Here is a 106,997-nt window from a genome sequence, read left to right as displayed (position 1 = left end):
CCACCGCGCTCCGCTTCTACCTGATGTTGTCAAGGAGTCCGGGAGCCCTCGCGAGGAGGGCGCCCGGAAGCGGGGTCAGTTCCAGGAGAGGACCACATCGTCGGCCTTGACGAACATGATCCGGTGGCCGAACTGGATCTGGTAGTACTTCGTCTTGCCCCGGACCACCTTGTGGGAGGCGGGGTCGATGGTCACCGCCCGGTAGTACTCACCGAGCTGGACGCCGGCGAAGGTGTACTTCTCCCCGGCGGAGAACTTGTACTGCAGGGGCGTGATCGGCTGGTAGGGGATGCTCCCGTCGGCCGGGTAGGCCTCCTGCTCGGGGTAGGCCCTGCCGTACACGGGGACGGTGGCCAGGCCCGGCTTGGGCGTGACGACCAGGCCCATGGACGGGACCGCCGAGGAGGCCTCGAACCAGCCCTTCTGCCCGAGGTACCAGATCGCGACCCAGCCGTCACGGCGCTCGGCGACCGCGTAGCGCTGGCCGGTGGTGGCGCGGGCGCTGTGGTCGTAGACGCTGTAGGTGCCCGGGTTCTTCTTGCCGATGTCCCCGATGAGCGGGGCGTCGGCGCGCGGCTCGGTGCGCAGCCAGACCGTGGAGGCGCTGGTGGGCGGGCAGTCGAGCGCGGGCTGCTTACGGTCGCAGCCGAAGAAGTAGGGCTTGTTGGTGGCGAAGTCCGGCTTGATCATGACCGAGCCGGAGTTGGGGCCGCCGAAGGGGTGCAGGGGCTTGCCGAGGAGCTGGAAGTAGCGGTCCCAGTCCCAGAAGGGCCCGGGGTCCTCGTGCATGCCGCGCACGGTGGTCGGCAGCGTGCCGGGCACGTTGTCGTGGCCGATGATGTGCGCGCGGTCCAGCGGGACCAGGTGCTTCATCGCCAGGTAGCGCACCAGCTTGGCGGAGGTGCGGTACATCGCCTCGGTGTACCAGGAGCCCCGCTCGGCGAGGAAGCCCTCGTGCTCCAGGCCGATGGACTTGGCGTTGATGTACCAGTTGCCGGCCTGCCAGCCGACGTCCTTCGTCTTGATGTGCTGGGCGATGTGGCCGTCGGAGGAACGCAGCGAGTAGTGCCAGCTCGCCGCGCGGGCCGGGTTGAGCAGCAGGTCGATGGACGGGCGCCAGTAGCCCTCCATGTCGTGGATGACGATGTAGTCGACCTTCTGGTTCCACGGCCGGTCGGAGGTGTCGAAGTTGCCGTAGTTGCCGTTGGGCAGTTGCGCCTGCTTGGCCGGGATCCACTCGCAGGAGATCGTCGGCGGGCACTCCACGCCGTCGCGCTGCGGCGGCTTGAGCCCCAGCTTCTCCAGCCACTGCTTGACCGCCTCCAGGGACGGCGCCGGCGGCAGCACGACCCGGTGGCCGTCGTCGGTGGTGCGCTGGACGCCCTGCTTGATGGTGGCGAAGACCTCGTCGGCGAAGAAGCCGGCGGCCTGCTGCTCGGTGGCGCCGGAGTAGCGGGCGACCGCGCCGTACCACTGCGCCGGGTCGTCGCTGAGCGGGGCGCCGAGCGCCTTCTGGTAGGCGGCCAGCAGGGCGGCGCCGCCGCGGATGTTGGCCGCGGGGTCGGTGCGCAGCTTCTCGTGGCTCTCGCCGGTCAGCTCGGCGGCCTTCTCCATGGTGCGCAGCGACTCGGGGATCTCGGTCGCCGGTGGCGCGTCCTGGGCGGGTACGGCGGGGCGGCTCTCGTCGCCTCGCGGGTCCTCGCGCTCGCCTTCCGAGCCGGGTTCCTCGTGGTGGTTGGAGCCGCTGTAGGCGGCGGCGTCGGTGAGGTGCATCGGGCCGAAGCCCGCGTCGGTGCTGGGCCGTCCGGCGTTGGCGTCCCACCGCGACTCCAGGTAGGAGACGCCGAGCAGCACGCTCTCCGGCACCTTGAACTCGGCGGACGCGGCGGCGAAGGCCTGCTGGCGGTCGTCGGGCTCGGCGGCGGAGGCCTGCACGGGCTGGAGGGACAGTAGCGCTAAGGGGAGCACAGCGATCAAGGCTCTGCGCATGAACGCTCCTTGGCTGGGGGTTGGTCGACTCACAGTCTGACCATGCTTTCCTTCATTCGTCGAGTACATTGCGAAGGAATTTTTCAGCCTTTAACGGGTGCGGTCCCCGGTATGCGGCCGGTCATCCCCGGGGCAGGACCGTCCGGCTCCGGCCTCCGCCGGCCGGGTGGTGCTGTTCTACGCTGGGGCGCATGGGTGAGTTCGTACGTGTCGAAGTGGCTGACCGGATCGCGACCATCAGGCTGGACCGGCCGAAGATGAACGCCCTCAACGGGCAGGTCCAGCGGGAGATCGGGGAGAGCGCCCGAGCGGTGTCGGAGGACCCGGCGGTCGCCGCCGTGGTGATCTACGGCGGCGAGCGCGTCTTCGCCGCCGGGGCGGACATCAAGGAGATGGCCGACATGTCCTACGCGGAGATGGCCGCCCACTCCGCGACCCTTCAGGACTGCTTCACCGCCGTGGCGCGCATCGGCAAGCCGGTCATCGCCGCGATCACCGGCTACGCCCTGGGCGGCGGGTGCGAGCTGGCGCTCTGCGCGGACTTCCGGGTGGCGGGGGAGGGCGCCAAGCTCGGCCAGCCGGAGATCCAGCTCGGCATCATCCCCGGCGCGGGCGGCACCCAGCGGCTGCCGCGCCTGGTCGGGCCGGCGAAGGCCAAGGACCTCATCTTCAGCGGGCGGCACGTGAGCGCCGCCGAGGCCCTGGCCATCGGCCTGGTCGACCGGGTGGTGCCGGACGCCGAGGTGTACCAGGCGGCGCTGGAATGGGCCGGCACCTTCGCCGGCGGGCCCGCGGTGGCGCTGCGCGCGGCCAAGCAGGCGATCGACCACGGGCTGGAGGTCGACCTGGACACCGGGCTGGAGATCGAGCGGCTGCAGTTCTCCGGGCTGTTCGCCACGGACGACGCCAAGATCGGCATGCGGGCTTTCGCGGAGAAGACGAAGGCCAAGTTCACCGGCCGCTGAGCATCACCGGCTGCTTGGTTCTCCGGATCATTCCGGTCGTTGAGGGAAAGGGGAGGGCCCGCCGTTGCCGCGGCGGGCCCCGCTGCCGTTGACCTGCCTGCGCGAGCGGCGCCAAGGGCGTCCCCATTCTCCAGGACCGCGCCTCACCCGCCCCAGCGGCCCCGGACATCTGTGAACGCCACCGAACACCGCTGAACAGCACCGAGCGCCGCCGAACCCCAGCAAACGCCACCGAATGGCGATACAGCCTGAATTTGGAAAATCAGCGTCATATGTCGAATTTCGTCCGGTTTTCCGAAGGCCGCGTCCCGGCTGCGGTTTGAGCCATTATGGTGCTCCCGCTCGGCCGAGACAGGGTTGCCGCCCCCGGCCGGCGGATTCGACAAACTCCTGCCTGCGCAAGGCGATATCCGAAAGCGGTGCTGTATGAGCACACAGCTTGCCCCCGTCCCGCCCCGTCGCGGGACCTCCCCGGTCTACCGGCTGATCCTCATCGTCATCCTCCTGGCCTTCGCGCTCGCCGCCCAGGCCGCCGGGATGGCCACCGAGGTGGCGGTCCTGCTGATCAGCACGGCCGGGACCACCGCGCTCCACGTCCTCGGCCGCCCGCTCCCGCGATGAGCTCGGTCAATCCGCGGCTCGTCCTCCGCATCGAGCTGCAGCGGCTGCTGACCCTCCGGGGCCTGTACACCAGCGAGGACGTGGTCCGGGTCACCGGGATGGCGCGGGCCCAGGTCGAACGGGTCCTGAACGGCAACGGGCGGGTGCCGCGCCACCTGCTGGACGAGATCCTCCAGCGGATCGACGCCGTCCAGCCCGAACGCCGTCCCGTCGTGGACGCCTGGCGCCGGCTCGAAGCCGCCCGGGCCGAGACGGAGGCCGCCGCGCCGGAGCCGCCGGAGGCCGCCGACCCGGCGGGGCTGCACCGGCTGCGCGAGGACGCCGCCGGGTACACCCTCAAGCCCAGCCCGCTGACCGCCACGTCGAAGGAGGAGTTTCTGGCGGTGATGCGGGAGTTCCACATCTGGGCGGGGGAGCCGTCCTATCGGGAGATCGCGCTCAAGGCCCGGAAGAGCGTGGGGGCCAGCACGTTGTGCGAGGCGCTCGACCCCAAGCGGCCGCCCCGGCTGCCGACGTTGAAGGTCGTGACCGCGTTCGTCTACGGGTGTGGTGGGGGTGAGGAGGACCTCACCACCTGGACCACCGCCTGGCGTCAGGTCCGCCTGGCCCGCACCGCCGACCCCGCCACCACCGCCCGGCCCCGCTACATCTGACCGGTTTCCCCTTCCCCCTGGCTCGGGAGCTCGCCCGGTTCTCGGGCCGGGGTGGACAGGGGAGAGGGAGGGACCCAGCGGCCACCCAGCGGAGAGGCGGCCACCCGCCGGAGCGGTGGCCGCCCGTGAACCCGGGCCGCCTGGGAACCCGGGCCGCCCGGGGACCGCGGGGCCGCCCCGCTAACTCGGGCCACCCGCCAACCTCGGCCACCCCTGAACCCCCGGCCACGCCCGCCCGGAACCTCTCCTCTGAGGCCGGTTTCTGGGCGGGGGGTACGGGGGTGTGGGGGCCCTTGTAGGGTGACTTGTCATGATGGGCCGCCTTACTCCCTCCCGGGTCCGATCGTGGCTGGACGCCCGGTACGCGGCGAGGATCGAGCTCGCCGAGGCCCGCAAGGAGATCGACGAGCTCCGCGCGAGCGTCGCCGAGCTCCAACGGCAGGTCCAAGCCCTGAGCACGGCCAAGCCGGTGGACCAGGAGGCGAGGCGGCTGGCGACCGAGACCGCCGAGGCGCTCGACGCGCTCCTGCAGAACGAGGTGCTCCTCTGGCAGGCGGTGGAGCGGGCATGAGGGTGTCCTGGCAGTCCGGCACCCTGACCTTCCGCCTGGACGCCGAAGACGAGATCACCGGCGAGGCCGCCGACGGCTACCCGGTCAAGCTGCGCACCAACTCCTGCACGCTCAGGGGCGTCCCGGACGACGCCCACCCCGACCTGTTCGCCGTCGCCGCCTGGACGATCGTGGCCCCCTGGACCCGCAGGCGGATCGTGTTCGACCGGGCGATCTCCGCCGGGCTGGCCGAGGCGCTGCACGCCGGGTGGGGGATCGAGGCCGGGCCGGTGGGTGCGGAGACCCGCCCGGCGGGCCGGACGCTGGCCGTCTCCTACAGCGGCGGGGCCGACTCCGTGGCCGCCGCCGCCATGCTGCCGGACGCGCCGTTCGTGCACTTCCAGCGGGTCTCGCACCCCCGCGTGCCGAACCGCTGGACGCACTACCGCGCCGATGTGCTGGCCAAGCTGGCCCGCGAGACCGGCCGGCCGCTGAGCACGGTCCAGTCCGACCTGGAGTTCACCCTGGCCGAGCCGCGCCCCGGCTACCCCGAGCACCACGCGGTGGCCGCCGGCGCGTTGCTGCTGGCCGACCGGATGGACCTGGGCGGCCTGGCGTTCGGCTACGAGCTGGGCTCGCGCTGGCTCGGCGGCGACCGCTACCTGCTGCGGTACACGCCCGACAACCCGATGTGGGCGCCGCACGGCGCGTGGGGCCGGCTGTTCGCCGCCGCCGGGGTGCACATCGTGCTGCCGGTGGGCGGGGTGAGCGAGGCGGTCACCATGCGCCTGGCACTGGAGTCGCCGCTCAAGGCCCAGGTCCGGTGGTGCCTGCGCGGGTCCGGCGGGCCCTGCCGTACCTGCGGGAAGTGCCTGTACAAGGAGCTCATCCAGGCCGCGGTGGAGCGCCGCCCGCTGGACACCCCGATCACCCCCGAACGCCCCGTGGCGCGCAAGTGGCAGGACCCGCCCCCGTACGGCGGGCAGGAGATGATCGAGTACGGCTGCGCCCGCGTCCCCGGCATCGAGCAGGGCGTCTTCGCTCGCGCGGCGGCGCACCTGGGGGCCACCGAGGAGTCCACGGAGTGGCTGGAGCGCTGCTACCCGCCGGCGATCGAGGAGATCCCCGAGCCGTGGCGCGAGCAGGTGCGCGAGTTCGTGGTGGCGAATGTCGGACTGATGACCCCGGAGCAGGCGCGCCGGGTGGAGGAGTGGGGCGTGTGAGGGTCTACCTGTCGGTCGACATGGAGGGCGTGACCGGGTTGACCGACCCGGAGGAGATGCACGCCGGCAAGCGCGGCTACGAGCGCGGGTGCGAGCTGATGACCGCCGACGCCAACGCCTGCGTCGAGGGCGCGTTCCTGGGTGGGGCGGCCGGCGTGCTGGTCAACGACGCGCACGGCTCGACCAAGAACCTGCGCATCGACCTGCTCGACCCGCGCGCGACGCTGATCCGCGGGCCGGGCAAGGCCCAGCGCATGGCCCACGGGCTCGACTCCTCCTTCGCCGCCGCCTGCTTCGTGGGCTATCACGCCAGGGCCGGGGTGCCGCACGGCGTCCTCAACCACACGTGGATGGGCAAGGAGATCCAGAACGTCTACCTGAACGGGGAGCTCTGCGGCGAGACCCGGCTGGTGGCCGCGTGCGCGGGCTTCCACGGCGTGCCCGTGGTGCTGGTGACCGGGGACGAGGCGGTCGGCGAGGAGGCGCGCGAGCTGCTCGGCGACGTGGAGACGGTGGCGGTCAAGAAGGGTATCGACAAGTTCTCCGCCGAGCTGCTGCCGCCTTCGGTGGCGCAGGCGGCGATCCGGGAGGCGACCGCGCGGGCGCTGGGCCGGTTGAGCGACTTCACGCCCTACACGGTGGCTCCGCCGTACACGCTGGGGGTGGAGTGGAACTCGACGGCGATCGCGGCGGCGGTGTCGCTGGTGCCGGGCGTGAAGGCGGTCGGGGCGCGGGAGACCGAGTTCACCACGGACGACTTCGGCCAGATCATGGCGCTGTTCGGGATCTTCGCCACGATCGGCGGGCAGATCTCGTGCGGCAGCGGTCCCTATGGGTGAGCTGACCCGGCGGGGCCTGCTGGTCGGGATCGGCGCGGCGGGCGGGGCCGGGGCGATGTACGCGGCGATGGGGGCGCTCGGGCTGGCCCCCGCCGAGCAGGAGCGGAGCTTCACCCCGCCGCAGGCGGGCGATTTCACGCTGCGCGGGCGCTCCAGCGCGAGCGTGGTGATCCTGGGCGCGGGCGTGGCCGGGCTGACCGCCGCCTACGAGCTGGGCAAAGCGGGCTACGACTGCACGATCCTGGAGGCGCGGCCCAAGGCGGGCGGGCGCAGCCTCACGCTGCGCGGCGGCGACCGGCTGACCGAGGCCGGCGGGCAGGCGCAGGACGTGCGCTTCGGCGAGGGCGCCTACTTCAACGCCGGGCCGGGGCGGATCGCGCCCTGGATGGTCACCATGGACTACTGCCGCGAGCTGGGCGTGCCCATCGAGACCTTCGTCAACAACAACGCGGCCGCCTACGTGCACACCAACGGGGTGACCGTGCGGGCGCGGACCGCCCGCGCCGACCTGTACGGCTACATCTCCGAGCTGCTGGCCAAGGCGACCGACGCCGGGCGGCTCGACCGCAGGCTGACGGCGGAGGACCGCGAGCGGCTGCTGGAGTTCCTGCGCCGCTTCGGCGACCTCGGGCCCAAGCTCGACTACGAGGGCTCGCCGCGCCGCGGCTTCCTGGAGTCGCCCGACATCGACGGCGGCGTCCCGATCGAGGGGCCCGGCTCACTGCGCCAGGTGCTGGCCGCCGGGACCGGCCGGGCGATCACGAACGACTTCGGCTACGACCAGGCGACCCCGATGTTCCAGCCGGTCGGCGGCATGGACGCCATCGTCACCGCGCTGCTCGACCGGGTCGGCGCCGGCCGCGTCCGGACCGGGATCAAGGTCACCAAGATCACCAGCCTGGCGGACGGCGTCGAGGTCGAGTGGGCCGGCGGCCGGCTGAAGGCCGACTACTGCGTCGCCGCGCTGCCGCCGCACATCCTGGCCAAGATCCCGCACAACCTCGGCGCCCAGGTCGGCGCCGCGCTGGCCACGCCGGTGCCGGTGGCCGCGGGCAAGATCGGGCTGGAGTACGGCAGGCGCTGGTGGGAGCTGGAGGACCGGATCTACGGCGGGGTGACCGAGACCGATCTCGACATCACCCACATCTGGTACCCCTCGCACGGCTACCACGGCAAGACCGGCATCGTGGTCGGCTACTACGCCACCGAGGAGCACGCCGAGCTGTACGGCGCGCTCACCCCCGAGGACCGCAGGCGCCGCGCGCTCACCCAGGGCAAGAAGATCCACGGCGACAAGTACCGGAACGACCTGCTGTCCAGCGTCTCGATCGCCTGGGAGCGCCAGGAGCACATCATGGGCGGCTGGGTGCGCTGGCCCAGCATTGATTCGTCCTTCACTCTTCTGCAACGCCCCGCCGGAAGGGTGTACTTCGCCGGTGACTGGCTGACCCATCTGATCGCCTGGCAGGCCGGTGCGATGGAGTCGGCCAGGAGCGCGGTGACCCAGTTGCACCAGCGCGCGCTGCAGTCCCCCTGATCGCGCGCACGCGTCCCTGGGTACGGCGTAGGGTCCCAAGCGGGAGCGGCAACTCTCCCAACCGACGGGAAAGGGGACACGATGTCGCTGGTGTGGACGCCGGCCGCGGACCGGCTCGACCTGCTCGCCGAGCCGGTGGCCAAGGCGGTGCTGGATCTCGACGGCGTCCGGGTGGCGGAGATCGACCCGGGGCTCGCCGACACCGCCGCCTTCTGCGAGCACTACGGGGTGCGGATGGAGGACGGCGCCAACTGCGTGGTGGTGGCCGCCAAGCGGGGTGGCCAGACGATGTACGCGGCCTGCATGGTGCTCGGCTCGATGCGCATCGACGTCAACGGCGTGGTCCGCAAGCGGCTGGACGCGCGTAAGGCCAGCTTCGCCCCGATGAGCGAGGCGGTCGAGCTGACCGGCATGGAGTACGGCGGGATCACCCCGCTGGGACTGCCCGAGGGCTGGCCGATCCTGGTGGACTCGGCGGTGGCGGCCCATCCCGGCCTGGTGATCGGCAGCGGCGTGCGCCACTCGAAACTGTCGGTGCCGGGCGCGACACTGGCGGGGCTGCCGGGAGCAGAGGTCTTGACCTTGGCGAGCTGACCGTGACCAATGTGAGACCGTCGATTGGGAAACCGACGGTGCCGACCCGAACGTTAAGCAAGTGGGAATGTGACCTCATGGTTCATCTCTGGGTGAGGTTTAAGCCGGTATGGTGCTTCATGCCATGAATCAGGACGACCGACTAGGCCCGTACCGCCTGCTCAGGCGGCTCGGCGAAGGCGGCATGGGTGTGGTCCACCTCGCCGTCGACTCGCAGGGCCGGCAGGTGGCCGTCAAGGTCCTGCGCTCGGAGGTGGCCGGCGACGACGTCGCGCGGCGGCGTCTGTCGCGTGAGGTCGAGACGATGCGGCGCGCGCGCAGCAAGTTCATCGCCGAGGTGCTCGACGCCGACGTGACCGGGCACCGCCCGTACATCGTGACCCGCTACGTCCCCGGCCGCCCGCTCGACGAGATCGTCAAGGAGGACGGCCCCCTCGACCTGCCCGCGCTCATCCGCCTGGCGCACGGCGTGGCCTCGGCGCTCTCCTCCGTGCACGCCGTCGGCGTCATCCACCGTGACCTCAAGCCCGGCAACGTGCTGCTGCTCGACGGGCAGCCGGTGCTCATCGACTTCGGCATCGCCCAGGCGGTCGACGCCACCCGGCTCACCCAGACCGGCATGTTCATCGGCACCCCCCAGTACCTCGCGCCCGAGATCATCGAGGGACACGAGGCGGGTCCCGAGGTGGACGTGCACGCCTGGGCCGGCACGCTGCTGTTCGCGGCCACCGGCCAGCCGCCCTTCGGCAAGGGCACGCTGGAGATGATCTTCTACAACATCACCGCCGGCAAGGCCGATGTGAGTGCCGCGCCGTCCCAGCTCCAGCCGCTGCTCAAGGCGGCTTTCCAGCGCAACCCGGCCAAGCGGCCCAAGGCCGCCGAGCTGGCCGAGCAGACCGCGTTGCTGATGCCGCGCCAGCCCGGCGTGCCGGACGAGGTGTCGACTGTGCCGCGGGCCGACCGCCGGATCACCGAGGCGCCGCCGATGCCGCCCGCGCCGTCGGGCGGGCCGTACGTCTCGCTGCTGCCCGGGCAGGGCCAGCCGCACGCCGGCCAGCCCGCGCCGCACCCGTCCGGCCCGCACCAGCCGCTCCAGCATCCGGGCGGCCCCCACCAGCCCGTCCAGCAGTCCTCCGGCCCCTACCCGCCCGTCCAGCACCCCGGCGGCCCGCTCCCCGGCAGCCACCAGGGGACAGGCCCGGGCGGCCACCAGCCCACCGGCCCCGGAGGTCACCAGCCCACCGGGCCGGGTGGTCACCAGCCCACGGGTCCGGGAGGTCACCAGCCGACCGGTCCGAGCGGTCACCAGGCGACCGGTCCGGGTGGTCAGCACGCCACGGGGCCGGGTGGTCAGCACCCGTCCGGGCTGCAGCAGGCTCCCGGGCAGGCCCAGCCCTACCCGCCGCAGGCGCCGCACCAGCCGGGCCGCCAGCAGACCGGGCCGGGCGCCGGCGACCCCTTCCCCACCCGCAGGGTCAGCCCCGAGGAGATGCGCCAGGTCCGCGAGGAGCACCAGCAGGGCTGGCCGCAGCAGGCCGCGCCCATGCCCGGCTACGACGTCCCCACCCGGCGCGTCCGCACCGACCTGCCCGAGTACGGCAGGCCGCCCTCGCCCTACGCGGCCCAGCCCCAGACCCCCTATCCGCCGGAACCCCCCACCAAGCGCGAGCCGTACATCCCGTCGGTCCGCCCGGGCAACGCGCTGCAGTACTCCCGTGCCTACGCGGTGACCGGCGCGATGATGCTGATCATCATGATCGTGCTCGCCGCGCTCGCCCCGGTGATCGTGGCGGCCGTGGCCATCCCGGTCGCGGTGCTGCTGCGCGCGGCCGACCTGGCCCAGGCCCAGCTCGCCGGCCGGCGCGGCGGCGGCAGCGCGGCGCTCGACGTGCTGCGCGTGTTCGCCCACCCCCAGGCGCTGCTCAAGTCGCTGGGCGTCACCCTGGCGCTCACCCTCTACGCGGCCATCCTCGGGCTCCCGGTCACCCTCCTGCTCACCGTGGTGCTCAAGATGGACTCGGCGAACGCCCTGGCCTGGGGCGTCGCGGTGGCGCTCTGGACCGTCTGCGCCGGACCCGGCGTCGAGGGCCCGAGCCGCCAGATGCGCAGAACGCTCGCCTCCCTCGTACCCTCGAGGCAGGTGGCCATGGTGCTCGCGGGCGTCCTGGCCGCCGTCGCGGCCGGCTCGTTGTGGCTGGCGTACGGCACGGCGGATAAAAATTCCGGTCGAGAGGCGAACTGGAACCCGGTCAACGTGGATCTCATCACTGGGAAGCTCGATGGGCTCAGAGGGGGAGATGACGGCTAGATGAGCACAGGCAACACCCAAGCACCCGAACGGCTAGGTCCGTACCGTCTGGTCAGGAAGATCGGCGAAGGTGGCATGGGCGTTGTCCACCTCGGTCTCGACGAGGCCGGCAGGGAAGTCGCCATCAAGGTGCTGCATCCGCACGTGGCCGCCGACCTGAAGGCCAGGGACCGGTTGATCCGCGAGGTCGAGACGATGCGCCGCGTGCGCAGCCCGTTCGTGGCCTCCGTGCTCGACGCCGAGCTGGTGGGCGGCCAGCCGTACGTGGTGACCAGATTCGCCCCCGGGCGCACGCTGGAGGACACCGTCCTGGCCGACGGGCCGCTGGAGGCCCGCGAGCTGATCCGCCTGGCGCAGGGGCTGTGCCAGGCGCTCGTGGCGATCCACGCGGCCGACGTCATCCACCGCGACTTCAAGCCGTCCAACGTCATGCTGGTCAACGGCGAGCCGCTGGTCATCGACTTCGGCATCGCGCACCTGGTCAACGCCACCAGGCTCACCCAGACCGGGATGTTCGTCGGGACGCCGGGCTACCTGGCCCCGGAGATCATCCGGGATGCCGAGATCACCCAGAAGGCCGACGTGCACGCGCTGGCCTCCACCGTCTTCTTCGCCGCCACGGGGGTGCCGCCGTTCGGCACGGGCGCCTTCGAGGTGGTCTGTTACAACATCATGGAAGGGCGCCCGCAGATCGACAAGGCGCCGGTGTGGCTGCGCGGCTGGCTCAGCCGGGCGCTGGCGGTCGACGTCGACGACCGGCCGGGCGCGCAGGAGCTGCTGCGCATGGCGCGGGCGCTCGACCCGCGGGTCACCACCTTCAACGAGGCGCCGCCGCCGCGGTCGGGCACCAAGGTGCTGCCCAGTGCGCCGGCCGAGCCCGGCAGGGGCGCCAAGTCCGGCAAGCCGGTCAAGCCGACCTACTCCGACGTGTTGCCGCCGGTCGAGTACGGCCGCGCGCCCGCCCAGCCGCGCCCGCAGAAGCCGGTCAAGCAGTCGCGGCAGGACAAGGCGGCCCGGCAGGACAAACCGCCGCCCTACGTGCCCGCCCCGGCGGTGGCGAGGTCGGCCCCGCCGCCCTATGCCGACCAGCGGGTGGCCGGGTATCCGGCGCCGCAGGCCGCGCCGCGGCCCTACACGCCGCCGGCCTACACCCCGCCGCGCGAGCGCAAGAAGTACCTCGTCGGCAGCCAGCTCGTCGGCGGGCTGCTGCTGGCCGTGCTGATCGGGCTGACCGTCATGATGCCGGTGACCTTCGGCGTCACCGCGCTGGCGCTCGCGCTGGTGCTGCGGATGGGCGAGTACCTCTTCGGCGACCTGGTCCAGCGCCGCCAGCTCCGTGGCGGCGGCAGCGCGGCCGACCCGCTGCTCGTCATCGTCGGCACCCCGTGGGCGCTGGTCAAGGCGGTGGGCGTGACCGTGGCGCACTCGCTGCTCGCGGTGCTCGGCGGCTTCTGCGTCTACGGCATCGCCAAATGGGGCGGCGGCTTCGACGTGAACCAGTCGGTGGCCTACGCCGCCGGGGCGTTCACCGCCGGGTTGTTCGTGCTGCCCGGCTCAGGGGCGCCGCGCAAGGCGGTGACCCGCTCGCTCACCTCGGTGCTGCGCAGCCCGGGCGCGGCGCTCGTCGCGGCGGTGCTGGCCGGCACGGCGGCGGTGATGGTGGTGATGTTCGCGATGGGCCAGGAGCCGTCCTGGGAGCCGTGGCGGGCACCTGAGACGGTCATCCGCGAGCTGACCCGCAGCGCGCGGGAGAGCACGATGGGCCTGATCACGGGCCTGCTCGACGATCTGCTGCGAAATCTAGGCCTCGGGTTCCTTTCACCCTGGTCCTGACGGGGCAGGAGGAGGGGTATGCGGGAGACCTTGGGCCCCTACCGGCTGCTGTCCGAGCTGGGGGCCGGCGGCTTCGGACAGGTGCATCTGGCGCTCGACCCCGAGGGCCGGACCGTGGCGATCAAACTGCTGCATCCGCAGGTCGCCGGCGACCCCTCGGCGCTGGCCAGGCTCGCCCGCGAGGTCGAGACGATGCGGCTGGTGCGGGGGCCGCACGTGGCGGAGGTGCTGGACGCCTCGCTCGACTCCGCCGAGCCGTACCTGGTGACCAGGTACGTGCAGGGCCGCCCGCTGTCGGCGGTCACGCTCCCGATGCCCGACCTGCCGCGGCTGGCCAAGGGGCTGGCCGAGGCGTTGCTGGCGATGCACGAGGCGGGGGTCGTGCACCGCGACCTCAAGCCGGCCAACGTGGTGATCTCCGAGGGCGATCCGGTGGTGATCGACTTCGGCATCGCCCGGGCCTTCGACTCCCTGGCCGCGACCGCGCCCGGCGCGGTGATCGGCACCCCCGGCTACCTGGCCCCCGAGGTGATCGAGGGCCGGCCCGCCGGTCCGGCCGCCGACGTCTTCTCCTTCGGGGCGACGCTCGCCTACGCCGCCACCGGCCGCCACCCGTACGGCGACGGCCCGCTGTCGGCCGTGGCCTACCGCGTGGTGCACCACGAGCCCGACCTGGAGGGCACGCCCGAGTGGCTGGAGCCCCTGCTCCTGGAGTGCCTGCGCCGCGACCCGGCGGCCCGGCCGACCGCGGCGCAGATCTGCGCCCGGCTCGGTGCCGACGCCCCCGTCCTGGTCGGTACGGCGGAGCCGCCCGTGGCCGTGCACCGCGAGCTCGACGAGCTGGCGACCACCGAGTGGCGGCCGGAGAAGAAGGCCCGGCCCCGCTCCATCGAGGAGACCCGCGAGCGGCACCGCGAGAAGGTGCGCCGGCGCTGGGTGATCGGCTCGGGCCTGTTCGTCTCGCTGCTGGCCGCGGCGGCCCGTGCGCCGCTTCCGGAGGCCTCGCTCTTCCTGATCTCGGCCTACTCGCTGGTCGTGCTGGTCGACGCCGGGGTGGCGCTGGCCTCGCGCAGCGCGCTGAAGCGGGGCAGGATCGTGGTGGACCTGGCCGGGATCTTCGGGACCGGGGCGTTGTGGCTGGTGATGAGCAGCGTGTTCAGCCCGCTCACGCTGGGGCTGTTCGCGATCACCGCGCTGGTCGTGGCGGTCGTCTTCCTGCTGAGCGCGTGAGGGTGGTGGCGGGTGTTTCGCCACCGAGCGCGTAGAATATTGTTCTAGCGGGCTGCCTGCCGTACGACCTGCCGGTTTGCGGTGAAGCTACCCATGGGTAACATAACGGGCGTGGCCTCCGGGCCACCCCCTGTCACGGGCCCCCGGGGAGACCTGGCAGTCTGTGGTGCAGCACTAGGGCACATTCCGAGCATGCGATAACGGGAGGTCGGCTACCGGCCATGAACATCGTCGTCTGCGTGAAGCAGGTCCCCGACACGGCGACCGAGCGCAAGCTCCGGTCGGATGACAAGACGCTCGACCGCGACGCCGCCGACGGCGTGGTGAACGAGCTTGACGAGTACGCGGTCGAAGAGGCCCTCAAGCTCAAGGAAGCCCATGGCGGTGAGGTCACCGTCCTCACCATGGGCCCCGGCAAGGCCACCGAGACCATCCGCAAGGCCCTGGCCATGGGCGCCGACAAGGCCGTGCACCTCAGCGACGACGCGCTGCACGGCTCCGACGCGGTGGGCACCTCCTACGCCATGGCGCAGGCGCTCGGCCGGATCGGTTTCGACCTGGTGATCCTCGGCTCCGAGTCCACCGACGCGCGCACCGGCATGCTGGCCGCGATGCTCGCCGAGCGCCTCGGCGTGCCCCAGCTCACGCTGGCCAACAAGGTCGAGATCGGCAAGGGCGGCATCGCCATCCAGCGCCTCACCGACTACGGCTACGACAAGGTCGAGGCCACGCTGCCCGCCGTCGTCTCCGTGGTCGAGAAGATCAACGAGCCGCGCTACCCGTCCTTCAAGGGCATCATGGCGGCCAAGAAGAAGCCGGTCGAGACCCTCTCGGTCGCCGACGCCGGCATCGACGCCTCGCAGGTCGGCCTGTCCGCGGCCTGGTCCGAGGTCGTCGACTTCGCCGCCGCCCCGCCGCGGGCCGCGGGCACGATCGTCAAGGACGAGGGCGACGGCGGCGCCAAGCTGGCCGACTTCCTCGCGTCGAAGAAGTTCATCTGAGAACGGGGGTTTGCTGTCAATGTCGGAAATTCTCGTACTCGTTGAGCACGTCGACGGCGAGGTCAAGAAGGTCACCCTCGAGCTGCTGACCCTGGCCCGCTCGCTCGGCACGCCCGCCGCCGTCTGGGCCGGTCCCGGCTTCTCCGCCACCGCCTCCGCGCGGCTGAAGGAGTACGGCGCGGACAAGATCTACGTCGCCGACTCCGCCGAGATCGTCGACTTCGTCGTCGCGCCGAAGGCCGAGCTGCTGGCTCAGCTCGTCGGCTCCGCCGCCCCGGCCGCCGTGCTGGTCGCGGCCACGGCCGAGGGCAAGGAGATCGCCGGTCGCCTGGCGGTCAAGACCGAGTCCGGCGTCATCACCGACGCCGTCGGCCTCGGCGAGGGCTTCGTCGCCGACCAGTCGATCTTCGGTGGCGGCGTCAACGTGCACTCGCGCGTGACCAAGGGCACCCCGATCGTCGCGGTCCGCCCCAACTCCACCCAGCCCGTCGCCGCCGCAGGCGCCGGTGCGGAGGAACAGGTCACCGTCGCGCTGTCGGACGGCGCCCGCGCCGCCCGCATCGTCGACCGGGTCAAGCAGGAGAAGGGCGCCCGCCCCGAGCTCACCGAGGCGGCCATCGTCGTCTCCGGCGGGCGCGGTGTCGGCTCGGCCGAGAACTTCTCGGTCATCGAGGGCCTGGCCGACGCGCTCGGCGCGGCCGTCGGCGCCTCCCGCGCGGCCACCGACGCCGGCTGGTACCCGCACCAGTTCCAGGTCGGCCAGACCGGCAAGACCGTCTCGCCGCAGCTCTACATCGCGGCCGGCATCTCCGGCGCCATCCAGCACCGGGCCGGCATGCAGACCGCCAAGACCATCGTGGCGATCAACAAGGACCCCGAGGCTCCGATCTTCGAGCTGGCCGACTACGGCGTGGTGGGCGACCTCCACCAGATCGTGCCGCAGCTCACCGACGAGGTCGGCAAGCGCAAGTAGCACGACGCCCGCGAGGCCCGGAGGCACGCCGCCTCCGGGCCTCGCGGCGTCGTCAGCCCTTCGGGCAGAAGACCTCGACCGCCAGCCCCATGACCTCGGCGGTCGAGGGGTTGCGCGTCGACGGGTTGATCGACAGGGTCAGCGACCGGCCCGAGTCGGCGCGGAAGGCGAAGGTCAGGTAGCCGATCAGCTCGCCGCTGTGCCCCCAGACCGTCCCGCAGGGCAGGGCGTAGGCCTGCAGGCCGAGCCCGTAGCCGAAGCCCGCGCCGGTCTCGACGGTCGTCCGCATCGCCCGCAGCGACTCCGCGCTGATCAGCTTGCCGCCCAGCAACGCGCCCATGAACCGGTCGAGGTCGGCCGTGGTCGAGATCATCTCGCCGGCCGCCCAGTCGAGGGAGGGGTTCATCCGCGTGGCGTCCACCAGGTCGGGCAGCGGCTCGTACCCCTTGGCATGTGGCGCGGGCAGGCCCGGCCGGTCGCCCGGCACCAGCGTGTGGCGCAGCCCCAGCGGCCGCAGGATCCGCCGCGAGACCTCCTCCCCGTACGGCCGGCCGGTCAGCTTCTCGATCAGCAGTCCGAGCACGACGTAGTTGGTGTTGGAGTAGTGCCACTTGCCGTCGTCGGGCAGCTTCTTGGCGAAGGCCACCTTGAGCAGCTCCCGAGGCTGGTAGGAGCGGAAGCGCTCGGCCCCACGCCAGCGGTTGGTCGAGTACCCCGGCTCGCTCATGTAGTCGTACAGCCGGCTGGTGTGGTTGAGCAGCTCGCGCACGCTGATCTCCGCGCCACCGGGCACCAGGCCGGGCAGGTGGCGCTCGATCGGGTCGTCGAGGCCGACCTCGCCCTCGTCCACGAGCTGGAGCAGCACGGTCGCGACGAAGGTCTTGGTGACGCTGCCGATGCGGAAGTGCCCGTTCGGGGCCGGGCGCCCGCCCCGGTCGAGATCGCGCACCCCGGCCGTGCCGGTCCACGTCCGCCCGCCGTCCGAGACCCGGGCCAGGGCGGCGGTGGCGCCCTTGGCGTCCACGATCCGCTGGAGGTCGGCGCTGAGGCCGCCGCCCGGCCCGGTCATCGCCACAGCCGCCGCCACCAGGGCGTTCATCAGGGTGTTCATCATGGGGACCACGCTAGGGAGCGGCGGTTCGCGGCAGAATGCGGTGCGCCGCCCACTCCTGCTGGGGAAAACCACAGGGTGAGCGATGAGTTTCCGCCCGGGCCCGGGTCTTCCCCTGCGACGGCAACGAACTGGAGGGCCTCGAATGAGCACGCCACTGGACAAGGACTTCACCGCACCCCTGCTCAAGAGCGAGGCGAAGGGCGGCTGGACCTACGTGAAGATGCCGGGGTCGGCCGAGTTCTTCGGCACCAGGGGACTGGTCAAGATCCGGGGGACCATCGACGGGGAGCCGTTCGAGAGCTCCTTCATGGCCCTCGGGGACGGCACGCACAAGCTTCCGGTCAAGGCGGACCTGCGCCGGCGGATCGGCAAGGAGGAGGGCGACACCGTCACGGTGCACCTGTCCGAGCGCCTCGCCTAGGCGGGGTCGTCGAGGCCGCGCGCGGTGAGGGCCTCGCCGAGCAGGTCGGCGTACCGCAGCACGCCGACGACCAGGGGCACCGCGAAGGCCCGCACGTCCCAGCGCACCCCACGGGCCCGCTGCGCCTCGCGGACCCGGGCGGCCAGGTCGGCGATGATCGGCACGCTCCGCAGCGTCAGGGACAGCACCAGGGAGAGCCGGAAGGGGTCCACCCCCAGCCGGCGCAGCGGCCCGAACAGCCGCTCCAGCCCGGCCAGCAGCGCCGAGGTGCTGGTGGTCAGCGTGACCAGCCCGGCCAGCAGGACGGCCAGCACGATCCGCGAGACCGAGGTGAGCGCGGTGGGCAGGTCGGCGATCAGGACCTGCGTGCCGAACAGCACCAGCGCGAACCAGCGCAGCGGACGCACCTGCGCCCACGCCGCCCGCGGCCCCTGCCGGGCCAGGGCGTAGCAGGCCACGACCACGGCCAAGCCCGCGAGCGGGTGCACGAGGATGACCGCGCAGCCGACGGTCAGGCCGAGCAGCTTGGCCCAGACCGGCAGCCGGTGCACCACGGTGCCGGTGGAGCCGGCGGCGGCAACGGCGGTCATGTCATCAGCTCGCGGTAGCGCTTCAGGGCGGTGCGCGGCTCGTCGTCGGCGACGATCCGGCCGTCGTCGAGCACCAGCACCCGGTCGAAGTCCTCCAGCAGCGGCAGGTCGTGGCTGACCACGAGGAGCTGCTGCGGCAACTCCCGCAACACCTGGGCGATCCTGCGCGAGTGCCGCAGGTCGAGCAGGGTGGTCGGCTCGTCCATGACCAGGATGTCCGGTTCGAGGACCAGCACCGAGCACAGCGCGAGGAGCTGCTTCTGGCCGCCGGAGAGGTGGTGCGCGGGATGCTCGGCGTGACCGGCCAGCCCGTACTCCGCCAGCACCGCCCGCACCCGGCGGTCGAGCTCGGCGGCGGGCAGCTTGGCGCGGCGCAGGGAGAAGGCGACGTCCTCGGCGACGGTGGGCATGACGATCTGCGCGTCCGGATCGGCGAAGACGAAACCGACGCGGCGCCGGATCTTGGCGGCGGCCTTGGCGGTGTCCTCGCCCAGGACGGTGACCCGGCCCGAGGTGGGCAGGGCCAGGCCGTTGACCAGCCGGGCGAGGGTGCTCTTGCCGGAGCCGTTCGCGCCGACGACGCCGATGCGGCGCTCGGTGAGCGTGGCGGTGACTCCCTTGAGCACCTCGCGCTCGCCGAGCCGTACCCGGACCTCGCTCAGCTCGATCACTCACACCACCTCGAACAGCGCGGCGATCCCCATGCCGCCGCCCACCGCAGCCGTGGCCAGGCCCAGCGTGCCCGGCGCAGCCCCCGAGCGTACAAGGCGGCTGAACAACCTGGTGACGGCGACCGCGCCGCTGGCTCCCCACGGGTGGCCCAGCGCCAGGGCGCCGCCGCCGGTGCAGACCCGGCCGGGGTCGAGCTCCAGGGCGTCGGTCACGGCCAGCACCTGGGCGGCGAAGGCCTCCACGATCTCGACCGCGGCGAGGTCGGCGACGCCGAGGCCGGTCCGGTCCAGCAGCCGCCGTACGGCAGGCACCGGGCCCCAGCCGGGCAGCGCCGGGTCGCAGCCGACCACGGCCCCCGCGAGCAGCGCCAGCCCGGGCCGCCCGGCGCGCGCCGTCTCGGGGACCATGGCCACGGCCGCGGCTCCGTCGCTGATCGGCGAGGAGTTGCCGGCCGTCACCGTCCCGCCGGGCACGAACGCCCCCGGCAACCTGGCCAGCGACGCGGCACGCAGCACGCGCGGCCGCTGGTCGCGACTCAGCAGCGGCTCGCCGTTCCCGCGCGGATGCGGGTGGAGCGGGACGAGCTCGGCGGTGAAGTCGGTGGCCAGCGCGCGCTCGTGACTGTGGCGGGCGTAGTCGTCCTGGCGCTCGCGGCTGATCCCGCGTGCCTGGGCGAGTGCCTCGGCGGCCGGGCCCATGTCCGGGTCGGGGAAGCCCTCCGGCGCGAACGGGGCCCGTGGGTAGGGCGTGTCCGAGCCGCGGCGGAACCGGGCGGGGGCTGTGGAGGCGCTCTCCACCCCGCCGGCCAGCACCAGCCCGGCCTCACCGGCCCGGATCGCCTGCCCGGCCTGGAGGATCGCGGCCAGGCCGCTGCCGCACTGCCGGTCGACCGTGGCCCCCGGCACCTCCTCGCCGAGGCCGGCGGCCAGGGCGGAGACGCGGGCGAGGTTTCCGCCCGGGCCCATGCAGTTGCCCAGGATCACGTCGTCCACCGGCAGGCCGTAGGGCGCGCACTCCTCGGCGAGCACGCGCAGCACGGGGGCGGCCAGGTGGTGGGCGTCGAGGTCGCGGTAGGCGTGCCCGGCGGTCCCGATGGGCGTGCGCCGGGCCGCCAGGACGACGGGCCGGGTCATGCCAGCTTCCGCAACGCCGGGTCGCCGGTGGCGGCCAGCGCGCTCACCTGGCCCCGGGCCGGCTTGCCCGCCGGGGTGCGGGGGAGGGCGGGCATGGCGTACCAGAGGCGGGGCCGCTGGGCCGGGTCGAGCCCGGCGCGGGCGACGGCCTCCAGCTCGTCCCGTGCGGGCCGGCCTTCGACCACGGCGGTGACCACGGAGCCCAGCACCGGGTGCGGCGAGCCGACCACGACCACGTCGCGCACGCCGGGCGCCTCGCGCAGGACCGCCTCGACGTCCTCGGGCACCACGGTCGCGCCGCCGGTCTGGATCGCGCCGTCCCCCCGCCCCCGCACCCGCAACACCCCGCCGCCCGCCCGGCCGTCCGCGCGGCCGCCCGCCCCGCTCTCCGCTCCGTCGTCCGCGCGGTCGCCCGCCCCGCTGTCCGCCCGGCTGTCCGCCGGCCCGTCGTCCGGCCCGTCGTACGGCTCGGCGACGTCGCCGACGGACATCCAGCCGCGCTCGTCCACCCGCAGCGGCCCCGCCCCGTCGGCCAGGTAACCCTCCGACAACCACGGCGAACGCGCCCACACCTCGCCCAGCGGTCGCCCCCGCACCTCGATGTCCACCTCGGGAAAGGCCCGCAGCCCGGTCCCGTCGACGTCGACCGCGACGAAGGACAGCTCGGTGGCCCCGTAGTAGGCGAGCACCCGCAGCCCGGCGCGTTCGGCGGCGGCCCGGCTGCCGGCCGGCAGGGAGGCCCCGCCGACCAGCACGGTACGGAGCGGGCCGCCCGGCATGGCCTCCAGGAGCGCGGGCAGCGCGTGCGGGACGAGGTGCGCCACGGTGGCCTCACGCAGGTGCCCGGCGAGCGCGGCGGGCTGCCAGCGGCCGGGTACCAGGGCGGCCGCCCCGGCGGCGAGGGCGTGCACGGCGGCGAAGCCGAACAGGCTGGAGACCAGGGGCCCGGGGACCAGGACGGTGTCGGCGGAGGTCACCCCGGCCAGGCGGTCCACGTGCGGGAAGGACCCGGCCCACGAGGCCCGCGTGCGGACGACGGCACGGGGGCGGCCGGTGCTGCCCGAGCTGAAGCAGGCCCAGACCCGGTCGTCCGGGGCCGGGCGGGGGACGATCGGCGCGCCGGGGGTCTCGGCGAGCGGGGCGTCGAGCCGGCCGTCCACCGGGACGGCCTCCAGGATCCGCTCCCGCCGCGCGGCGTCCCACGACGGGTCGCACAGCAGCGGGGTCACCCCGGCCAGGTCCGCGGCCAGCGCCGCCACCAGCACCTCGACCGGGTCGGCCAGCGTCACCGCCAGCACCTTCGACCCGCCCAGGGAGCCGCGCCGGTCCCGCGTCGCCAGCAGCGTGCGGGCGGCGCCCTGGACCCGCGCCGCCAGCTCGCCGTAGCTGAGCGACCCCGACGGCCCGCGCAGGGCGAGCGCGTGGGGCCGGGCCGCGGCGTGCCGGAGGACCTGCGGGGCGACGGGCATCAGCGGTCCCTGCCCGGCGCCGCCGCCGGGTATGCGCGCCGTACGCCGTGGGCCACGAAGGCGGCGACCACGGCCTTGAGCAGGTCGCCGGGCAGGAAGGCGGAGCTGAGCAGCGCGGCCTTGCCCAGCGGCAGCCCGGCGACGAGCGCCTGGGCCGGGACGCCGAACAGGTAGACGACCCCGATCCCGCCCGCGGCACAGGCCAGGATCAACCGCGCGATCCCGGGCGCCTTCCCGCCGCGTTCGACGATCCAGCCGGTGACGAAGGCGCCGGGGATCCAGCCGAGCAGGAAGCCCACGGAGGGCCCGGCGAAGACGCCGAGCCCGCCCCGCCCGCCGGCCAGCAACGGCAGGCCGGCCGCGACCAGCAGGACCAGGACCAGAACGGCCAGCGCGCCCCGGCGGCTGCCGAGGATCGCGCCGGCCAGCATGACGCCGAGCGTCTGGAAGGTGAGGGGCACGGCGTTGCCGAAGAGGTTCAGCGAGCCGGGCAACCCGAGGGCGGCGATGAGCGCGGCGAAAGCGGCGACCCTGGCCAGGGTCGCCGCTCCGAGGGTGTTCTGCTTCTCAGTCACGGATCCGATTGCACCCTAGGCGAGGCCGGAAGGTGGTGGAGGTATCCGACAAACTTGCTCACGCCGCTCTGGCCAGTTCCTCTTGCTCGCGGGGCCGGGTCGGCCGGGCGAGCAGCCGCGGGCGCGGCAGGAACCGGGCCAGCACGGCGATCGCGAGGCCGAGCACGACGGCCAGGCCGAGCGCGGTGTGCAGCGAGGTGGCGTCGGACAGGAAGCCGATGACGACCGGGCCGAGCAGCAGCCCGGAGTAGCCCATGGCGCCCGCCTGGGCGATGGCCGGGCCGGGGTTGTCGGTGGCGTTGCCGGCCAGGGACAACGTCATCGGGGCGATGGTCGCCACGCCCATGCCGACGAAGAACATCGCCGAGACCGCGACGAGCGGGGTGCCCGCGGTGAGCACCAGGGTGAAGAACGCCGCCGTGGCCAGGCCGGACACGGTCATCAGGCCCTTGACGCCGAAGCGGGTGCGCAGCCGGTCGCCGGTGACCCGGGCCAGCAGCATGCCGGCCTCGAAGACCGGATAGCCCAGCGCGGCGACGGCCTCGGGGGCGCCGAGGGTGTCGCGCATGAACAGGCCGTTCCAGTCGGCGACGGTGCCCTCGACCATGAAGGCGAAGAACATGATCACGCCGAGCAGGTAGACGACCGGCGGCATGCGGCGCCGGGCGGCCCGCTCGCCCGCCTCGGCGGCGGTGGGCTTGCCGGGCAGGTAGGTGCGGCCGATCAGCACGATGAGCGGGAGCGAGACCAGCGCGACGATCGCCAGGTTGGCGGTCATCGACAGGCCGAGGGCGATGGAGAGCGAGCCGATCAGGCCGGCCGCCATCGCGCCGACGCACCAGCCGGCGTGCATGCCGTTCATCAGCGGCCTGCCGTACGCCTGCTCGACCGTGGAGCCCTGCGCGTTCATGGCCACGTCGACGATGCCGAAGGCCATGCCGAAGACGGCCGCGGCGGCGATCAGGATCGGCAGGTTGGGGGCGAAGGCGAGGCCGAGCATGGCCAGCGCGGTCAGCGGACCGCCGACGCGCAGGACCGCCTTGCTCCCGGCGCGGGCCATGATCCCGCGCATGGACTGCATGGTGATCAGCGCGCCCAGGCCCCAGGCGAGCAGGATCCCGCCCACCGCCGAGTCCGACAGGCCGAGCTTGTCGGTCATCGCGGGGATGCGCACGGTCATCGTGCCCACCATCAAGCCGGCCAGGACAAAGGTGAGGATCGCCCCATAGCGGGCGGTCCTCAGGGCGCGCGTCATCACGAACTCCTAGAGGTGTCTTGCGAAAGGAAGGTTTTTACGAAGCGAGCAGGCCGAGCAGGCGCTGCTCCAGCGCCACGAGCTCGGGCTCCGGATACATCGCCGGGTCGTGCGAGGCGACGTCCCAGAGCCCCTCGCAGGCCAGCCGGACCACCTGCGCGGTGATCGGGTCGGGCTCGGACTCCAGGCCCTCGCAGTGCCAGCGGGCCATGGCCTCGCGCAGCGGCGCGAGCAGGTAGAGGTTGCCCGAGGCGCCGGTGACCACGGCCCAGCGTCGCAGCCGGCCGGTGCGGATCGCGGCCATGGTGGCGGCCAGGTAGCGCTGGGTGTAGGTGTCACCGGGCTGCGCCGCCATGAGCTGGTCGAAATCGTCGATCAGCCGCTCGGCCATCGCCTTGATCAGGGCTTCTTTGGTTTTGAAGTGGTAGAGCAGGCCGCCCTTGCTCACGCCGGCGCGGTCGGCGACGGCGGCCAGGGTCAGCGCGTCCGAGCCCTGGTCGCAGAGGAGGGCCTCCGCGGCATCCAGCAACTCGTCTCTACGCATATCTCTACTGTACCGTCCGGACGGTACAGTAGCAAACGAGATACGCTGATCCGGTGACCGCATACCTTGATCACGCGGCGACCACGCCGATGTTGCCCGAGGCGATCGAGGCGATGACCGAGCAGCTCGGCCAGGTCGGCAACGCCTCCTCCCTGCACGCGGCCGGCCGGCATGCCCGCCGCGTGGTCGAGGAGTCGCGCGAGAGCATCGCCGAGGCGCTGGGCGCCCGGCCGAGCGAGGTCGTCTTCACCGGCGGCGGCACCGAGGCCGACAATCTGGCCGTGAAGGGCCTGTTCTGGGCACGAGCCCCGCGCCGGCGCGTCCTCATCAGCTCGGTCGAGCACCACGCCGTCCTCGACCCGGCCCGCTGGCTGGCCGACCACCAGGGCGCCGACCTGGAACTGCTCGACGTCGACGAGCAGGGCCGGGTGCATCCCGACACGCTGCGCGCCGCCATCGAACGCGACCCCGGCAGCGTGGCGATGGTCAGCGTCATGTGGGCCAACAACGAGGTCGGCACGATCCAGCCGGTCCACGTGCTGGGCGCCATCGCCCACGATCACGGCATCCCGTTCCACACCGACGCCGTCCAGGCGCTCGGCCAGCTCCCGGTCGACTTCGCCCGCTCCGGCGCCGACGCGCTCACCCTCACCGGCCACAAGATCGGCGGGCCGCTCGGCGTCGGCGCGTTGCTGCTGTCGCGCAAGCTCACCCCGCTGCCGGTCATCCACGGCGGCGGCCAGGAGCGCGACGTGCGCTCGGGCACCCTCGACACCCCGGCCATCGCCGGGCTCGCCGCCGCCGTCCGGGTGGCCGTGCGCACTCAGGAGGAGCAGTTCGCCCAGCTCACCGCGCTGCGCGACGACCTGATCACCCGCGTACGGCAGGCCGTCCCCGGCGTCGTCCTGAACGGCGACCCCGACAACCGGCTGCCCGGCAACGCGCACTTCTCCTTCCCCGGCTGCGAGGGGGACGCGCTGCTGATGCTGCTCGACGCCAAGGGCGTGGAGTGCTCGACCGGCTCGGCCTGCTCGGCGGGGGTGGCGCAGCCGTCGCACGTGCTGCTCGCGATGGGGGCGGACTCGTTGCGGGCCCGGGGATCGTTGCGCTTCAGCCTGGGCCACACCTCGACGCAGGCGGACGTGGACCGGCTGATCGAGGTGCTGCCCGCGGTCGTCGAACGTGCCCGCCGCGCGGGCATCAGCTAGCCGCCGTCCCGCGGGTTCAGTTCGGAAGCGGCGGGTTCAGCTCAGGAACGGGGAGACCGCGATCCAGCCCGGGTCGTGGTCGACCTCCACCTTGGCGCCGCCTTCCTTCCACCGCCCCGCCAGCTCCCGCGCCAGCTCGGCCGCACCCCCGGCGGGGTCGGCGTACAGGTGCGCCACCCGCAGCCCGTCCGCGCTCACGTGCGCGGCCAGCACGGCGTCGCCGCCCTTGGCGAGCTGCTTGGCGAGCTTGTCGTCGAACTCGCGCAGCGCCCGCTCGGAGGCCCCGGCCGGCAGCCCCTTCTCGTCGCGGTGCGTGTACGGCAGGGTGATCTCGATGTGCTGGTCGAAGAGCGGGTGGTCGACCGGCCGCAGCGGATAGCGGGCGGTGGCGACCAGCGCCGCCCCGCCGGCGGCCTGCCCCTCCAACATCACCCACTGCTCCTCGGCCCACTCGCCGGCCACGTCCGCCACCACCGCGGGCAGGTGCACCGCGGCGACGGCGTCGATCGGCTGGAAGGTGGCCGGGGTGATCTCGCCCACCCACCGGGCCACCTCGTCCTCGCCGAGCAGCCAGTCGAGGGCCAGCAGGGTGGCCTCCATCCGGGCGTCGGCGTCGAGGTCGGCGAAGAGCGGGTGGTAGGCCGAGATGTCCACCCGCGGCGTGCCGTGCGGCACCCGCAGCCCGAACATGAGCTGGTCGAAGGCGAAGTCGGCGCCGCCCACCTCGACGGTGAGTTCCATCACCCGCGGGTTGGCCTGCCGCGAGGGGAAGAACTCCCACATGAAGTCGCCCTGCGGCGCGGAGGCGGCCCAGCGGTGCGCCAGCGAGCGCAGCTCCGGATCGCCCGCGGCGGTGATCACCAGGGACTGCACCGCGTTGCGTCCCGGCCCGATCTCGGCTACCAGCCCCGGGTCGAGCGCCGCCACGGCGGGCGCCAGCAGCTCGGTGGCCCCCTGGGTGTCGCCCGCGGCGAGCAGGGTGTCGAGCTGGGGCCTGAGCTGGTCCCAGGTCACCCAGAACTCCGCGATGCGCTCACCGGACAGGCCCTCGGGCTCCTGCCCCTCATCGTCCTTGCGCCCGAACAGTCGCATACCGAAGTAGCCTAGTGGGGTTATGAGGCTTCGCGTGCTTGCCGCCATGTCGGGCGGCGTCGACTCCGCCGTGGCCGCCGCCAGGATCGCCGAGGCGGGCCACGACGTCACCGGTGTGCATCTGGCGTTGTCGGCCAATCCGCAATCACACCGCACCGGCGCCCGGGGCTGTTGCACGATCGAGGACTCGCGCGACGCCCGCCGGGCCGCCGACGTCATCGGCATCCCGTTCTACATCTGGGACATGGCCGAGCGCTTCCAGCGCGACGTGATCGAGGACTTCGTCGCCGAGTACGCCGCGGGCCGCACGCCCAACCCGTGCCTGCGCTGCAACGAGAAGATCAAGTTCGAGGCCGTGCTCGACCGGGCGCTGGCCCTGGGCTTCGACGCGGTCGCCACCGGCCATCACGCCAGGCTGGCCGACGGCGTGCTCAGCCGGAGCCCCGACCAGGCCAAGGACCAGTCCTACGTGCTCGGCGTGCTCACCCGCGAGCAACTGGCCCACGCCATCTTCCCGCTCGGCGACTCCACCAAGGCCGAGGTGCGCGAGGAGGCCGCCCGGCGCGGCCTGACCGTGGCCGACAAGCCGGACAGCCACGACATCTGCTTCATCGCCGACGGCGACACCCGCGGCTTCCTGGCCGAGCGGCTCGGCAGCGCCGAGGGCGCAATCGTCGACGAGGACGGCACCGTCCTCGGCAAGCACGAGGGCGCCTACGCCTACACCGTCGGCCAGCGCAAGGGTCTCCACCTCAACCGGCCCGCCGCCGACGGCCGTCCCCGCTACGTGCTGTCCATCGAGCCGGTCTCCAACACCGTGACCGTGGGGCCGCGCTCGTCGCTGGAGGTCACCACCATCACCGCGACCCGCCCGATCTGGAACGGCCCGGAGATCCGCGAGGGGCTCAGCGTGCAGTTGCGGGCCCACGGCGAGGTGTACGGCTGCCGCGTCGTCGACGGCGGCGACGAACTGGTCATCGAGCTCGACTCGCCGGCCAGGGGAGTGGCCGCCGGGCAGGCGGCCGTCCTCTACAGCGGCGACGTGGTGGTCGGCTCGGCCACCATCGCTAGCTCAGCGTGACCGACTCGCCGGTGGCCAGGCGGCGGATGTCGGTGCCCTGCCGCTCGGCCTCCATCCTCAGCCAGTTGTCCACCAGCCCGAGACCCGTGTCGTTGTAGAGCGCGTCGTGGGTGGAGTAGGCCCGGGCCGGCTTCACCTCACGCAGGTAGCCGATGGTCTCGGCCAGCCGCAGCCAGGGCGCTCCGGTCGGCGCCAGCAGCGTGCCGACGCTCGCCTCGGGCACGGTGAAGGCGTCGCCGGGGTAGAAGACCTCCTCCTCCACCAGGAAGCCGACGTTGTCCACGGCCGGCACGTCGGGGTGGTTGGCGGCGTGCCACTCGCCGAACACCCGTACGCCGAAGCCCGCGGCGTCGAAGGCGTCGCCGTGCCGTACGGTGTGGACGCGGGCGGCCAGGTCGGCGGCGGCCTCGGCCGCCACTCCCGCGCAGGTGTAGACCTCGGCGGTGGCCGGAAGGGTGAGCAGCTTCTCCCGGTCTGCGTGGTCGAAGTGACTGTGGGTGATCAGGACTACGTCGGCGCCGTCGAGCGCGGCGGCCTCGCTGAGCGTGCCCGGGTCGATGACCAGGACCTTGCCGTCCTTCTCGAGGCGGACGCAGGCGTGGCTGAACTTGGTGAGCTTCACCTTCCCGAGGATAATCCCGCCACATATGGAGAAGTTAGCGAGGCTTGTCGCGTTCGCTGTGCTCAGCGTGGTGATCGCCGCGGTCTACTTCGGGCTCGGCGCGCTCTCGGTGGACGGCCTGCTCGCCGCGCTGGTCGCCGGGGCGATCTTCCACCCGCTCCGGCTGCGGCTGCAGGACCTCGCCGACCGCCTCCTGCGGGTCGAACGCGACCCCTACCGGCTCGTCGACCGGCTGGCCCAGGGCGTGCAGCGGGCCGGCGACCCCGGCGAGGCCCTGGCCACCGGCGCCTCCACCGTACGGCAGGCGCTCCGGGCCGGCGGCGTGGCCGTGGAGGTCGCCGGGACGACCACGCTCACCGACGGCGAACTCGGCGCCGAGCGCTTCGAGACGGCCCTGGTCTGGCATGGCCGCCCGGTCGGCCGGCTGGTGGTCTCCGCCGAGTCGCCCGACCCGGCGCTGATGGAGATGCTCGCCCGCCACCTCGCCGAGGTGGCGCATGCCGTACAGCTCACCGGGGACCTGCGGCAGGCCCGCGAACGGCTCCTGGCCACCCGCGAGGAGGAACGCGCCCGGCTGATGAGCGTGCTGCGCGACGGCCTGGGCGCGACCCTCGTCTCGCTGCGCGAGCAGCTCAGGAACACGCCGGGGGCCGACGGCCTGGCCCGGGCGCGCGAGCGGCTCGCCGAGGCCGTCGCCGAGGTGCGCGACCTGGTCTACGGGCTGCACGCGAGCACCCCTGGGCTGGAGGACGAGCGCCGGCCCGCGCACCGGGTCGACCCCGAGCCCTGGCGGCCGGTGTCGCCGCGCCGCCGGCTGGTGGTGACGCTCGCCTGGGCCGGCGGGGTGCTGTCGCCGGCGGCCGTGCTGGCGTCGGTCTGGCTGGCGGCGGACAGCGACTACTCCGGCTGGCTGCAGCCGATCGACCCGATCGGGATGCTCTACCCGCTGGCCGGCGCCTTCCTGATCCACTACCGGCCGCGGCTGCTGGTGCCCTGGCTGCTCTGGGGCACCGGCGTGTCCTGGGCGCTGTACGAGTACTGCCACCTGCTGGCGCACTGGCTCTACAAGGTCGACCCGGGCAACCCGCTCTTCGTCCCGGCCGCCTGGGTGTCGATCTGGCTGTGGATGGTGCCGCTCAGCATCATGTCCGGCTATCTCCCGCTGTTCTTCCCCGACGCCCGGCTGCCCAGCCGCCGGTGGCGGCCGCTGGTGGTGGCGGTGACCGTGCTGTTCGTCGGGCACTCCACGCTGATGGCGGTGATGCCCGATCCGGAGCCGGAGATCGGGCTCCCGCTGGACAACCCGCTCGGCATCGAGGCGCTCGGCGAGCTGCCGTGGCTGGTCGAGACGTACATCGGCTGGGTCATGGTCCCGGTCTTCACGCTCTCCGTCGTCTCCCTGATCTTCCGCTACCGCTCCGCCGGCACCCGGGTGCAGCGGCAGATCGCCTGGTACATCGGCTCGATGGCGGTGTACATGGCCTGGTGGATCCTGCGCCTGCCGCTCGGCGAGGACATGGACCACCCGGCCGTGGTCGCCGTCCAGATGACGCTCAGCGGCGGCATCCCGCTGGCGATCGTCGCCGCCGTCCTCCGGCGCGGGTTCTACGGGATCCGCATCGTGGTCAACCGGACCCTCGTCTACGTCACGCTGGCCGCGCTGCTCGGATTCGGCTACCTGGTGCTCATCTGGGCCGGCAACCAGCTCGCCGAGGGCTTCGGGCCGCTGGCCGGGCTGGTCGCGGCGATGGCGGTGGCCGTGCTCTTCCACCCGGTACGGCTCCGCCTGCAAGGGTCGGTGGACCGCCTCATGGACGTCGAGCGCGACCCCTACCGGGCCGTGGACCGGCTCAGCCGTACCGTCCAGGAGGCGGGCGACCCCGCCGAGGCACTGGCCAGCGCGACCGCGGTGCTGCGCTGGGCGCTCGGCGCGCGCGGCGCGGGCGTCGAGGTGGACGGCGAGCTGTTCGTCGACGGCGCGCTGGGCGACCGGCCGCGCACGGTCGAGCTGTCCTGGCACGGCGAGCCGGTCGGCCGCCTGCTGCTGTCCGGACCCCGGCAGTACGGCCAGCAGCTCCAGGTGCTGGCCAGGCACCTGGCCGAGCTGGCCCACGCGGTACGGCTGGCCGAGGACCTCCGGCGCTCGCGCGAGCGCATCCGGGCCACCCGCGAGCAGGAACGCCGCCGGCTGGCCCGCGAGCTGCACGACGGGCTCGGGCCGGTGCTGACCGGCGTCATCCTCACCCTCGACGCGGCGCGCCGCGACCCGGACCAGGCGGCCGGCCTGCTCGCCCGGGTGGACGCCGACCTGGGCACGACCGTCGTGTCGGTGCGCGAGCTGGTCGCCGGGCTGCGGCCGGCCGTCCTGGACGACCTCGGGCTGGCCGGGGCGCTGCGGGAGGCGGCCTCGTTGCCCGGGGTCCGGGTGGAGCTGGAGGTGGAGCCGGGGGCGATCCCGCCGCCGGTGGAGCTGGCGGCCTACCGGATCGTGCTGGAGGCGCTGACCAACGTGCGGCGGCACGCCCGGGCCGGGTGGGCCTGCGCGCGGGTGCTGCGGGAGGGGGCGGCGTTGCGGGTGGAGGTGCTCGACGACGGGATCGGGCTGGCGGAGGGCGTGACGGCCGGGGTGGGGCTCACCTCGATGCACGAGCGGGCGGCCGAGGTGGGCGGGACCTGCCACGTCGCCGCCCGGCCCGGCGGCGGCACGTCGGTAGCGGCTTTCCTCCCCCTCCAGGCGGAGTCCGGCGCGGAGGCCGGCGCGGAGGCCGGCGCGGAGTCCGGCGCGGAGGCCGGCGTGGAGGCCGGCTCGGCGGGTGGGCCGGGGTCCGGGGCGTTGCAGGCGGAGGCGGGTTCCGCGGCGGGGCCGCTCTAGGCTGGGGGCATGTTCTCTTCCACCGGCGTGGGCTCGCATCCCGGCACCGACCACCTGGAGGCGGCCCGGGTCGTCTTCGGCGAGGCGCCCGGCCTGCCGTACCTGCCCGAACTGCCCGCCCGCGGCGTCGGCGCGGACCTGATCGGCCGCACCGCCGCCCTGCTGGTGGACCTGCCGGCGGAAGTGCAGCCGTCCGGCTGGCGGCTGACCGGCCGCCCCGGACGCGACCACCGGCGGGCCGCCGACCACCTCGCCCGCGACCTCGACGGGCTGGAGGAGGTCGGCCACGCCTACGAGGGGCCGCTGAAACTCCAGGTCGCCGGCCCCTGGACGCTGGCCGCCGCGATCGAGCTGCCGCACGGCGACAAGATCCTCGCCGACGCGGGAGCCGTACGCGACCTGGTGGCCTCCCTGGCCCAGGGCGTGAGCGAGCACGTCGCCACGGTCCGGCGGCGGCTGCCCGGGGTGACCGAGATCGTGCTCCAGCTCGACGAGCCCTCGCTGCCCGGCGTGCTGGCCGGCACCGTGCCCACCGCCTCCGGTTTCGGACGGCTGGCCGCGGTCGAGCCGTGGGCGGCCACCCAGGCGCTGCAGTCCTTCGACGCGCCGCTCGTGCACTGCTGCGCGCCCGAGGTCCCGGTCGATCTGCTGCGTACGGCAGGCGCGCGCGGCATCTCCCTGGACCTGACGCTCCTGCGGCGGCGCGACGAGGAGGCGCTCGGCGAGGCGGTCGAGGCCGGTCTGACGCTCTTCCTCGGCGTGGTGCCCGGCACCGACACCCGGCTCCCCGGCCCCGCGGCCATCGCCCGGCCGGCGCTGGAGCTGTGGCGGCGGCTCGGCTTCGATCCCGCGCAGGTGGCCTCCCAGGTCGTCCTCACCCCGTCCTGCGGGCTGGCCGGAGCCTCCCCGGCGTACGCGCGCAAGGCCCTGGAGGCCGTCCGGGCGGCGGCCAAGGTGCTGGTGGACGACCCGGCCGCCGAGCTCAGCGGGCAGCACGGAGGTTAAAGCCGTGGTCGTGGCCGGGGGATTGGGCGGTGAACCCGGCGGGGCTCGGAGATAGTTTTCTCCTATGAGTAGCGAGGTCTCCGGCGTCCCGGTCGACGCGATGAAGCGCCATGCCGAGCTCAGCGAGCAGGTGGAGGACGCGCGCTGGCGGTACTACGTGCTCGACCAGCCGACGGTGAGCGACGCGCAGTTCGACGCGTGGTTCAACGAGCTGCTGGCCCTGGAGCGGGCCCATCCGTCGCTGGCCACCCCCGACTCGCCCACCCAGAAGGTGGGCGCGCCGGTCTCGGGCGACTTCGCCAAGGTCGAGCACCTGGCCCGGATGGAGTCGCTGGACAACGCCTTCGACGCCGAGGGCATGGCCGCCTGGATCGGGCGCGCCGAGCGGCTGGCCGAGGGGGATGCCGGGCCGTACCTGTGCGAGCTCAAGATCGACGGGCTGGCCGTGGCGCTGGTCTACCGCGACGGCCGGCTCGAACGCGGCGCCACGCGCGGCGACGGGGTCACCGGTGACGACGTCACGCCGAACGTCCGCACCATCCACGGCATCCCGCACCGCCTCACCGGCGACGACGTGCCCAGCCTGGTCGAGATCCGCGGCGAGGTCTACATCCCGGTCGAGAGCTTCAAGCAGCTCAACGAGCAGCTCGTCGGCGAGGGCAAGCCGCCCTTCGCCAACCCGCGCAACGCCGCCGCCGGCACCCTGCGGCAGAAGGACCCGCGGATCACCGCCCAGCGTCCGCTGCGCATGCTGGTCCACGGCATCGGCGTCTGGCAGGGCTCCGCCGCGCCGCCGCAGCGCCAGTCGGAGGTCTACGACCTGCTGCGCTCCTGGGGGCTGCCGGTCAGCGACCTCTACCAGGTGGTGCCCGGCCTCGACGAGATCAACTCCTACATCAGGCACTACGAGGAGCACCGGCACGACCCGGCCTACGAGATCGACGGCGTCGTCGTCAAGGTCGACCGCTTCCAGGTGCAGCGCGAGCTCGGCTCCACCTCGCGGGCTCCACGCTGGGCCATCGCGTTCAAGTACCCGCCCGAGGAGGTCAACACCAAGCTCCTCGACATCCAGGTCGGCGTCGGCCGCACCGGGCGGGTCACTCCCTTCGCCGTCATGGAGCCCGTCGTCGTCGCCGGCTCCACCGTCGAGCGCGCCACCCTCCACAACGCCGCCATCGTGGTCAAGAAGGGCGTGCTCATTGGGGACACGGTCGTCCTGCGCAAGGCCGGCGACGTCATCCCCGAGATCGTCGGCCCGGTCGCCGCGTTGCGCGACGGCAGCGAGCGCGAGTTCGTCATGCCCACCCACTGCCCCGAGTGCGGCACCGAGCTGGCCTACGAGAAGGAGGGCGACGCCGACCTGCGCTGCCCCAACGCCCGCGCGTGCCCGGCCCAGATCCGTGAGCGCCTCTACTTCGCCTCCGGCCGCTACGCCCTCGACATCGACGGCCTCGGGTACGTCGCCGCCACCGCGCTGACCCAGCCCGTCCCGCCGCAGGAACCCGCCGTCCGCACCGAGGCCGACCTGTTCGACCTCACCCTCGACAAGATCACACCCATCCGCTCGGTCGTCCGGGACCAGGAGAGCGGGCTGCCCAAGCCCGACCCCAAGACCGGCGAGCCCAAGGTCGTCTCCCTCTTCGCCAACCTCGGCGGCGGGCCCTCGCAGCTCGCGCTCAAGCTCATGGACGAGCTGGAGCGGGCCAAGCAGGTCGACCTCTGGCGGGTCCTCGTCGCCCTCTCCATCCGGCACATCGGCCCGCCCACCGCCCGGGCCCTGGCCAACGCCATGCGCGACATCGACACGATCATGAACGCCTCCGAGGCCGAACTCGCCGCCGTCGAAGGCATCGGCCCCCGCGTCGCGGCCACCATCCGCGAGTGGTTCGAGGTCGACTGGCACCGGGAGATCATCACCCGCTGGAAGGCCGCCGGCGTCCGCATGGCCGACGCCCCCGCGCCCGAGAAGGGTCCCCAGACCTTGGAGGGGCTCACCTTCGTCGTCACCGGCTCCCTGACCGACTTCACCCGCGACTCCGCCGCCGAAGCCCTCACCAGCCGTGGCGGCAAGGTCTCCTCTTCGGTGTCCAAGAAGACGTCCTTCCTGGTGATGGGGGAGAACGCCGGCTCCAAGTACGACAAGGCCGTCTCCCTCGGCGTGCCCATCCTCGACGAGGCGGGCTTCCACATCCTCCTCACCCAGGGCCCCGACGCCGCCACCCAAGCCGCCGTCACCGACCAACCCTGACGTGGTTCCACCCATCGCCTTTTGACGGCTCCCCGTCGCCCTGGGGCCCGCCCTCCTTCGGGCCCCGAGGTGGCTGCCTGGATCAGGCGTCGCCGAGCACCTCGTCCAGCTCGGTGGCCGTCGCGGCCCGGGTCAGCCAGACCTTGAGCTGATCGACCTCCTTGCAGGCCATCACGGTGGCGCACTGCTCCTCACTGAGGACAAACCCGCGCACCTCCAGCAGGGTGAGCACCGACTCCGCGAGACCCTCGGCCTTGCCTTCCTCCTTTCCTTCGGCCCTGCCCTCAGCCTTGCCCTTGGCGCGGCCTTGGGCTTCCCAGCGGCGGGTGAACTCGTTGTCGATGAGCTCGAACGTCACTGCCATCTGCTTCTCCAGTTCCTCTCGGATGGGCCCCGGCAGGCAGGCTGCCAGGTATGAGTAGTACAGCGGCCCCCTCTCATCACTCATGGTGACAAGAGTTCGCGCCACCGCGAGGGAGTCCTCGAGATTCGGCCGGGCGACGGCGGCGAGGGTGGCCATTTCGGGGGAGGCGAGCACGTCCTCGGCCTCCACCATGTGCAGCAGCCGCTCCGGCCCGACGACCACGGGGCGGAGGATCAGGCAGGAGTGGTCGGGCTGGAAAGCCTGGTCGTAACCTGCGGCGACGGCGGGTTCCGGGCAGATGACGACGAGGATGACCGGCTGCTCCCGCCGCCCCATGAGGGTGCCGACGTAGGAGCACCACCGCCACCACTTGGCCGCGTCGTACTTGAGCTGCACCTCGACGATCACATACAGCCGGCGGCCGTCGCCCTGGGGGATCGAGACCGAGGTGACCGAGTCGGCGGCCCGTTCGGTGGGCTGGATCGAGTTGAGCTCGATCGTCTCGACCCGGACGTCGCCGTACTCCGAGGTGTCCACCCCGAGCGCGACGGCGAGCAGTTCGAGGACGAAAGCCGGCCGCCGATGGATCATGTCGAGGGGGATCTCGTGCCGGACACCTGGCGACATGGCACACCTCCTTCCTTTCTGTGGTGGATCATTTACTGACGGTGGCCAAATTTAGCCGATCGCGAGTTCGATTACCGAGCGTTCGCTCGAAAGGAAAAACGCATACGAAATCCGCAGTTGCGCACACTGTTCCGTGTGCGTACAGTGTGCGCAAGACGAGCACGACGTTCACGACTTCCCGAAAGGTCCCCCATGAACCCCCGCGATCCCCGCCGCTGGCTGATCCTGATCGTGTTGTGCCTGAGCACCCTGGTCCTGGTGATCGACAACATGGTGCTGACGGTCGCCATCCCGCCCCTGGCCGCCGATCTCGGGGCGGACGCGCAGGACGTCCAATGGATCATCGACTCCTACATCCTGGTCTTCGCCGGCCTCCTGCTGACCGCGGGCAGCCTCTCCGACCGGTACGGCAGGCGAAAGGTGATGGTGATCGGCCTGGTGCTGTTCGGCCTGTCCTCCCTGGCCGCCACCTACGCCGCCTCCCCGGAGATGCTGATCGCCGCCAGAGCGGTGATGGGCATCGGCGGCGCGTTGATCATGCCGAGCACGCTCTCGATCCTGATCACCGTCTTCGACGAGCAGGAGCGCCGGAAGGCGATGGGCGCCTGGAGTGCGGTGGCGACGGTGGGCTTCGTCGGCGGCCCGGTGCTGGGCGGCGCGCTGATCGGGTGGTTCTGGTGGGGCGCGGTGTTCCTGATCAACGTCCCGGTCACCGTCCTGGCCGTGATCGCCGCGCTGGTGCTGATGCCGGAGTCCAAGGGCCCGCAGGTCAAGGCCGACCCGCTGGGCGCGGTGCTGTCGGCGGTGGGCATGACCGCGCTGGTCTGGACGATCATCGAGCTGCCGCACGGCCTGTCGGTGCCCGCGCTCGCCCTGGCCGTGGCCGCGCTGGCCGGGTTCGTGGTGTGGGAGCTGCGCACGCCGTACCCGATGGTGCCCCTGCGCCTGTTCCGCGACCGCACCTTCAGCGGCGCGAGCTTCTCCCTGACGCTGGTGCAGATCGGCAACGGCGGGCTGCTGCTGGTGCTGACCCAGTTCCTGCAGTACGTGCTCGGCTACAGCGCCACCCAGGCCGGCCTGGCGTTCATCCCGATGGCGGTGGCCTCGCTGCTGTTCAACGGGCTCGGCGCGACGCTGGGCGCGCGGGTCGGCAACCGGGCGATGATCGCCACCGGTCTGGTCGTGTCCGCCGTGGGATTCGGGCTGATGGCCTCGCTCTCGGCCGACGCCGGGTTCGTGCTGCCGGCCATCGCGCTGTTCGTGCTGGGCGCGGGCGGCGGCCTGGCGATGCCGTCGGCGATCGCCGCGCTGATGGGCACCGTCCCGCAAGAGCACGCCGGGGTCGGCTCGGCGCTCAACGACACCATCCAGCAGGCCGGCGCGGCCCTGGGCGTCGCGGTGCTGGGCAGCCTGCTGGCGAGCAACTACGCCGCCGCGCTCCCGGCTGAGGCTCCCGAGCAGGCCAGGCGCTCGATCGGCGACGCGATCGCCCTGGGCGACCCCGGCCTCGCGCAGGCCGCCCGGGAGGCCTTCACCTCCGGGATGTCCGGCGCGTTCGTGATCAGCGCGGTCGCCGTGCTGGCCGCGGCGGTCCTGGCCGTCGTGGTCATCCGCGACCGCAGGCCCGCCCCGGCTGACCAGCCGGAAAACCGGTTGGCGGCGCACGAGACGGCCTGAATAATGCCCGGGTGTTCACTGATGACGACGCGGCCGAGCTCTACGACCGGCTGAACCCCTGGGACCCCGCCGCCTGGCCGAGCGACGCCTTCTACGACGCCCTGGTGGCCGCCGCCGACTCCGTTCTGGACGTCGGCTGCGGCACCGGGGCGATGTTGCGTCTGGCCCGGGCCGGCGGGCACACCGGCCGCCTGGTGGGGATCGACCCGGACGCCTCGGCCCTGGCCCGGGCGCGGAGCCGTACGGACATCGAATGGGTGCACGGGGTGGCCGCGGACGTGCGGTGGGACGCGGAGTTCGCCCTGGCCACCATGGTCAGCCACGCCTTCCAGTGCCTGGTGACCGACGCGGAGGTGCGCGCCTCGCTCGCCGCCGTGCGGCGGGCGTTGCGGCCCGGCGGCGTGTTCGCCTTCGAGACCCGCCACCCGCAGGCCCGGGCCTGGGAGTCCTGGAACCCGGAGAACGGCTCGGAGGTGGTCGACGGCCGGGGCCGCAAGCTCTGGGTCGAGCACCGGGTGGAGCAGGTGGACGGCGACGTGGTGACCTTCACCGAGACGACCAGCGTGGAGGGCGAGGTGGCCCGGGTCGACCGCACCAGCCTGCGCTTCATGGACGTGGCCACGCTCAACGGCTTCCTGGCCGAGGCCGGGTTCGAGGTCGAGGCGCAGTACGGCGACTGGCGGCGCGGCCCGATCACCGAGGAGAGCCGCGAGATCGTCACGCTGGCCAGGCGGCCCTGACGAACCCCGCAAACCCTGCCTCATCCGCCCCACCACTCCCAATCCTTCGTAGAAAGTGACGGAACGTACGCGACTGGTTTCGCGAAGTGGAGCAAAGGCCGTACCCTCCCATAGTGACCGCTTGGGGGTTCTGCTTCCGATGACCGACCCGAACGACACCCGCGACACCGGACCGCGCGTGGGCTCGCCGCTGTGGGCCTACCTTGTCGCGGTCTCCGTGATCGGCCTGACGGCCCTGGTCGTGGCGCAGCTCCGGCTGGGCCCGCAGGAGCTGGCGCTGGTGAGCGGGCTGCCCCTGTTCTGGGTGCTGGGCGTGCTGGTGCTGCTCGGCGAGTTGCGCCCGGTGATGCTCTCCTCGCAGGCGCCGGTCGGCGGCACGTATCCCTCGACGATGTTCACCTTCGCGGCGCTGCTGCACTTCGGCCTGCCCGTGGCGGTGCTCATGCAGGCCGTGGGGGTGGTGGTCAACGGGATCGCGGTCCGTAAGGCGTGGCATCGGGTGATCTTCAACATCGCGCAGGCGACGCTGGCGCTGACCGCGGCCGCGGTGGTGCTGGGGGTGTTCGGGATCGTGCCGACGCCGGTGGCCACCTGGGCGCCGACCGGCGCGGACCTGCCGGCGATAGCGCTGGCGGGCGTGGCCTACTTCGTGGTCCGTGCGCTGCTGGTCTCGGGCGCGGTGGCGCTGCACGAGCGGCGCTCGATCACCCGCGTGCTCAAGGCCACGATGGGCCCGCAGGCGCTGGTGTACGCCGGGCTGCTCGGCCTCGCGCCGCTCGTGGTGATCGTGATGGAGGACTCGCCCGGCCTGGTGCCGCTCTTCGTGGCGCCCCTGGTCGCGGTCTACTTCACCGCCACGCTCTCGATGCGCCGCGACCACCAGGCCATGCACGACGAGCTCACCGGCCTGCCCAACCGCAAGCTGCTCAGCGTCGCCACCGAGGAGGCGCTGGCCGAGGCGCGGGTGGGGGAGAAGGTCGGCTTCTTCCTGATGGACCTGCACGGGCTCAAGCAGGTCAACGACACCCTGGGCCACCCGGTGGGCGACCGGCTGCTGCAGCTCATGGCCCACCGGCTCACCCACACCGTACGGCCGGGCGACGTCGTCGCGCGGCTCGGCGGCGACGAGTTCGCGGTGCTGCTGCCGAAGGTGCGTGACGTGCAGGCCGCCCGCGAGGTCGCCGCGCGGCTGCGGGTGGCGCTGACCGAGTCGGTGCGCTTGGAGGGCATGTCGTTCGACCTCGACGGCTCGGTGGGCATCGCGCTCTACCCCGACCACGCGCCCGACTTCGAGCTGCTGCTGCAGCGCGCCGACGTGGCCATGTACCAGGCCAAGGAGGCCCGCACCGGGGTCGAGCTCTACCAGGCCGACAAGGACCGCAACTCTCCGGAACGGCTCGGCCTCTTCGGCGACCTGCGCCGCGCCCTCGACAACCGGCAGCTCCGCCTGCACTACCAGCCCAAGATCGGGCTGGAGGACGGCTCGGTCGTCGGCATGGAGGCGTTGCTGCGCTGGCGGCACCCGACCCGCGGCTCGATCCCGCCCTCGGAGTTCGTGCCGCTGGCCGAGCAGTCCTATCTGATGCGGCAGCTCACCGAGTACGTGATCGAGGGCGCGCTGGAGCAGGCCGCCCGCTGGTGGCACACCGGCCTGCGGGTGCAGGTCGCGGTCAACGTCTCGGCCCGCGACCTGCTCGACTCGGCGCTGCCCGAGCAACTGGAGCTGGGCCTGGCGCGCTACCGGCTCCCGCCGGAGGCGATCCAGCTCGAGGTCACCGAGCGGGTGCTGACCGGGGAGCAGGCGCACGACACCATCAAGGCGCTGGCCACGCTGGGCGTCCCGCTCTCGCTCGACGACTTCGGCACCGGCTACTCCTCGCTCATCCGGCTGCAGCGCCTGGCGGTGTCCGAGGTCAAGATCGACGCCTCGTTCGTCAGCCGGATCGTCGACTCCCAGGACGACGAGCGCATCGTGCGCTCCATCGTCGACCTCGTCCGCTCGCTCGGGCTGCGCTCGGTGGCCGAGGGCGTGGAGAGCGAGGCGGTGGCCGAGCGGCTGGTCGAGATGGGCTGCGACATGGGCCAGGGCTGGCTGTTCAGCCAGCCGATGCCGGCCGCGGCGGCCACGGTGTGGTTGCGCGAGCATGCCATCGCCCGCGCCGGCGTGGAGACCCCGGTCTGAAGGGTCACTCCTCCAGGAAGGCCGCCGGGTAGACCGCGGGGCCGGCGAGGTCGGTGTACGTGATCGCCTGGAAGGCCTCGGCCGGCCAGCCGTACGCCTGGGTGATCCGGTGGTCGGCGGTGAAGCCGAAACGGCCGTAGTAGCCAGGGTCGCCGAGGACCACGACGCCGGGCACGCCGAGTGCCTCGGCGCGGGCGAGCCCCGCCCTGACCAGCGCGCCGCCGACGCCCCTGCCCTGCACCCCGGGCTGTACGGCGAGCGGCGCGAGCGCGAGCGCCCGCCGGTCGCCGACCGGCAGCCAGGTGAACAGGACATGCCCCACGATGCGCCCGTCCAGCTCGGCCACGAGCGAGAAGGCGGTGTCGTCCGCCAGGCGGCCCACCAGGTCGGCCTCCGCGGTGCGGCCGAAGGCGTCGGCCTCGACCTGCCACACCGCCGCCCGGTCCTCGGGCCGCTCGTCCCTGATGTCCGGCTGGTAAACGGTTCGGTCGCTCTCCGTCATGCCCCCTAGGATGACAGGTGACCGTGTGACCGAGCTTGCCGAGGTCACGACAAATCGCTGCCCAACCACGAAACGGGTTCACCGACTCATGTCCGCCATAACCCGCGACGAGGTCGCCCACCTGGCCAAACTGTCCAGATTGGCGCTCACGGACGACGAACTCGACCACTACGCCACCCAGCTCGATGTGATCATCGGGTCGGTCGCGAAGGTGGCCGAGGTCGCCGCCGAGGACGTGCCTCCGTCGTCGCACGCGCTCCCGCTGACCAACGTCTTCCGTGCCGACGAGGTGCGACAGTCCCTGACGCCTCAGCAGGCCCTGGCCAACGCGCCGGCCGTAGAGGACGACAGGTTCAAGGTGCCGCGGATCCTCGGGGAGGAGGAATGAGCTTGATCCACAAGACCGCAGCCGAGCTCGGCGCCCTGGTCGCCGCGGGCGAGGTCTCCGCCGAGGAGATCGCCGCCGCGCACCTCGACCGCATCGAGGCGACCGAGCCGAAGGTCAACGCGTTCCTGCACGTCGACCGCGAGGTCACCCTGGAGCAGGCCCGCCAGGTCGACGCCCGCATCCGCGCCGGCGAGAAGCTCGGCCCGCTGGCCGGGGTGCCGATCGCGCACAAGGACATCTTCGCCACGCGCGACATGCCCACCACCGCCGCCTCCAAGATCCTCGAAGGGTGGCGCCCGCCGTACGACGCGACCGTGACGGCGCGGCTGCGCGCGGCGGGGCTCGTCATCCTGGGCAAGACCAACCTCGACGAGTTCGCCATGGGCTCCTCGACGGAGAACTCCGCCTACGGCGTCACCCGCAACCCGTGGGACCTGTCGCGCATCCCGGGCGGCTCCTCCGGCGGCTCCAGCGCGGCCGTGGCGGCCTACCAGGCGCCGCTGTCCACCGGCACCGACACCGGCGGCTCGATCCGGCAGCCCGCCGCGGTCACCGGCATCGTGGGCATGAAGCCGACCTACGGCGGTTCGTCCCGCTACGGCCTGATCGCCTTCGCCTCCTCGCTGGACACGCCCGGCCCGTTCGCGCGCAACGTCCACGACGCGGCGCTGCTGCACGAGGCCTTCTCCGGCTACGACCCGATGGACTCCACCTCGATCGACGCCCCGGTGCCGTCGGTGGTGGCCGCCACCCAGCAGGCCGACGTCTCCGGCATGCGGATCGGCGTGGTCAAGGAGTTCGGCGGCGAGGGCTACCAGCCGGGCGTGCTGGCCCGCTTCAACGAGGCGGTCAAGCTCCTGGAGTCGCTCGGCGCCGAGATCGTCGAGGTCTCCTGCCCGACCTTCGGCACCGCGCTGCCGGCCTACTACCTGATCGCGCCCTCCGAGTGCTCCTCGAACCTCGCCCGGTTCGACGCCATGCGGTACGGCCTGCGCGTCGGGGACGACGGCACGCGCAGCGCCGAGGAGGTCATGGCGCTCACCCGCGCGGCCGGGTTCGGCCCCGAGGTCAAGCGCCGGATCATGCTCGGCACCTACGCGCTGTCGAGCGGCTACTACGACGCCTACTACGGCCAGGCGCAGAAGGTCCGCACGCTCATCGCGCGCGACTTCGAGAACGCCTACCAGCGGGTGGACGTGCTCATCTCGCCGACCACGCCGACCACGGCGTTCGCGATCGGCGAGCGGGCCGACGACCCGATGGCGATGTACCTCGCCGACCTGTGCACCATCCCGTCCAACCTGGCGGGCAACGCGGCCATCTCCGTGCCGTGCGGCCTGGCCGACGAGGACAACCTGCCGGTCGGCCTGCAGATCATGGCCCCGGTGCTGGGCGACGACCGCTGCTACCGCGTCGGCGCGGCCCTGGAGAAGGCTTTCGAGGCCCGCTGGGGCGGTCCGCTGCTGAAGGAGGCTCCCGCACTGTGAGCGTGATGGCTTTCGACAAGGCTCTGCAGAGCTTCGAGCCCGTGCTGGGCCTGGAGACGCACGTCGAGCTGGGCACCGAGTCCAAGATGTTCTGCGGCTGCGCCACCGGTTTCGGCGAGCCGCCCAACACCCAGGTCTGCCCGACCTGCCTGGCCTTCCCCGGCGCGCTGCCGGTGGCCAACGAGGCGGCGATCGAGGCGACCATCCGCATCGGCCTGGCGCTGAACTGCTCCATCGCCGAGTGGTGCCGCTTCGCCCGGAAGAACTACTTCTATCCGGACATGCCGAAGAACTACCAGATCTCGCAGTACGACGAGCCGCTGTGCTCCGACGGCTACCTCGACGTCGAGGTCGGCGGGCGGACCTTCCGCGTCGAGATCGAGCGCGTGCACCTGGAGGAGGACACCGGCAAGTCCACCCACGTGGGTGGCGCGACCGGCCGCATCCACGGCGCCGACTACTCGATCGTCGACTACAACCGCGCCGGCATCCCGCTGGTCGAGATCGTCACCAAGCCGATCACCGGCACCGGCGAGCTCGCCCCCGAGGTCGCCAAGGCCTACGGCATCGAACTGCGCGAGATCATGCGCTCGCTGGGCGTCTCCGACGTCCGCATGGACCAGGGCTCGATGCGCTTCGACGTCAACGTCTCGCTGAACAAGCCGGGCGAGCCGTGGGGCACCCGCACCGAGACCAAGAACGTCAACTCCTTCCGCTCGGTCGAGCGGTCGGTGCGCGGCGAGATCGAGCGCCAGGCCTACCTCCTGAGCGAGGGCGGCAAGATCACCCAGGAGACCCGCCACTTCCACGAGGACACCGGCACCACCACGCCCGGCCGTTCCAAGGAGGAGGCCCAGGACTACCGCTACTTCCCCGACCCCGACCTGGTGCCGATCGCGCCCGACGTGGCCTGGGTGGAGTCGCTGCGCGCCTCGCTGCCGGAGCTGCCGCGCGTCAAGCGCCTGCGGCTGCGGGAGGAGTGGGGCGTCTCCGAGCACGACATGGAGTCGATGACCAACGCCGGCGCGGTCGACCTCGTCGAGGCGACCATCGCCGCGGGCGCCCCGGCGGCCGACGCGCGCAAGTGGTGGATGGGCGAGCTGGCCCGGCGGGCCAACGAGTCCGGTACGGCTCTCGCCGACCTGGCCATCACGCCGGCCGACGTCGCCCGCGTCACCGAGCTGGTGGCCTCCGGCGCGCTCAACGACAAGCTGGCGCGGGCGGCCCTGGAGGGCATCCTCGCGGGCGAGGGCACTGCTGACGAGGTCGTGGCCAAGCGCGGGCTCCAGATCGCGGACGAGGGCGAGCTGGCGGGGATCATCGAGCAGGTGCTGGCGGACAACGCCGACGCGGCCGAGAAGGTCCGGTCGGGCAAGGTTGCTGCGGTGGGGGCTTTGGTGGGTGCCGTCATGAAGCTCAGCCGGGGTAAGGCGGATGCTGGGCGGGCACGGGAGCTCATCCTGGAGAAGCTCGGCGTCTCCTGAGCTAACTGCTCGGCCCTTCGCCGGGGTGCTCGCGCTCGCACCCCGGCTTCGGTCTGTGTCCATCGGGGGTGAGCCTGTCGGCCCACCCCCAAACCCCCGGGCGGGTGGCCTTGGCGGCCACCCGTGCTCCTCAGGGGTTGCCCTCCCGCACGCTTCTGACGGCGGAAGGCAGGTTTCTCACGCGCAGGCTCCCGGCGGCGGGTTGCTGCGCGCCGCGCTCCTGCGGCGAGTCTCGGTGTGCGGGTTTTCCTGCGGCGGGCCTTCTCCGGGTGGCGCGGCCGCTGGTCCGGCGTCGGCGGTGCCGTGGTGTGCGCACGGGTTCCGTGGTGTGGTGCGGGCCCGCCGCCGTGGAAACCTCCGGGTTGGCCGACCGTTCCCGACGGCGAGGCGGAGGCGCTCGCGATCGGCCGAGGTAGGTGTTCCAGGTGGCCGGGGTCGGCGGGGCGGCGTGCGGTGGCGTCCCGACGATCCCGGCCACCCGGGGGAAGCACGGCTGCTGAGCAATCCCAGCCGCGAGGGATCCCGGGCTCTGGCGGAGGCCGGGATCCCTGGGGGAGGGGTCAGCCGGCGGGGAGGGCGATGGCGCGGTCGAGGGCGGGCGGGGTGAGGGTGCCGGCCTTGCGCAGGTAGGTGCGGAATGCCTCGTAGTCACGCTCGCCACGGATGGCGTCCGTGTATCCCGCGAAGGCCGTGTAGCCGTCGGCGCCGAGGAGGGTGTAGGCCAGGGCGGCCAGGCGGTAGGTCTTGGCGGGGTCGAGCGGCTGCCCGTTGATCAGCACGTTCTGCGGCAGCACCCGGTCACCCACGGCCTTGGACAGGTCGTAGGAGAAGCGCACGTTGCCCGAGACGGCCAGGGGAGCGAAACGGACGGTGCCGTTGGCCTGGGTCTGCCACTGCTGCTCCAGGGCCTGCTCGATCTGGGCGCCGGTCACCGAGACGGTGAGGACGGGGTTGGCGTACCCCCAGGCGGCCCAGGCCTCGCCGAACAACACGGTCCCGTCGCTGTCGGCCGGGTTGGCGCCCTTGGCGTACAGCAGGTCTCCGCGCAGCGAGTTGGAGCCCTTGACCGGGGCGACCGCGACCATGGCGAGGTCGGCGCCGCCGCCGGTGGTCTGGCCGTCGGCGTAGGCGGCGTCGGCGACGGTGTTGCCGAGGGTGCTCTCGCCGTCGGCGTCGCGGACACGGGTCAGGTCACCGGTGATCTTGGCGACCGGCCGGGCGTAGGTCTCCTTGGCCTTGGCGTTCCAGTAGTCGACCATGGTGACCATCTCGGGGTCAGGGGTCACGTCGCGGGTCACGGCGTGGTTGACCGAGACGATCGAGTCGCGGATGACGTCCTTCGTGCGGACGTCGATCTTGAGGTTCATCTCGTTGAGAAGCCGCCCGTGGTTGGAGGCCTCGACGACCGGGCGGGGGTTGCCCGCGGGGTCCGGGATGGAGCAGTTGAAGGCGGCGTGCCAGTGCCCGGTGATGATCGCGTCGATCTCGGGTGAGGCGTTCTTGGCGAAGTCGGCGACCGGGCCGGTGAGCGCGCTGTTGCAGCCGTTGAAGTCGGTGCCGGCGGCGCCGCCCTCGTGCAGGTTGACCACGATCGCCTTGACGCCGCGCCGGCTCAGCTCGGCGGCGTACTTGTTGGCCGTCTCGACCAGCGGCAGCTCGCCCAGCGAGGGCTGGTAGGAGGTGGAGCCGGTCACGGTGGTGGGCGTGGTCAGGTTGATGAAGCCCACCTTGACGTTGCCGAACCGCTTGATCAGGTAGGGCGCGAAGATCGGCTCGGTGGAGCCCTTCATGGTGATGTTGGCGGAGGAGGTGGTGAACTTCGCGCCGCCGAACATCTGCCCGTCGGAGTCGAGGAAGCAGCTGTCCTCGCCCACGACGCCGAAGCACTCGCCCTTGCCGATGTGGTCGCGCAGGAACTCCAGCGAGCGGTCCAGCTCGTGGTTGCCGACGGCGTTGAAGCTCGTGCCGATCTTGTTCATGAACTCGATCGTGGGCTCGTCGGCGTGCTGGGAGACCTCGACCGGCCAGCCGCTGAAGGCGTCGCCGGTGGAGAAGGTGATCGTGTTCCGCTTGCCCTCCCGCAGCCGCTTCAGGTGGGTGGCGATGTACGGCGCGCCGCCCACGATCAGGGTGTTGCCCTGGGCGTCCTTGATGGTGCCGTCGTTCACGTTGTTCATCGGGGTGATGTAGCCGTGGAAGTCGGTGTACGACAGCAGTTGCACGTCCACGGGCCGGGGCTTGGCGGCCGCCGGGGCGCCTCCGGCGGCGAGCGTCGCGAGGGCGACGCCCGCGGCCAGGGCATAGCGAAGCAGGGGGGAGCGCATGCAAAAACTCCTCAGAGGGGGTGATTGGGGGATAAATGAGGAGAAAAGACTGGCGGGCTAACCCTTCGATCCGGTGAACGCGATACCGGCGATCAACTGCCGTTGCATGACCACGAAGAGAACGATCACCGGCAGCGAGGCCACGATCGACCCGGCGAAGAGGATGGGGAAGTTGGTCAGGTACTGCCCGCGCAGCGAGGCCAGCCCGGCCGAGAGCGTCATCATCTCCGGGTCGGTGTTGACCACCAGCGGCCAGAGCAGGCTGCTCCACGACCACATGACGGTCAGCAGCCCGAGCGCCAGCAGACCCGGCTTGACCAGCGGGAGCATGATGTACCAGTAGATCTGGATCGGATTGGCCCCGTCCAGCCGGGCCGCCTCGTCCAGCTCCTTGGGCAGGGAGAGGAAGAACTGCCGCAGCAGGAAGACGCCGAAGGCCCCGAAGATGCCGGGCGCGGCCAGCGCCTGGAGCGTGTTGAGCCAGCCGAGTCCCTGCATGATCTCGTACCGCGGCAGCAGGAACAGCTCGCCGGGCACCATCAGCACGGTCAGGAAGAGCGTGAAGATCAGGCCCCGCCCGGGGAACTCCAGCCGCGCGAAGGCGAAGGCCGCCAGCGAGCAGAGCAGGAGCTGCCCGGCGGTCACCGCGATGGTGACCACCACGGTGTTGAGGAACTGCCGGCCCAGCGGCACCGTCTGGAAGATGTCCACGAAGTTGTGCCACTGCCACGACGGCCAGAACTGCGGCGGCGTGCGCATCGACTCGGTCACCGTCTGCAGGGAGACGACGATCTGCCAGACGAACGGCGTGATCATGATGATCCCGCCGAACAGCAGGGCGAGGTGGACCGTCCACCGCCTACTCATAGTGGACCCACTTCTTCTGCAGCCGGAACTGGATGGCCGTCAGGACGAGGATGATCGCCAGCAGGACGACCGCGATGGCCGCCGCGTAGCCGCGGCTGTGCTCGACGAAGCCCTTCTGGTAGAAGAGGTAGACGATCGAGCGGGCGCCGGGCATGCCGGTTCCGCTGTCGTCGATCATGAGGAAGATCAGGTCGAACACCTGGAACGCGTTGATCATCGTGATCACCACGACGAAGAAGGTGGTCGGCGTGAGCAGCGGCAGCGTGATGCGGAAGAACTGCCGCATCCGGCTCGCCCCGTCGATCTCGGCGGCCTCGTAGTAGTGCTTGGGGATGCCCTGCAACCCGGCCAGGAACAGCACGGCGTTGTAGCCGACCGAGCACCAGATGCCGACCACGCCGATCGCGAAGATGACGACGTCGGGATCGGAGACCCAGTAAGGCCCCTCGATCCCGACCAGCGACAACGCGTAGTTGATCGGCCCGAAGTCGCCGTTGTACAGGTAGCGCCAGGTCAGGCCGATGGCCGCCGGCATGGTGACGACCGGCAGGAAGTAGAGCGTGCGGTAGAAGCCGAGCCCGCGCAGCTTCGGCACGTTGAGCAGCGCGGCGATCACGATGGACAGCGGCACGCCGGCCAGCACGATCAACGCGTAGACCAGGCTGTTGCGCAGCGCGCCGTGCATGTCCTCGTCGGCGAGCAGGTCGGCGAAGTTCGCCAGGCCCACCCACGTCTCGCCGCCGAACGGGCCGGTCTCGTTCAGGCTCAGGTAGAAGGTCTGGACGATCGGCCACAGGTAGAAGACGGCGAGGCCGAGGGCCATGGGCGCGACCAGCGCGTACCCCCAGAGCCACTCCCGTCGCGGCGGCCGGCGCCCGGTCGGGGCCGTCGCCTTGGCGGCGGCCCGTTCCGTGGTGAGAACCATCGTTATTCCTTGGCCAGGATCTCGTTCATCTGCGTGGCGATCTCCTTGGCCACGTCGGCGGTGGGCCGGGTGCCCGCCCAGGCCTCGGGCAGGAGCTTGTCCTGGACCGCGAGCCACTTGGCGGTGTTGATGCTCACCGGGAAGGGGACGCCGTTGGGCACGGAGGCGTCCACCATCTCCTTGAGGTGGTAGTCGGGGAAGCTCTTGTAGTAGGCGTCCCGCGCGCTGGGCAGGGCGGGCAGCGAGGCGCCACCGGACTCACTGAGGATCTTCAGCGCCTCCTCGGTGGCCAGGAAGCGGGCGAACTCGGCGCTCTGCTCCTGGTGCTTGCCCTTGGCCCACACCACGTTCGACAGGCCCATCATGACGGTGGCCGCCTTGGCCGGGCCCTTGGGCAGCGGTGCGATGTCGACCTTCTTGCCGGTCTCGGTGTTGGCCTTGTAGAGCGCGCCGAACCACGAGCCGCCGAAGGCCATGGCGTACTTGCCGCTCATGAACAGCGCGAGCAGGTCGCTGTCGCTCATCACCTGGGCCGACGGGCTGACCTTGTCCTTGGCGATCAGGTCGGTCCAGAACTCCAGGCCCTTGATGGTGTTGGGGTCGTCGTAGCCCGACTTCTTGCCGTCGGGGGAGATGACGTAGCCGCCGGCCTGGAAGATCGTGTTGTAGAAGCCGCCCTGGTCCCAGCGGTAGCTGAGGAAGCCGTACTGCTTCTTGTCCGGGATGGTGAGCTTCTGCGCGGCGGCGCGGAAGTCGTCCCAGGTCCAGTCGGCGGTCGGGTACTTCACGCCGGCCTGGTCGAACAGCTCCTTGTTGTACCAGAGGCCGGTGACGCTGAGGTCGCGCGGCGTGCCGTACAACTTGCCCTCGTAGCGGTGGCTGTCGACGATCGGCTGCGGGAAGCCGGACAGGTCGATCTTGCTCTCGTCCACCGGCAGGATCACGCCGCTCTTGGCGTACAGGCGCAGGTTGAGCGGGTTCATCCAGAAGACGTCGGGCGCCGCGCCGCCGGTGACCGCGGTCTGGAGCTTGGTCCAGTACTGGTCCCACGGGGTCACTTCGAGCTTGACCTTGATGGTCGGGTTCTTCTTCTCGAAAGCCTCGATGATCTTCAGCGTGCCCGGCTGGTCGTTCTTGTCCCAGATGGCGTAGCTGATCTCGGCCTTCTCCGACGTGCCGCCGGAGGAGGCGCCGGAGTCGCCTCCGGAACCCGAACCGCAGGCGCTGAGCAACAGCGACAGCGCCAATATGCCGGCAATTCGGCGGTTAAGGCTCATGTGAGCCTCTCCTTTCGTGGGGGTGGGGGGTGTTACGACGATCTCCGCAGCAGCGCCGTCCAGCTCTCGAGCTCCGCGTCGACCTCGGCCCGGGTGCGGGGCCGGCCGGGTGCGTCCGGGCGCCGCTGCCAGGGCAGCGGGCCGTCCTGCGGCCGGAACTCCACGCCGAGGGCCCGCAACCTCTCCTCGTGTACGGCAAGCCGTACAAGGAAGTCCTCGTAGTCACGGCCGCCCGTCCAGACCGCCTCGGCGAAGGCGGCCAGCCGGGGGAAGGCCATGTAGTCGAGCAGCCGTGGCGAGTCGATGTGCTCGGTCCAGAGCGCCGCCTGGGCGCCCAGCACGCGGGCCCGTTCCTCGTCGTCCAGCCCGTCGGGCACCGGGTCGAAGTCGTGGACCGACCGCAACGAGGTGACGCTGCCGATGGGCACCGGCTCGTCGGGGGAGTCGGACTGGCGGAAGTCCAGGTAGGTCGCGGTGAAAGGGGACACGACGACGTCGTGCCCGGCCCGCACCGCCAGCCGGGTGACCGGCTCGCCGCGCCAGGCCGCCACCGCGGTGCCCGGCGGGACGCCGCCTTCGAGCAACTCGTCCCAGCCGAGCGGGACGCGCCCGCGCTCGACGAGGTAGTCGGTGAAGTGCCGGACGAACCAGGTCTGCAGCTCCTCGGGGGTGGCCAGCTCCAGGTCGGCCATGCGTTGCTTGGCGTCCAGGCTCTCCACCCACTGCACCTTGCGCGCCTCGTCGCCGCCGACGCAGACGTAGCGGCTGGGGAACAGCTCCAGCACCTCGTCCAGGACGTCGAGGAAGAAGGCGATCGTGGCGTCGGAGACGTTGAGCACGTGGTCCTGGACGCCCCAGCGGGTGCCGACCTCCAGCGGCTCGGCCAGGTTGCCGAGCTCGGGGTAGGCGGCGATGGCCGCCTGGGTGTGGCCGGGCAGGTCGATCTCCGGCAGGACGGTGACGAAGCGGTCGGCCGCGTAGGCGACGATCTCGCGGATGTCCTCGCGGGTGTAGTAGCCGCCGTGCGGGCGGCCGTCGAAGCGCTCGTGCACGATGGAGCCGATGGGCGACTCGCGCCGCCAGCCGCCGACCTCGGTGAGCTTCGGGTACTTGGCGATCTCCAGGCGCCAGCCCTGGTCGTCGGTCAGGTGCAGGTGCAGCACGTTGAGCTTGTGCATGGCGAGTAGGTCGATGTAGCGCAGCAGGTCGTTCTTCGGCAGGAAGTGCCGGGCCACGTCGATCAGGCAGCCGCGCCAACCGTAGCGCGGGCGGTCGGAGACGGTGAGGGCGGGGAGGGTCCAGGTCTGCTCGGCGATGCGGCTGGCGCGGAAGGCGGCCGGGCCGAGCAACTGGCGCAGGGTCTGCGCGCCGTAGAAGCCGCCGGCCGGGTCGCTCGCCTCGACCAGCACCCGCTCCGGGGTGATCGTCAGGCGGTACTCCTCGGGGCCGAGGCCGGTGATCTGCCGGATCTCGACGCCCCCCGGCCCCTCGGGCAGCGGGAGGCCGGTGGCGGGGGTGAGCGTCTCGCGCAACCACGCGGCGGCCCGCGCCAGCGCCGGATCGGCGGTCAGCGGGGTGTCCGGGGTGAGCGCGAACCGCCCGTCGCCCGCCTCCACCTCGGCCGGGCAGGGAACCGTGGTCATGGGGCGGTCACCGTCCGGGTCTCGCGGGCCCGCTCGGCGGCCCAGACCACCAGGTGCCCGGCCAGCGCGTCGGCCGCGGTCGCGCCGAGCCGTTCCTGCTCGCCCGAGGTCACCGCGTCGAGGAAGGCCCGGATCAGCCCGGTGTCGCCGCCGCCGTGCCCGTCGGCCAGCGAGGCCCCCGCGCCGGTGGCGGTGTCGATGATCTGCTCGGTGGCGGTGGCGAAGTCGACCACCCGCAGCATCCGGCCGTCACCCTCGGCGAAGCCGTGCGAGCCGAAGACGCGCGTCTTGCGGTGCTCGAGCGGGGTGAAGGCGGTCATCGTGAACGAGGCGGTCGCGCCGCCGGCGAACTCCAGCATGACGACCTGCTGGTCGACGACGTCGTTGTCGCACAGGTAGGCGCACCGGCCGTAGGGGCCGTTCTCCAGGGCGTGCAGCACGCCCTCGGTGGTGGCGTCGGTGGTGACCGGGCCGAGCGGCCAGAACTCGCGCTTGGGGTCGCCCAGGCAGCTCAGGTACAGCCGCTTGGCCGAGTAGGGGCAGGTGGGCTCGACGGCGCAGCTCGTGCAGCGCTCGCCGGCGCCCTCCGGGTGGTTCTCCTTGCGGAAGTGGGTGAGCGAGCCGAAGGAGGCGACCCCGGTGGGGACGTCGTCCATGACGTACAGCAGCCAGTCGAGGTCGTGGCAGGACTTGGTGAGCAGCATCGGGCCGGACTCGGCGCTGTTGCGCCAGGCGCCGCGGACGAAGGAGTGCGCCTGGTGCCACCAGCCGACCGGCTCCAGGTGCTGGATGCTGGACAGGGTGCCCAGCCGGCCGCCGGCGATCAGTTCCTTGAGCGCCTTGGTGTAGGCGGTGTAACGCAGCACGTGGCAGACGGCGAAGATCACCCCGGCCCGCTCGACCGCCTCGGCGATCCGGCGGGCCTCCGGCTCGGTCGGCGCCATCGGCTTCTCCAGCAGGATGGCGTAGCCGAGGCCGGCGAAGGCCACCGCGGGCTCGACGTGCATCCGGTCCTGGGTGGCGATCACCACGGCGTCGGCCAGCTTGGGCTGGGCGGCGAGCTCCGTCCAGTCGGCGAAGCAGGCCTCCTCCGGGATGCCGTACTCGGCGGCCAGCAGTCCCCGTCTGGCCGGGTCCGGGTCGGCCACGGCCACGACCTGCCCCCGGCCGTCGGTGACGGCCTCCCGGGCGTAGATCTGGCCGCGCGAGCCCGCGCCCACGATCGCCAACGTCACACTCATTCGCTCACTCCCCGATACTTATTATGGAGACCATGATTAGTCCCCCTCCCGATGTCAGGTCAAGGGCTTGAAGACGCTGGCTTTCCATGCATGTCTGGGGCCATAATGAGGAGTCCAGCAATAGTGGGGAGGGGTTCGTGCAGGTCAGCGGTGGCGACCTTCAACGGTTGCGCCAGCTCAACTCGCTCGGCAGCATCCGGGCGCTGCGCGAGGCGGACGGACCGCTCACCCTCACCGAGCTGGCCACCAGGACCGGGCTGTCCCGTCCCTCGATCGGCGACGTGATCACCGATCTGCAGGAACGCGGCTGGATCGCGGAGGTCGAACCGGCGGCGGGCGGCATGGGCCGGCCCGCCAAGCGCTACCGCTTCCGCGCCGACGCCGGGCACGTGCTCGGTCTCGACATAGGGGTCAACAAGGTCCTGGCCCTGGTCACCGATCTCGCCGGCCGTACCGTCGCCAGCGGGCGCACGGCGGTCAGCCGGGGCACCACCCGCCAGGAGCGGCTCGACGCGGTGAACCGGGCGATCGACGCCGCGCTGGTCGCCTCCGGCCTGACCCCCGACCGGGTGTGGAGCGTCTCCGCCGGCACCACCGGCGTGGTCGACCGCCAGGGGCGCGTCACCCGGGTCTGGGAGCTGCCCGACTGGGTCGGCGTCGACCTCGCGGGCTATCTGGGGCAGCACCTGCCCTGCCCGATCACCATCCAGAACGACAGCAAGCTCGCCGCCCTCGCCGAGCAGCGGCTGGGCGTGGCCGCGGGCGTGCACGACCTGGTCTACCTGCATGTGGGCCGCCGGCCCGGCGCCGCGCTCATGATCAACGGCATGCTGTACCACGGCTTCAGCGGCGCCACCGGCGAGATCGGGCTGATGGAGCTGACCGGCTGGACCACCATGGCCGGGGAACTGGAGAGCTGCCCGGTGGCCGAGGGGGTGCCGCCCTCGGCGGCGGCCGGGACGGTGTTCGCCGCCGCCCGCACCGGCGACCCCGAGGCGCTGGCGGCGGTGCGCCGCTACGCCGGTCACCTGGCGGTCGGCACCGCCGCGATGATCATGACGCTCGACCCCGAGCTCGTGGTCCTGGGCGGCGGGTTCTCGCGCTCGGCGGACGTGTTGCTGCCCGCGCTGCGCAGCGCACTCGAACCGCACTGCCTGCGGGTGCCCGAGATCCGGCCCTCGTCACTGGGGGAGGAGTGCGTGGCGCTCGGGGCGGCCTGCCAGGCGCTGGAGCAGGTCGAGCGGCACTACTTCTCCCCCGAGGGCTCCCTCGCGCGGCCGGTGGCCCCGGTCCGCTGAGGAAGCTCTTCACCGGCCGAAGAAGTCGCCGAAGTCCACGGTGTCCTCGCCGTCGGAGGGCGGCGACTGGTCGCGCTCGGGCTGGCGCGGCGCGCACCCGGTGCTGCAGCCGCCGAAACGCTGCAGATCGGGCGGGGTGAACGAGGTCGCAGGGGTGCCCGCGAGCGCGCCCAGCATCGACTGCTTCCAGATCGGCCCCGAGATCGTGGCGCCCTGCACGTACCCGTAGGGCCGCCCGCCGATGGTCACCCCGATCAGGTCGTGCGAGAACGCGCCGCGCGGGTCGCCCAGGCTCACCGCGGCGGCCAGGTCGGGGGTGTACCCGGCGAACCAGGCCGCGGTGTAGTTGTCGGTGGTGCCGGTCTTGCCCGCCGCGTCCCGGCCGAGGCCGCCGACGCCGCTCATCGTGCCCTTGGTGAACACCCCGGACAGGATGTCGTTGACCGCGTCGGCCACCTCCGGCTCGATGTTCTGCCGGCAGGAGGGCCGGTTCTTGACCACCTTGCCGCTGCGGTCGTCGCGGATCTCCAGGATGGCCATCGGCCGGCAGTACCGGCCGCGCGCGCCGAGCGCGGCGTAGGCGGCGGCCACGGTGACCGGGTCCATCTCGTCCGCGCCGAGGGTGAAGGTCTCGAACTGCCTGACCGGCTTGCCGTCCGCGCGCTTGATGCCGAGCTTCTCGGCGACCTTGACCGTCTGGCAGAGGCCGACCTTCTCCTCCAGCGCCAGGAAGAAGGTGTTGACCGAGCTCCAGGTGCCGGTCTGCAGGGTCTTGAAGCCGCCGCCGCCCTCGCTGGAGTTGCGCACCGGGTGGGAGGGGTCGCCGACCGCGTTGCCCTTGCAGTCGCGGAAGGCCGAGGCGCTGGGCGCGTGGTAGGCCGCGCCGGTGGTGTTGCCGTCGCCGAAGCGCATGCCCTGCTCCAGGGCCGCGATCAGGGTGAAGACCTTGAAGGTGGAGCCGGCCTGGAAGCCCGCGCCGCCGCCGTGCCGGCTGTCGCCGACCAGGTTGTAGCCGATCTCGTTCTTGGCCGCGTCGGAGCCGAACGGCCGGCTGGCGGCCATCGCGGTGATCGCGCCGGTGCCGGGCACGACCATGGCCTCGGCGGCCACCGGCTTGTCCTTCCTGGAGACGTACTGGCGGATCGCCCGGTCGGCGGCCTGCTGCATCTTGGGGTCGAGCGTGGTCTTCACGGTGAGGCCGCCGCTGGTGAAGGCGCGCTCGCCGAGCTTGGGGTCGTTGAGGATCTCGTGCCGGACGTAGAGGCAGAAGTAGGGGTAGCGGCTCTGCTCGCAGCCCTGGGTGTAGGTCTTGCCCAGGTAGCCGAGCGGCCGCTTCTTGGCCGCGGCCGCGGCGGCCGGGGTGATCTTGCCCAGCTCGGCCATCCGGTCGAGGACGGTGTTGCGCCGCTCCAGCAGCCGGGCGCGCGCCTGCTTGCCGCGGCTCGGGTCGGTCACTCCCGGGCTCTGTACGGCTCCCGCCAGCGTGGCCGCCTCGGCGAGGTCGAGGTCGGCGGCGTTCTTGGCGAAGAAGCGCCGCGCCGCGGCCTGCACCCCGTAGGCCCCGGCCCCGTAGTAGGCGATGTTGAGGTACTTCTCCAGGATCTGCGGCTTGGTGTAGGTCTGCTCGACGTACAGCGCGTAGCGCAGTTCCTTGAGCTTGCGCCCGACGGTCGTCTCGATGGCCGCCTTCAGCTCGGCGTCGGTCTTGGCGCTGTTGACCAGCACCTGCTTGACGTACTGCTGGGTGATCGTGGAGCCGCCCTGGTCGACGCCGCCCTTGGCGACGTTCTTGGCCAGCGCGCGCATGGTGCCTTCGAGGTCGATGGCGCCGTGCTCGTAGAAGCGGTAGTCCTCGATGGCGACGATCGCGGTCTTCATCTCCTCGGCGACCTGGTCGAGGCCGACGGAGGTGCGGTTCTGGTCGAAGAACTGGGCGAACTGCTCGCCGTTCTTGTCCAGCAGGGTGATCTTCTCGGCGAGGGGTGGCTCCACCAGCTTCACGGGGCGCAGGTCAAGGTCTTCCAGGGCCGCCTTGACGATCACGCCGCCGCCGCCCACCGTGGGCAGGGCCAGGGCGGCGACCAGCACGCCGCCGGTCAGCGCCGCGGTCGCCAGTTTGGCCAGTGCGCCTCGTGCAGAGTCATCCCGTTTGCCCCAAGTCCCCATGTAACAAACGTAGCGTTCCTTCACAACTACCCCAGACACGCCGAGGCCCCGCCGGTGGACAGGGCCGGCGGGGCCGTGACGTCGCGTTCCTCCCGAGAACCTCTCCCGTGATGCCCGCAGGAGGAGGGCCTACTCCTGCTGTGACGAGGTCGTGACCGCATCGCCGCTGCGCCGTGCCCATAGGCGGCGGAGCAGCGGCGTGAGCAGCGCCAGCAGGGACAACGCCAGCAAGGTGACCGCCACCGGGCTCTTCACCAGCACACTCACGTCGCCCGCGCCGATGGCCAGCGCGCGGCGGAGCTGGATCTCGGCCATCGGCCCGAGGATCATGCCGATCACCGCGGGTGCGACCGGCAGGCCGAAGCGCCGCATCGCGAAACCGAGCAGGCCGAGCAGGAACAACACCACCAGGTCGACCACCGAGCCGTTGAGCGCGTAGACGCCCAGCGCGGCGAAGACCACGATGCCGGCGTAGAGGTAGGGACGCGGGACGTGCAGCACCTTGGCCCACATCGGCGCCAGCGGCAGGTTCAGCACCAGGAGCATCGCGTTGCCGATGAACAGCGAGGCGATCATGCCCCACACCAGCGCCGGGTTGTGGTCGAAGAGCTGCGGGCCGGGTTGCAGGCCGTACTGCTGGAAGGCGGCCAGCAGGATCGCGGCGGTGGCCGAGGTGGGCAGGCCCAGCGTCAGCAGCGGGACCAGGGTGCCCGCGGCCGAGGCGTTGTTGGCCGCCTCCGGACCGGCCACGCCCTCGATGGCGCCCTTCCCGAACTCGTCGGAGCGGGCCAGCCGCTTCTCCGTGGCGTACGACAGGAAGGTCGGGATCTCCGCGCCGCCGCCCGGCAGGGCGCCGAACGGGAAGCCCAGGGCGGTGCCGCGCAGCCACGGCTTCCAGGACCGCGCCCAGTCGCTGCGGCCGAGGAAGGCCCGGCCGACCGGGATGATGTCCGGCGGCGTGTGCCGCATCCGGGAGGCGACGTAGAGCGCCTCGCCCAGGGCGAAGAGGCCGACCGCGACGACGACCACCTCGATGCCGCCGAGCAGTTGCGGCAGGCCGAAGGTGAGCCGGGCCTGGCCGGTCTGCTCGTCGATGCCGACCAGGCCGATCACCAGGCCGAACCCGAGCGATGCCAGCCCGCGCACGACACTGCGCGACATCACCGACGAGACCGCGGTGAAGGCGAGGACGGCCAGCGCGAAGTAGTCCTCCGCGCCGAAGGAGATGGCGAAGTCCACCACCAGCGGCGCGGCCACCACGAGCAGCGCGGTGGCGAGGGTGCCCGCCACGAACGAGCCGATCGCCGCGGTGGCCAGCGCCTGGGCGGCCCGGCCGCGGCGGGCCATCTTGTTGCCCTCCAGCGCGGTGATCATGCTGGAGGACTCGCCGGGCGTGTTGAGCAGGATCGAGGTCGTCGAGCCGCCGTACATGCCGCCGTAGTAGATGCCGGCGAACATGATGAAGGCGCTGGCCGGCTCCACGGTGAAGGTGATCGGCAGCAGCAGCGCGACGGTCATCGCCGGGCCGATGCCGGGCAGCACCCCGACCAGGGTGCCGAGGGTGACGCCCAGCAGGGCGTAGAGCAGGTTCTGCGGGGTGAGGGCGGCGGCGAAGCCGTCCATCAGGAGCTGGAACGATTCCATGTCAGAAGGGGCCTCCGGGAAGGGTCACGCCGAGGCCCTTGACGAAGACCAGGTAGGTGGTGACGCCGAGGACCACGCCGATCAGCGCGGCTCGCAGCTTGTGCTCGGCGCCCAGCGCGACGGCGAGGGCGAAGAAGAGCAGCGAGGCGGCGATCATCCAGCCGGCCAGCGGCAGGATCGCGACGAAGGCCAGGAAGATGCCGCTGACCAGCAGCACGCTGCGCCAGTCTGCCGGGGCCCCGGCGTCGACGTCCTCGGTCTCCTCCGGGTCGCCGTGGCCGCCGCGCAGCACGTCGGCGACGTAGAACAGGCCGATCAGCACCATCGCGCCGCCGACCAGCAGCGGGAAGAAGCGCGGGCCCAGGCCGAGCGCCGAGGCCGAGGCGGTGACGTCGAGCGTGCCGAGGATCACCAGCACCCCGAGGCCGAGCACGACGAGGGCGAGGACCAGTTCGGGCCGCGCCCACCAGCGGGTGCGGCCGGCGGGAGGCTCCCGCCGGCCGGCCGACGGAACGCTCATCAGGAGACGAGACCCATCTCGGCGATGACGCCCTTGATCCGGGTCTGCTCGGCGGTCAGGAACTGGGCGAACGGCTCGCCCGCCTGGAAGGCGTCGATCCAGCCGTTCTTGGCCACCGCGTCCTTCCACGCCTTCGAGTCGTGCATCTTGGTCACCAGGTCGATCAAGGCCTTCTTGTCCGCGTCGGACAGCCCGCCGGGGGCGACCATGCCGCGCCAGTTGGCCAGCACGACGTCGAGGCCGCCCTCCTTGACGGTGGGCGCGTCCAGGTTCGGGAGCCGCTCGGGCGAGGTGACGCCGAGCGCGCGCAGCTTGCCGGACTTGACGTGCTCGGCGAACTCGCCGACGCCCGAGATGCCGATGCTCACCTTGTTGCCGAGCAGCGCGTTCAGCGCCTCGCCGCCGCCGGAGTGGGCGATGTAGTTGACCTGCTTGGGGTCGACGCCGGCCGCCTTGGCCATGAGGCCGGCCGCGATGTGGTCGGTGCCGCCGGCCGAACCGCCCGCGACCGACACCTTGGCCGGATCGGCCTTCCAGGCCGCCGCCAGGTCGGCCATCGTCTTCAGCGGCGACTCGGCGGGCACGACGACGATCTCGTACTCCTCGGTCAGCTTCGCGATCGGCGTGGTCTCGGCGAGGGTCACCTTCGACTTGTTCTGCTCGATGGCGCCCACCATCACCAGGCCCATCGTCATGAGCATGTTGCCGTTGCCCTTCTCGCCGGCGAGCTGGGCCAGGCCGATGGTGCCGCCGGCGCCGTTGACGTTGAACACCTCGACCTTGCGGTCGGGCGCCACCGACTTGATGGCCTGCTCCGCCGTACGGGAGGTCTGGTCCCAGCCACCGCCCGGCGCGGCGGGCGCCATGATGCGCAGGGAGCCGCCGCCGGAGGCGCCGGTCCCGGCGGTGCCGCCGCACGCGGTCAGGGCCAGGGCGGCCACGGCCGCGGCCGCGGCGATCTTCGTGATGCGCATTGCTCTCTCCACAGGAAACTCACGGGGGTGTGCAAGCGATGGTGAGATGCGACCGCCCTGACGTCGATGCTTAACCTGTTTGAGGTCGTATTGGTCGTAGTGTTCACGGCGTGAGGCTCGGAACCCAGCTCTACGTGCTGCAGACGGTGATCGTGCTGCTCGCGACGGCCGGGACGGCGGGAGTGTGGGCCCGTGACACCCGCGACCGGCTCGACCAGCACTACCTGCAGCGCGCCCTCGGCATCGCGCAGGCGGTCGCCGGGATGCCCGAGGTCAGAGCGGCCTTCGACGACGCCCGCCCCGAGCTGTCGCTGCAGCCGCTGGCGATGGGCGTGCAGCAGGCGACGCAGGCCGACTACGTGGTGATCGCCAACCGCGACCAGATCCGCTACGCCCACCCCAACCGCGAGCTGATCGGCCGGCGGCTCTCGACCGACGGCGCGCCCGTGCTCAGCACCGGGGAGAGCTGGACCGGCATCGAGACCGGCACCATCGGCCGGACGCTGCGCGGCAAGGCGCCGATCTTCGACCTGGAGGGCAACGTCATCGGCATGACCTCGGTCGGCGTGCTCGAACGCAAGGTCGCCGGCGAGTTCGACACGCTGCTGATGCCGCTGCTCTACACCGGGGTCGCGGTGCTGCTGGCCGGTTCGGCCGCGGCGGCGCTGATCGCCGCGCGGGTGCGCCGCCAGACCTTCGGCCTGGAGCCCAAGGAGATCGCCGCGCTGCTGGAGCAACGCGAGGGCGTGCTGCACGGCGTGAAGGAGGGCGTGCTCGCGCTCGACCTGGCCGGGCGGGTGACGCTGGTCAACGACGCCGCCCGCGAGCTGCTCGGCGAGGTCGCCGCGGGCCAGACCCTGGACGTGCTGCCGGTCTCGGAGCGGCTGCGCGACGTGCTCGGCGGCGCCGACCCGGGCGAGGACCGCATCGTGCTCCACCGCGACCGGGTGCTCGTGCTCAACCGCACGCCGGTGGCCGTCCGCGAGCACCACCGCGGCTGGGTGGTCACCCTGCGCGACCGCACCGAGCTGGTACGGCTGTCGCGGGAGCTGGCCGAGGCGGGCAGCACGGCCGAGGCGCTGCGCGCGCAGGCGCACGAGTTCGCCAACCGCATGCACACCGTCGTCGGCCTGCTGGAGCTGGGCGAGCACGACGCGGCGATCGGCTACATCACCAGCTCCACGCTGAGCCCCTACGCCGTGGGCATCCGCGAGCGGGTGGGCGACCCGACGCTCGCCGCGCTCCTGCTGGCCAAGTCCGCCGAGGCGGCCGAGCGCGGCGCGACCCTCGTGCTGGCGGCCGACACCGACGTGGCCGGCGCGCTGCCCGACCCGCACGACGCGGTGCTGGTGGTCGGCAACCTGGTGGCCAACGCGATCGACGCGCTCGACGGCGCGGGGGGCACCATCGAGGTCTCGGTCCGCCTGGAGAACGGCGGCCTGCACGTCCGGGTGCGCGACACCGGCCCGGGCATCACCCCCGAGCTGGTCGAGGAGGTCTTCCGCGAGGGCTTCACCACCAAGGCGGCCCGGTCGGGCCCGCGCGGCCTGGGCCTGGCACTGACCAGGCAGGCGTGCCTGCGCCGCGGCGGTTGGGTGAAGGTGCGCAACGAGGGTGGCGCGGTGTTCACCGCCCTGCTGCCATGATCAAGGTCCTCGTCGTGGACGACGACTTCATGGTGGCCCGCATCCACAGCGGCTACGTGGCGCGCGTGCCCGGGTTCCAGGTCGTGGCCACCGTGCACAGCGGGGCCGAGGCGCTGCGCGCGGTCGCCGAGCACCGGCCCGACCTGGTGCTGCTCGACATCTACCTGCCCGACCGCTCCGGCCTGGAGGTGCTGCAGGAACTCCAGCACGTGGACGTGTTGATGATCAGCGCCGCCCGCGATGTGCCGACCGTGCGCGCGGCGATCCGCGGCGGGGCGATCAACTACCTGATCAAGCCGTTCTCCGCCGCCGCGCTGGCCGAGCGGCTGGAGCAGTACGCCGAGGCCCGGCGCCAGCTCGAGGGCTTCGGACCCGAGGTGCGCCAGGACGAGGTGGACCGGCTCTTCGGCGCCGGACCGCGCGCCCACCTGCCCAAGGGCCTGTCCTCGGCCACCTGCGCGCTGGTCGCCGAGGCGCTGCGCGCGGCGGGCGGCGACCTGTCGGCCGCCGAGGCCGCGGAGGCCACCGGCCTGTCGCGGGTCAGCGCCCGCCGCTACCTCGAATACCTGTGCGCGGCCGGTCGCGCGGAGCTCCGTCCCCGCTACGGTACGGCAGGCCGCCCCGAGCACCGATATCGATGGATCAGTGTGTAGATCCCATGACATTTCCGCGTTTGCGTGCCTTACTGTTACGGGAGAGTGACTGAGGCAACAGACACGCGGGAGGAGACTGGGGCGTGCGCAACGCCGGACCGATCGAGTCTTCGACCGACCCGTTCAGCGCGGTGCCGTTACCCGAGGCTGCGCCCCTGCGGCGCCCCCGCATCGAAGGCCTGCCCCCGGGCGTGCTGCCCGACCTCAGCCCCGAGATGGAAGCCCAGGTCAGGCTGCCCGCCGTGGCCCAGCCGCCGCAGCCGTGGCCGCTGGCGATGGAACAGGTCAAGGAACCCCCGCCCCCGCCCGCTCCGGTCTTCGGCCTGGTGCCCCAGCGCGAGAGCTCGGCCCGGCGCCCCGCCGCGCCCCCACCTGCCTCCCGAGCCGGCCGCCGGCTGCTCAAGATCGTGCTCGGCCTCGCCCTGCTGCTGGCGACCGCCTACCTGGTGCCCGCCATCATCATGGCCGGCACCATCCTGCCGGGCACCCGTGTGTCCGGCATCGACATCGGCGGCCTGACCGTCACCGACGCGGCCGACAAGGTGCTCACCGAGCTCAGGTCCACCGTCGAGCGCCCGATCCTGATCGAGATCGACGGCCGGCAGAAACCCCTGCCGCCGGAGGCCGCCGGAGTCACCCTCGACGTCGTCGCGACCATCAACCAGGCGCCCAGCGGCTTCCCCAGCCCGGCCCAGGTCTGGCGCGGCCTCACCGGCGTCACCGAGCTCCAGCCGCGCATCTCCATCGACGGCTCCCAGCTCGCCCGCAGCATCGAGAGCCTGGCCCAGTCGGTCGACCGCCAGCAGCGCGAGGGCGAGGTCGCCTTCCGCGGCCTGACCCCGGTGGCCACCCTGCCCAGGGAAGGCGTGCTCCTCGACCGCGAGGAGAGCGCCCGGCTGATCCGCGAGGCCCTGATCGCCGACCGCGGCACCGTGGTCCTGCCGGTCAAGCTCGCCCGCCCCACCACCAGCGCCAACGAGGTACGGCAGGCCACCGAGCTGGCCCGCAGAGCGGTCGCCGCCCCCATCGTCCTGACGCACGCCGGCCGCCAGGCCGTGCTGACCCCCGAGGTGCTGGCCGCCCGGCTCACCTTCGGCCCCGACGGCAAGGGCGACCTGGCCCCGAAGTTCGAGACCCGCGGCGCGGCGATCGACCTGGCGGAGTCCACCCTCATCACCGCCGCCCAGGCCCCCCGCGACGCGGGCTACGACGTGGTCGGCAGCCGCCTGGTGCCGGTGCGCGCCCGGGTGGGCCGCGGCCTCGACCGCACCAAGCTCGCCGCCGACGTGGCCAGGGTGGTCAGCCGCGGCGGCCCCCGCACGATCGAGGTGTCGCTGGCCACCGCCCGCCCGCGGGTCACCGACGAGATGCTCGCCGGGCTCGGCATCGAGACCCAGGTGGGGTCGTCGACCATCCCGTTCGACTGCTGCGCCGCCCGCGTCACCAACATCCGCCGGATGGCCGAACAGCTCGACGGCTACCTGGTCAAGCCCGGCGAGACCTTCTCCCTCAAGGAGGTCGTCGGCGAGCCGACCCCGGCGGCCGGGTACGTGCCCGCGCCGCAGTACGTCGAGGGCAGGGTCACCACGATCATGGGCGGCGGCGGCTCGCAGGTCGCCACCACCATGCTCAACGCCGCCTACCGCGCCGGCTTCGAGATCGTCGAGCAGCACCCCTTCGACATCTACATGAAGCCCTACCCGCGCGGCCTCGACACCATGTTCCGCCACCCCGGCCTCGACCTGCGCTGGCGCAACGACTCCGAGCACGGCGTCCTGATCAAGACCGCGTCGACGCCCACCTCGGTCACGGTCACCCTGTACAGCACCAAGCGCTACGACCAGGTCGAGGTCATCGTCTCCGACGAACGGGACGTGATCGCCTTCCCGATCGAGACCAGCACCTCGCCCGGCTGCACGCCGCTGGACGGCGTGCCCGGCTTCACCGTGGACGTCACCCGCGTCTTCCGCGACGACGGGCGCGAGGTGCGCCGGGACCGGAAGCTGACCACCCAGTACCGGCCCCGGCCCCAGGTGGTCTGCACCGTCATGGGCCGGGGCTGACCGTCACGATCCGGTCGTCGCCCGGCTTGGGATCGCCGCGGCCGTCGTGGTTGCTGGTGCCGACCCACAGCTCGCCGCCGGGGGAGAGCGCCACCGCGCGGAGCCTGCCGTACTCGTCCTCCAGGTGGGCGACCGGCTTGCCGGCCGTACCGTCGGCGGCCAGGGGGACCTGCCACAGGCGGGTGCCGCGCAGGGCGGCCACCCACAGCGAGCCGTTGGCGAAGGCCATCCCGGAGGGGGAGGCCTCGCTGGTGCTCCAGGTGAGGATCGGGTCGGTGTAGCGCTTGTCGCCCGCCGGGTCCTTGCCCTCGACGTCGGGCCAGCCGTAGTTGAGGCCAGGCTTGATCAGGTTGATCTCGTCGAAGGTCGACGCCCCGAACTCCGAGGCGTACAGCCGGCCCTGGTCGTCCCAGGCCAGGCCCTGCACATTGCGGTGGCCGTAGCTGTAGACGAGGCTGTCGAACGGGTTGCCGGGCGCGGGCTTGCCCTCGGCGGTCATCCGCAGGATCTTGCCGGCCAGCGAGTCGCGATCCTGGGCCAGCGGGCGGTCGCCGACCTCGCCGGTGGTGGCGTACAGGAAGCCGTCGGGGCCGAAGGCCAGCCGGCCGCCGTTGTGGATGCCGCCCTTCGGGATGCCCTCGACGATCACCTGCGCCTCGCTCAGCCCGCTGTCGCCCAGGCGGTAGCGGACGATGCGGTTGTCCTGCTCGGCGGTGTAGTAGAGGTAGACGTGCGGCGCCTTGACCGCGACGCCCATCAGGCCGCCCTCGCCGTCCGGCCGCACTTCCGCGATCTCGGCGAGTTCGGTGGCCTTGCCGCCGGTCACCCGCAGCAGCCGCCCGGTGTCGCGCTCGGTGACCAGGGCGCCGCCGTCGTCGAGGAAGGCGATCGCCCACGGCACCTCGAGACCGGTCACGACGTCGGCGCGCGTGCCCGACGGCGGCGGCGAGGCGGTGACCTGCGCGGTAGGCGTGACACCGCCGCCGGCCGGGGCCGAGCAGCCCGCGGCGAGCAGGACGGAGATGATCCAGAGTCGCTTCATGACACCCATACTTGTCCCATGTTGATTTGGGTTCCATCGGAGGCGGTCGCCGGAGTCCTCACCGACCTGCCCCGAGTCGAGTGCGTCGTGGAACGGCCCGAGAAGCTGGACGAGGTCGAGGTGTGGATCCCGCCGCTGGTCCCGCCGCCGGACGTGGCCGGACTGCTGGGCGAGATGAGCGGCCTGCGGCTGCTCCAGACGGTCACCGCCGGCGTGGAGCCCTACGTCCCGCACCTGCCCGAGGGGGTGACCCTGTGCAACGCGCGCGGGGTGCACGACGCGGGCACCGCCGAGTGGGCCGTGGGCGCGATGATCTCCGTGCTGCGTGACTTCCCGGGTTTCGTGCGCGCCCAGGAACGCGGCGAGTGGACCTACCACCACACCGACGTGCTGGCCGACTCGACGGTGCTGATCGTGGGCCACGGCTCGATCGGCGCGGCGGTGGAACGCCGGCTGGCCGGGTTCGAGGTCGAGGTGGTGCGGGTGGCCAGGAGCGCCCGCACCGGCGTGCACGCCATGGAGGAGCTGCCCGAGTTGCTGCCGAAGGCGGACGTGGTGGTGCTGCTCGTGCCGGCCACCCCGCTCACCGCCGGCATGGTGGACGCGGCCTTCCTGGCCCGGATGAAGGACGGCGCGGTGCTGGTCAACGCCGCCCGCGGCGGCGTGGTGGACACCTCGGCCCTGCTCGCCGAGCTGCAGAGCGGCCGGCTGCGGGCCGCGCTCGACGTGACCGACCCCGAGCCGCTGCCGGGCAGCCACCCGCTCTGGACCGCCCCCGGCGTGCTGATCACCCCGCACGTGGCCGGCAGCACCCCCGCCTCGGTCCGGCGCACCCTCAAGCTGGTGCGCTCGCAGGTCCTGCGTTACCTCGCCGGAGAGCCGTTGAACAACCTCATCACCGACACCTATTAGTGGCTGGCCCGTGACCTTCGGTGCGTACGGTGGGCTTCTACCAAGGATTCTTGACTCCCAGTCAAGAAGGTTCCCTGGGGACAAGTGGTCTGTGTGGTTATCAGATCGGTGACGACATCGGCGTTGTCACCACCCGCGCGCCCGGAACCGCACACACTGGCGATGTGGCAACGGATGGGCTAATACATTGATCCGCTGGCGTGATCCACGAACGCCGCTCGTCGCCGCCGCGGCGACGGGAGCGGTGGGGTTCGCGGCCGCCCTGCTGTCAGGGGCGCCCGCCTCGGTCACCGGTGCGGTGGCCGGACTGCTGGCCGCGCTGCTCGCGGCCGGGTCGCTGCTGCTCGGCTCGCGCGCGATGACCGCGCACCGGCCGGGCGCGCTCGCGGCTCGCTGGCTCGCCGGCGGGACGCTGGTGTGGAGCGCGGGCGTCGGCGTGCGCCCGATCGCCGACAGCTCCAGCTTCGTGGTGACCGTCACCGACGTGCTGGTGCTGATCGGCGCCACCATGCTGGCCAGCGGCTGCGTGCTGGCCGCCCGGCGGGCGCCGGCGGCGAGGGCGCTGCTGCGCCGGCTGGTCGACGGCTACGTCGCCGCGGTCGCGCTGTTCGTCATCGGCTGGGTGGTGACGCTGCACCAGATCACCACCCCGGCCTTCGCCTTCGTGCTGCTGGCGCCGATGATCTGCCTCCTGGTGACCTGCACGGTCATCCCGGTCGTGCTCACCGGGCGCTCAACCGCCCGCCCGCTCGGCCTGGCCGGCGTGGGCGTGCTGGCCGCGGTCTCGCTCGCCGAACTGGCCGCCGGCGTGGGCCGGCTGACCGGGGACGGCCCGCCCGCCTGGAGCGCGGCGCTGCCGCCGGTGGCCTTCCTGCTGCTGGCCGCCATCCCCTGGACCGGGCTGCGCGAGGCGAGCTCCGAGGACTCCCGGCCGCACGTCGGCCCGGTCTTCGTCCACCTGCTCGCCGCCGTCCCGGTGGTCCTGGTGGTCGCCGCCACCGGGGCGATCCTGCTGCACCTGGCCCGCTGGAACGGCCGCCCGCCGACCACCCCGGTCGTCGTGCTGGCCGCCTCCGTCGTGCTGATCCTGGCTCTGCGCATGGTCGGGCTGCTCATGAGCAACGCCCGCCTGCGCGGCCTGGTCACCCTCGGCGACCGCCAGCTCAGGGAGCTGGCGGAGAGCACCGGCGACGTCGTGCTGCTGTGCGACTACGAGGGTTTCGTGCGCGAGATCGGCGCCGGGGTCGAGGTGACGTACGGCTACCGCCCGGAGGACGTGCTCAGCCGCTCGATCTTCGACTACATCCACCCCGAGGACGTCCCCGGCATCCAGGCGGCGCTCCAGACCATGGGGCTCGACGCTGAGGACGCGGCCGACTCCGGCGCCTGCCTCATCGCCTGCCGCGTCCGCGCCTCCGACGGCACCTGGCGGCCCACCGAGTCGGTGGCCACCCGGCACGTCGGCGGCGAGGACCTGCTGCTGGTCACCACCCGCGACATCAGTGACCAGGAGGCTTTGCGCAACCAGGTCGCGCACCTGACCTTCCACGACGGCGTGACGGGCCTGCCCAACCGCGCCTACTTCGAGGAGCGCACCCGCGAGGTGGTCGACGGCGGCCGCACCGGCGTGGCCGTGATCTTCCTCGACCTCGACGGCTTCACCGCGGTCAACGACTCCGTGGGTCACGCCAGCGGCGACTACCTGCTCGGGCAGGCCGCCCGCCGGTTGCGCGGCGCCGTACGCTCCGACGACACCCTGGCCCGCTGGGGCGGCGACGAGTTCGCCGTGCTGGTCGAGACCGAGGCGCAGTCGGCGGTCGACCTGGCCGAGCGGCTGGTGCGCGCGGTCTCCCAGGAGCCGTTCCGGGTGGCCGACCGCGACGTGGCGCTCACCGCCAGCGTGGGCGTGGCCTTCGCCGAGGAGGACGTCAGCCCCGGCGACCTGCTGCGCAACGCCGACGTGGCGATGGCCAGGGCCAAGGACCTCGGCGGCCGGCGCGTGGAGGTCTTCGCCGCGCACATGCACGCCGACGTCGTCCGCCGCCTGGAGCTCGCCGCCGACCTGCAGCGGGCGCTGATGGAGCAGCAGTTCGCCATCGAGTACCAGCCGGTCGTCGACCTGGCCACCTCCCGGGTGACCGCGGTCGAGGCGCTGGTGCGCTGGTGGCGCGGCTCGGTCTTCATGGCCCCCGACCAGTTCCTGGGCGCGGCCGAGGCGACCGGGCTGATCGTGCCGCTGAGCGAGTGGATCCTGCAGGAGGCCTGCCGGGAGGTCGCCGCCTGGCGCGCCTCCTCATGGGACATCGGGCTGTCGCTCAACCTCTCCGCCCGGCAGATCACCGCCCCGCGCTTCGTCGAGACGGTCGAGCGGGCGCTGGCCGACAGCGGCCTGCCCGCCTCCGCGCTGACCCTCGAAGTGATCGAGGAGATGCTGGTCGAGGACGCCGAGGAGACGATCAGCCGGCTCTCGGAGCTGCGTGCCCTGGGCGTACGGCTGGCCATCGACGACTTCGGCACGGGCTACGCCTCGCTGGCCTTCCTGCGCCAGCTCCCGGTGGACATGATCAAGATAGACCCGTCCTTCGTCAGCGGCCTGGGCCGCGACGACACGCTGACGCTGCTGACGCGCACCATCGTGCGGCTGGGCCACGACCTCGGCCTGATCGTGGTCGCCGAGGGCATTGAGCGCCCGGAGCAACTGGAGCTGCTGCGGGAGATGGGCTGCACGCGCGGGCAGGGCTTCCTCGTGGCCCGGCCGATGGCCGCGCGCGGGGTGGATTCGCTTATGCGCACGAGCCTGCAGTCAGCGCTGTGACCAGTGCCGGTCTCGAATAGCGAGACCGGCGTTCCATCAGATTGACACTCATGCCCCAGGACAGGCTAAGGTGGCTCCATGCTTCGCAGTGAGATTCTCGTAGTACTTCGCCGGCGCGCAGGCCGATAGCGAAGCACTCCGACCTGCGCGCCGCCCCGGTCCCGCCCTTTCGGTGGGAGAGGGGCCTTTTTTATGCACGGCAATCATTGTCCGGGAGCCAAGGGAACGAGCCGATGACCGAACGGATGACAGGTGCACAGGCCCTCGTGAGGGCGTTGGAGCACGTTGGTGTCGACACCGTCTTCGGGATCCCCGGCGGGGCCATCCTCCCCGCCTACGATCCCCTCTTCGACTCCACCAAGGTCCGGCACGTCCTTGTACGGCACGAGCAGGGCGCGGGGCACGCGGCCGAGGGCTACGCCCAGGCCACCGGCAAGGTGGGCGTCTGCATGGCGACCAGTGGACCGGGTGCGACCAACCTCGTGACCCCCATCGCCGACGCGTACATGGACTCGGTGCCGATGGTCGCGATCACCGGCCAGGTGCCGAGTGGCGCGATCGGCACCGACGCCTTCCAGGAAGCCGACATCTCCGGCATCACCATGCCGATCACCAAGCACAACTTCCTGGTCACCGACCCCGCGGAGATCCCGCGGACCATCATGGAAGCCTTCCACATCGCCTCCACCGGGCGCCCCGGCCCGGTCCTGGTGGACATCGCCAAGGACGCGCTGCAGGCGACGACCGAGTTCCACTGGCCGCCGACCATGCAGTTGCCGGGCTACCGGCCGGTCACGCGGCCGCACTCCAAGCAGATCCGCGAGGCCGCCAAGCTGATCGCCGAGTCCCGGCGGCCCGTGCTGTACGTGGGCGGCGGCGTGCACAAGGCCCGCGCCTCCGCCGAACTGCTCCAGCTCGCCGAGCTGACCGGCATCCCGGTGGTCACCACGCTGATGGCCCGGGGCACCTTCCCCGACAGCCACCCCCAGCACCTCGGCATGCCGGGCATGCACGGCAGCGTGGCCGCGGTCGGCGCGCTGCAGCGGGCCGACCTGATCATCGGCCTGGGCGTGCGCTTCGACGACCGGGTCACCGGCCAGCTCTCCACCTTCGCGCCGTACGCGAAGATCGTCCACGCGGACATCGACCCGGCCGAGATCTCCAAGAACCGCCACGCCGACGTGCCGATCGTGGGCGACTGCCGCGAGGTGCTCAACGACCTGCTCGGGGCGATCGACCGCAAGGGCGACTACGCCGACTGGTGGACGCAGCTCAACGGGCTGAAGAGCACCTACCCCCTCGGGTACGACGAGTTCGACGACGGCTCGCTGGCTCCGCAGTACGTCATGCAGCGGTTGAGCGCCCTGGTCGGACCCGACGCGATCTACTGCGCGGGCGTCGGCCAGCACCAGATGTGGGCGGCCCAGTTCATCGACTACGAGAACCCGGGCACCTTCATCAACTCCGGCGGCGCGGGCACGATGGGCTTCGCCGTCCCGGCCGCGATGGGCGCCAAGATGGGCCGGCCGGACACCACGGTCTGGGCCATCGACGGCGACGGCTGTTTCCAGATGACCAACCAGGAACTGGCCACCTGCGCGCTGGAGGGCGTGCCGATCAAGGTCGCCGTCATCAACAACGGCAACCTCGGCATGGTCCGGCAGTGGCAGACGCTCTTCTACGAGCAGCGCTACTCCAACACCGATCTGAAGTCCGCCCGGCGTATCCCCGACTTCGTGAAGCTCGCGGACGCCTATGGTTGTGTCGGTCTCCGGTGCGAGCGTCCCGAGGATGTGGACGCGGTCATCAAGGAGGCCATGGAGATCAACGACCGCCCGGTCGTCATCGACTTCGTCGTCCACCAGGACGCGATGGTCTGGCCGATGGTCGCGGCGGGCACCAGCAACGACGACATCAAGATCGCCCGGGACATGGCGCCGGTTTGGAGCGAGGATGAGTAAGCACACGCTGTCGGTGCTCGTCGAGAACAAGCCCGGCGTCCTGGCACGGGTCTCCGCGCTGTTCAGCCGGCGCGGCTTCAACATCGACTCGCTGGCCGTCGGGCCGACCGAGCACGACGACATCTCGCGGATGACCATCGTGGTCAACGTCGAGGACCTCCCGCTGGAGCAGGTCACCAAGCAGCTCAACAAGCTGGTGAACGTCCTCAAGATCGTCGAGCTGGACACCGCCCAGGCGGTCCAGCGCGAGCTGATGCTGATCAAGGTGAAGGCCGACGCCGACACCCGATCCCACGTCCTCGAACTGGTCTCGCTCTTCCGCGCCCGCTGCGTCGACGTGGCCTCCGACGCGGTGACCATCGAGGTCACCGGCACGCCCGACAAGCTCGACGCCTTCATCAAGCTGCTCGAGCCCTTCGGGATCCGGGAGCTCGTCCAGTCGGGCATGGTGGCCATCGGCCGCGGCGCCCGTTCCATCACCGACCGGTCCCTCAGGGCACTGGACCGTACCGCCTGAAAGGTTTTTCACAAGTGACCGAGATTTTCTACGACGACCAGGCCGACCTGTCGATCATCCAGGGCCGGGTCGTGGCCGTCATCGGGTACGGCAGCCAGGGCCACGCCCACGCCCTCTCGCTTCGCGACTCGGGCGTCGACGTCCGCGTCGGCCTGCCCGAGGGCTCGAAGTCGCGGGAGAAGGCCCAGAACGACGGCCTTCGCGTGGTCACCCCCGCCGAGGCCGCCGCCGAGGCCGACCTCATCATGATCCTCGCGCCGGACCACCTCCAGCGCGACATCTACGCCAACGACATCAAGCCGAACCTGCAGGAGGGCGACGCGCTCTTCTTCGGCCACGGACTCAACATCCGCTACGGCCTCATCGAGGCCCCCGAGGGCGTCGACGTCGCCATGGTCGCCCCCAAGGGCCCCGGCCACCTCGTGCGCCGCCAGTTCGAGGCCGGGCGCGGCGTGCCCTGCCTGGTCGCGGTGGAGAAGGACGCCTCCGGCAAGGCCATGGAGCTCGCCCTGTCCTACGCCAAGGGCATCGGCGGCACCCGCGCCGGCGCGCTCAAGACCACCTTCACCGAGGAGACCGAGACCGACCTGTTCGGCGAGCAGGCCGTCCTGTGCGGTGGCGTCTCCGAGCTGATCAAGGCCGGCTTCCAGACCCTCATCGAGGCGGGCTACCAGCCCGAGGTCGCCTACTTCGAGTGCCTGCACGAGATGAAGCTCATCGTCGACCTCATGTACGAGGGCGGCATCTCCAAGATGTACTGGTCGGTCTCCGACACCGCGGAGTACGGCGGCTACAGCCGCGGCCCGCGCATCATCACCGACGAGACCCGCAAGGCGATGAAGGAGATCCTCGCCGAGATCCAGGACGGGCGCTTCGCCGACGAGCTCATCAAGGAGTTCGACGGCGGGCAGAAGGAGTTCACCCGCTACCGCGAGGAGCTCGCCAAGGACCCGATCGAGGAGACCGGCGCCAAGCTCCGCCCGATGATGAGCTGGCTCAAGGGCTGACCTGCCCCGTCGTACGGCTCGGCGCCCCCGTGGACTCCACGGGGGCGCCTCTCGTCTCCGCTCCTGGGGCCGCTCATGCGGGCCGGCGCCCGTCGCGCAGCGTCCAGGCCAGCAGGGCCGACGCGGCCAGCAGTACGGCCAGCCCCGCGGTCAGCCCGCCCCCGGCGAAGTAGGCGATGCCGGTGACCGTCACGCCCAGCACCCCGCCGAGCTCCTGGACGGTGCCGAGCACGCCTGCCGCGGCCCCGTCCCGCCCGTCGCCGCCCGCCTCGCCGAGCACCTTCGAGAGCAGCGGCGACATCACCATCCCCATCGCCGCCCCCGCGACCAGCAGCCCGGGCACCGGCGTGCCGAGCTGGGCGATCAGCACCAGCCCCGCCGGCAGGGCCAGCGCGCCCACCAGCAGCGCCTTGAGCCGCGAGCCGAGCAGGAAACCGGCGTTCAGCGCGGTGAACACCGCCGCCGACTCCACCGGCCCCATGCCCTCGGCCTCCTGCAGGTGCAGCGCCAGCACGAAGGTCAGCCCCGCCGACCCGCCGAACAGCAGCGCCACCGAGACCAGCCCCCGGGTGAAGCGCCCGGTGAACAGTTCGCGCGGCACCATCGGGTCGGCCTGGCCGCGCTGCCGGGTCCAGAACCCGCCCAGCAGGGGTACGGCAAGCGCCAGGCTCAGCCACGACCACACCGGCCAGCCCTGCTCGCGGCCGAGGGTGAGCGGCAGGACCAGCGCGATGAGGCCCAGCGTGACCAGCGCCGTTCCCGTCAGGTCGAGCCGCTTGCCCGCCCGGGCCCGGTCGGCGTCCTTGGGGAGGGCGCGGCGCACGAGCGCCAGGGCGGCGAGGCCGAGGGGCAGGTTGATCAGGAAGCAGGTGCGCCAGCCGAGCCCGGCCGGGTCCGAGGCGATCAGCAGGCCGCCGACGAGCTGGCCGCTCACGCCCGCGACGCCTACGGCGCTGCCGTACCAGCCGAAGGCCCGCGCCCGCGCGGCGCCGGGGTACAGGACGCCGAGCAGGGTCAGCACCTGCGGCGCCATCAGCGCGGCCGCCGCGCCCTGCACGATGCGGGCCGCGACCAGCCAGCCCGCGCCCGGCGCCAGGCCGCACGCCGCCGAGGCGGCGGTGAACAGCGCCAGCCCGACCACGAACATCCGCCGCGCCCCGTACAGGTCGCCCAGCCGTCCGGCGGTGATCACCCCGGCGGCGTAGGCGAGGCCGTAGCCGGCGATGACGAGCTGGAGCGCGCCGTCGCCCGCACCGAGATCGGCGCGGATGGCGGGCAGGGCCACGTTGGCGATGAAGAAGTCGAGCGTGGTCACGAAAGCGGCCGTGAGCAGCACGGGAAGCGCGGCCCGCGGTGGGGGCGGCGGTGCGCTCACGCCGGTATCTCGGCAACGCACCGGGGTCTTGGGGATGGTATGGCGGACGGCGGTGGGAACGCGGTGCTTCGGCAGGGTGAGCTGTGTCATGCCGCCTACCGTGCCGAGGGGGAGTTATGGACGGATTCGGACGGAGTTATGGCGGAGGCAGGGTGGAGCGCGATTCTGTCGGTGGGGGTGGTTAGCCTGCACCTATGCGATTCGGCGTACTAGGCCCGCTCACCGTCTGGACCGGCCAAGGGGATCAGGTGCGGATCCCCGAGGCGAAGGTGCGCGCCCTCCTGGCCGACCTGCTCGTCCACCAGGGCGACCCGGTCTCGGCCGACCGCCTCATCGAAGACCTGTGGGGCGACCGGCCGCCCGGCAAGCCCGCCGGGGCGCTGCGCGTCAAGGTCTCCCAGCTCCGCAAGGTGCTGGAGGAGGCCGAGCGCGGCGGGCGCGACCGGCTCGCCTTCCGCCAGCCGGGCTACCTGCTCGACGGGCCGTCCGACGCCGACCGCTTCCACGAGCTCACCACCCTGGCCCGGCAGAGCGACGACCCGCGCATCAAGGCCGGCCTGCTGGGCGACGCGCTGGCCCTGTGGCGCGGGCCCGCCTTCGCCGACTTCCGCGACGAGGAGTTCGCCCGCCCGGCCATCGCCCGGCTGGAGGAGCAGCGGCTCGTCGCCCTCGAAGAGCACGCCGAGACCCGGCTGGAGCTGGGCGAGCACGCCCTGCTCGCCGCCGAGCTCGCCGACCTGGTCGCCGAGCACCCGCTGCGCGAGCGGCTGCGGGCCGTGCACATCCGGGCCCTCTACCGCGCCGGACGGCAGAGCGAGGCCCTCGACAGCTTCACCGAGCTGCGCACGCTGCTGCTCGACGAGCTCGGCGTCGATCCCAGCCCGCAGCTCGTCGAGCTCCAGCGGGCCATCCTCGCGCAGGACCCGGCCCTCGCGCCCGTCGTGCCCGCCCGTACCAACCTGCCCACGCCGGCCACCGAGCTCATCGGCCGCGAGCGGGCCGCGGCCGAGGTCCGTTCCCTGCTCGCCGCCCACCGCCTGGTCACCCTCACCGGGCCCGGCGGGGTCGGCAAGACCCGGCTCGCCCTCGACGTCGCACGGCGGCTCGAAGCCGACTTCCCCGGCGGGGTGTGGCTGGTCGAACTGGCCGCCCTGGACGTGCCGTCGAGGGCGGGCGTCGTGCACGCCGTCTCCGCCGCGCTCAGCCTTCGTGACGACGCCACCGGCAGCCGGACCGCCGACGGTGGCTGCCGGCTCAGCGACGCCGTCCGTGACAAGCGGCTGCTTCTGCTGCTCGACAACTGCGAGCACGTCATCGAGCCCGTCGCCACCCTGGTCGACCAGCTCCTTCGCACCGCTCCCGGCGTCCGCTTCCTCGCCACCAGCCAGGAGGCGCTCAACCTCACCGGCGAAGCCCTCTGGCCCGTCCCTCCGCTCGACCTCCCCCCAGCCGTGCCGGTGTCCCGCCCCGAACCCACCTCTTCCTTCTCCTCCGCCTCCTCCTCCTCCGCCTCCGCTGCCTCGCTGGGCACCCCCTCCCCCCTCACCACCGCACCCGCGAGCCCCTCATCCCACCCGACCGCCGCCCCCGACTCCCGGGTTCCTGACCCTGCAGCGGCCCACTCTGCAGCGGCCCACTCTGCGGCGGCCCACTCTGCGGCGGCCCACTCTGCGGCGGACACCTCGGCGGCGGGGCACGAGGCCAGGTCGGGTCAGCCGCCGACATGGGGCCCCGACTCGGCCTACCCCAGCCCTTGGGGCGCGCCAGGCTCAGCGGACCGCACCCCGATGCAGCCGACCACGACAGCGGCGGATGTCGAGGCGGTGACCGCCATCGGAGCCGCCGGAGCCGTGCAACTGTTCGTCGCCAGGGCCGCCGCAGCCGTCCCCGGCTTCCGCCTGGACCCCACCAACGCCCACGACATCGCCGACATCTGCCGCAAGCTCGACGGCGTCCCCCTGGCCATCGAACTGGCCGCCACCCGGATGCGCGTCCTGAGCCCGAGACAGCTCCTCGAACGCCTCGACGACCGCTTCCGCCTCCTGGCCGCGGGCCGCCGCGACGCGCCTGCCCGCCAGCAAACCCTTCGCGCGATGATCGACTGGAGCTGGGAGCTGCTGTCCGACCGCGAGCGCCAGGTCCTGAGCTCCCTGGCCGTCCACGCCGACGGCTGCACCCTGGAGGCCGCCGAAGCGGTGAGCGCGGGCGGCGAGATCGAGCAGTACGAGGTGCTCGACCTCCTGGCCCGCCTCATCGACCGCTCCCTCGTCGTCACCGTGTGCGGCGCCCCCACGCCCGGCGCCCCCATGCCCGGGTCCACGATCCCCGGCGCCACGATCCCCGGTGTCACAATCCCCGGCGCCCCGATGTCCGGCGGCTCCGCGCCCGGCGTCTCCCGGCCTGGGGTCTCCACGCCAGGCGCCGCTGTCCCCGGCGCCCCCATGTCCGGTGCCACCACGACCGCGCCGAGATACCGCCTGCTCGAATCCGTCGCCGCCTACTGCGTCGAGCGCCTGCGCGAGAGTGGCGACTACGAGGCGGTCCGCGCCCGGCACCTCGCCTACTACACCGCCCTCGCCGAGCAGGGCGACCAGCGGCTCCGCGGCCACGGCCAGCGGGAGTGGCTGGCCCGCCTCGACGCCGAGGCCCCCAACATCCGCGCCGCCCTCGACGGCCCCGCCACCCGGCAGCAGGCCCTCCGCCTGGCCAACGCCATGGCGTGGTACTGGACCCTGCGCGGCCGCTACGAGGAGGGCTTCCAGTCCTTCGACCGCGCCCTCGCCCATCCCGGCGAGGCCGACCCCTCGACCCTCGCCGAGGCGCTGGCCTGGCGGGCGGGGCTGATGCTCCAGTTCAGCGGCTGCAACGGCACCCTGGCCGAGTCCTTGGCCGGTCTCGACCAGATCACCGACCCGGTACGGCGGGCGTTGCTCCGGTGGTACCTCGCCTTCGGCCTCTGGGGCCGCGGCGACCTCCAGGACTTCGACGAGCTGGCCATCCGTGCCCTGGAGGAGTTCGAGTCCCTCGGCGATCGCTGGGGCATCGCCGCCGGCCTGAGTTCCCGGGCTTCCATTGGCCTGGTCACGGGCGACCTGGCCGCCGCCACCCGGGACGGCGAACGCAGCGCGGCCCTCTTCGCCGAGCTGGGGGACCAGTGCGGGGTACTGCTGGCCACCGGGCAGCTCGCCACCTTCGCCGAGATCGCCGCCGACTACGACCGCGCCGCCGTACTCCACGAAGCGGTCCTCACCGCCGGCCAGGACCTCGAGCTCTGGGTCGAGGTCTCCCGAGCCCTGGCCGGGCTGGGCCGGATCGCCCTGCTGCGCGGCGACTACCTTCGGGCCGACGACCTGCACGAGCAGGCGCGGCGGCTGGCACACGAGCAGTCCAACCCGTTCGCCGAGCACTTCGCCGAGATCGGCCTGGCCCTTTCCGCCCGCCGGCAGGGCCGCTTGGACGAAGCCGAACGGCACCTCACCCGCTGGCTCGACTGGCTCCGCATGATCGAGGGCGACCCCGGCATCGCGCTGGTGCTGGCGGAGCTGGGCTTCATCGCCGAACTCCGCGGGCGAGGCGCCGAGGCCATGGCCCTGCACCTGGAGGGCCTCGAGTGCGCCCGTGCCACCAACGACCCCCGTGCGGTCGCGCTGGCGTACGAGGGCTTGGCCGGCGCCGAGGCCCTGGCCGGCAACCACCGTGCCGCCGCCCGCCTCCTCGGCACCGCCTCCGCCGCCCGCGCCTCCGTCGGCGTCCCCCTGCCCGTCGGAGAGCGCGCCGACGTGGACCGCATCAGCGCCCTGGTGCGTGACGCGCTGGGCGAGGACGACTTCCGGGCCGAGTTCCACTCCGGCGAACAACACCCCACCTCCCTGCCCGCCTGACCTCCCTCCCTGCCCGCCTGACCTCCCTCCCTGCCGCCTGTCCTCCCTCCCTGCCGCCTGACCTCGCTCCCTCCCTGCCTGACATCCCTGGCCGTCTGACCTCCCCCGCCTGACCTCGCTCCCGCTGTGCCCTTGGTCGCCCCCGCTGTGCCCTGGTCGACCTCGGTGCGGCTCTAGTCGCCCCGCGGTCCCTCCGGTCGCCCCTGCCGTCCCTCCGGTCGACCCCGCTGCGCCCCTGGCCGAGTCCGCTGTCCTCTGGCCGGAGGAGGTCGCCGGGCGCAGCCCTCTGCCGTACGGCTCGCCCGCCTTCCACCGGAGCCCCGCCGCCCCGGCTCCTCGGGCTCCACCGCTGGTCCACCCTGGGCGAGCGCCGAGCGGGGCCCTCTGCCCTGTTGTGGGGTGAGGTGCGGGAAACCGTCGGTCGCCCTGGCCTGTGGAGAGGGCGTGGTTGAGGGCTGGGCGCTCGGTCGGGGGCGGGGGAGACCCGCCCACTCCGGCCCGGTGGGAGGAGGTGCCCGGGAGAACCGGCTAGTTGGGCCCCCTGGGGTGAGGCGTCCTGGACGGCTGGCCGCCCTGGCCTTCCAGGGTGTGGGGCGCGGTTGAGGGCTGGCCGCTCGGTTGGGGGCAGGGGGAGGCCCGCCCATTCCGGTCCGGTGGGAGTGAGGTGCCCTGGAGAACCGGCCACCTTGTCCCTGTGGGGTGAGGGGTCTTGGACGGCTGGCCGCCCTGGCCTTCCAGGGTGTGAGGCGCGGTTGAGGGCTGGCCGTCTGGCCCGAGAGGGCGGGGACGCGGAGGAGGGCCCGCCCGGGCACAGTGTGGGCGGGCCCTCCTCGGGCCGGGGGTTCCCGGCGGTCCCGGCGGCCAGGCGTGAGGGGACCTGGCCGCCGGGCGAGCACGTGGCGCGCGGTTACCAGTGCTCGGGCTCAACACCCGGCCTCGCAGCCGCAGCCGCAGCCGCTGCCGCAGGTGGGCTGGCGGGTGGCGGGTGGCGGGGTGGGCGGGGGGGACGGGTGTAGGGGATGGACGGTGGATGTAGGGGACGGGTGGTGGTGCGGCGGTGGGGCGGAGGTGAGGTGGGCGGGCTGGGCTCAGGGGAAGGCGGGCGGGCTGGGCTGAGGGGAAAGTGGGTGGGCTGGGCTCAGGGAAAAGTGGGCGGGCTCGGGTGAGGGGGAGGTGTCGTGGGCTGGGCTTAGGGGAGAGGGGGTGGCTGGTGGTTAGTGCTTGGCGAAGACCTGGGTCCAGAGGGGGCCCTTGGCGATGTGGCCGACGCCGATGTGGGTGTAGGCGCAGTTCATGATGTTGGCGCGGTGGCCGGGGCTCTTGAGCCAGGCGTCGACGACGGCGGCGGCCGTGGCCTGGCCCTTGGCGATGTTCTCGCCCCACGCGGAGATGGGGGAGAAGCCGGCGGCCTTGATGCGGTCGCCGGGGGAGCGGCCGTCCTTCGAGGTGTGGTCGAAGTAGTTGGCGGCGGCCATGTCGGCGGAGTGGGCGACGGCGGCGGCGTGGAGCTTGGCGTCATGCGTGAGGGCGGTCTTGCAGCCGTTCCCGGCCCGGGCGGCGTTGGTGAGGCGGACGACCTCTTCCTCGACGGCGGAGCCGACGCCGGGGGTTCCGCCCCCACCGTTGTCACCACCGCCGGTGGGGGGCGGGGTGGTGGGGGTGTTGGTGGGCGGCGTGGTGGGGGTGCCCGTGGGAGCGCAGGCGAGCCGTACGACGGAGGACTGCGCCCGGTGGCCGCGGTAGTCGAGGGCGAGGACGTAGTAGCTGCGCGGGGTGTCCGAGCACCGCAGGGTGGCGGCGATGGTGCCGTTGTCCAAGCGCGTGGAAGCGCTCTTGAGGGTGCGGTCGGGGCCACGGCGGGCCTCACGGATGCGGACGCGCAGCACGCTGGTGTCGTCACAGCCGGACCTGACCGCGGCGGCGCGGAGCAGGCCCTTCTGGTCGACGTACGGCTGGGCCGCGCTGACCCGGCATTCGGCCGCGGGCCGCGCCGTCGTGGCTTCGGCGGCGGCGATGGGAGTGCTCAATGCCGCAAGACTGCCAAGGCAGGCGAGTGCCTGGAGTGGTCTGCGCACGATGTTCTCCAGAGGGGATTAGACGCTGCTTCGAAACGGCATTCTGGTGTGCGCAGATCCGGCATGTCACTAGAAACGCTCCTATATCTGGAGCTCCATGTGTCTCATTCGTAACAATTGCCGCCTCTACCTCGGTAAACCGCGGAGGCCGCTCGTTCGTCTGTGCGGCTCAAGTCGGTCGATAAGTGGGTGAACCGAGTACGTATTTGTACTCGGTTCACCTAGAGTGATCCCGTGAGCGGGCTACGGGAGCTGAAGAAGGAGCGCACGCGGCGGCGGATCGCCGCGGTGGCGTTGCGGTTGTTCGCAGAGCGGGGCTTCGAGGCGGTGACGGTGAACGAGATCGCCGAGGCCGCCGAGGTGGCGAAGGTGACGCTGTTCAAGTACTTCCCCACCAAGGAAGCGCTGGTCCTGCACGGAGTGGGGGAGGAGGACCTCGCCGGGATCGTCGCCGCGCGCGGGCCGGGGCGGACGCCGCTGGAGGCGTTGCGGGAGCACTATCGCGCTTCCGCGGCCGAGCCGGTGGCGGACGCGGAGGCGCTGGTCGCGCAGCTTCAGGTGATCTTCGCCAGTCCGGCGCTCAGTGACGCGGCGAACAACCTGCTCTACGGGCAGCGGCAGGCCCTGGCCAGGGTGCTGGCGAACGAACCGGGCGAAGCGGGCGAACCGGGCGAAAAAGGCGAGCTGGGTGGGCCGGAGAAGGGGCGCCGGGACCTGGTGGCCGCGCTGACCGCGGCGCAGATCACCGCCTCGATGCTGACCGTGCAGGAGGCGTACTTCTGCGACCTGGTCGAGGGCGTCACGCCGCAGGAGGCCGCCCGGCGGCTGGGCGAGGCGGTGGAGCTCGCCTTCGACCTGCTGGAGCACGGTCTCCCGAACCGGAACCGACGAGAAGGGTGACGGGAATGCGCGCCAGAGGGATCAACTACGACACCGGGTTCCTGCCGGGGCGGGACCTCAGCCGCAAGGTGTTCGACCCGGATACGGTCCAGCGCGACCTGGAGGTCATCGCCCGTGACCTGCACTGCGACGCCGTACGGATCTCCGGCGGGCACCCGGAGCGGCTGAGCGTGGCCGCCGAGCAGGCGGCCGAGCTGGGGCTGGAGGTGTGGTTCGCCCCCTTCCCGGTGGATCTGCCGCCGGAGGAGACGGTGGCCATGCTCGCCGACTGCGCGGCCCGCGCCGAGAGGCTGCGGCGCGGCGGAGCGGAGGTGGTGTTCGTGGCCGGATGCGAGCTCAGCGCGTTCGGCGCCGGGTTCATCCCGGGTGCCACGTACGGTGACCGGCTGGGGGCGATGGCCAACGCCGATCCCGAGTGGTGGAGCGCGCTGGGGCCGGTTCTGGAGCGGCTCAACGGGTTCCTGGCCGGGGCGGTCGGGGAGGTGCGGGAGCGGTTCGGCGGGCGGGTCGGCTACGCGGCGGCCCCGTGGGAGTTCATCGACTGGGCACCGTTCGACGTGGTGGGGGTGGACGCCTACCAGGCCGCCTACAACGCGGCTACCTTCCGGGAGGAGGTGCGCGGGCACTTCAGGCACGGCAAGCCGGTGGCGGTCACCGAGTTCGGCACGTGCGCCTACCGGGGTGCGGGTGAGCTGGGCGGGATGGCGTGGCAGGTGCCGGACGGGGCGGTGCGGGACGAGGGGGAGCAGGTGCGGCACTTCACCCGGCTGCTGGACCTGTTCGAGGAGGAGGGGGTGGATGCCGCGTTCTGGTTCACCTTCGCGGGCTTCGGGCGGCCGGGGGAGGCGGATCTCGGGTCGTACGGGGTGGTCAGGATGCTGGACGAGCGGCGGTGGGCGGCCAAGGAGGTCTTCCACGCCATGGCCGCCCGCTACGACCGCGGGGCGACGGGCGAGAAGCGCGCCGCCCCGCGACAGCCGTACAAGACAAGCCCGTAGAGAGCCGCACTAACCCCAGGTCAGCACTGGGCGGGCTTCAGCCACGAGCACTCGAGGTCCGGGTAGCTGACCGGGTCGCCCGAGCGCAGCTCGGGGGCGGCCGCGTCCGGGGCGGAGCGGCGGAAGTTGGCCAGCCGTACGGCGATCTTGTCCTCGATGTCCTTGGGCGAGCCGGACAGGTACTGGTTGAGCATGACCGAGAAGGCCAGCGGCTCCCCGTCGGCGCTGGTGACGTAGCCGGACAGCGAGGTCACCCCGGTCAGCGAGCCGGTCTTGGCGTGGACGTTCCCGGCGGCGGGCGTGTTCCGCATCCGGCTGCGCAGGGTGCCGCCGACGAGCCGGTCGGGGTCGCCGGCGATCGGGAGCGAGTTGTACCAGGTCTGGAACCACGGCTTGCCCCGCGCCGCCACCAGCAGTTGGGTGATGGACCCGGTGCTCACGCCGTCGCGGCGGGACAGCCCGGAGCCGTCGCGCAGGTTGAGCAGTTGCACGCCCTGGGCGCGGGCGAAGTCGTGGGTGACCTTGAGCCCGGCGGCCCAGGTGCCCGCGTTGGCGACCTTGCGCCCCATGGCCTTGGTGAGGATCTCGGCGTGCATGTTGTTGCTGAGCTTCATGAACGGCACGAGCAGCTCGCTGAGCGGCATCGACTGGTGCTTGGCCAGCTCGACGGCGTCGGAGGCGGCGGCGCCGGTGACGGTCCGGCCGAGGACGCGGACGCCGTGCTTGGTGAGGGCCGAGCGGAACAGGGAGGCCGCGTAGCGGGTGGCGTCGTCGACCGTCACCCACTCGGAGGTCTCCTCCGAGACGGTGCCGGTGATCAGGACCGTGTTGGTGGCGTGCTGCCGCTCGATGAGCACGTTGGTGGTCGCGCCGACGGTGGCCCGGTTGTCGATCTTCAGCACGTCGGTCTCGGGCGAGACGCTGACCTTGACCGACGAGCCCGCGGGCGCGACGGAGACGATCACCGTGCCGGCGTCGTAGTCGCGGTCGGGCGAGGCGGTGAGCGCGGAGATCGGCGCGTTGTAGTAGTACGGCTCGTCGTCCCAGGCCCAGTCGTTGCCGAGGCGCTGGGTGTCGAACCAGGTGTCGTCGGCGACGAGCTTGCCGGTGACCGTGCGGATGCCCTTGGCGGCCACGGCGGCGGCCAGGGTGTCGTAGTCGGCGGCCAGCATCGTCGGGTCGCCGGTGCCGCGCAGGACCAGGTCGCCGACGAGCGCCGAGCCGACCTGGCGGCCGGCGCGCAGGGCGGTGGTGTCGAAGCGGTAGTCGAGGCCGAGCACCTCGGCGGCGGCGGCCGAGGTGAAGAGCTTGGCGCTGGAGGCGGGCGTCATGAGCTTGCCGCCGTCCTGGGTGTACAGCTCCTCGCCGGTGGTGGCGTTGCGCACGGTGACGGCGGCGCGGGCGATGGTGAGGCGGCTGTCGCCGAGGATGAGGTTGATGTCGCGGGTCAGGTCGGCGACGCCCGGTTCGGGGTCGACGGCCGTGGCCGGACTGGACGCCCACGCGAGGGTCGCGATGAGCGCGCCCGCGACGAGGGAGGCTGAGGTGCGCCGCATGGGGGGTCTCCAAAGGGCTGAGGGATCTCGTCGGATCATGCGGCGGCCGAGCGGCCCTGTAATCCGCAAATCTCCGTATTTTGCGGAAGACATTCGGGGAAGAGGCACTACCAAACGAGCGGTCGCTCGGCTGTAATGTGGCAATGGTCCCCAGGGGTATTCGGATCGGCTACGGCATCGGCTCCTTCTGCACGGGCACGTTCTCCACCGTTCCAGGCCTGTTGCTGCTCTTCTACATGACCAACCAGCTCGCGGTGCCCGCCTGGCTGGCCGGCCTGGTGGTCTTCCTGCCCAAGCTCTGGGACATGCTGATCAACCCGTGGGTCGGCCAGCGTTCGGACCGCACCGGGGGCCGCCGCCCGTGGTTGCTGCTCGGCGCGGTCACCCTCCCGCCCGCCTTCGCGCTGACCTTCGCCGCGCCCACGATGACCGGGGTGCCGGCCGCGCTCTACGTCGGGTTCTTCTTCTTCCTCACCGCCACCGCCTACGCCTTCTTCGAGGTGCCGTACAAGGCGATGCCGGCCGAGATGACCGACGACTACCACGAGCGCTCCTCGCTGCTGCAGTGGCGCATGATCTTCCTGGGTGTCGCGATCCTGCTGTCCGGCGCGCTGGCCCCGGTGATCGCCAACGGCCTCGGCTACCACGTGATGGGCCTGGTCATCGGCGTGGTTCTGCTGGCCGCGATGCTGGGCACCTACTGGGGTACGGCAGGCGCCCCCGTCGTCGGTCACGCCCAGGCCGAGCCGTCGTTGCGCCGCCAGCTCGCGGTGGCCAGGACCAACCGGCACTTCCTCGTCCTGCTCGCGCTGAGCTGCGCGCAGATGTTCGCCGCGGGCACGATGCTCGCCGGGGCGCCCTACTTCGCCACCTACATCGTCGGCGATCCGGCCGCCACCACCACGCTGTTCGCCTGCCTGGTGGGCCCGATCCTGCTGACGATGCCGCTGTGGGTGTGGCTGGCCAGGCGGCTGGACAAGCGCGGGGCGATGGTGCTGTCGTCGGCGCTGTTCCTCGCCGGCGCGGTGGCGATGGCGTTCACCCCGGCCCTCGGCGCGCTCTACGCGCACGTGGCGGTGCTGCTGGTCGGGGTCGGGTACGCCGGCATCCAGCTCCTGCAGTTCTCGATGATGGCCGACGTGATCGCGCACGACAACGTGGTGACCGGCACCAGGCGGGCCGGGGTGTTCACCGGGTTGTGGACGGCGGCCGAGACCGTGGTGTTCGCCTTCGGCGCGCTGGTGCTGGGCTGGGTGCTCGGCGCGGGCGGCTTCCGCGAGTCGGACGCGAAGACGCGCGTGGAGCAGGCCGACTCCGCGGTGCAGGCCGTGCTGTACGGCGGCACGCTGCTGCCGGCGTTCTTCGTCGGGGTGGCGATCGTGCTGACGTTGCGCTACCGGCTCACCGCGGAGACCATGGCCGCCGCGCGCTGAGTGAGGGCGGTCAGCGGGGCAGGGACGGCTGACCGGAGCTGAGCAGGAAGCCGCAGTCCCCGAAGGACACCTCGTCGCCCGAGCGCACCCGTGCCGGGCCGACGAGCCGCCAGCCGTTCAGCCGGGTGCCGTTCAGGGAGCCCAGGTCGACGATGAGCCAGCCGCCGTCCGCCTCCCGCCGCAGCTCGGCGTGGACGCGCGAGACGGTGAGGTCGGCGAGCACCAGGTCGCAGGCCGAGCCGCGGCCCACGACGAAGCGGAGCCGCTCGTCGTCGGGCAGCGCCAGCCGGGGCAGCCGCGGCCGCCGCCAGGCCGACTGCACGCGCGTGACGAACTCCGACACCGACCCCACGGCGTGGGCGAGGCGATGGCGGAAGGTGTTCGGCGGCGGGAGGTCGGCGACGAGGTCGTCGAGCTCGTGCCGGCTCCGGGCCCGCAGGGCCATGTCGACGCGGCCGATGAAGGTCTCGGGGGACAGGCGTCCCTCGACCGCGCGGTCGCGGAGCTCGTCGATCGCGCGATCGCGCTCGCCGTCCGATGCGCGATACGGAGGTTGCGTCGAGCCCATGCCCCAGAGTATCGGGCTGAATGACGGGTGATGTCCAGAATACGGTTGCCCACTGAATACTGAGTATGCATACTCAGTATTCATGTCAATCAGGCACGGCCTCCTGGCCTTGCTCAGCCGGGGTCCCCGCTACGGGTACCAACTGCGTGCCGAGTTCGAGTCGTCCACCGGGGCCACCTGGCCGCTCAACATCGGCCAGGTGTACACGACGCTCGCGCGCATGGAACGGGACGCCCTGGTCGAGCCGGGGGAGACCGACGAGCAGGGCCGGGTGGTCTACCGCATCACCGGCGCCGGACGGGAGGAGCTCCAGCGCTGGTTCGACACCCCGGTCACCCAGACCGACCGGCCGCGGGACGAGCTGGTGATCAAACTGGCGATGGCGGTGACCACCCATCCGGCCGCGCTCCGGGTCATCCAGGCGCAGCGCACCGCGACCATGCGCACCCTGCAGGAGCTCACCCGCGCCAAGCGCGACGGCTCCCCGGCCCAGCGCCTGGTCGTCGATTCCATGATCTTCCAGGCCGAGGCGGAGCAGCGCTGGCTGGACCACTGCGAAGCCGTACTCAGAGAAGGGTCGTCATGACCGTGTTAACGCTCGTGGACGTCGTCCGGGCCTACGGGGAGCAGCGGGCGCTGGGCGGGATCAGCCTCAGCGTCGCGGCCGGGGAACTGGTCGCCGTCATGGGGCCGTCCGGGTCGGGCAAGTCCACCCTGCTCAACCTCGCCGGCGGGCTCGACCGGCCCACCTCGGGCAGCGTGGCCGTCGGGGGCGTGCCGCTCGGCGGGCTGAGCGCCGCTTCCCTGGCCGAGCTGCGGCGGCGCAGCGTGGGCTACGTCTTCCAGGACCTCAACCTGATCCCCTCGCTCACCGCGCTGGAGAACGTGATGCTCCCGCGCGAGCTCGACGGCGTGCGCACCGCCCGGGCCCGGGAGCAGGCCCGCCGGGCCCTGGCCGAGGCCGGCGCCGAGCAGGCGGCCGGCCGCTTCCCCGACGAGCTGTCCGGCGGCGAGCGCCAGCGGGTGGCCATCGCGCGGGCGCTGGTGGGGGAGCGGCGGCTGCTGCTGGCCGACGAGCCCACGGGCGCGCTCGACACCCGGATGGGCGACGAGATCCTCCGGCTCCTGCGGGCCCGCTGCGACGCCGGCGCGGCGGTGCTGCTCGTCACGCACGAGCCCCGCTACGCCGGCTGGGCCGACCGCGTGGTGTTCCTGCGCGACGGCCGGGTCGTCGACTCGGCGGAGCTGGAGAGCGCCCGATGAGGCGGCTGGTGTGGCGCGGCATCCTGCGCGCCAGGGGCCGCAGCGCGCTGATCATGGCGATGATCGGGCTGCCGGTCCTCGTCTTCACCGCGCTGCTGACCGGGGCGGCCACCGCCGACGTCTCCGCCCTGGAAGGGCTGCGGCAGCGCATCGGCTCGGCCGACGCCGCCCTCTCGGCCACCGCGCACGAAGGCCCCGTCCAGCAGCTCGACGGCCACTCGTACACCGGGACGGGCTCGACCGAGCGCGCGGTGTGGAGCGAGGAGCGGCTGGCCGCCCTGCTGCCGGCGGGCGCCCGGCACATCCCGTTGTACGAGGGCACCGGGCCGGTCCGGCTGCCCGGCGGGCTCGACATCGTCGAGATCACCGAGGTCGACCTGCGCGACCCGCTGGCGAAGGGCCTGCGCGAGCTGCGACAGGGCCGCCTGCCCGCCACGGCCGGCGAGGTCGCCGCGACCCCCGCCCTCGCCGAGCGCGGGGCCTCGGTGGGCAGCACCCTGGTGGTGCCGCCGGACAACCGGAGCTTCCGGGTCGTCGGCGTCGTGGCCGATCCCCAGCGGCCCGCCCTCCAGGAGCTCGCCGCCCTGCCCGGCGCGCTCCTGCTCAACCCGCCGCGCGGGCTCGATCTCGGCTGGCTGGTCGACCTGCCCGGCGGCGTGGGCCGGGCGGAGATCATCCAGTTCAACTCGCACGGCCTGATCGTCGCCACCCGGCTCCTCGCGGAGGAGGAGGCCCCGCTGCTCCGGAGCGAGGAGATGGCGGTCGGGCTCGGGCTGGCCATCTTCATGATCGTGCTGGAGACCGCGCTGCTGGCCGGACCGGCCTTCGCCATCGGGCTGCGTCGGCGGCGGCACGAGCTCGCGCTGGTGGCCGCCCAGGGCGGCTCGCCGCGGCACCTGCGGGCCGTCGTGCTGGCCGAGGGGCTGATCCTGGGCGGGCTGGCCTCGCTGCTCGCCGCCGGGCTCGGCGTCGGCCTGGGGATCGGCGGGGCCCATCTGGCCGCGGGGTGGAGGCTCAGCTCGATCGGGCCGGTCGAGGTGCCGTGGGTGAGCGTGCTCGGCGTCGCCGTGCTGGGCGTCGTCAGCGCCCTCGTGGCCGCGCTGGTGCCTGCCGTACAGGCTGGGCGGCAGGAGCCGGCCCGGGTCCTGGCCGGGCGCGCGCCCGAGGTGCGCGGCAAGGCGGGCAAGCCGGTGCTGGGCGCCCTGCTGATCGCGCTCGGGATCGGGCTGACCCTGCTGATGGCCGCCGGGGACGGCTTCGACCGCGAGCTGAACGTGATCGCCGCGGCCGTGCTGGTCGTCCTCGGCATGATCGCGCTGCTGCCGAGGCTGATCGAGTGGACCGGCCGCCCGGCCGCGCGCCTGCCGCTCCCGCTGCGCCTGCCCGTCCGCGACGCGGTCCGCCACCGAGCCCGTACGGCTTCCGCCGCCGCGGCCGTGATGGCGGCCTCCTCGGCGGCCCTGGCCTTCGGCATCGGCTACCACAGCAACTTCGAGGACAACCGCGCCGCCTACTGGCCCGGCATGCCCCTCGGCACCGTGCAGATCCACGCCCGGGACGCCGACGAGTCCGCCTGGGCGAAGGTCAGGAGCGCGGCGGCGCAGAGCCTGCCCGGCCGCCCGCTGATCCCCGGCTACGACGTGATGATCGGCGGCGAGCCGTACATCCTGTCGCTGGATCTGCAGAGCCTGACCCGCCCGGGGCTGCACCGCTCCTACGGCGTGTTCGGCGGCGACGTGCCGATCGGCGGCCCCGAGCTGCTGCGGCTGATCCAGGGCCGCGACGATCCGGTGGCCGCCGCGGCGCTGGCCGAGGGCAAGGCGGTGGTCTTCGACCCCGGCTTCGCCCCGGGCGCCTCCCGGGTGAGGCTCGCCGCGAACAACCCCTTCGGCGGCCAGGGATCGCGGACCCGCGAGATCGAGGTGCCCGCCGTACGGGCCGAGGCCGCCGCCGAGCACCAGGGCGGCGCGATCGTGCCGCGCGTCGCGCTGGAGCGGGCCGGCTTCCAGGTCGCCGAACGCAAGCTGTTCACCACCGGCTCCCCGGCCGACGAGCTGCGGCTGGAGCGGGCGGCGACCGCCGCGGGCGCGGCTGCGGACGTCTACGTGGAGGCGGGCTACGAGGACTACCTCACCCCGCAACTGTGGGTGCTGTTCGGCGCGGCCGGGCTGCTGGTGCTGGGCGGCACGCTGGTGGCCACCCGGCTCGCCGCGGCGGACCTGCGCCCTGACCAGCAGGTCATGGCGGCGATCGGCGCCTCGGGCGGCCTGCGCCGGCTGGTGCTGGCCGGCCAGGCGGGCTACATCGCGCTCCTGGGCGCGGTGGCCGGCTTGCTGGTCGCGATCGTCCCGGGCGTGGCGCTGGCCTGGGCGAGCACCGGGAGGACGCGGCTGGGGCACGGCGGGCTGTCGGTGAGCGACGGGTCGGCGGGCTTCACCGTGGCCGTGCCGTGGGGCTTCTCGCTGGGTCTGGTCCTCGGGTTGCCGCTGCTGGCCGCGCTGATCGCGGGCCTGTTCACCCGGCGGTTGCGTCCGGGCCCACCGCCGCGCCGGCTCGGGTGAGGCGGATCTTCGACTGCTTGTGCGGCAGCTTCTCCCAGTCGTCCATGAAGACGCCGTCGAGACCGTGCTTGCCGGCCAGGGCGAGCAGGGTCTCGGTCCGGTAGTAGAAGTCCTCGCCGAGCACCTGGTGCTCGGCGCCCTCGGTGCGGTCGAAGGTGAAGTCGAACCACCCGCCGGGCCGCATGATCCGGCCGACGTGCGCGAAGCACTCCTCGATCACCGGCAGCGGCGAGTGCGAGAAGACGCTGTGCGCGTGCACGACGTCGAAGTGCTCGGCGGGCAGGAACTCGAAGCGCAGGTCACGGACGGGCGTGAGGTACGGCAGGCGGTCGGCCAGGCCGAAGCGCACCAGCGTCTGCTGCGCGGCGAAGAGGATGTCGGGCGAGATGTCGATCCCGTAGTAGTGGCCCGGGTCGAGGTGGCCGATGAACAGGTGGCCGGCCCGCAGGTTGCCGCAGCCGATCTCCAGCATGCGGTGCCCGGGCCGCAGCCCGTGACCGACGAGGTAGTCGAACTGCATGCGCCCGAGCGCCAGCCAGCGCTTGTGCGTGTGCGAGCCGACCGCGCCCTCCGGGCTGCGCGCGACGTCCGACTTCATGACCGCGCGGTAGTACGCGATGTGGTCGGGCGCGCGCAGCCGGAACCAGGTGTCGCGCGCCAGCCGGCGCAGGTGCGGCAGGATCCGGTCCGGGTGCCGGGCGGCGTACCGGAGCTGGTGCAGGGGGTTTGTGCGTTTCACCCGGACGGCACCCCCTGTGCGGTCAGTCGGTCACGTCGGCGCACACGACGTGTGCTCCGATCTCTATCATGCGTCTCTCGCTCCGGGTGTCCGCCACGCGGGCCATCAGGATGGGAGCCTCGCTGGCGGCCAGTTGCGGCAGCCGGGCCCTGACCCCGCGGTGCAGGTCGCGCACGACGTCCTCGGCGGCCGACATGTGCACCTTGACGTGCAGCATGATCCCGGGCGCGCCGGAGGCGGTGCGGGCCTCGGAGATCCACACGTGGTGCACCAGCGGGAAGTCCGCCAGGAGGGTCGCGATCGCCCGGCGCAGCGCGGGCAGGATCGGATGGGTGCACCGCCGGTAGCCCGGGTCCACCTGCTGCATCGGGCCGGACAGGTGCGGCCGCGGCGCCGGGATCCACGCCTGCGGCGGCGCGGTGACCGGCGCGGGCAGCGCCTGGGCGAAGGCGGGCGCGTTCCGCGAGACCGTGGCCATGGCCCCGGTCGCGTATGCCGCGGGCACCGCGCCGGACAGGGCCGGCATGGGTCCGGAGCGTACGGCTCGCAGGAAGCGCTGGAGGTCCTCGATGGGCACGGCCGCGGCGGCCGGCCCGGCAGCGTCGATCACGATTTCCCGCACGCCCGTGACCCGCTGGATGTCGAGGATGGTGTCGGCGTCGCACGCCGACAGGGAATGGCTACCGCGGTGCCGCGCGTAGGTGTCCGGCCCGGTGTAGCCGAGCAGCACCCGGTCTCCGGACTGGGTGGTGCCCAGGACCACGGAGCGGTCTGGACGCACGGCCACCAGGACTCCACCGTCGGCGAGCGCGGACAGCAGGCGGTGCGGGTTGCCATGCTGGCGGAGCACGTCGGCGAGAGCGGGGTTCCCGATGCTCATAGGACGAACCCTAGGTAGTCGGCCACGACTTATCAGGCTAATGCCGAATAAAACTCCCGATCAAGACAAAGATGGCCGCGACCTGGATGATCTTGGCATTCGCTGGGTAACGCCCAGATCCTGGGACACTCGTGAACGCGTTCACAAGGCTGGATAGACTCTGGGGGATCCCACGGGGGCCCGTCGAAGTGCCCCTGCCATGTCCGCCCGAAGGATCTCATCAGTGAACAAGCCCGTCGTCCTGGTCGCAGAGGAGCTGTCGGAGGCCGGCCTCGCCGTACTCGCCACGGACTTCGAAGTCCGTCACACCGACGGCGCCGACCGAGCTCAGTTCCTGCCCGCTCTCGCCGACGTGGACGCGCTGATCGTGCGCTCCGCCACGCAGGTGGACGCCGAGGCCATCGCCGCCGCACCGAAGCTCCAGGTGGTCGCCCGCGCGGGCGTCGGCCTGGACAACGTCGACGTCGAGGCCGCAACCAAGGCCGGCGTGATGGTGGTCAACGCGCCGACCTCCAACATCACCAGCGCCGCCGAGCAGACCATCGCGCTCATCCTGGCCAGCGCCCGCAACACCGCCCAGGCGCACGCCGCGCTCAAGAACGGCGAGTGGAAGCGGTCCAAGTACACCGGCGTCGAGCTGGACGAGAAGGTCGTGGCCATCCTCGGCCTGGGCAAGATCGGCCAGCTCGTGGCGCAGCGCCTGCAGCCCTTCGGCGTCGAGCTGATCGCCTACGACCCCTACCTGCCCCCGGCTCGCGCCGCGCAGATGGGCGTGCGCCTGGTCAGCCTGGACGAGGCCATCAAGACCGCCGACTTCATCACCGTGCACCTGCCCAAGTCGAAGGAGACCCTCGGCCTCCTCGGCGACAAGGAACTGCACGAGGTCAAGCCCAACGTGCGGATCATCAACGTGGCGCGCGGCGGCATCGTCGACGAGAACGCCCTCTACACCGCGATCAAGGAGGGCCGGGTCGCCGGCGCCGGTCTCGACGTCTTCTCCAAGGAGCCGATGACCGAGCACCCGCTCTTCGAGCTCGACCAGGTCGTCGTCACCCCGCACCTCGGCGCCTCGACCCACGAGGCCCAGGAGAAGGCCGGCACCCAGGTCGCCCGCAGTGTCAAGCTCGCCCTGGCCGGTGAGTTCGTGCCGGACGCGGTCAACGTCCAGGGCGGCGCGGTCGCCGAGGACGTGAAGCCGGGCCTGCCGCTGGCCGAGAAGCTGGGCCGCGTCTTCACCGCGCTGGCGGGCGAGACCGCGACCAAGCTCGACGTCGAGGTGCGCGGCGAGATCGCCAACCAGGACGTGCGCGTGCTGGAGCTGGCCGCGCTCAAGGGCGTCTTCACCGACGTCATCGAGGAGCAGGTCACCTACGTCAACGCCCCGCTCATCGCCAAGGAGCGCGGCCTGGCGGTGGATCTGGTCACCTCGGAGGAGAGCCCCGACTGGCGCAACGTCGTCACCGTGCGCGGCGTGCTGGCCGACGGCCGCCAGGTCTCGGTCTCGGGCACGCTGTCCGGCCCGCGGCAGATCACCAAGATCGTCGAGGTCAACGGCTACGAGATGGAGATCGAGCCCACCGACCACCTGGCCTTCTTCACCTACGCCGACCGTCCCGGCATCGTCGGCGTGGTCGGCCGCATCCTCGGCGACCACACGGTGAACATCGCCTCGATGCAGGTGGCCCGGGACGTCAAGGGCGGCAAGGCGCTCATCGCGCTGACCGTCGACTCGGCCATCCCGTCGGGCGTGCTCGACCAGATCGTGAGCGAGATCGGCGCCGACAGCGGCCGCTCGGTCGACCTGGCCGACTAGCCACCTGTAGTGCACCACGGCCGGCGGGAACGATCCCGCCGGCCGTTCTGTTGTCCCACCTGCATGTCTCAGCATGCGAGATAGTAGGACATCCTACGAGATTCGCTGTTATCGTGGAGAGCAAGCTGGCAGGTGGAAGCACCACTTCCCTGCCCCGCGCGACAGGTCTGTCCCGAGCGTCCGCGATCCGGAGCCGAGGCCTTCAGACTCTTTCCGTCGTTCGCGATCTTCGAGATGAGACGCACATGTATGACATGTATTCGTGGAACAGCCCTGAGGACACCGAGGACGAGGCCGTCGAGGCCGTCCAGATCGCCCTCGACCGCCGCGACAACGGCGGCCGGCCGCTCGGCTCCTAGAACTCCAGCCGGTACATGATCGCCATCCGGCGCATGACCGGGATCATCCTGGCCGCCTTCGCCAGCAGCCGGTAGGCGAGCCGCACGCGGTCGAACCCGTCGAGGTCGAACGCGCTCACCGCGCTGACGCAGCGCAACGCCGGATGGATCGACTCCAGCTCGGCGGGCCCGTCGACGCCCCAGTAGAGCGTGGCGCCGGCGACCTGGACGGCCTTGTTCACCTTCTGCAGCTTGATCCCGCGCTTGCTGAACCCGTCGAAGACGAGCTGACCCGAGGGGAAGCGCTCCACGATCGCGCGGAACAGCTCCCGGCCGGCCTCCTCCCGGAGGTACATGGTCAGGCCCTCGGCCACGACCAGCACCGGCCGGTCGGCCGGCACCTGCGCGAGCCAGCCGGCCGGCGTCACCGGCGTGGCCAGCAGCGTGTAGTCGCCCTCGCGCTCGCGGAAGACCTTGCGCCTGAGGTCGATGACGTCCGGGTAGTCCACGTCGAACCACCGCACGCCCGGGCCCGGATCGACGCGGAAGACCCGCGTGTCCAGGCCGCACCCCAGGTGCAGCACGGTCGCCTCGGGGTGGGCGGCGAGGAACTCGCGGGTCCAGCCGTCGAAGTGCAGGCTGCGCAGCGCCACGGTGGAGGCGTCGCCGGGCTTGATGCCGACCTTGGAGAAGTCGTGGTCGATCCGGCGGACCGCTTCCAGGGCCATCGTGTCGTGGAGGACGGAGTTGGGCGAGCGAGCGTCCATGGCCTTGCCGTACAGGGTGGCGAGCATGGTGGCCTGCGCGCCGGTGAGCCTGATCCTCTCCATCACTCCACCATAGAACGGGCCAGCGCCAGCGCGCCGAGCAGCGAGGCGTCGTCGGCGAACCGGGCCCGCCGCACCCGCGGCGGGAACGGCACGGTACGGCGGAGCCGCTCCTCCAGCGCGGGCAGGATGACCGGCGCGGCCCCCATGAGCCCGCCGCCGACCACCAGGCATTCCGGGTCGAGGCTCACGCACAGGTTGGCCACGGCCGTGGTCAGGTCGGCCAGCGCCGCCTCCACCAGGTGCGGCAGGGCGTCGCCGGCGAAGAGCTCGGCGGCGGTGGTCGGCGTGCCGAGCTCGGCCGAGGCCTGGCGGGCCAGCCCGGCGCCGGAGAAGCGGTCCTCCAGCGGCGCGTGCCCGGCGGCGAAGCCCGGGCTGCCGGGGTCGGTCAGCACGTAGCCGATCTCGCCCGCCGCCCCGTGCGCGCCGGCGAAGACCCGGCCGTCGACGACCAGCGCGGCGGCCAGGCCGGTGCCGAGGTTCAGGTAGAGGCCGCAGGAGACGCCGCGCAGCGCGCCCCAGCGCAGTTCGGCCGCGGCGGCGGCGTTGACGTCGTTGTCGATGGCGACCGGGACCGGCGCGTAGGCCTCGCGCAGCAGCCGGGGCAGTTCGAGGCCGTCCCAGCCGGGCACGTTCGGCGCCAGCCGTACGACGCCCTGGCGGATCACGCCCGTGGTGGAGAAGCCGACCGCGGCCGGGGCCCCGGCCAGGTCGCGGGCGGCGGCCAGCGCGGTGGCCAGGGGATCGTCCCCCGTGCGCAGGCGTACGTGCCCGGCCAGCACGGGGCCGTCGGCGTCGGAGCAGCCAATGGCGATCTTGGTGCCGCCGACGTCGATGCCCAGGACCCGGCTCACCGGCGGGCCACCGAGTCGATCGCCACGGCCAGGACGAGCACGGCGGCGGTCACCATGAAGCGGATGTCGGTGTCGACGCTCAGCAGCAGCATGCCGTTGGTGATCGACTGGATGACCAGGATGCCGAGCAGGGCGTTGTAGGCGCGGCCCCGCCCGCCGAAGAGCGAGGTGCCGCCGATCACCGCGGCGGCGATGGCCATGAGCAGGATGTCGCTGCCGCCGGAGGCCTGGTTGACCGCCGACAGCCGGCTCGCGGCCAGGATTCCGCCGGTCGCGGCCAGCACCGAGGCGAGCGCGAAGGCGAGCACCCGGATGCGGCGCACCGGGATGCCCGCCCGGCGCGCGGCCTCGGCGTCACCGCCCACGGCGTAGAGCCACCGGCCGAAGACGGTGTGCCGCAACACCGCGTCCAGCCCGATCACCAGGCCGCCGAACAGGACCAGCAGCAGCGGCACCCCGCGGTCGGCGCTCAGCGCGAGCACCGCCCCGGCGAGCAGCAGCGCCTGCACGGCCAGCAGGATCGCCGCCGGCCACGGCGGGTCCACGGGCAGCCCGGCCGCCGCCCGCCGCCGGCGCACCACCAGCACGCCGCCCGCCCGGCCCAGCACCAGCACGGCCACGATCGCCCACGACAGCCACGGCGGCAGCCAGGTGTCGCTGAGCCCGGAGACGAAGCCGGCGAAGTCCAGGTTGATTGTGCCGCCGTCGCCCAGCAGGAACCACATCAGCCCGGCCCAGCCCATCAGCCCGGCCAGCGTGACCACGAAGGACGGCATGCGCAGGGTCGTGTGCATGAGGCCGTGCAGCACGCCGATGGCGGCGGCGGCCAGGAGCGCGACGCCGATGGCGGTCAGCGCGGACCAGCCCTCGCGCACGTGCAGGATGGTCATGACCACCGCGGCCAGGCCGCTGACCGAGCCGACCGACAGGTCGATCTCGCCGAGCAGCAGCACCATGATCACGCCGAGCGCGATGGTGCCGGTGGCGGCCAGTTGCAGGGCCAGGTTGGTGAGGTTCTCGGGGGACAGGAAGCGGCTGTTGAGCGACTGCAGGACGGCGGCGATGGCGACCAGGCTGCCGATCGCCGGCCACGGCCCGAGGTCCCCGGCTCTGCCCCTGATCCAACCGGCCTTCAGCTCAGTCATCTGCGGCTCCCGTGATGGCGGCTCCTGTGTCGGCGGCTCCTGCGTCGGCGACTCCTGTGTCGGCGGCTCCCGTGATGGCGGCGACGATCTCCTCCTGGGTGGCTTCCGCGGTGCGGAACTCCCCGGCGTTGCGCCCGAGCCGCAGCACGACCACGCGGTCGCTGACCGCCCGGACGTCGGCCAGGTTGTGCGAGATCACCAGCACGGCCAGCCCGCGCTCGCGCAACCGGGCGATCAGGTCGAGCACCTGGGCGGTCTGCTCGACGCCGAGCGCGGCGGTGGGCTCGTCGAGGATGACCAGGCGAGGCTCGCCGAGCAGGGCGCGGGCGATGGCCACCGACTGGCGCTGCCCGCCGGAGAGCTGGGCGACCGGCACGGTCAGGTCCCGGATCCGCACCTCCAGCCGGGTGAGCAGCTCGCGGGCCCGGCGCTCCATCGCGATGCCGCGGAGCAGCCCGAAGCGGTTCGGCTCGGTGCCGAGGAAGAGGTTGGCGACCACGTCGAGGTTCTCGCAGAGGGCGAGGTCCTGGTAGACCGTGGCGATGCCGAGGGCGCGGGCGTCGTGCGGGCCGGCGATGCGGGCCGGCGAGCCGTCCACGGAGATCGTGCCGCCGTCCGGCGTGATCACGCCGGAGACGACCTTGACCAGGGTGGACTTGCCCGCGCCGTTGTCGCCGACGAGCGCGACGACCTCGCCGGGGCGCAGGTCCAGGCTCGCCCCCGAGAGCGCCTGGACCGCGCCGTAGCGCTTGGTGATCCCGGTGGCGGAGATCACTGCTGCAGGCCCGCCTTCGCGCAGGCGGCCTTGACCTCGGCCGTGCAGATCTGCTCGACGGTGTAGAACCCGTCCTTGACGATCGTGTCCTTGACCTTGTCCGCGGTGACCGCGATGGGGTCGAGCAGGAAGGCCGGGATGTCGGCGGTCCCGTTGTGCACCTTGGCCGGGGCCTGGACCGGGGTGCCCTTGGCCAGGGCCACGGCCAGCTCCGCCGACTTCTCCGCCTCCGCCCGGATGTCCAGGTAGATGGTCATGTACTGCTCGCCGGTGAGGATGCGCTGCACGGCGGCGAGCTCGGCGTCCTGTCCGGTGATCGGCGGCAGGGTCTGGTACCCGGCGCGCTTCATGGCCGCGATGGCGCCGCCCGCCATGCCGTCGTTGGCGCTCAGCACGCCGACGATCCGGTCCTTGCCCAGGGCGGTGATGGCCTGCTCCATCTGCTGCTGCGCCTTGTCGGGGCTCCAGTCGGGGGTGTCGAACTCCCGCCCGACCTTGACCTTGCCCTCCAGGACGCTCTTGGCGCCCTTCTTGTAGTCGGCCGAGCTGGGGTCGGTGGGGGAGCCGTGGATCATCACGATCTCGCCCTGGCCGGCCACGCCCTTGGCGGTCATCGCCTCCAGCAGCGCCCGGCCCTGCATCTCGCCGACACGGACGTTGTTGAAGGAGACGTAGTAGGCGTAGTCGATGCCGGAGATCAGCCGGTCGTAGGCGATCACCGGGACCTTGCGCTGCTTGGCCTGGTTGACCAGGGGCGCGACCGCGCCGGCGTCCACGGCGTCCAGGACGATCACGTTCGCGCCCTGCGCCAGGGCGGCTTCGACCTGCTGTTGCTGCTTGGCGGCGTCCTGGTCGGCGTTGCCGTACAGGAGCTCGCAGTCGGGGCAGAGCTGCTTGACCTTGGCCTCGAACAGCGGGCGGTCGAAGGCTTCGTAGCGGGTGGTCTTGGACTCCGGCAGGAACAGCGCGATCTTGCTGGTCTTGCCGGCCTCGCTGTTCTGGCCTGCCGTACCGGACCCGCAGGCGGTCAGCAGGGCGGCGGCTAAGCAGAGTGCTCCCAGGGCGGCTGTGCGGTGCATCGCCCCTCCTCTCCTATTTGGTAAGAAAGGTAATTTACTATCAACGCGTTGGCTAGACTTCCGCTGTGCTGGGGAATCCGCGGCTGCTCCGCGTGCTGAACGAGCGGCAGCTCCTCGATCGGCTGGCCGCCCACGGTCCCGCCGCGCGCGCGGACCTGGCGAAGGCGACCGGCCTGTCCAAACCGACCGTCTCCGCCGTGCTGGCCGGGCTGGAGGAGGACGGCCTCGTGCACCTGGTGGGCGAGGTCCTGGGCCGGCCCGGGCCGGTCAGCTCGCTGTACGACCTCAACGCCGCCGCCCGGCACGTGGCGGGCATCGACATCGGCCGCGACTGGATCCGGGTGGCCGTCGCCGACCTGCGGGCCGCCTTCGTCGGGCGGACCGACGCACGCAACACCGCCCGCACCTCCGCCGAGCTGGCCGCCTGCGTGGCCGAGCTGACCCGGCAGGCCGCCGCCGAGGCCGGGGTCGAGTGGTCCTCGATCGCCTGCGCAGTGGTCGGGGCGCCGGGCGTCTACGACCCCGCGGCCGGGCTGCTCTCCCTCGCCCCCAACCTGCCCGGTCCTGACCTGGGCGAACGGCTGGCCGCCGCGCTCGGCGTCGAGCTGGTCATCGAGAACGACATCAACCTCGCCGCGGTCGGCGAGATGGCGTACGGCGAGGGCCGCGGCAAGGTCAACTTCGCGCTGGTCTCGGTCGGCACCGGCGTCGGGATGGGCATCGTCATCAACGGCGAGCTCTACGTCGGCGCCCGCGGAGCGGCCGGCGAGGTGTCCTACCTGCCGGCCGCCGAGGCGCCCGAGGGCGACGAGACCCTGGAGCGCGGCGCCACCGAGACGGTCGCCGCCGCGCCCGGCGTGGTGCGCGCCGCCCAGGCCGCCGGGCTGCTGCTGGACAGCGCCCGCGAGGTCTTCGCCGCCGCGGCAGGGGGCGACCCGGTCGCGTTGTCGGTGGTCGACGGCGAGGGCCGGCGGATCGGCGGGCTGCTGGTCGCGGTGGCGGCCGTGCTCGACCCGGAGGTGATCGTGCTCACCGGCGGCGTCGGGCACAACCTTGACCTGCTCGGGCGCTCCATCCAGCGGCGGATCGCCGAGCTGGGGCCGCTGCGGCCCCAGGTGGTGGCCAGCGCGCTGGGCGACAGCGGGGTGCTGCTGGGCGCGGTCGCCCACGCCAAGGCCCGGGCCTGGGAGCTGATCTTCGAGCTCAGAGGCTCGCGGTAGGCATCGTCTCGGCGGGCTTGGCCTTCTGCTTCAGCAGGGCCGCCCAGAGCGCGACGCCCTTGGGGTCGGGCCGGACCGCGCCGACGAAGGCGCCGCGCCGCCAGCCGCTGAGCCGCTCCTCCTTGACCACGTCACCGGAGTGCGGGGCGTGCACCATGTACCCGGGGCGGCTGATCATGCCCACGTGCCCGAGGCCGGAGAAGAAGACCATGTCGCCCGGCTTGAGCTCCTTCCAGGAGATCTTCCTGCCGAAGGCGGAGTACTGCTGGGCCGCGGTGCGGGGCAGCTCGATGCCCGCGCTCTCGTAGGCGCGGAGCATGAGTCCGGAGCAGTCGTAGCCGCGGTCGGAGGTCCCGCCCCAGACGTACGGCACGCCCCGCTTGGACATGGCGTAGGCGAGGGCCTTCTTCCAGGCGGGCGGCTTGACGGCCCGGTCGCGCACCTCCTTGACCTGGGCGGCGTCCAGTGTGATGCTGGCGGCCTTCTCCGGCGTGCTGCCCGCGCCGGCCGAGGCGTGGGCCGGGGCCGGGGTGGCGGCGAGCGCCAGCGGGAAGGCGAGGGCGGCGAGAACGAGGCGAGACAGGGGAGGGTCCTTCCACGCGGCCGACCGGGTTAGCTGACGGGCTCGGGCCTGGAAGTCGGCCCTACACGAAGGGATTCGCCCCATGAAGAAAGGTGGGTCCCCGGCTCTGTCACGGACGTGACGGATTAGGCTCGTGGGACTCTAACGAAAGGGTCAAAAGGTCGCAAATCGGACAAAAAGTAGTGTCCGCCTTTTGAGATAGGTTGTTCGCAGGGCGAGACAGGGGGGTAGGGTACGTTCTCATGGAGTCGCGCAACATTCGTCTGGCCGTGATCCCCGGAGACGGGATCGGCACCGAAGTCGTCGCCGAAGGACTGAAGGTCCTCAACGCGACCGGTGTCAAGATCGAGACCACCCACTACGACCTGGGTGCCGCTCGCTACCACCGCACCGGCGAAGTGCTGCCCGACGCCACCCTCGACGAGCTGCGCGGCTACGACGCGATCCTGCTCGGCGCGGTCGGCGACCCCAGCGTGCCGCCGGGCGTCCTGGAGCGCGACCTGCTGCTCAAGCTCCGCTTCGAGCTCGACCACTACGTCAACCTCCGGCCCGTGAAGCTGTTCCCGGGCGTCGAGACGCCGCTGGCCGGCGTCGCGCCGGAGGACATCGACATGGTGGTCGTCCGTGAGGGCACCGAGAGCCTCTACGCGGGCGCCGGCGGCGTGCTGCGCAAGGGCACCCCGCACGAGATCGCCACCCAGGAGTCGCTCAACACCGCCTTCGGCGTGGAGCGCGTGGTCCGCTACGCCTTCGCCAAGGCCGCCGAGCGGCCCCGCAAGAAGCTCACCCTGGTCCACAAGACCAACGTCCTCACCTTCGCCGGCGACCTGTGGGCCCGCACCGTCAAGCGGGTCGCCGCCGACTTCCCCGAGGTCACCACCGACTACCAGCACATCGACGCCGCCTCGATGTTCTTCGTCACCGACCCCGGCCGCTTCGACGTGATCGTCACCGACAACCTCTTCGGCGACATCATCACCGACATCGGCGCCGCCATCGCCGGTGGCATCGGCCTGGCCGCCAGCGGCAACGTCAACCCCGACCGCACCGCGCCGAGCATGTTCGAGCCCGTCCACGGCAGCGCGCCCGACATCGCCGGCCAGGGCAAGGCCGACCCGACCGCGACCATCCTCTCCATCGCCATGCTCCTCGAGCACCTCGGGCTGACCGCCGAGGCCGAGCGCGTCGAGCAGGCCGTCGCCGCCGACATCCTCGAGCGGAGCGGCGGCCGGGTGCGCGGCACCCAGGAGATCGGTGACGACATCACCGCACGAGTAGCCGGCGGCGCCTAGCCGTACCCGGCCGGGCGCCCTTCGCGCTCCGGCCTGCCTGCCCTACGAACGCCTGGTGGCCGCAGCCACCAGGCGTTTTTGGTATAGATGCCGCTACATCCCAGATACTGGACATAAGCCCGCCTCGCGAAAGAAGGACTCCGCCATGACGCTCAGCTTCGACGTGCAACTCTCCGACCGCGCGCGCACCGCGGCCGAGCGCGACCAGATACTCGCGGCGCCCGGCTTCGGTCAGCACTTCACCGACCACATGATCTCGATCGACTTCACTGAGGAGCTCGGCTGGCACAACGCGCGGCTCGAGCCGTACGGGCCGTTGACGCTCGACCCGGCGACCTCGGTCTTCCACTACGCGCAGGAGCTCTTCGAGGGGCTCAAGGCCTACCGCCAGAGCAACGGCTCCATCGTGGCCTTCCGCCCGTACGCCAACGCGGCGCGCTTCAACAAGTCCTGCGCCCGCATGGCCATGCCCGAGGTGCCCGAGGAGACCTTCGTCGAGGCGCTCGAACTGCTCGTCCAGACCGACCGCGACTGGGTGCCGACCACCGAGGGCCACTCGCTCTACCTGCGGCCCTTCATCATCGCCACCCAGGTCGGGCTGGGCGTGAACTACCCGTCCAAGCAGTACCGCTTCATGGTCATCGCCTCACCGGCCGCCTCCTACTTCGCCGGCGGCATCAAGCCGGTCTCGGTCTGGCTGTCCACCGAGTACACCCGCGCGGCGCCCGGCGGCACCGGCGCGGCCAAGTGCGGCGGCAACTACGCGGCGGCCTTCGTCGCCCAGCGCCAGGCCGTCGAGCAGGGCTGCGACCAGGTGGTGTGGCTCGACTCCAACGAGCACCGCTATGTCGAGGAGATGGGGGGCATGAACCTGTTCTTCGTCTTCGGGAACAAGCTGATGACCCCGTCGTTGACCGGCACGCTGCTGCCGGGCATCACCCGTGACTCCATCTTGAACCTCGCCGCCGAGCTGGGCCTGGAGGCCGAGGAAGGCCGGCTGTCGATCGAGGAGTGGCAGGCCGGGTGCGAGTCGGGCGAGCTGACCGAGGTCTTCGCCTGCGGCACCGCCGCCGTGGTCACCCCGGTCGGCACCGTCAAGGGCGCCGACCGGGCTTGGGTCGTGGGTGACGGCACCCCCGGCGAGGTGACCATGCGGGTGCGTGAGGAGCTGCTGGGCATCCAGTACGGCACGCGTCCCGACCACCACAGCTGGATCCACAAGATCGCTTGAGCTCACTGACCGGTACGGCGGGGCTCCACCGGGGGCTCCGTCGCGTACCGCAGCACCACGTTCCCCGAGTCGGCCCAGGTCCGGACGCCGAGCAGGCGCAGCCGTACGGTCTCCGAGACCTGGAAGGCGGGCGTCCCGGCGCCCAGCAGGACCGGCCCCACCATCACATGCACCTCGTCGACCAGGCCCGCTTCGAGCAGGTCGTTCCAGACGGTGAAGCTGCCGAACACGGTGATGTCGCCGCCGCCCTCCCGCTTCAGCTCGGCGACCGTCCCGTGTGCCGCCTTCCGCGCCACGACCTGCGTGCTCGACCGCCAGGGCTCGGTCTCCTCCGGGCGCAGGCTGTCGGAGAACACGATCTTGCGGACGCCGGCGTTGATCCGGGCGATCTCGACGTGGACCCGCTGCTGCTCCGGCTCACCGGGCAGCACCTCGGCGGCGTGCGCCGGGTCGGTCATCGCCGGCCAGAAGCCCACGAAGCCCTCGAAGGTCTCACGCCCGAACAGCAGCACGTCCGTGCCGCGCAGGCGCTCCAGGTTGTGGGAGTCGAAGGCGTGGTCCATGGGCATCGCCAGGACGTCACGGCCGGGGCCCTCCATCCGGCCGTCCAAAGAGACGATGGCGACGACGATCAGCTTGCGCATGGTGATTCCTCTCCAGGTGGTCCTGCCCGGGCAGAGACACCGGAGGCGCCTGACTCATCGCTCGGACGCGGAAAACTTTCGCGGCACGGGAAAGCTGCCGAGCACCCGAGGATCCAGCCAGGTGACGATCTCCCCGACCGATGCGGCGGGAACCCGTGCGGCGGCCGATGACCCTGAACGAACCCGCAACACACCGACCGCAGCCACCTCCCCCTCCTGGTAGAACGCCATCCCCCACCCGCCGTTGACGGAAACCGGCACCACCCGCCACCGGCTCGCGAACACCCGCTCGGCCAGGAACCGCCCCACCGTCTCCCGCCCCTCGAACCAGGCGGGCAACGGCGGCATGATGAACCGCACATCGTCGGTCAGCAACTCCACCAGCCCGTCCACATCCCCGCGCTCCCAAGCCCGGATGAAAGCCTTCAGCACCTCACCCTGGCCGGGCACCTCCACCTCGCCCCGCTCCGGCACCCGCTCCCCGACGCTCCTCCTGGCCCGCTGGAGCGAACTGTTCACCGCCGCCGTCGTGCTCCCGAGCAACCCCGCCACCTCGGCCGCCGGATACTCCAGCACCTCACGCAGGACCAGCACCGCCCGCTGGAACGGCGGCAGGTGCTGCAACGCCGCCACGAAGGCCAGCTCGACCCCCTCCCGCAGCAGGTAGCTCTCCTCCGGCCCGGCCGCCGGGTCCGGCCACGGCTCCAGCCACACCGGCCCCGGCACGACCTCGCCCAGGTCGTGCACGTCGCGGCGCGGCGGGCCGTGGTCGGGGGACAGCAGCCGCCGGGGCCGCTTCGACGCCAGGCGCAGGCAGGCGTGGGTGGCGATCCGGTAGAGCCACGTGCGAACCGAACTGCGCCCCTCGAACCCGGCCAGCCCGCGCCACGCGCTGAGCAGGACCTCCTGCACCGCGTCCTCGGCGTCGTGGGGCGAGCCCAGCATCCGGTAGCAGTGCGCGGCCAGCTCACGCCGGTAGGGGGCGACCAAACGCCCGAATGCCGCCTCATCACCCGCCCGCGCCGCCGCCAGCAGCTCGCCGTCCATGAATCGAGCGTAGCCAGCCGCTTCAAGTCCCTGTAATGACTACTCATCGTAATGATAAGATTCCCCACGGTTATCGGCCTGAGAGTCAGGCCGAGGTCAAGCCGAGGGAGGCGTGCATGCCCGGATACGTCATCGCCGCAGCGAGCGCGATCGCCGTAGTCGTGATCTCCAGCCTCCTGATCCGCCGCCTGCGCGCGGCGAGTGACGACGGCGACCCCGGCGGCCCGACCGCCGGCCACTCCGGCTCGATGATCTCGGCGCTCTTCCTGATCGCCTTCGCCATCGCCATCGTCGTCCCCTGGACCACCGCCGACGCCGCGCGGCTCAACACCTACGCCGAGACGCAGGCGATCGCCGAGGCCTCCTGGTCGGCCGCCGCCCTGCCCGACACCACCGGCGCGGGCATCCAGGCCGGGCTGCGCGACTACACCATGTTCGTGCGCGACGCCGAATGGCCGCTCATGGCCGAGGGGCAGCTCAGCCCCGAGGGCTGGTCGCGACTGGAGACGCTCCGCCGCAACGCCACCGCGCTGGAGGTCGAGGGCGACGACGCCGAAGAGGCCCGCACCGCCGTGCTCCAGCACATCAGCGAGATCTCCTCCGCGCGCCGGCAGCGGGCCATGGACGCCGCCGCCTCGCCGCCCTCCGGTCTGCTCGTGGTCACCATCATGACCGGGCTGGCCGTCGTCGTGCTGCCGCTGCTGTCCGGGGCGCGGCCGCGCGGCATGACGCTGGTGCCGCTCGGGCTGATGGGCGCGCTGCTCGGGATGGGCATCTTCCTGACCATCGACATCTCGCGCGTCTTCGCCGGGGCGCTCGCGGTCGGGCCCGACGCCTTCACCAGCCTGCTGGCCGAGCTGCAGCGCATCTCGTGGAGCGCCTGACCATGCGGGTGGTCCTCGCCCTGCTCGCCCTCCTGCTCGCCGCCTCCGCGACAGCCTCGGGGGCGCTGGCGGACACCCCGCCGACCGACGGCGACGGCGACGGCGGTGGCGGGTCGCCGCTGGTCGAGGCGGAGGTGGAGGTCGGGGTGATCTCGCTCTGCCTCGACGTCAAGGTGCTGGTGCACGTCAAGGTCGCCCTCGGGTGTCCGGGGCAGCAGCCGCCGGTGAAACCGACGCCTTCGCCTCCGGTTGAGCCGCCGCCTCCGGTGAAGCCTCCGCCTCCGGTGAAGCCGACGCCCGCGAAGCCGACCCCGGTGAAGCCGACGCCTGCTCAGCCGAAGCCGCCGCCACCTCCCCTGCCTACGCCGACCCCGCCGCCCGCGGTCGAGCCGACTCCTGCGCCCGTCCCGCCGCCGAGGGTCCGGATTGCTCCGCCGTACCGGCCGCGGCCGGTGCCGCTGGTGCGGAAGAGCAGCCCGACGCCCACGCCGAAGCCCACGCCCACGGTGGTGGCCCAGCCGGTGCGCCGCCCGCTGCCGCCGCCCGCCGAGCCGCTGCGGCGGCGCAACCCGCTGGCCACCGTGATCGTGGTGGTCGTGCTCGTGTCGGCCATCGCCACGGCCACCGCGCTCGCCTTCGCGCGGTGACCGCGGCGGGCCTGGCTAACGCTTGCGGATGAGCGTCACTCCGTCCCGGATCGGGAGGATGACGCTCGTCACCCGCGGGTCGTTCATCACCAGGTCGTTGAACTGCCGGATCTCCTCAGTGGCCGGGTCGGAGTTGGCCGGGTCGGCCACCCGGCCGCTCCACAACGTGTTGTCGGCCAGGATCACCCCGCCCGTGTCCATCCGCTCCATCAGCAACTCGTAGTAGCCCGGGTAGTTGCCCTTGTCGGCGTCGATGAACGCCAGGCCCACCGGGCCCTTCAGGTCGCGCAGCGTCTCCAGCGCCGGGCCGACGGTCAGCTCGATCTTGTCCGTCACCCCCGCGTGCTCCCAGTACCGGCGGGCGATCGCCGTCCACTCCTCGCTGACGTCGTAACAGTGCAGGTGGCCGCGGCCGAGCCCACGCGCGATGCAGATCGACGAGTACCCGGTGAAGGTCCCCACCTCGACGGCCACGTACGGGTCGACGAGCTGGGTGATCGTGGTGAGAAAGCGTCCCTGGTCGGCCGAGATCTGCATGCTCGCGCTGCGTCCCGCGACCCTGGCGGTCTCCTCCGCCAGCTCGACCAGGAATTCGTCCTCACGGGTGGTGTGGTCCAGAATGTACTGCTCGACAGCCGGATCGATGAAGGTCATGGACGCAGCATAGGGAGCGATTGTGGTCAAGCGAGTAGCCGTGGCCTTGGTGGCGGTAGCCGTACTCATCGGGGCATTGGTGCTGCAGCGGTCAGATCCCGCCGCGGAAGCGGCGGCCACCCCGCTGACCAGGCAAGCCGACGGCTCATTGGTGCTGGCCAAGGCCGGGGTGACCGAGCCGGTGCTGGACCTCTACGAGGATTTCGACTGCCCCGTCTGCCGTGACCTGCACGCCAAGGTCAACGTGACGTTGCTCAAGATGGCCTCCGAGGGGCGGATCAAGCTCGTCTTCCACCCCGCGACGATCTTCACCGACGAGCCCATGCGCTCCAACTCCATCCGCGCCGCGGCCGCCGCCCGCTGCGTGCCCGTGGAGAGCTGGCTCGCCTACCGCGAGCAGTTGTACGGCATGCAGCCCGCCCCGCACGGCACCGCCAGCGGCTTCACCGTGGACGAACTCGTCGCCGCCGGCAAGACCGCGGGCGTGCAGAGCCCCGGCTTCGACTCCTGCGTGCGCAGCCAGGAACGCGCCGAAGGCCACCTCAAGGACAACCCCACCCTCGAAGGCACCCCGACCGTCCTGCTCAACGGGCAGGCCCTCGGCAACCTCGCCTTCGACCCCCAGGCGCTGGAGCAGCTCGTCACCCAGCTCAACGGCCCGTATCTCGAATCCTGAGATCCGTGTGCCAGATGGTGAATCGATGTGGCAGACTCGGGAGCATCATGTTCTACGGTCTGCTCATTATCGGCAGGCGCGCTGGCTAAAAGGGACACCGCCAGCGCGCAGACCTCTCACGTCCGTGAGGGGTCTTTTGTTTTTCCACGAACTGCTCGCTTCTTGCCCGACCACGAACTGTCCGCTCCTCGAAATGGAGAGCTTCCCGATGGCCGACGACCGCTTCCACGTCTACGACACCACGCTTCGCGACGGCGCTCAGCAGGAGGGTCTCAACCTCACCGTCGCTGACAAACTCGCGATCGCGCGGCACCTGGACGGGCTGGGCGTCGGCTTCATCGAAGGGGGCTGGCCCGGCGCCAACCCCAAGGACACCGAGTTCTTCCGGCGAGCTCAGACCGAGCTCGACCTGAAGCACGCGCAACTCGCCGCGTTCGGCGCAACCCGCCGAGCCGGTGTGCAGGCCGCCGACGACCCACAGGTAGCCGCCTTGCGCGAATCCGGCGCGCCGGTCGTGACCCTTGTCGCCAAGAGCCACGACCGGCACGTGGAGCTGGCCCTCCGTACGAGTCTCCAGGAGAACCTCGCGATGATCCGCGACACGGTTTCTCACCTTCGTGCGGAGGGACAGCGAGTCTTCCTCGATGCCGAGCACTTCTTCGACGGCTACGCCTCCAACCCAGCGTACGCGCTCGAAGTCATCCAGACCGCCGCCGAAGCCGGCGCCTCCGTCATCGCCCTGTGCGACACCAACGGCGGCATGCTCCCCGACGAGCTCGCCGACGTCGTCCACGCCGCCGTCGGCACCACCGCCCGGATCGGCATCCACTGCCACGACGACACCGGCTGCGCCGTCGCCAACACCCTCGCCGCCGTCCGCGCCGGCGCCACGCACGTCCAGGGCTGCGCCAACGGGTACGGCGAGCGGTCCGGCAACGCCAACCTCTTCACCGTCGTCGCCAACCTCCAGCTCAAGCGTGGCTACGACCTCGTCCCGCCTGCGGCGCTCGCCGACATGACCCGCATCGCCCACGCGATCACCGAGGTCACCAACGTCACCCCCAACTCCCACGCGCCCTACGTCGGCATGTCCGCCTTCGCGCACAAGGCCGGCCTGCACGCCAGCGCCATCAAGGTCGACCCCAACCTCTACCAGCACATCGACCCCGCCCAGGTCGGCAACGACATGCGCATGCTCGTCTCCGACATGGCCGGCCGCGCCAGCGTCGAGCTCAAGGGCCGCGAACTCGGCTACACCCTCGACCCCGACACCACCCGCGTCCTGGTCGACCGGGTCAAGGACCTCGAAGCCCGCGGCTACACCTTCGAGGCCGCCGACGCCTCCTTCGAACTCCTCCTCCGCGACACCGTCCACGGCGAGCGCCGTCGTCACTTCGAGGTCGAGTCGTGGCGGGTCATCGTCGAGCGCACCAAGGGCGGGGAGCTCGTCTCCGAGGCCACGGTCAAGCTCCACGCCAAGGGCGAGCGCATCGTCGCCACCGGCGAGGGCAACGGGCCCGTCAACGCCCTCGACCGTGCTGTGCGGCATGCCCTGGAGAAGCTGTACCCGGAGCTTGCCCGGCTGGAGCTCATCGACTACAAGGTCCGCATCCTGGAGGGCACCCACGGCACGGGGGCCATCACCCGCGTGCTCATCACCTCCAGCGACGACACCACCGAGTGGGCGACCGTGGGGGTGGCCGAGAACATCATCGAGGCTTCTTGGCAGGCGCTTGAGCAGGCTGTCACCTTTGGGCTGCTTCGGGCTGGTCACGACCTTTAACTGCTCGGGCCTTCGCCCTTCGGGCTCCGGGCTCCGGGCTGTGACTGTGGGGGAGCCCAGCTCCCCCACACCCCCAGGCACCCCCACACGCCGGACGCCCCCCCACCGGCGGG

88 protein-coding genes and 1 riboswitch are annotated in these 106,997 nt (G+C 72.2%); of the genes, 49 read left to right on the top strand and 39 right to left on the bottom strand.

Going from position 1 to position 106,997, the window contains the following annotated elements; genetic code table 11:
- Positions 1-75: 75 nt before the first annotated feature.
- Complete coding sequence (locus tag AB0I67_RS22240; protein WP_357926559.1) at positions 76-1,989, bottom strand: N-acetylmuramoyl-L-alanine amidase; 1,914 nt, start codon at positions 1,987-1,989, stop codon at positions 76-78.
- Positions 1,990-2,180: 191 nt separating this feature from the next.
- Here AB0I67_RS22240 and AB0I67_RS22235 point away from each other — a divergent pair, with 191 nt between their 5' ends.
- The 13 genes from AB0I67_RS22235 (at position 2,181) to AB0I67_RS22175 (ending at position 16,316) form a co-directional block, all read left to right on the top strand.
- The gene (locus AB0I67_RS22235; protein ID WP_357926556.1) at positions 2,181-2,954 is read left to right on the top strand and encodes an enoyl-CoA hydratase-related protein; all 774 of its coding nucleotides are present in this window, start codon (positions 2,181-2,183) and stop codon (positions 2,952-2,954) included.
- Between the two features lie 426 nt (positions 2,955-3,380).
- Complete coding sequence (locus AB0I67_RS22230; RefSeq protein WP_357926554.1) at positions 3,381-3,575, top strand: hypothetical protein; 195 nt, start codon at positions 3,381-3,383, stop codon at positions 3,573-3,575.
- Positions 3,572-4,228, top strand: a complete 657-nt coding sequence (locus AB0I67_RS22225) for a hypothetical protein (RefSeq protein WP_357926551.1) — start codon at positions 3,572-3,574, stop codon at positions 4,226-4,228. The genes AB0I67_RS22230 and AB0I67_RS22225 overlap by 4 nt, the downstream gene beginning before the upstream one ends.
- A gap of 310 nt (positions 4,229-4,538) precedes the next feature.
- Positions 4,539-4,799, top strand: coding sequence for a hypothetical protein (locus AB0I67_RS22220; protein WP_357926548.1), 261 nt, complete (start codon positions 4,539-4,541; stop codon positions 4,797-4,799).
- On the top strand, positions 4,796-6,001 hold the full coding sequence (locus AB0I67_RS22215; RefSeq protein ID WP_357926546.1) for a DUF6395 domain-containing protein: 1,206 nt from the start codon (positions 4,796-4,798) through the stop codon (positions 5,999-6,001). The genes AB0I67_RS22220 and AB0I67_RS22215 overlap by 4 nt, the downstream gene beginning before the upstream one ends.
- A complete protein-coding gene (locus AB0I67_RS22210) occupies positions 5,998-6,840 on the top strand; it encodes a M55 family metallopeptidase (protein ID WP_357926544.1) in 843 nt (280 codons plus the stop codon). Before AB0I67_RS22215 ends, AB0I67_RS22210 begins: the two co-directional genes overlap by 4 nt.
- A complete protein-coding gene (locus AB0I67_RS22205; protein ID WP_357926543.1) occupies positions 6,833-8,377 on the top strand; it encodes an FAD-dependent oxidoreductase in 1,545 nt (514 codons plus the stop codon). The genes AB0I67_RS22210 and AB0I67_RS22205 overlap by 8 nt, the downstream gene beginning before the upstream one ends.
- 81 nt (positions 8,378-8,458) lie before the next feature.
- Positions 8,459-8,971 carry a YbaK/EbsC family protein gene (locus tag AB0I67_RS22200; protein ID WP_357926541.1) on the top strand — a complete coding sequence of 171 codons (513 nt, stop codon included), beginning with the start codon at positions 8,459-8,461 and terminating at the stop codon, positions 8,969-8,971.
- Between the two features lie 124 nt (positions 8,972-9,095).
- Positions 9,096-11,279 (top strand): protein kinase, encoded by a 2,184-nt coding sequence (locus AB0I67_RS22195; protein ID WP_357926539.1) that lies wholly within the window; start codon positions 9,096-9,098, stop codon positions 11,277-11,279.
- On the top strand, positions 11,280-13,112 hold the full coding sequence (locus AB0I67_RS22190) for a serine/threonine-protein kinase (RefSeq protein ID WP_357926536.1): 1,833 nt from the start codon (positions 11,280-11,282) through the stop codon (positions 13,110-13,112).
- A gap of 18 nt (positions 13,113-13,130) precedes the next feature.
- Positions 13,131-14,342, top strand: a complete 1,212-nt coding sequence (locus tag AB0I67_RS22185; protein WP_357926534.1) for a serine/threonine-protein kinase — start codon at positions 13,131-13,133, stop codon at positions 14,340-14,342.
- Positions 14,343-14,563: 221 nt separating this feature from the next.
- Positions 14,564-15,343: an electron transfer flavoprotein subunit beta/FixA family protein gene (locus AB0I67_RS22180; RefSeq protein ID WP_357926530.1), complete on the top strand. Its 780-nt coding sequence runs from the start codon at positions 14,564-14,566 to the stop codon at positions 15,341-15,343.
- 19 nt (positions 15,344-15,362) lie between these two features.
- Positions 15,363-16,316: an electron transfer flavoprotein subunit alpha/FixB family protein gene (locus AB0I67_RS22175; protein WP_357926528.1), complete on the top strand. Its 954-nt coding sequence runs from the start codon at positions 15,363-15,365 to the stop codon at positions 16,314-16,316.
- 52 nt (positions 16,317-16,368) lie between these two features.
- Here AB0I67_RS22175 and AB0I67_RS22170 read toward each other — a convergent pair whose 3' ends face one another.
- Complete coding sequence (locus tag AB0I67_RS22170) at positions 16,369-17,430, bottom strand: serine hydrolase domain-containing protein (protein WP_357926526.1); 1,062 nt, start codon at positions 17,428-17,430, stop codon at positions 16,369-16,371.
- A gap of 142 nt (positions 17,431-17,572) precedes the next feature.
- Here AB0I67_RS22170 and AB0I67_RS22165 point away from each other — a divergent pair, with 142 nt between their 5' ends.
- Positions 17,573-17,851 carry a DUF1905 domain-containing protein gene (locus tag AB0I67_RS22165; protein ID WP_357926524.1) on the top strand — a complete coding sequence of 93 codons (279 nt, stop codon included), beginning with the start codon at positions 17,573-17,575 and terminating at the stop codon, positions 17,849-17,851.
- Here the strand turns inward: AB0I67_RS22165 and AB0I67_RS22160 are convergent.
- The 7 genes from AB0I67_RS22160 to AB0I67_RS22130 are packed head-to-tail and all read right to left on the bottom strand — an operon-like array spanning position 17,848 to position 24,089.
- Positions 17,848-18,441, bottom strand: coding sequence for an energy-coupling factor transporter transmembrane protein EcfT (locus AB0I67_RS22160; RefSeq protein ID WP_357926521.1), 594 nt, complete (start codon positions 18,439-18,441; stop codon positions 17,848-17,850). The two genes, AB0I67_RS22165 and AB0I67_RS22160, sit on opposite strands and share 4 nt — an antisense overlap.
- Complete coding sequence (locus tag AB0I67_RS22155; protein ID WP_357926519.1) at positions 18,438-19,112, bottom strand: ABC transporter ATP-binding protein; 675 nt, start codon at positions 19,110-19,112, stop codon at positions 18,438-18,440. The genes AB0I67_RS22160 and AB0I67_RS22155 overlap by 4 nt, the downstream gene beginning before the upstream one ends.
- Positions 19,113-20,246, bottom strand: coding sequence for a thiolase family protein (locus tag AB0I67_RS22150; protein ID WP_357926517.1), 1,134 nt, complete (start codon positions 20,244-20,246; stop codon positions 19,113-19,115).
- Entirely contained in the window at positions 20,243-21,715 is a 1,473-nt protein-coding gene (locus tag AB0I67_RS22145; protein ID WP_357926515.1) for an AMP-binding protein, read from the bottom strand. The genes AB0I67_RS22150 and AB0I67_RS22145 overlap by 4 nt, the downstream gene beginning before the upstream one ends.
- Positions 21,715-22,290 (bottom strand): biotin transporter BioY, encoded by a 576-nt coding sequence (locus AB0I67_RS22140; protein ID WP_357926512.1) that lies wholly within the window; start codon positions 22,288-22,290, stop codon positions 21,715-21,717. Before AB0I67_RS22140 ends, AB0I67_RS22145 begins: the two co-directional genes overlap by 1 nt.
- Positions 22,291-22,348: 58 nt before the next feature.
- A complete protein-coding gene (locus AB0I67_RS22135) occupies positions 22,349-23,545 on the bottom strand; it encodes an MFS transporter (RefSeq protein ID WP_357926510.1) in 1,197 nt (398 codons plus the stop codon).
- A gap of 37 nt (positions 23,546-23,582) precedes the next feature.
- Positions 23,583-24,089 carry a TetR/AcrR family transcriptional regulator gene (locus tag AB0I67_RS22130; RefSeq protein WP_357926507.1) on the bottom strand — a complete coding sequence of 169 codons (507 nt, stop codon included), beginning with the start codon at positions 24,087-24,089 and terminating at the stop codon, positions 23,583-23,585.
- 53 nt (positions 24,090-24,142) lie between these two features.
- Between AB0I67_RS22130 and AB0I67_RS22125 the strand changes: the two genes are divergently transcribed.
- Positions 24,143-25,297, top strand: a complete 1,155-nt coding sequence (locus AB0I67_RS22125; protein WP_357926504.1) for a cysteine desulfurase family protein — start codon at positions 24,143-24,145, stop codon at positions 25,295-25,297.
- A gap of 36 nt (positions 25,298-25,333) precedes the next feature.
- Here the strand turns inward: AB0I67_RS22125 and AB0I67_RS22120 are convergent, their stop codons facing one another.
- Positions 25,334-26,389, bottom strand: coding sequence for a DUF695 domain-containing protein (locus tag AB0I67_RS22120; protein WP_357926501.1), 1,056 nt, complete (start codon positions 26,387-26,389; stop codon positions 25,334-25,336).
- 22 nt (positions 26,390-26,411) lie between these two features.
- Between AB0I67_RS22120 and mnmA the strand changes: the two genes are divergently transcribed.
- Entirely contained in the window at positions 26,412-27,470 is a 1,059-nt protein-coding gene (mnmA, locus tag AB0I67_RS22115) for a tRNA 2-thiouridine(34) synthase MnmA (RefSeq protein ID WP_357926499.1), read from the top strand.
- Here mnmA and AB0I67_RS22110 read toward each other — a convergent pair.
- On the bottom strand, positions 27,457-28,092 hold the full coding sequence (locus AB0I67_RS22110) for an MBL fold metallo-hydrolase (protein ID WP_357926497.1): 636 nt from the start codon (positions 28,090-28,092) through the stop codon (positions 27,457-27,459). The two genes, mnmA and AB0I67_RS22110, sit on opposite strands and share 14 nt — an antisense overlap.
- 25 nt (positions 28,093-28,117) lie before the next feature.
- Between AB0I67_RS22110 and AB0I67_RS22105 the strand changes: the two genes are divergently transcribed.
- From AB0I67_RS22105 to ligA, 3 genes are all read left to right on the top strand, one after another.
- On the top strand, positions 28,118-30,964 hold the full coding sequence (locus AB0I67_RS22105) for a histidine kinase (protein ID WP_357926494.1): 2,847 nt from the start codon (positions 28,118-28,120) through the stop codon (positions 30,962-30,964).
- Positions 30,965-30,973: 9 nt separating this feature from the next.
- The gene (locus tag AB0I67_RS22100; RefSeq protein ID WP_357926492.1) at positions 30,974-31,969 is read left to right on the top strand and encodes a methionine synthase; all 996 of its coding nucleotides are present in this window, start codon (positions 30,974-30,976) and stop codon (positions 31,967-31,969) included.
- A gap of 64 nt (positions 31,970-32,033) precedes the next feature.
- Positions 32,034-34,217: an NAD-dependent DNA ligase LigA gene (gene ligA / locus AB0I67_RS22095; protein ID WP_357926490.1), complete on the top strand. Its 2,184-nt coding sequence runs from the start codon at positions 32,034-32,036 to the stop codon at positions 34,215-34,217.
- Between the two features lie 82 nt (positions 34,218-34,299).
- Here the strand turns inward: ligA and AB0I67_RS22090 are convergent, their stop codons facing one another.
- The gene (locus AB0I67_RS22090; protein WP_357926488.1) at positions 34,300-35,208 is read right to left on the bottom strand and encodes a hypothetical protein; all 909 of its coding nucleotides are present in this window, start codon (positions 35,206-35,208) and stop codon (positions 34,300-34,302) included.
- A gap of 192 nt (positions 35,209-35,400) precedes the next feature.
- Between AB0I67_RS22090 and AB0I67_RS22085 the strand changes: the two genes are divergently transcribed.
- The 3 genes from AB0I67_RS22085 (at position 35,401) to AB0I67_RS22075 (ending at position 39,807) form a co-directional block, all read left to right on the top strand.
- Positions 35,401-36,885, top strand: a complete 1,485-nt coding sequence (locus tag AB0I67_RS22085; RefSeq protein ID WP_357926486.1) for an MFS transporter — start codon at positions 35,401-35,403, stop codon at positions 36,883-36,885.
- A gap of 11 nt (positions 36,886-36,896) precedes the next feature.
- Positions 36,897-37,625, top strand: coding sequence for a class I SAM-dependent methyltransferase (locus AB0I67_RS22080; RefSeq protein ID WP_357926484.1), 729 nt, complete (start codon positions 36,897-36,899; stop codon positions 37,623-37,625).
- Positions 37,626-37,764: 139 nt separating this feature from the next.
- On the top strand, positions 37,765-39,807 hold the full coding sequence (locus tag AB0I67_RS22075; RefSeq protein ID WP_357927009.1) for an EAL domain-containing protein: 2,043 nt from the start codon (positions 37,765-37,767) through the stop codon (positions 39,805-39,807).
- 4 nt (positions 39,808-39,811) lie between these two features.
- Here the strand turns inward: AB0I67_RS22075 and AB0I67_RS22070 are convergent, their stop codons facing one another.
- Positions 39,812-40,309, bottom strand: coding sequence for an N-acetyltransferase (locus AB0I67_RS22070; RefSeq protein WP_357926482.1), 498 nt, complete (start codon positions 40,307-40,309; stop codon positions 39,812-39,814).
- A gap of 88 nt (positions 40,310-40,397) precedes the next feature.
- On the opposite strand from AB0I67_RS22070, the gene gatC reads away from it, so the two are divergent.
- From gatC to gatB, 3 genes are read left to right on the top strand one after another with little or no spacing between them, the layout of a single operon-like run.
- The gene (gatC, locus tag AB0I67_RS22065) at positions 40,398-40,697 is read left to right on the top strand and encodes an Asp-tRNA(Asn)/Glu-tRNA(Gln) amidotransferase subunit GatC (RefSeq protein WP_357926479.1); all 300 of its coding nucleotides are present in this window, start codon (positions 40,398-40,400) and stop codon (positions 40,695-40,697) included.
- Positions 40,694-42,184, top strand: a complete 1,491-nt coding sequence (gene gatA, locus AB0I67_RS22060; protein ID WP_357926477.1) for an Asp-tRNA(Asn)/Glu-tRNA(Gln) amidotransferase subunit GatA — start codon at positions 40,694-40,696, stop codon at positions 42,182-42,184. Before gatC ends, gatA begins: the two co-directional genes overlap by 4 nt.
- Before the next feature lie 5 nt (positions 42,185-42,189).
- On the top strand, positions 42,190-43,668 hold the full coding sequence (gene gatB, locus AB0I67_RS22055; RefSeq protein ID WP_357927006.1) for an Asp-tRNA(Asn)/Glu-tRNA(Gln) amidotransferase subunit GatB: 1,479 nt from the start codon (positions 42,190-42,192) through the stop codon (positions 43,666-43,668).
- Positions 43,669-44,228: 560 nt separating this feature from the next.
- Here gatB and AB0I67_RS22050 read toward each other — a convergent pair.
- The 6 genes from AB0I67_RS22050 to AB0I67_RS22025 are packed head-to-tail and all read right to left on the bottom strand — an operon-like array spanning position 44,229 to position 51,945.
- On the bottom strand, positions 44,229-45,992 hold the full coding sequence (locus tag AB0I67_RS22050) for a bifunctional metallophosphatase/5'-nucleotidase (protein ID WP_357926475.1): 1,764 nt from the start codon (positions 45,990-45,992) through the stop codon (positions 44,229-44,231).
- Positions 45,993-46,049: 57 nt separating this feature from the next.
- Positions 46,050-46,859 (bottom strand): carbohydrate ABC transporter permease, encoded by an 810-nt coding sequence (locus AB0I67_RS22045; protein ID WP_357926472.1) that lies wholly within the window; start codon positions 46,857-46,859, stop codon positions 46,050-46,052.
- Positions 46,852-47,784, bottom strand: coding sequence for a sugar ABC transporter permease (locus AB0I67_RS22040; protein ID WP_357926469.1), 933 nt, complete (start codon positions 47,782-47,784; stop codon positions 46,852-46,854). The genes AB0I67_RS22045 and AB0I67_RS22040 overlap by 8 nt, the downstream gene beginning before the upstream one ends.
- 2 nt (positions 47,785-47,786) lie before the next feature.
- On the bottom strand, positions 47,787-49,061 hold the full coding sequence (locus AB0I67_RS22035) for a sugar ABC transporter substrate-binding protein (protein WP_357926467.1): 1,275 nt from the start codon (positions 49,059-49,061) through the stop codon (positions 47,787-47,789).
- A gap of 32 nt (positions 49,062-49,093) precedes the next feature.
- A complete protein-coding gene (locus AB0I67_RS22030) occupies positions 49,094-50,704 on the bottom strand; it encodes a beta-N-acetylhexosaminidase (protein ID WP_357926465.1) in 1,611 nt (536 codons plus the stop codon).
- Entirely contained in the window at positions 50,701-51,945 is a 1,245-nt protein-coding gene (locus tag AB0I67_RS22025; RefSeq protein WP_357926462.1) for a Gfo/Idh/MocA family oxidoreductase, read from the bottom strand. Before AB0I67_RS22025 ends, AB0I67_RS22030 begins: the two co-directional genes overlap by 4 nt.
- Before the next feature lie 137 nt (positions 51,946-52,082).
- Here AB0I67_RS22025 and AB0I67_RS22020 point away from each other — a divergent pair, with 137 nt between their 5' ends.
- Positions 52,083-53,243 (top strand): ROK family protein, encoded by a 1,161-nt coding sequence (locus AB0I67_RS22020; RefSeq protein ID WP_357926459.1) that lies wholly within the window; start codon positions 52,083-52,085, stop codon positions 53,241-53,243.
- 9 nt (positions 53,244-53,252) lie between these two features.
- On the opposite strand, the gene AB0I67_RS22015 is transcribed toward AB0I67_RS22020, so the two are convergent.
- The 4 genes from AB0I67_RS22015 to AB0I67_RS22000 all read right to left on the bottom strand — a co-directional run bounded on the left by AB0I67_RS22015 (position 53,253) and on the right by AB0I67_RS22000 (position 58,547).
- Entirely contained in the window at positions 53,253-55,409 is a 2,157-nt protein-coding gene (locus AB0I67_RS22015) for a transglycosylase domain-containing protein (RefSeq protein ID WP_357926456.1), read from the bottom strand.
- A gap of 129 nt (positions 55,410-55,538) precedes the next feature.
- Positions 55,539-57,053: a tripartite tricarboxylate transporter permease gene (locus AB0I67_RS22010; RefSeq protein ID WP_357926454.1), complete on the bottom strand. Its 1,515-nt coding sequence runs from the start codon at positions 57,051-57,053 to the stop codon at positions 55,539-55,541.
- A gap of 1 nt (position 57,054) precedes the next feature.
- Entirely contained in the window at positions 57,055-57,573 is a 519-nt protein-coding gene (locus tag AB0I67_RS22005) for a tripartite tricarboxylate transporter TctB family protein (RefSeq protein WP_357926452.1), read from the bottom strand.
- Positions 57,573-58,547, bottom strand: coding sequence for a tripartite tricarboxylate transporter substrate binding protein (locus tag AB0I67_RS22000; RefSeq protein WP_357926449.1), 975 nt, complete (start codon positions 58,545-58,547; stop codon positions 57,573-57,575). The genes AB0I67_RS22005 and AB0I67_RS22000 overlap by 1 nt, the downstream gene beginning before the upstream one ends.
- Positions 58,548-58,657: 110 nt before the next feature.
- Here AB0I67_RS22000 and AB0I67_RS21995 point away from each other — a divergent pair, with 110 nt between their 5' ends.
- The 3 genes from AB0I67_RS21995 (at position 58,658) to AB0I67_RS21985 (ending at position 62,909) form a co-directional block, all read left to right on the top strand.
- A complete protein-coding gene (locus tag AB0I67_RS21995; RefSeq protein ID WP_357926446.1) occupies positions 58,658-60,193 on the top strand; it encodes a sensor histidine kinase in 1,536 nt (511 codons plus the stop codon).
- Positions 60,190-60,846, top strand: coding sequence for a response regulator (locus tag AB0I67_RS21990; protein ID WP_357926443.1), 657 nt, complete (start codon positions 60,190-60,192; stop codon positions 60,844-60,846). Before AB0I67_RS21995 ends, AB0I67_RS21990 begins: the two co-directional genes overlap by 4 nt.
- An 83-nt stretch (positions 60,847-60,929) precedes the next feature.
- Positions 60,930-62,909 (top strand): VanW family protein, encoded by a 1,980-nt coding sequence (locus tag AB0I67_RS21985; RefSeq protein ID WP_357926441.1) that lies wholly within the window; start codon positions 60,930-60,932, stop codon positions 62,907-62,909.
- On the opposite strand, the gene AB0I67_RS21980 is transcribed toward AB0I67_RS21985, so the two are convergent.
- The gene (locus tag AB0I67_RS21980) at positions 62,893-63,951 is read right to left on the bottom strand and encodes a PQQ-dependent sugar dehydrogenase (RefSeq protein WP_357926439.1); all 1,059 of its coding nucleotides are present in this window, start codon (positions 63,949-63,951) and stop codon (positions 62,893-62,895) included. The two genes, AB0I67_RS21985 and AB0I67_RS21980, sit on opposite strands and share 17 nt — an antisense overlap.
- 18 nt (positions 63,952-63,969) lie before the next feature.
- On the opposite strand from AB0I67_RS21980, the gene AB0I67_RS21975 reads away from it, so the two are divergent.
- From AB0I67_RS21975 to ilvC, 5 genes are all read left to right on the top strand, one after another.
- Positions 63,970-64,863: a 2-hydroxyacid dehydrogenase gene (locus AB0I67_RS21975; protein WP_357926438.1), complete on the top strand. Its 894-nt coding sequence runs from the start codon at positions 63,970-63,972 to the stop codon at positions 64,861-64,863.
- 187 nt (positions 64,864-65,050) lie between these two features.
- Positions 65,051-67,678, top strand: coding sequence for an EAL domain-containing protein (locus AB0I67_RS21970; RefSeq protein WP_357926435.1), 2,628 nt, complete (start codon positions 65,051-65,053; stop codon positions 67,676-67,678).
- Positions 67,679-67,911: 233 nt separating this feature from the next.
- Entirely contained in the window at positions 67,912-69,639 is a 1,728-nt protein-coding gene (locus AB0I67_RS21965) for an acetolactate synthase large subunit (protein WP_357926432.1), read from the top strand.
- Positions 69,632-70,156: an acetolactate synthase small subunit gene (gene ilvN, locus AB0I67_RS21960; protein ID WP_357926429.1), complete on the top strand. Its 525-nt coding sequence runs from the start codon at positions 69,632-69,634 to the stop codon at positions 70,154-70,156. Before AB0I67_RS21965 ends, ilvN begins: the two co-directional genes overlap by 8 nt.
- A 23-nt stretch (positions 70,157-70,179) precedes the next feature.
- Positions 70,180-71,163 (top strand): ketol-acid reductoisomerase, encoded by a 984-nt coding sequence (ilvC, locus tag AB0I67_RS21955; RefSeq protein ID WP_357927002.1) that lies wholly within the window; start codon positions 70,180-70,182, stop codon positions 71,161-71,163.
- 73 nt (positions 71,164-71,236) lie between these two features.
- On the opposite strand, the gene AB0I67_RS21950 is transcribed toward ilvC, so the two are convergent.
- Positions 71,237-72,628 (bottom strand): MFS transporter, encoded by a 1,392-nt coding sequence (locus AB0I67_RS21950; RefSeq protein WP_357926427.1) that lies wholly within the window; start codon positions 72,626-72,628, stop codon positions 71,237-71,239.
- A 104-nt stretch (positions 72,629-72,732) separates the two neighbouring features.
- On the opposite strand from AB0I67_RS21950, the gene AB0I67_RS21945 reads away from it, so the two are divergent.
- Positions 72,733-76,419 (top strand): BTAD domain-containing putative transcriptional regulator, encoded by a 3,687-nt coding sequence (locus AB0I67_RS21945; protein ID WP_357926424.1) that lies wholly within the window; start codon positions 72,733-72,735, stop codon positions 76,417-76,419.
- 1,214 nt (positions 76,420-77,633) lie between these two features.
- On the opposite strand, the gene AB0I67_RS21940 is transcribed toward AB0I67_RS21945, so the two are convergent.
- On the bottom strand, positions 77,634-78,446 hold the full coding sequence (locus AB0I67_RS21940; protein ID WP_357926421.1) for a CAP domain-containing protein: 813 nt from the start codon (positions 78,444-78,446) through the stop codon (positions 77,634-77,636).
- A gap of 282 nt (positions 78,447-78,728) precedes the next feature.
- On the opposite strand from AB0I67_RS21940, the gene AB0I67_RS21935 reads away from it, so the two are divergent.
- Complete coding sequence (locus AB0I67_RS21935) at positions 78,729-79,394, top strand: TetR family transcriptional regulator (protein WP_357926418.1); 666 nt, start codon at positions 78,729-78,731, stop codon at positions 79,392-79,394.
- 5 nt (positions 79,395-79,399) lie between these two features.
- Entirely contained in the window at positions 79,400-80,392 is a 993-nt protein-coding gene (locus AB0I67_RS21930; RefSeq protein ID WP_357926415.1) for a hypothetical protein, read from the top strand.
- A 20-nt stretch (positions 80,393-80,412) separates the two neighbouring features.
- Here AB0I67_RS21930 and dacB read toward each other — a convergent pair whose 3' ends face one another.
- Entirely contained in the window at positions 80,413-81,948 is a 1,536-nt protein-coding gene (gene dacB / locus AB0I67_RS21925) for a D-alanyl-D-alanine carboxypeptidase/D-alanyl-D-alanine-endopeptidase (protein WP_357926411.1), read from the bottom strand.
- A gap of 143 nt (positions 81,949-82,091) precedes the next feature.
- Between dacB and AB0I67_RS21920 the strand changes: the two genes are divergently transcribed.
- On the top strand, positions 82,092-83,381 hold the full coding sequence (locus AB0I67_RS21920) for an MFS transporter (RefSeq protein WP_357926408.1): 1,290 nt from the start codon (positions 82,092-82,094) through the stop codon (positions 83,379-83,381).
- A gap of 10 nt (positions 83,382-83,391) precedes the next feature.
- On the opposite strand, the gene AB0I67_RS21915 is transcribed toward AB0I67_RS21920, so the two are convergent.
- Positions 83,392-83,949: a DUF1707 and FHA domain-containing protein gene (locus AB0I67_RS21915; RefSeq protein WP_357926406.1), complete on the bottom strand. Its 558-nt coding sequence runs from the start codon at positions 83,947-83,949 to the stop codon at positions 83,392-83,394.
- Positions 83,950-84,031: 82 nt separating this feature from the next.
- Here AB0I67_RS21915 and AB0I67_RS21910 point away from each other — a divergent pair, with 82 nt between their 5' ends.
- Genes AB0I67_RS21910 through AB0I67_RS21900 form a run of 3 tightly spaced genes read left to right on the top strand, consistent with a single transcriptional unit; the run spans position 84,032 to position 87,773 of the window.
- The gene (locus AB0I67_RS21910) at positions 84,032-84,535 is read left to right on the top strand and encodes a PadR family transcriptional regulator (protein WP_357926403.1); all 504 of its coding nucleotides are present in this window, start codon (positions 84,032-84,034) and stop codon (positions 84,533-84,535) included.
- Positions 84,532-85,212 (top strand): ABC transporter ATP-binding protein, encoded by a 681-nt coding sequence (locus AB0I67_RS21905; protein WP_357926401.1) that lies wholly within the window; start codon positions 84,532-84,534, stop codon positions 85,210-85,212. Before AB0I67_RS21910 ends, AB0I67_RS21905 begins: the two co-directional genes overlap by 4 nt.
- Positions 85,209-87,773 carry an FtsX-like permease family protein gene (locus tag AB0I67_RS21900; RefSeq protein WP_357926399.1) on the top strand — a complete coding sequence of 855 codons (2,565 nt, stop codon included), beginning with the start codon at positions 85,209-85,211 and terminating at the stop codon, positions 87,771-87,773. Before AB0I67_RS21905 ends, AB0I67_RS21900 begins: the two co-directional genes overlap by 4 nt.
- Here AB0I67_RS21900 and AB0I67_RS21895 read toward each other — a convergent pair.
- Both AB0I67_RS21895 and AB0I67_RS21890 read right to left on the bottom strand, forming a co-directional pair.
- Entirely contained in the window at positions 87,727-88,512 is a 786-nt protein-coding gene (locus tag AB0I67_RS21895; protein WP_357926397.1) for a class I SAM-dependent methyltransferase, read from the bottom strand. The two genes, AB0I67_RS21900 and AB0I67_RS21895, sit on opposite strands and share 47 nt — an antisense overlap.
- 22 nt (positions 88,513-88,534) lie before the next feature.
- Positions 88,535-89,392 carry a hypothetical protein gene (locus AB0I67_RS21890; RefSeq protein ID WP_357926395.1) on the bottom strand — a complete coding sequence of 286 codons (858 nt, stop codon included), beginning with the start codon at positions 89,390-89,392 and terminating at the stop codon, positions 88,535-88,537.
- Between the two features lie 223 nt (positions 89,393-89,615).
- Here AB0I67_RS21890 and serA point away from each other — a divergent pair, with 223 nt between their 5' ends.
- Positions 89,616-91,205 (top strand): phosphoglycerate dehydrogenase, encoded by a 1,590-nt coding sequence (serA, locus tag AB0I67_RS21885; protein WP_357926393.1) that lies wholly within the window; start codon positions 89,616-89,618, stop codon positions 91,203-91,205.
- Positions 91,206-91,560: 355 nt separating this feature from the next.
- Here the strand turns inward: serA and AB0I67_RS21880 are convergent, their stop codons facing one another.
- From AB0I67_RS21880 to AB0I67_RS21860, 5 genes are read right to left on the bottom strand one after another with little or no spacing between them, the layout of a single operon-like run.
- On the bottom strand, positions 91,561-92,373 hold the full coding sequence (locus AB0I67_RS21880) for a class I SAM-dependent methyltransferase (protein WP_357926390.1): 813 nt from the start codon (positions 92,371-92,373) through the stop codon (positions 91,561-91,563).
- Positions 92,373-93,224, bottom strand: a complete 852-nt coding sequence (locus tag AB0I67_RS21875; RefSeq protein WP_357926387.1) for an ROK family protein — start codon at positions 93,222-93,224, stop codon at positions 92,373-92,375. The genes AB0I67_RS21880 and AB0I67_RS21875 overlap by 1 nt, the downstream gene beginning before the upstream one ends.
- Positions 93,221-94,369 (bottom strand): sugar ABC transporter permease, encoded by a 1,149-nt coding sequence (locus AB0I67_RS21870; protein WP_357926386.1) that lies wholly within the window; start codon positions 94,367-94,369, stop codon positions 93,221-93,223. Before AB0I67_RS21870 ends, AB0I67_RS21875 begins: the two co-directional genes overlap by 4 nt.
- Positions 94,362-95,144, bottom strand: a complete 783-nt coding sequence (locus AB0I67_RS21865; RefSeq protein WP_357926384.1) for an ATP-binding cassette domain-containing protein — start codon at positions 95,142-95,144, stop codon at positions 94,362-94,364. Before AB0I67_RS21865 ends, AB0I67_RS21870 begins: the two co-directional genes overlap by 8 nt.
- A complete protein-coding gene (locus AB0I67_RS21860; protein WP_357926382.1) occupies positions 95,141-96,223 on the bottom strand; it encodes a substrate-binding domain-containing protein in 1,083 nt (360 codons plus the stop codon). Before AB0I67_RS21860 ends, AB0I67_RS21865 begins: the two co-directional genes overlap by 4 nt.
- 65 nt (positions 96,224-96,288) lie before the next feature.
- Between AB0I67_RS21860 and AB0I67_RS21855 the strand changes: the two genes are divergently transcribed.
- Entirely contained in the window at positions 96,289-97,443 is a 1,155-nt protein-coding gene (locus AB0I67_RS21855) for an ROK family transcriptional regulator (RefSeq protein WP_357926380.1), read from the top strand.
- Here the strand turns inward: AB0I67_RS21855 and AB0I67_RS21850 are convergent.
- Positions 97,427-97,885 carry a C40 family peptidase gene (locus tag AB0I67_RS21850; protein ID WP_357926378.1) on the bottom strand — a complete coding sequence of 153 codons (459 nt, stop codon included), beginning with the start codon at positions 97,883-97,885 and terminating at the stop codon, positions 97,427-97,429. The genes AB0I67_RS21855 and AB0I67_RS21850 overlap by 17 nt on opposite strands.
- 144 nt (positions 97,886-98,029) lie before the next feature.
- Positions 98,030-98,168: riboswitch (cyclic di-AMP (ydaO/yuaA leader) on the bottom strand.
- Positions 98,169-98,268: 100 nt separating this feature from the next.
- Between AB0I67_RS21850 and AB0I67_RS21845 the strand changes: the two genes are divergently transcribed.
- Positions 98,269-99,318, top strand: a complete 1,050-nt coding sequence (locus tag AB0I67_RS21845; protein WP_357926376.1) for a 3-isopropylmalate dehydrogenase — start codon at positions 98,269-98,271, stop codon at positions 99,316-99,318.
- Between the two features lie 145 nt (positions 99,319-99,463).
- Positions 99,464-100,549, top strand: a complete 1,086-nt coding sequence (locus AB0I67_RS21840; RefSeq protein WP_357926374.1) for a branched-chain amino acid aminotransferase — start codon at positions 99,464-99,466, stop codon at positions 100,547-100,549.
- 2 nt (positions 100,550-100,551) lie between these two features.
- On the opposite strand, the gene AB0I67_RS21835 is transcribed toward AB0I67_RS21840, so the two are convergent.
- Entirely contained in the window at positions 100,552-101,193 is a 642-nt protein-coding gene (locus tag AB0I67_RS21835) for a dihydrofolate reductase family protein (protein ID WP_357926371.1), read from the bottom strand.
- Between the two features lie 54 nt (positions 101,194-101,247).
- Positions 101,248-102,240 (bottom strand): RNA polymerase subunit sigma-70, encoded by a 993-nt coding sequence (locus AB0I67_RS21830; protein WP_357926368.1) that lies wholly within the window; start codon positions 102,238-102,240, stop codon positions 101,248-101,250.
- 116 nt (positions 102,241-102,356) lie between these two features.
- Between AB0I67_RS21830 and AB0I67_RS21825 the strand changes: the two genes are divergently transcribed.
- Positions 102,357-103,124: a hypothetical protein gene (locus AB0I67_RS21825; protein WP_357926365.1), complete on the top strand. Its 768-nt coding sequence runs from the start codon at positions 102,357-102,359 to the stop codon at positions 103,122-103,124.
- A 2-nt stretch (positions 103,125-103,126) separates the two neighbouring features.
- Positions 103,127-103,771, top strand: a complete 645-nt coding sequence (locus AB0I67_RS21820; protein WP_357926363.1) for a hypothetical protein — start codon at positions 103,127-103,129, stop codon at positions 103,769-103,771.
- Between the two features lie 15 nt (positions 103,772-103,786).
- Here AB0I67_RS21820 and AB0I67_RS21815 read toward each other — a convergent pair whose 3' ends face one another.
- Positions 103,787-104,425 (bottom strand): O-methyltransferase, encoded by a 639-nt coding sequence (locus AB0I67_RS21815; protein WP_357926360.1) that lies wholly within the window; start codon positions 104,423-104,425, stop codon positions 103,787-103,789.
- A gap of 22 nt (positions 104,426-104,447) precedes the next feature.
- Between AB0I67_RS21815 and AB0I67_RS21810 the strand changes: the two genes are divergently transcribed.
- Entirely contained in the window at positions 104,448-105,101 is a 654-nt protein-coding gene (locus tag AB0I67_RS21810; protein WP_357926358.1) for a thioredoxin domain-containing protein, read from the top strand.
- 208 nt (positions 105,102-105,309) lie between these two features.
- Positions 105,310-106,884, top strand: coding sequence for a citramalate synthase (gene cimA, locus AB0I67_RS21805; RefSeq protein ID WP_357926999.1), 1,575 nt, complete (start codon positions 105,310-105,312; stop codon positions 106,882-106,884).
- The last annotated feature ends 113 nt before the right edge of the window (positions 106,885-106,997 follow it).

This window comes from Nonomuraea sp. NPDC050310 (assembly GCF_040655795.1).
Taxonomy (GTDB): domain Bacteria; phylum Actinomycetota; class Actinomycetes; order Streptosporangiales; family Streptosporangiaceae; genus Nonomuraea.
This window is presented reverse-complemented; position numbering and strand designations above follow the sequence as displayed.

Coding starts and splice junctions, on each gene's coding strand:
- AB0I67_RS22240 (WP_357926559.1), bottom strand. CDS start 1,989: ATGCGCAGAGCCTTGATCGCTGTGCTCCCCTTAGCGCTACTGTCCCTC.
- AB0I67_RS22235 (WP_357926556.1), top strand. CDS start 2,181: ATGGGTGAGTTCGTACGTGTCGAAGTGGCTGACCGGATCGCGACCATC.
- AB0I67_RS22230 (WP_357926554.1), top strand. CDS start 3,381: ATGAGCACACAGCTTGCCCCCGTCCCGCCCCGTCGCGGGACCTCCCCG.
- AB0I67_RS22225 (WP_357926551.1), top strand. CDS start 3,572: ATGAGCTCGGTCAATCCGCGGCTCGTCCTCCGCATCGAGCTGCAGCGG.
- AB0I67_RS22220 (WP_357926548.1), top strand. CDS start 4,539: ATGATGGGCCGCCTTACTCCCTCCCGGGTCCGATCGTGGCTGGACGCC.
- AB0I67_RS22215 (WP_357926546.1), top strand. CDS start 4,796: ATGAGGGTGTCCTGGCAGTCCGGCACCCTGACCTTCCGCCTGGACGCC.
- AB0I67_RS22205 (WP_357926543.1), top strand. CDS start 6,833: ATGGGTGAGCTGACCCGGCGGGGCCTGCTGGTCGGGATCGGCGCGGCG.
- AB0I67_RS22200 (WP_357926541.1), top strand. CDS start 8,459: ATGTCGCTGGTGTGGACGCCGGCCGCGGACCGGCTCGACCTGCTCGCC.
- AB0I67_RS22195 (WP_357926539.1), top strand. CDS start 9,096: ATGAATCAGGACGACCGACTAGGCCCGTACCGCCTGCTCAGGCGGCTC.
- AB0I67_RS22190 (WP_357926536.1), top strand. CDS start 11,280: ATGAGCACAGGCAACACCCAAGCACCCGAACGGCTAGGTCCGTACCGT.
- AB0I67_RS22185 (WP_357926534.1), top strand. CDS start 13,131: ATGCGGGAGACCTTGGGCCCCTACCGGCTGCTGTCCGAGCTGGGGGCC.
- AB0I67_RS22180 (WP_357926530.1), top strand. CDS start 14,564: ATGAACATCGTCGTCTGCGTGAAGCAGGTCCCCGACACGGCGACCGAG.
- AB0I67_RS22175 (WP_357926528.1), top strand. CDS start 15,363: ATGTCGGAAATTCTCGTACTCGTTGAGCACGTCGACGGCGAGGTCAAG.
- AB0I67_RS22170 (WP_357926526.1), bottom strand. CDS start 17,430: ATGATGAACACCCTGATGAACGCCCTGGTGGCGGCGGCTGTGGCGATG.
- AB0I67_RS22165 (WP_357926524.1), top strand. CDS start 17,573: ATGAGCACGCCACTGGACAAGGACTTCACCGCACCCCTGCTCAAGAGC.
- AB0I67_RS22160 (WP_357926521.1), bottom strand. CDS start 18,441: ATGACCGCCGTTGCCGCCGCCGGCTCCACCGGCACCGTGGTGCACCGG.
- AB0I67_RS22150 (WP_357926517.1), bottom strand. CDS start 20,246: ATGACCCGGCCCGTCGTCCTGGCGGCCCGGCGCACGCCCATCGGGACC.
- AB0I67_RS22145 (WP_357926515.1), bottom strand. CDS start 21,715: ATGCCCGTCGCCCCGCAGGTCCTCCGGCACGCCGCGGCCCGGCCCCAC.
- AB0I67_RS22135 (WP_357926510.1), bottom strand. CDS start 23,545: ATGACGCGCGCCCTGAGGACCGCCCGCTATGGGGCGATCCTCACCTTT.
- AB0I67_RS22130 (WP_357926507.1), bottom strand. CDS start 24,089: ATGCGTAGAGACGAGTTGCTGGATGCCGCGGAGGCCCTCCTCTGCGAC.
- AB0I67_RS22120 (WP_357926501.1), bottom strand. CDS start 26,389: ATGCGACTGTTCGGGCGCAAGGACGATGAGGGGCAGGAGCCCGAGGGC.
- mnmA (WP_357926499.1), top strand. CDS start 26,412: ATGAGGCTTCGCGTGCTTGCCGCCATGTCGGGCGGCGTCGACTCCGCC.
- AB0I67_RS22105 (WP_357926494.1), top strand. CDS start 28,118: ATGGAGAAGTTAGCGAGGCTTGTCGCGTTCGCTGTGCTCAGCGTGGTG.
- AB0I67_RS22100 (WP_357926492.1), top strand. CDS start 30,974: ATGTTCTCTTCCACCGGCGTGGGCTCGCATCCCGGCACCGACCACCTG.
- ligA (WP_357926490.1), top strand. CDS start 32,034: ATGAGTAGCGAGGTCTCCGGCGTCCCGGTCGACGCGATGAAGCGCCAT.
- AB0I67_RS22090 (WP_357926488.1), bottom strand. CDS start 35,208: ATGTCGCCAGGTGTCCGGCACGAGATCCCCCTCGACATGATCCATCGG.
- AB0I67_RS22085 (WP_357926486.1), top strand. CDS start 35,401: ATGAACCCCCGCGATCCCCGCCGCTGGCTGATCCTGATCGTGTTGTGC.
- AB0I67_RS22075 (WP_357927009.1), top strand. CDS start 37,765: ATGACCGACCCGAACGACACCCGCGACACCGGACCGCGCGTGGGCTCG.
- AB0I67_RS22070 (WP_357926482.1), bottom strand. CDS start 40,309: ATGACGGAGAGCGACCGAACCGTTTACCAGCCGGACATCAGGGACGAG.
- gatC (WP_357926479.1), top strand. CDS start 40,398: ATGTCCGCCATAACCCGCGACGAGGTCGCCCACCTGGCCAAACTGTCC.
- gatA (WP_357926477.1), top strand. CDS start 40,694: ATGAGCTTGATCCACAAGACCGCAGCCGAGCTCGGCGCCCTGGTCGCC.
- gatB (WP_357927006.1), top strand. CDS start 42,190: ATGGCTTTCGACAAGGCTCTGCAGAGCTTCGAGCCCGTGCTGGGCCTG.
- AB0I67_RS22050 (WP_357926475.1), bottom strand. CDS start 45,992: ATGCGCTCCCCCCTGCTTCGCTATGCCCTGGCCGCGGGCGTCGCCCTC.
- AB0I67_RS22045 (WP_357926472.1), bottom strand. CDS start 46,859: ATGAGTAGGCGGTGGACGGTCCACCTCGCCCTGCTGTTCGGCGGGATC.
- AB0I67_RS22040 (WP_357926469.1), bottom strand. CDS start 47,784: ATGGTTCTCACCACGGAACGGGCCGCCGCCAAGGCGACGGCCCCGACC.
- AB0I67_RS22035 (WP_357926467.1), bottom strand. CDS start 49,061: ATGAGCCTTAACCGCCGAATTGCCGGCATATTGGCGCTGTCGCTGTTG.
- AB0I67_RS22030 (WP_357926465.1), bottom strand. CDS start 50,704: ATGACCACGGTTCCCTGCCCGGCCGAGGTGGAGGCGGGCGACGGGCGG.
- AB0I67_RS22025 (WP_357926462.1), bottom strand. CDS start 51,945: ATGAGTGTGACGTTGGCGATCGTGGGCGCGGGCTCGCGCGGCCAGATC.
- AB0I67_RS22015 (WP_357926456.1), bottom strand. CDS start 55,409: ATGGGGACTTGGGGCAAACGGGATGACTCTGCACGAGGCGCACTGGCC.
- AB0I67_RS22010 (WP_357926454.1), bottom strand. CDS start 57,053: ATGGAATCGTTCCAGCTCCTGATGGACGGCTTCGCCGCCGCCCTCACC.
- AB0I67_RS22005 (WP_357926452.1), bottom strand. CDS start 57,573: ATGAGCGTTCCGTCGGCCGGCCGGCGGGAGCCTCCCGCCGGCCGCACC.
- AB0I67_RS22000 (WP_357926449.1), bottom strand. CDS start 58,547: ATGCGCATCACGAAGATCGCCGCGGCCGCGGCCGTGGCCGCCCTGGCC.
- AB0I67_RS21990 (WP_357926443.1), top strand. CDS start 60,190: ATGATCAAGGTCCTCGTCGTGGACGACGACTTCATGGTGGCCCGCATC.
- AB0I67_RS21980 (WP_357926439.1), bottom strand. CDS start 63,951: ATGAAGCGACTCTGGATCATCTCCGTCCTGCTCGCCGCGGGCTGCTCG.
- AB0I67_RS21975 (WP_357926438.1), top strand. CDS start 63,970: ATGTTGATTTGGGTTCCATCGGAGGCGGTCGCCGGAGTCCTCACCGAC.
- AB0I67_RS21965 (WP_357926432.1), top strand. CDS start 67,912: ATGACCGAACGGATGACAGGTGCACAGGCCCTCGTGAGGGCGTTGGAG.
- ilvN (WP_357926429.1), top strand. CDS start 69,632: ATGAGTAAGCACACGCTGTCGGTGCTCGTCGAGAACAAGCCCGGCGTC.
- AB0I67_RS21950 (WP_357926427.1), bottom strand. CDS start 72,628: ATGACACAGCTCACCCTGCCGAAGCACCGCGTTCCCACCGCCGTCCGC.
- AB0I67_RS21945 (WP_357926424.1), top strand. CDS start 72,733: ATGCGATTCGGCGTACTAGGCCCGCTCACCGTCTGGACCGGCCAAGGG.
- AB0I67_RS21930 (WP_357926415.1), top strand. CDS start 79,400: ATGCGCGCCAGAGGGATCAACTACGACACCGGGTTCCTGCCGGGGCGG.
- dacB (WP_357926411.1), bottom strand. CDS start 81,948: ATGCGGCGCACCTCAGCCTCCCTCGTCGCGGGCGCGCTCATCGCGACC.
- AB0I67_RS21920 (WP_357926408.1), top strand. CDS start 82,092: ATGGTCCCCAGGGGTATTCGGATCGGCTACGGCATCGGCTCCTTCTGC.
- AB0I67_RS21915 (WP_357926406.1), bottom strand. CDS start 83,949: ATGGGCTCGACGCAACCTCCGTATCGCGCATCGGACGGCGAGCGCGAT.
- AB0I67_RS21910 (WP_357926403.1), top strand. CDS start 84,032: ATGTCAATCAGGCACGGCCTCCTGGCCTTGCTCAGCCGGGGTCCCCGC.
- AB0I67_RS21905 (WP_357926401.1), top strand. CDS start 84,532: ATGACCGTGTTAACGCTCGTGGACGTCGTCCGGGCCTACGGGGAGCAG.
- AB0I67_RS21900 (WP_357926399.1), top strand. CDS start 85,209: ATGAGGCGGCTGGTGTGGCGCGGCATCCTGCGCGCCAGGGGCCGCAGC.
- AB0I67_RS21890 (WP_357926395.1), bottom strand. CDS start 89,392: ATGAGCATCGGGAACCCCGCTCTCGCCGACGTGCTCCGCCAGCATGGC.
- AB0I67_RS21880 (WP_357926390.1), bottom strand. CDS start 92,373: ATGGAGAGGATCAGGCTCACCGGCGCGCAGGCCACCATGCTCGCCACC.
- AB0I67_RS21870 (WP_357926386.1), bottom strand. CDS start 94,369: ATGACTGAGCTGAAGGCCGGTTGGATCAGGGGCAGAGCCGGGGACCTC.
- AB0I67_RS21860 (WP_357926382.1), bottom strand. CDS start 96,223: ATGCACCGCACAGCCGCCCTGGGAGCACTCTGCTTAGCCGCCGCCCTG.
- AB0I67_RS21845 (WP_357926376.1), top strand. CDS start 98,269: ATGGAGTCGCGCAACATTCGTCTGGCCGTGATCCCCGGAGACGGGATC.
- AB0I67_RS21840 (WP_357926374.1), top strand. CDS start 99,464: ATGACGCTCAGCTTCGACGTGCAACTCTCCGACCGCGCGCGCACCGCG.
- AB0I67_RS21835 (WP_357926371.1), bottom strand. CDS start 101,193: ATGCGCAAGCTGATCGTCGTCGCCATCGTCTCTTTGGACGGCCGGATG.
- AB0I67_RS21830 (WP_357926368.1), bottom strand. CDS start 102,240: ATGGACGGCGAGCTGCTGGCGGCGGCGCGGGCGGGTGATGAGGCGGCA.
- AB0I67_RS21825 (WP_357926365.1), top strand. CDS start 102,357: ATGCCCGGATACGTCATCGCCGCAGCGAGCGCGATCGCCGTAGTCGTG.
- AB0I67_RS21820 (WP_357926363.1), top strand. CDS start 103,127: ATGCGGGTGGTCCTCGCCCTGCTCGCCCTCCTGCTCGCCGCCTCCGCG.
- AB0I67_RS21815 (WP_357926360.1), bottom strand. CDS start 104,425: ATGACCTTCATCGATCCGGCTGTCGAGCAGTACATTCTGGACCACACC.
- cimA (WP_357926999.1), top strand. CDS start 105,310: ATGGCCGACGACCGCTTCCACGTCTACGACACCACGCTTCGCGACGGC.